Source organism: Pseudomonas sp. Pdm06 (assembly GCF_014851795.1).
GTDB lineage: Bacteria > Pseudomonadota > Gammaproteobacteria > Pseudomonadales > Pseudomonadaceae > Aquipseudomonas > Aquipseudomonas fluorescens_AA.
Genome location: NZ_JACVAH010000007.1, coordinates 1 through 115,343, shown reverse-complemented (window position 1 = coordinate 115,343; position 115,343 = coordinate 1). Strand labels below are relative to the sequence as shown.

Genomic DNA, 115,343 nt, shown 5'->3' with positions numbered 1-115,343 from the left:
TCGGCAATCCGAAATCTCTGTTCAACACGCAACTGGAGAGCGGTCGCCCCTTCAAAGACATGCGCGATCGATTCACCAAGCGAAAACGCAACGACCCTGATTCCGCCTACATGTTGAAAAAAGCTCCCGACGACAGCCGACTCAAAGAGGTGGTCCAAGCCTTCGCCAATCAAAAGGACGCGTTGGACGCGGCGAAAATGATGGCGCTGATCGATGGGTTGTTCATCCGACGCGGAACCTTTCGCATCGGTGTGGATTGGCAGAAATGGCCGGGCAAGTAGTCGGCCAAGTACGCGAGATAGGCGACACCGTGTCGGGTTAATTGCTTGTCCAGATACAGGCCGGACAGATAGCATTGAGCCATCAATCATAAGGAAGTCCGAACGTGCCTGGATCGCCCATCCCCCCCATACAACTCACTGAAGCTTTAACAGCGCCTTCTCCCTCCCTACTTAAAGAAGTAAAGCGCCTGACCTCGCAGGACACGCCTTTCGTTAAAACGCAGGTAAGCCCATGAGCACTCCTGACGCTGGCGCCATCGGGCAGCTATCCACATTTTTCATCATCGTTTTATCCTGCCTTTTCCTCCTGATCATCACCAAGGCCTTGAGCAGGGCCAATCAAAAAACCAATCCGGACTCCCAACTGTTCATTTACGGCGTCATCTTCATATCCTTCGTCATTATTATTTCGGCAGTGTTGATTTGGGGCCGCAAAGATCTTCCCGCCTGGCTTCAAGGTATTGGCAGTATTTACGCAATCATCGTGGCGATACTGGTCTCCCGCCACGAAGGGAGAAACGCTCTGGAAAGAAGCCGGCGAGAACGCGCTGAAGATCACAGACGTGAAGCCCAACAGGTCCACGAAGAGAAGATAGAAACGACCAGGGCCATCTATCAAATGGTGCTTCGCGCATTCATGAGCTTTAGCTACGTGCGCGAAAACGCTTATGACCGAAGCCTGATCGGCAAAGACATTGGTCCGCGTAACGGGGAGCCGGACATGAAAGTCAAAGCTGGCAAACAGTGGCGCACGTTGGGTTTCAAGGCCTCCGACATTCGCATACAGCTTCGACAACTTGAGGCCTTTCTAGAGCAGTTGGAAAAAATCTCTCCCTTCGATCACAGGGATGCGGTTCTGGCCCTGTTGACCTCCGAGTTCTGTGCCTCGGTTAAAGTATTCTTGGCCGACTTGAAAACGGGGTGGAATATCACGAGCCAGCAACCGGTGCCCCAAGGCAATTCGACGATCAAGTATCCGCCCTGCACAAAAAACGCTACCTACACAGAAACCGAAAAACTCATTGGCCTCACGGAGTATCTCGCCCATGGGATTTTTCACATGTACATGGACGAGCCGGAATGTAATCGTATCGAAGAGGTTTTTCTGAGTTGGACAGAAAGGGCAGACAAGATTTTTTCAAGCGGTCAACCTCAGAAACCATCCAGCACAGTTGCTCCCACAGAGAATGAGTAATAGATACAGACTTTGCGAACGCCCGAGATCAAAACGATGGGAGCTTGCTCGCGATGACGGTGTATCAGCCAGCAAATAGCTGAATGTGAAGCCGTTATCGCGAGCAAGCTCGCTCCCTGTTCGACGAGCTACGCGCGTCAATACCCACGGCCTACACCACGAATTTTGCACGCTATCACAGTCTCTGATACCGTGCTTAAATCGTGATACGGAAGAAAGACCATGACTGTTATCCGCCAAGACCAAGACCTCCCGGAAAGACCTGATCTGATCGAGCTCAAAGTCTACGTAGAAAGCGTGCTTGGCCTGAAGCTGCGGCTGAAACCGTGGGAAAACGTCAAGATCCTTCCCTATGCGTTGCGTGACCGATACGAATTTTTCATCACGACTATCTTCAACGCCCAATGCCTTATCTTGAAGGAACGTCCGCAGCGCGAAGCCAGCGTTGCGGATGTCGCCAAGCATATTCAAGCCATCCACAACTTCCAGGCATACAACAAGTTGCCCGAGACAGGCGACCTGATGATTTTCGTCACCGACACGCTCCCCAGTTATGACCGCAAGCGACTGGTGGAGAAAGGCGTCCAGTTCATCGTGCCAGGCAATCAACTTTTTCTTCCGGCCTTTGGCATGGATTTGCGTGAGTACTACCGCCAGCGCCTGGAAAAACCCCAGGTACTGAGTCCCGCCACCCAAGCCATGCTGATTCAGTACCTGATCAAAGGATGGCGTCACCCACTATCGGTCACTCGCGCGGCCTTCGAGCAGTCCGTCTCCTACGCAAAAATGACCGTCACCCGGGCGATCAAGGAACTGACCGACTTGGATATTGTTAAGCCTGGAAAGGAACAGGGCGAAGCCGCGATCCTCTTTCATTTGTCACCCAAGGAAACCTGGGAAAGGGCGAAAGAGACCATGCGCACGCCGGTCAAAAAAACACTTTGGCTGAACGCAATTCCGGAGGCGTTTGATACGCCAATGTTGCTGGCAGGAGAAACGGCCCTCGCAGAAATGAGCCTTCTCGCCAGCCCTAAAGTGCTTTGCTTTGCAATGACGGCAGCGCAGTTCGATCAGATTCGAGCGCGAGCACAGTCTGAAATGAATGCGACCTACGGGGACACGTTCGGCGCTTGGGCCTCAACTTCAAAAACGGCCCAGTCGAAACTCGAGACCACGGCGCCCTATCTTGAGGTGCCGCAAAACCATGCGGCGTGCTGCATTCAGTTTTGGAGTTATGAACCACCCCGCAGCAACATCACCCATGGAACGGTAGATCCCTTTTCTCTCTATCTGAGCCTCAAGGATGACCATGATGAACGCATACAAATGTGTCTGGATGAAATGATGGAGAACGTGAAATGGTAGTGGGCGTCGACCGGTTTCGAGAGTATTTCAAGGACTTCCAGGGCAGTTACGTTCTGATCGGCGGGGTCGCCGCCTCGATTGCCATGGAAGAACTCGGTGAAGAATTTCGACCGACCAAGGACCTGGATATCGTGCTGGTCGTCGAGGCCCTTGATCGTGAGTTCGTCGGGCAGTTCTGGAAGTTCATCAAGGACGGCGGCTATGCAATTCGGCAGAATGGAGACAGCGATGGAGACTCCCCTGTTTTCTATCGTTTCCAGAATCCTGAAGACAAGTCCTTTCCCGTTCAGGTCGAGCTGTTTTCCCGTGTCCCGGACGGCCTGGAACACGAAGAAGCAGCGCGAATGACCAAGATTCCTGTGGAAGAGCAAGCCGCCAGCCTGTCTGCGATCATTCTTGATGATGAGTACTACGCCTTTCTCCTGGCCGGCGTGGATCACACTCAGGAAATCAGCCACATCGGAGCCGATCGGCTCGTCCCCCTCAAAGCCCATGCCTGGCTCAACAAGAAGGCGCTGCTTGAACAAGGCATTGCCGTGGACAGTCGCGATATCAAAAAGCACTTCAGGGATGTGATCGTACTGGCTGTCGGTCTTACTGAAGGAATGGCCCAGCTACCTGAACGATTGGCGCTCGATTTGAAGGCGTTTCTTAGTCAAGTACCCGCTGAGCTCGCGTCAAACCCTCAAGCTTACAAAGGTGTGAACGGCGACCGTTTGATCAGGACCATTCAAGAAGCCTTCAGTCTCGACTGAATCAGGTTTTCTACACGCTATCAGCCGACTTGATAGCGTGTAGAAATATTGTTTTAACGTCTGACTGGAGGCCTCAGCACGGCATTGGAACTACCGCTGCGCCTCCCCCTGTGGATAAACATCACTGACATTCAACGACAACTGCGCCGCCACTTCATAGCCATCGGCCTTGCTGAAGTTCAACTGAAACTCCTGATAGGCCGGCCCGGCCAGCCAGCGGTTGACTTGCAGGTCCTGGTACTTGGAGCTCTCCCCGGGCGTGAGCTGCCCGAACAGCGGAAAGCCCGCATCGGAAAAAATCCGGTCTGCCTCGAACCAGTCCATCTCCTTATCAAACTTCACACTTGAGCCCACCGCCGCCCACGCCTCTGGCGTGACTTTCTGGCCAATGTCCAGGAAGACTACTTTGCTTTCTTTCGCGGCGATCAGGAAAGGCAAGGCGATCGGTGTTCCCGTGGAATCGAGGAGCTTGGATTTCATACCGGCATACTCCCCGCCGCCATTTTCCCTGCGCTCCCAGATGCGCCAGTCGATGACACTTTCCGGGTTGAAACTGTTGTTGGTGAGGATGATTTTGTAGCGCTGCTTGAAGAGCACGGACGGGAAATCGGCGAAGGGTTTGTAGAACGACACGGTGCTGTGTTCAGCGCCGACCCGGATGATGATCGGGGTTCTACGGCTGGCGACGCTGTCCTGGTATTGCTGGTAGCTGAAATAGGCAGAGGCGATGGAGACGATCAAGGCCAGTGTTGCAATGGCATCCGTCCGGGTGAGGGTCTTGAACCATTTCATCATGAGGTGGCGTGTCCGGGCATGGGTGGTGGCTAAAATGGTGTCATCACGAGCAAGCTCGTTCCCACAGGGGATTGTTGTTGCGATGCCATTCCAGCATGAATGGCTAAGGTGAAGTAACCCTGGCGTCCATCACTGAGCACATGAGGCCTGTATGAAGAACTTCACGATTCAACGCATCGACCACATCGTCCTGCGCGTAAAGGACCTCGAGCGCAGCCTCGCTTTCTACACATCGGTGCTCGGTTGCGAGCTGAAGAAGCGCCGGGACGATCTAGGCATGCTTCATCTGGGCACCGGTGTTTCGATGATTGACCTGGTTGCCGTGGACGGCCCCCTCGGGCGCCAAGGTGGGCCGGCAGCGGGAAAGCAGGGGCACAACGTCGATCACCTGTGCCTGCGGATCGAGCCGTTTGATGAACCAGCCCTCCTCGCGCATTTGGCTTCGGCGGGCCTGACCGTTGAGAAGGCGCAGATGCGCTATGGCGCGGAGGGCAAGGGCTGGTCGATCTACTGCTTCGACCCGGACGGCAACCAGATCGAGTTGAAGGGGCCGGCACTGGAACCCTGAGCTTCAACTGGCAGGCAATCCCTTGTGCGGGCTTGCTCGCGAAAGCGGTCTATCTGGATCGGTGATGTTGACTGTGCCGGCGTCATCGCGAGCAAGCTCGCTCCCACAGGAGGTCGGTGGTGGACGCAATAGTGGCACTTCAGTAGCATTCACCCACTTTATCGATCCTTCAAGGATGCCTCATGCTTGCCCTGCCTCGCTGCCCTGCCCCGTTGTTAGCATTGTCCGCGTTATTCGTATTGCTCGGCGGTTGCAGCGTCAACGGCAGTTACCCCGACGCCACCGAACCGGACGCCGCCAAGTTGCGGTTCGTCGCCAATACCAGCAACGCCACGCTGGATTACTTCGATGCAGCCCATTGCGACGGGCAAACCACGGGCATTCTCAACAATCTGCTGCTGAGCGATACCGCGCGGCGGGTGGGAATGAGCGTTCCGGCGCCCAAGGATGCCAAGGGCTATCTGGAGGTCAAGTTCAAGCCCGGTGAGCAGATTTACCTGCGCACCAACATGAACAGCGGTTATGCCGTGTGCGGCAAGGGCTTCAACTTTACCCCCGAGGCCAATGCCGAATACGAGGTGACCTTCAAGTCCGAGAAAAATCTCTGCCTGACTCAGTTGCAACGCCTGCAACGGGTCGACGGCAAGGACGTGCGCACACCGATCCCGATCCTGAAAAAAGATTTTCCCGCCTGCGCCGGTCGCAACGCGCTGTTTCCCAAAACCTACCCGGACACGCCCCATCGCCTGGAGCTGATGAACCGGGTCATCGAGAAAAGCCTGGTCGTCACCGTGAAAACCGATCCGGCCAAGGAAAAAGTCGAGACTTATTCGCCAGAGAAACTCGACACTTTGATCAGCGAACGCAAGGCCAAGCTCGGCTTCGCTCTGCCGCCTGACTACTGGACGCTGTACCGGGACAACCTGAAGACATTTGGCGATGACATGGCGCAGAACAAGGCGCGCTCGCTGGAACGCTTCAAGGACGAATACCAGACGCGCCTGCGGCAGGTGAAGGATGAGCAATTGGAACAATGGGCGCTGCCCAAAACCGCCAATGCCAAGCCGGAGAAAGCCGAGATCGATCTGGACATCGCGATGATGGTGGAGTACTTCCGGATCGGGAATGGGATAACGGTCGAAGCGGTAGGTCATCACCTGGAAAGGATGGCGCAGATGGATGAGCGTTACGGGGTATGTGCAAAGTTTGCGGAGTGCTGGAAGCGCAACTAGCAGCCATGGGCTGTAGCGCCGTCATCGCGAGCAAGCTCGCTCCCACAGGGGGGCGGTGGTGGATAAAGCATTTGCACACACCCGAGATCAAAAACTGTGGGAGCGAGCTTGCTCGCGATGGCGGTGTGTCAGCCACATCAATGTTGACTGATCCGCCGCTATCGCGAGCAAGCTCGCTTCCACCATGTTCTGCGGTGGAGGTTATTGCGCCGTCAACTCCACCACACCCCGAACCCGCTGCTGCATATTGATCAAATGCAACCGCATCGACGCCCGCGCCGCTTGCGCATCATGCCGCGCCAACGCCGCGTAGATCTGCTCCCGCTCACGCACCACCAACGCCCGATTTTCAGCCGTCACCGCCGGTCCGGCCTGTTGCACCACGGCGATCAACGTATTGCCCACATGGGCCATGGCGTCGATGAAAAAGCTGTTGCCGGTGCACTGGGCGATCTGCAGATGAAATTCGAAATCGACCCGGGCGCTTTCGTCAGCCGTTGAGTCAAAAGCATTCGCCGCGTCGAGCGCTTCACGCATCGCCTGCAACTGTTCCGGCGTGGCCCGTTGCGCGGCGATGCCGGCGGCTTCCACTTCCAGGCTCAGGCGCAGTTCGATCACGGCCAGCGCGTCGTAGGCGCCGCCCTTGACGTGTTTGCTGCCCTGGAAATCCCCCGGGCGGGCGGTGTCCACCACGAAGGTGCCGATGCCGTGACGGGTTTCCACCAACCCTTCGGCCTGGAGCCGCGACATGGCTTCGCGGACCACCGTCCGGCTGACGCCGCGTTCCTTGATGATGACTTGTTCGGTGGGTAACTTGCTGCCCGCAGGCAGTTCGCCGGCCAGTATCTGCTGCGTCAGGTCGACCACCAGTTGTTGAGTCATGCTCAGGCGTCGATCGGGTGTGACACGGTCCATTGCACCTATCCATTAAAGCCAGACGATCGCGGCATTATAGCCGCGACCTTGCGCTAAAACTCACTATAATGCCCGCTGATCACCCAAGAGCAAGCCGATGACGGATCAAGCGTTATCTCCACTGAACAAGCCACGCCGCCTCGCCGAAACACTGGTCGACCGCTTTGCCCAACGCATGCGCGACGGCACCCTCAAGTGTGGCGAAAAGCTTCCCACCGAAGTGCATATCATGGAGGCCGAAGGGGTCAGTCGTTCAGTGGTGCGCGAAGCACTGTCGCGCTTGCAGGCGGCGGGGCTGGTGGAGACGCGCCATGGCGTCGGCACCTTTGTCCTCGACATGCCGGCGCCGGAGGGCTTCACCTTGGGGCCGGCGACGATTGCCACGTTGTCGGATGTACTCAACCTGCTGGAGTTTCGCCTGAGCCTGGAAGTCCAGGCTGCGGGCATGGCCGCGCAACGCGCAACCCCCGAAGCCCTGGCCGAACTGGCCCAGGCGCTGGAGGCGTTGCTGCAAGGGCCGGAAAAGTCCGGTACCACCATCAATGCCGATTTCCAGTTCCATCTGAAAATCGCCAAGGCCGCCGGCAATTACTACCTGATCGATATCATGAAACACCTGGGCACGAAGCTGATCCCCCGTACCCGCATGAACTCCGCCTATTCCGGGCAAAGTGACCGCAGTGCTTATCTGCAGGGGATCAACGCCGAACACCAGCAGATCTTCGACGCCATCGCCAGCGGCAATGTCGATGCGGCACGGGCGGCCATGTACCTGCATTTGAGCAACAGCCGCATGCGCCTGTGTGAAACGCAACAGCGCCAGGCGTTCTACAACGAGTAAGCCCTGCCCCCTCTGGCAATGCTGTTCACTTAAGGTTTGCTTGACTCACTGTGGCGAGGGAGCTTGCTCCCGCTTGAGTGCGAAGCGCTCACAAAAATGGGCCTGCTGCGCAGTCCAGCGGGAGCAAGCTCCCTCGCCACGGATCCCCCCTTGAATGAGCACTGCTGTCTGTGAGCGCTTGCTCTCACAACTTAGAAAAAGTTGTATTGAATACCGACCCGCAGACGCAGTTGGCGATCACTGTCGACGGAGTTGACCTTGATATCACCCACTTCAAAGAACGGCGCCCAGCGCTTGTCCCACTTGTACTTGACCACGGCATTCTGCTCATAGTCGTCGGTGCCGCCGTTATAACGGATGTAGTTGGCATCGAAGTACGTCAGTTGATATTCATACGCCCACGGCCCCTGGTTCGCGTAGTTGATGTACACGTCGTAGCGATGGATCTTCTGGTCGTCCTGGCCGTTGTCCGGCACGTCATGGTCGACCTTGTCACGGTCGAGCTTGGAGGAATCGTAGCGGTAGCGTCCGGCGATGCTCAGCTCCTTGGTGATCTTGTAGCCCAGGCGCATGCCCATCTTGTAGGTGGTGGATTCTTCGTCGCTTTCCATGGCGAACGAAGGCGTGAGCGTCCAGCGATCATTGAGCTTGTGCTGGTAGTTGACGGTGAATTCATGGCCGCTGCCGACGGTGTTGTCGAAGGCAACGTCTTCGCGATCACCGGCGGTCTTGTATTTGAGTTCCCCTTCCAGCCCCACGCCGTTGTCCAGCCGCATGCCAAACTTGGCGCGGTCGGCGTGCATGCGGGTTTGTTCCGCATACTGGTGGCGTACGTTGATATAGCCGGTATCGGCCATGGCAACGACTGAAGTGAACAAGGAAGCGAGGGACAGCGCGACGAGTGTCTTTTTCATGTTTTTTATTCTTGTTAGTTGAGTTATTAGTTGGGTTGAACGCCAAATCACAGGCGAGCGCGTGCGCGGCATTGAAACCTGCGGTTCAACGTCTTCTGCGGGTTAAAACACGTGCAACGAACGAGTTACCTCAAACAGCGATAGGTATTCGCTGTATGTCCCGACTGGCTTGCACCAGCAAACGGGTGTACGCATGGGTGGCGCCATCGCTCGCCAGCAGATGACTGTCGAGCGTCTCCACCACCCGGCCCTGCTGCATCACCGCCAGCCGATCACACAAATGCGCCACCACCGCCAGATCGTGGGTGACCATCAGGTAGGTCAACCCTTCCTGGCGACGCAAGTCGGCCAGCAGGTTGAGGATTTCCGCCTGCACCGAGACATCCAGCGCCGAGGTCGGCTCGTCCAGCAACAGCACCCGGGGCCGCAGGATCAGCGCCCGGGCAATCGCCACCCGTTGGCGCTGCCCTCCGGACAACTGGTGCGGATAACGGAAGCGAAAGCTGTCGTTCAAGCCGACCTTGCGCAGGATCTCGCTGACCTTCTGCCCACGCCCATCGATGCCATGGATGCGCAGCGGTTCCTGCAACGCGGCGTCGATGGTGTAGCGCGGATGCAACGAGGCATACGGGTCCTGGAACACCATCTGCACCGTGCGGTAGTGGTTCAGCGGCAGGTTGCGCGTCACGGCCTGGCCGGCGACCCGCAGTTCTCCGCTCCAATGCTGGTACTGCCCGGCCAGGCAGCGCAGCACGGTGGTCTTGCCCGAACCGGACTCCCCCACCAGGCCGAATGCCTCGCCTTCGCCCACGCTCAAATCGACGTCGTGCAGTACCGCGTTCAATGCCGCGCCGGTGCCGAAACTGAGGTTCAGGCCGGCGATTTCAATCATGCTCATGACAGGCTCCTCAAGCGTTCAACCAGAGTGGGTCGCGCTGCAGCACTGGCAGCGTGGCACGCGGATGGTCCAGGCTCGGCAACGCGGCCAACAGGCCTTGGGTGTAGGGATGGGTGGCGTGATCCAGGTCGGCGGCGGCAATCGACTCGACCACGCGACCGGCGTACATCACCAGCACGCGGTCACAAAAACTCCGCACCAGGTTCAGGTCGTGACTGATGAAGATCAGCCCCAGGTCACGCTCGCTGACCAACTCCTCCAGCACATTGAGCACTTGTCGGCGCACCGACACGTCCAGCGCCGAAGTGGGTTCGTCGGCGATGATCACCTGGGGATCGGTGATCACCATCATGGCGATCATGATCCGCTGGCCCATGCCGCCCGAGACCTCGTGGGGGTAGAGGTCGTAGACCCGCAGGGGATCGCGAATGTGCACCTTGGCGAGCATGTCCAGGGCTCGTTCGCGGGCTTCGCGATGGGGCACCTTGTGATGGGCCAGGTACGCCTCGGCGATTTGTTCGCCGACCCGCACCACCGGGTTCAGCGAGTATTTCGGGTCTTGCATGATCATCGACATGCGCGCGCCACGAATCGCCTGGATCTGCTTTTCGCTGGCGGCCAACAGGTCGATATCGGCGAAGCGCAAGGTCTTGGCGGTGACCCGCGCCGTCGGCGGATGCAGGCGTAGAAGACTGCGGCCAACGGTGGATTTACCCGAGCCGGACTCACCGACGATGGCGAGCTTTTCTCGCCCCAACGTGAACGACACATCACGCACCGCCAGCGAGGTTTTGCCGGCATTGCGGAACTCCACACACAAGTCCTGCACTGCAAGTTTTATCTCAGTCATGGGCTGTTCCTCAGGATTGGCTGCGTGGGTCGAGGACGTCGCGCAAGCCGTCACCCAACAGATTGAAGGCCAGGCTGACCAGCATGATCGCCGCACCCGGCGCCGCCACCAGCCACCAGCTTTCGAGCATGTAGCGCCGCCCGGTGGAGATCATCGCGCCCCACTCCGGCAGCGGTGCCTGGGCGCCAAGACCGAGAAAGCCCAGGGCGGCAGCGGTGAGGATGATGCTCGCCATGTTCATGGTCAGGCGGATGATCACCGACGACAGGCACATCGGGATGATGTGGCGCAGGATGATGCGGGTGCTCGACGCGCCCTGAAGCTGCACCGCGACGACGAAGTCCGCGTTGCGCAGCGGCAGTGTTTCGGCGCGGGCGAGCCGGGCAATCGGCGGCCAGGCCGTGAGTGCGATGGCGATTACCGCATGCTCCAATCCCGGGCCGAGAGCGGCGATGAACGCCAGCGCCAGGACCAGGCTGGGGAACGAGATGAAGATGTCGGTGATGCGCATGAACAGGCTGTCGACCCAACCGCCGAAGTAGCCGGAAACCGTACCGACCAACAGGCCGATGGGGCCGACGATCACGGTCACGAGCAAGACGATGTACAAGGTGATGCGAGAGCCATACACCAGTCGGGCGAAGACATCGCGACCGTATTCGTCGGTGCCGAACCAGTGCACGCCGCTGGGTGCCTGTAAGGCCCCGGCGAGGTTCTGCAACAGCGGATCGTGGCCGGCGATCCACGGGGCGAAGACCGCGACCAGCATCAGGGTCGCGACGACGATCAGGCCGGCGAAGGTCATCGGGTTGCGCAGCAAAAATCGCAGCAGGCGCACGGTGCTGGCGACCAGCGCTGCCGTACTCGAAGCGGGCAGCGCGGCACTGCCGGCTGCGCTGGAAGCAAGGGGCAGGTTCATTAGCGAGTCCTCGGGTCGAAGATCTTGTACAGCGCATCGCTGATCAGGTTCAGCGTTACGAAGATGAGGCCGATCAGCAGTACGCAGGCCATCACCGCGTTCATGTCACCGAGCAGCAAACTGCTGGTCAGGTACTGGCCGAAGCCCGGCCAGGCGAACACGGTTTCGATCAACACCGCCCCTTCCAGCAGGCCGCCATAAGCCAGGGCGACGATGGTCAACAGCTGCACGCGGATGTTGCCGAAGGCATGCCCCCAGACGATGCGGCGCTGGGACAAGCCCTTGACCCGGGCGGTGATGATGTACTCCTGGGACAGTTGCTCAAGCATGAAGCTGCGAGTCATGCGGCTGATGTAGGCGACCGAGTTGAAGCTGAGGATCACCGCCGGCAACAGGATGTGCCGCAGGGCGCTGCGAAAGGCCTCCCAGTCGCCGGACCAGGCGGTATCGATCAACAACAATCCTGTGTGTTTCGGGATCAGCCCGTCATAGGCCAGGCCGATCCGCCCGACGCCGCCAGCCCAACCCAACCAGGCGTAGAACACCAGGAAGGCCATCATGCCGATCCAGAAAATCGGCGTGGAGTAACCGAACAGCGTGATCAGCCGCGCGACATGGTCACCGGCACGACCCTGGTGGGTCGCCGCGTAGACGCCCAGCGGCAAGCCCGCCAGCACGCCGAACAGGATGGCCAGGGTCGCCAGTTCCAACGTCGCCGGGAAGACCCGGGCGATGTCGGTGATGACCGGGTTGCCGGTCAGCAAGGCCATGCCGAAGTCACCGTGCAGCAGGTCGCCGAGGTAGATCGCGAACTGGGTCCACAACGGCTTGTCCAGGCCCAGCTCTTTGTACACCTGGGCGTAGGCCGAGGCGTCGGCGTCCGGGCCGACGATGGCCAGCACCGGATCCAGGGGCATCACTCGCCCGATGAAAAAGGTCAGCAGCAGCAACCCCAGCAGCGTCACCGCCACCGAGCCGCCGCGCCGGGTCGCCGAAGCGGCCCGGGTGGTCCAGATTGAAAAGGATGCAGTCGACATGTTCATTCCTGCCTTGGCCCTGTGGCCGTCGATTTCAGCGCTGCTTGTAGACGTCCCGAAGACGTGTGGTGGCGGCGGTGTGGCCGATGTAGTTGCGCACGTCGGCGTGGATCACCACTTCGTCCACCATCTGTGAAAGCGGCATGATCGCCCCGGCCTGTTGGTCGTAGAGGGTCTGGATCTGCCCATAGATTTCGCGCTGGCGCTCGGGGTCACGTTCGCGCTCGGCTTGCTCGATCAGTTGATTGAGCTGCGGGTTGAAGAACGAGGTGCGCCAGCCCTGGAAGTTGCTCAGCTTGGCTTCGGTGCGGTTGTCCGGGTTGTACACCAGGGCCCGCAGGCTCGAGTGGGGATGCCGCTCCGCCCCGCCACCGCCACGCCCGACGAGGATGTCGAACTGGCGGTCGCGCATCGCGCCATAGATCTGGTTGCCGGTGCCGGTGATGATCGTCGCCTGGATCCCCGCCTGGGCCAGCGTCGCTTGCAGGCTGGTGGCGATGTTGATGAACGGCGGATCGGTCAGCGAACGGATGGTCACCTTGAAGCCTTCGGCATGCCCGGCCGCCGCCAACAGGCGCTTGGCTTCGGCCACGTCCAGGCGATAGCCCGGGTCGTCCAGGCGTGCCGGCAGCCCCAACTGCAAGGGCCGCTGATTGATCACGCCGTAGTGCGGCATGACCACGTCGTTGATGCCCTGGTAATCGATCAGCAGGCGGATGGCCTGGCGTACGCGGATGTCTTGGAACAACGGCTGCTGCATGCTCATCGCCACGTAGTACAGCGTGCCGCGGGCGATGCTCTGGATGCGTACTTCGTCGACCTTGCCCAACGCCTTGATGTCGGTGGCGGCCATGCCGCGGGCGACGTCCAGGTCACCGCGCTCGACCATCAGGCGCAGGGCCTGGGACTCGGTCATGTTGCGCATGATCACCCGGCGCAACTTCGCCGCGCCGCGCCAATAGTCGTCATTGCGACTCATCAGGATCACGTCGTTGGCCCGCCAGATGTCGAGCTTGAACGCGCCGGAGCCGGCCGTGTGCGTCGCCAGCCACGCCGCGCCTTGGTCGTCGCCGACCTGATGTTGCAAGGCGACCGAGCGATCGATGATGAAAGCACTGGGAGAGGTGGCCAGGGTGTTGAGCACCAGCATCGGGTCAGTGACGCGTGGCAACTCCATGACAAAGGTGTGCGGCCCTTCGGCGCGCATCAGTTTGACGACGTTGTCGGCGGTGAAACCGTAGGCTTTCCAGGTGGAAGCCAGGGCGCGGTTGAGGGTGACAACGCGCTGCAACGACCAGGCGACGTCTTGGGCGGTGAGCGGCGCGCCGGAGTGAAAACGCACGTCGTCGCGCAATTGGAAGGTCAGCCGCATGCGGTCGGGGCTAATGTCCCAGGTTTTCGCCAGGGCCGGAATCAGCGTGTCCGGCTGCGCCGCGTCCTGCTCCAGGAGCATGTCGTAGACGTTGGCGTTGACCTCGGCGACCTCCAGCCCCGTCGCCGCGGCAGGGTCCAGGGACAGCAGGTTGATCATGCTCATGCCCACCACCAATTGGTCGGGGGGCGTTTCGCCTTGGGCCAGGCTGACGGGCACCTGCACTGCGCACAGGGCCACGGTGACACACAGCAGCCTGGTCAGGCGCTTGGGCCAGAGATTCATGGTTCAGTCCTTTCTTATATTTATAAAGACTTGTCGCCCGGGCAGCCATCGACCTCAGGCGTGGAACAGGATCAATGTCGAGATATGGTGTTGGCCTCGATATACGCGAAGTTGATGTCCTCGCCCAACCCCGGCCGGTCGGACAGGTGTACAAAACCGTCGGCGTCCATGGGATCGACGATGCTGTTGAGGTGCGCCGGGACGTCTTCATAGTCGAGGAACGGGTGCAGCAGGCCGCGCTCGTACCAGCGGCAATTGCTGATCGCCCCGACCACCGCCAGGTTCGCCGCGCCATTGCCGTGGACCTCGCAATCCATGCCGAACGACTCGGCCAGGTGCGCCACCTTCAGGCACGGCCCGATACCCCCGACCCCGGCCACGCCGGCACGCAGGATGTCACAGGACTTCTGGGTGACCCAACTGGCGCGGCTATGGAACTTGCCGGCGATGCTCTCCGGGCCCAGCACCGGGATGTCCAGGTTGGCGGCCAGCCAGGCATAGGACTCCGCCGAGTCTTCCATCATCGGCTCTTCGAACCAGGCGAAATTCAGCTTTTGCAGGGCCTTGCCAATGGTCAGCGCATCCATGCGACTGTACCAGTGGTAACCGTCGAGCATCAGCGCGATGTCCGGCCCCACTGCCTCACGCACGGCGGCGCAGGCCTGGATGTCCATTTGTGGATTCGGCGCGAAGGAAATCGGCGGCATCCAGGTGTGCAACTTGATGGCCTTGTAGCCGCGCTGCACCAGTTTCTCGGCAAATTGGCCGTACTCGTCCGGCGTCGACAACCCACCCGGCAAATCGTCGCCGCACATCGTCGAGCCGTACGCCGGGACCTTGTCGCGATAACCGCCAATCAGTTTATGCACCGGCAACTTGAGCTTGCGCCCGGCCAGATCCCACAAAGCCTGCTCCACCAGCGCCAGCGCCCGGTCGGTGAACTGCCCTGCGCTGCCGCGCTGCCAGTGCGCCAGGTCTTGCCAGATGCTTTCACGGTCCATCGGATCGCGGCCCACCAGCACTTTGCGCACGAAGGATTCGATGATGTGCGGACGAATCAACTCAGGCGGGCCAAAGGCATAACCCTCGCTGCCATCGTCGCAGCCGATTCGCAGCAAGGCCATCTTGATCATGACCTCATCGCCCGGATGGGCGTGACCGGCGCTGTCCTGGGCACGGCGCGAAGGTGTGGAAAAGACTTCGACGTGAACGCCTGTGATTCTCATAGAAGGGAGCACCCTGTTGTTATTGTTTATTTGTATGTCGTCATACAACGTAGCGGATTATTCTGACGTTTCACACGGACTGTCAACCCACAAAATCAATAAAAATTAATGAAACCTGGGATGAAAGAGAGAAATGAGATTATTTTTCTTGAGAGAAATCTAAAATGTCGTCATACCACATAACAAAAACAATACGACTCGCCCCGGGAGGGCCACGATGACGGGAGGACTGGAAACCGAGGCGGGAGAATAAAGATTTGTGGGCGTGAGCTTGCTCGCGATAGCGGTGTGCCTGGGCCGATGATGTTGGAGATGCCGCCATCATCGCGAGCAAGCTCGCTCCCACAAGGGGGCCGTGAACACCCGCTCCCACCTGGCAGAAGCCCGATGGTTTGCCCGCCGGAACACCTCACCCGGCAGTGGATGGTTTTTCTCCTAGACTGGACGTTGTCTGCTGTACGCCGGGTTCCGAAGAGGCCCGTACGATGAATGTAAAGGCAAAGGGAATTTCGCAATGCTCAAACCTGTATGGAAAGCGCTCGCCTGCACCCTGGCTTTCGGCGTGTGGGGCACGGCCATGGCGGCTGAGCCGATCGTCATCAAGTTCTCCCACGTGGTAGGCGACCAAACGCCCAAGGGCCAGGGCGCGTTGATGTTCAAGAAACTGGCGCAAGAGCGACTGCCGGGCAAAGTGAAGGTCGAGGTCTACCCCAACTCCACGCTGTACGGCGATGACAAGGAGATGGAAGCCCTGCTCCTGGGGGAGGTGCAGATCATTGCGCGGTCACTGGCCAAGTTCGATCAGTACACCAAGACCGTGCAGCTGTTCGACTTACCCTTTCTATTCGACGACATCGCCGCAGTAGACCGTTTCCAGCAAAGCCCCGAGGGCCAGAAACTGCTCAAGTCCATGGAAAGCAAGAACGTCACCGGCCTGGCCTATTGGCACAACGGCATGAAGCAGCTGTCGGCCAACAAGCCATTGCGCACCCCCGAGGATGCCCGCGGCCTGACGTTCCGGATACAGACCTCTGCGGTGCTGGAGGAGCAGTTCAAGGCGGTGGATGCCAAGGCCAAACCGATGATTTTCTCGGTGGTGTACCAGGGGCTGCGCACCGGCCTGGTCCACGGCACGGAAAATACCTATTCGAACTTCTACAACCAGAAGCTCAATGAGGTGCAGAAATACGTCACCGAATCCAACCACGGCATACTCGACTACATGTTGATCACCACGTCGGACTTCTGGAACGGCCTGCCGCCGGATATCCGCAGCGAGCTGGACAAGATCGTGGTCGAATCCACCGCCCATGCCAACCAGGAAGCGGAACGATTCAACCAACAGGACAAGCAGCACGTCCTGGACGCCAAGACCACCGAGATCATCACCCTCACGCCGCAAGAGCGCAGTATCTGGCGCGAACGAATGAAACCGGTATGGGCGAAGTTCGAGAAAGAGATCGGTCCGGACCTGATCAAGGCGGCCGAGGCTTCCAACAGCGCCCAGTGACATCACCAGGCTTGACACGTTCCTGTGGCGAGGAAGCTTGCTCCTTCGCCACAAAAGCGCCCACTCCCCCATCCCCAGCGGCATAGCACATTGCGTTATGATCCCCGCCTCTCCCTGAACAGAGCTTTTTTCGCGAATGCTGTCGTCCACTCCAGACATGACCTCTACCCTGCCCCCTGTTCTGGTCGGCCCGCTGTTACGGCGGCTGGAGCCTGCGCGCCTGGTGATGTGGTTGGTGGGCACGCGAGCGTTGGCGTTGACGCTGCGCATTGACGGTGTCGGCGACCTGGCACTCGATGCATCACGTTGCACCGTGGTGCCGGTGGGGCAACGGGCGTTTGTGCACTTGATCGATGTGACGCTCGACGCGCCCCTGCCTCAGGACGTGGCGATTGACTACGACCTGCTGGTGGACGGTGCACCCATCGCCGAGTGGGCGCCGCATCTGTTGCATGACGGCGCACAGCGCCCGAACTTGATGTTGCATTCGCGTATCGAGCAATTGGTCCACGGTTCCTGCCGCAAACCCCACTACCCGGCCAACGACGGCCTGCTCTGTGTCGACCGTCTGCTCGCGCAAGACCCGGCGCAACGCCCGGCACTGTTGATGATGAGTGGCGACCAGGTCTATGCCGACGATGTCGCAGGGCCCATGCTGCGGGCGATTCATGGGCTGATCGAACGCTTGGGGCTGTTCGAGGAATGCCTGGACGGCGCCGTCGTGGAAGACAGCGCCAAGCTCTACCAACACCCGGCCAGTTATTACCATCGCGCCGATTTGCTACCGGCATTGGAGAGCAACGAAACCCTGCGCGAGCGCTTTTTCGGCGGGGCGCGCAAGCCGATCTTCACCAGCAGCAGCGCCGATAATCACTTGGTGACCTTCGCCGAAGTCATGGCGATGTACCTGCTGGTGTGGTCGCCGGTGCCCTGGACACTGATCGCTGTGCAGCCCCCCGAACTGACCGTCGAGCGGCGCCAGCGCTACGACCTGGAACAACGACGCATCGACGCGTTCAAGACCGGGCTGGACGGCGTGGCGCGGGTATTTGCGCACTTGTCATGCCTGATGATTTTCGACGACCACGACATTACCGATGACTGGAATCTGTCCGCGCAGTGGGAGGAAACGGCCTACGGCCATCCGTTCTCCAAGCGCATCATCGGCAACGCCTTGATCGCCTACATGCTCTGCCAAGGCTGGGGCAACAACCCGGATGCCTTTGCGGACGTGCTCCCGCAAACCCTGGCCTTGAGCGACACCGCCCGCGACCGCTACCTCGACAGCGAACCACAGGATCAATTGATCGACACCCTGCTGGGTTTCCAGCAGTGGCATTACGTGCTACCGAGCACCCCGGCCCTGGTGGTGCTCGACACCCGCACCCGCCGCTGGCGCAGTGAGAACACCCTCAAGCAACCTTCCGGCCTGCTGGATTGGGAAGCCCTGAGCGAGTTGCAGCAAGAGTTGTTGGATCACCCCTCGGCCATCATCGTCTCACCGGCACCGATCTTCGGCGTGAAGCTGATCGAGACCGTGCAGCGGGTGTTCAGTTGGTGCGGTTATCCGTTGCTAGTGGACGCGGAAAACTGGATGGCCCATCGCGGCGCGGCCCAGGTGATTCTGAACATTTTCCGACATTCGCGCACTCCGGGTAATTACGTGGTGCTGTCGGGGGACGTGCATTATTCCTTCGTCTACGAGGTGCTGATCCCACACCGCAAGGGCGGCCCGCGTATCTGGCAGATCACCAGCAGCGGTATCAAGAATGAATTCCCGCCCGCGCTGCTGGAATGGTTCGACCGCCTGAACCGTTGGCTCTACTCCCCGCGCTCGCCCCTGAACTGGTTCACCAAGCGCCGCAGCATGCGCATCGTCCCCCACACCCCGGAACACGCCGAAGCGGGCGAACGGCTGTGGAACAGCGCCGGCATTGGCCAGGTGTTCTTCAACGAACAGGGCCAGCCCACGAAGATCTACCAGCACAACGCCAACGGCCAACCACCGACACGCATGCTGCCCCCCAAATCCCCACCAGCCTGAAACTGTTGTGGGAGCGAGCCTGCTCGCGATGACCGCGGCACAGCCAGCATCTAGGCAAGCTGACACGGCGCTATCGCGAGCAAGCTCGCTCCCACAGGGGACTGGGGATGGATGCAAAATCCACAGTCCCACAGGGAAGTGGCAGTCAGAACGCCAACTGCAGGGTCTGTTGGCCTTCGAGGCTGAGCAGCAATTGTTTGGCCGCCAAACCGCCAGCGAAGCCGGTGAGGCTGCCGGAGCTGCCGATGACGCGGTGGCACGGGGCGATGATCGAGATGGGGTTACGACCGTTGGCGGCGCCGACCGCCCGGACCGCTGTCGGTTGGCCGATCTGGACGGCGATGTCGCGGTAGCTGCGGGTTTCACCGAAAGGGATGGTCAGCAGTGCGTGCCACACTCGGACCTGGAAATCAGTGCCGGCAAAGTCCAGCTCCAGTTCGAAACGGCGGCGCTGGCCGGCGAAATACTCCAGCAACTGACGTTCGGTTTCCTTGAGGACCGGATGCTGGGTGTCTTCTTCCAAAGGCCCCAGGCGCACCCGGTTGAGCCGCTCGTTTTCCCACAGGATGGCCGCCAGTCTTGTCTCCCGGGCGACGAGGATCAGTTGGCCGACGGGGGACGGGATGGTTTTGTACAGAGGCAACATCGAGGGATTCCTTGTCAAAGCCTTTGTGGCAAGGGAGCTTACTCCCTAGCCACAGTTTTTTCTCACCGCCCCAAAACCTTGCTCAGCCCAACAACCCCAACGCCTTTGCCCGCGCCACCGCCTGGGTGCGGCGCTCGACGCCGAGTTTGCTGTTGATGTGGCTGGCGTGGGTCTTGACGGTGTGCAGCGAGATGAACAATTGCTCGCTGATCTCCTGGTTCGAACAACCTTGGGCAATCAGTTGCAACACCGCCCGCTCGCGACTGCTGAGGGTTTCGACAGGTGCCGCCGGGTCGACAGGCTGGGCCACCGTCGAGGGCAGGCGTTCGAGCAGATGTTCGCGCAACGTGCTGGGCGGTGCATGCAGCAGTTGTTCGCGAAACCATTCACTGTGCTTGCCAAACAACCACTCGAAGGGCTGCAACACCCCGCCGCTGGCGGCTTCGAAAGCTTGGGCCAGGGTACGGCGTGCTTCGGGCTCACGGCCGACGCTCAACAGCAAGGCGACCTTCTGGTTGAGCGCCATCACGCTGAGCATTTGCCGGCCGGTTTGCTGGCCGTGTTCAAGCAGGGCATCGAGTCGCCCTTCGGCAAGCATCGGTTGACCCCGGATGGATTCCAGCACCGCCTGCTGCAATTCGACATGCAGCGGCAGTTGCGGGTGGAATTCCGGTGGCGCGGCGGCCCGTTCGCCCGTGTAGGTCTGGCCCAAGCGGGCCAGCCAGGCTTCGGCCAGGTCGGTACGCCCCTGGGCCAGCCAGAGCTCGCATTTGACCAGGGTAATCATCGCCAGGTAATAGATCGGCGGAACGTCCCAGATGTGCATCAGGCGCTCGGCTTCAGCCAATTCGGCAAAGGCCCGGGCGAACTCACCGCCATAGCCTTCGATACGCGCGATCACGCAATGACCGATCAGCACGCTGATGTCGCGGCAGGCGCGGGCTTCGGTGAGGCCTGCCTGCAACCGCGCCAGGCCGACCTGGGGTTGCATGCGCAAGGTCAGCAGGAACCCCTCGTACATGATCAACCGCGCCCGCACCGCATAAAGCCGCTGGGGCGATAATTTATGCAAACGTTGCAAACCCTGGTGCACTTCGTCCAGCGCCCGCAGGATTTCCCCCCGTGCCTGCAAGACCCGGGCACGGTCGTAATGGGCCAGGGCCTCGAACAATGGGTTGCCAACCCGCTGCGCCAGCTCCAGGGAATCGCGGTTCAGGTTCCGGGCGCGCCACAGGTCGCCGTCGGCAATCGCCAGGTTCGACAAGGTGGACAGGCACATCAGCCGCTGGCCGTAGCGTTTTTGCGGCAGGCTCTCCAGGGCTTCGCTGCAATAACGCACGGTGGCCTCGCGATCGCCGCGGCCACGGGCGACGATGCCACTCAGGGCCAGCCATTGGGCAAGCATGGATTTTTGCGCGGTGGCAGAAGGGGCCGGCAGGAAGCGACTCAAGTGCGCGGCCAGCTCTTCGGCGGCGTCCAATTGACAGGCCAGGCCCAATGCCCAGCTGTAGAGCACGATCAGCCGCGGCGTGCTGATGAGCAGGCTGTCGGGCAAATCCATTTTCCAGCGCAGCAACATGCCGACGTTCTGCTCGGCCAGCAGTTGCTCCTCCGAAAGGTTCTGCACCAGGTTCGCCGCCACATCCAGGTGCCCGGCCCGCAGCGCCTGTTCCACGGCTTCGTCGATCAGGCCCTGGGCGTTGAACCAGCGACAGGCCCGCAGATGCAGGGTCGCGGCCGGGACCATGGCCGGCGCGCTGGGGCGACTGCGCAGCAGGTCGGAAAACAAGTGGTGATAACGGTACCAATGGCCATGCTCGTCCAGCGGCACCAGGAAGACCTGGTGGGCCGCCAGGTAACGCAGGATTTCGCCACTGTCATGGGCTTCGCGCACGGCATCGCACAGCGCGCTGCAAAAGCGTTCCTGAGGGGCCGTGTCGTAGAGAAACGCCTGCACCTCGGCGGGCAGGCAATCGATGACTTCTTCGAGCAGATAATCGCGGATCAGCCCCTCCCCACCGTGCAAAGCCTGGGGCAGCAGGCCTTCGCTGCCGGCCTCGGAGGCGGCCAGCAACCAGAACCGCAGCCCCGCCACCCAGCCTTCACTGCGCTGGATGAGGTTTTCCAGCGCCTCGCCGCGCAACGAGCTGCTGTGATGCTGGAGCAGGGTCAAGGCTTCGTCATGGGTCAGGCGCAGGTCTTGCTCGTTGAGTTCGAGCAATTGCCGCGACAGGCGCAGGCGCGCCAGGTGCCAGTCCGGGCGCTGGCGACTGGTGACGAGTACCAGCAAACCGTCAGGCAGGTGATTGAGGAAAAATTGCAGGCAGCGATCCAGCACCGGGCTTTGGGCCAGGTGGTAATCGTCGAGGACCAGCAACAAGGGATTGCGGGGCGATAAGTGCGCGGACAATTCGTCCAGCAAACCATCGAGCCATTCTTCGAAGGCAAAGGGTTGATGGCGCTGGCGCATTTTCAGCAGCCCCAGTGCCCGGCCGCCCAGTTGCGGGAAAAATGCCTGGAGCCCTTCGAGCAAGCGTTCCAGGAAACGCCCCGGATCGTTGTCCCGGGCACTGAGCCCCAGCCAGAGGCTTTGCCAATGGGCCGGCAGGCTCTGGCAGAACTCCACCGCCAGGGAGCTTTTACCAAACCCCGCCGGGGCACTGACCAACAGCAACCGCCCCCCGAGCCCGGCGCTCAAACGCTCGCACAACCGCGGCCGCGCGACATGGCCGTCGGGCAAGGGCGGGCGGTAGAAACGCCCGTCCTGTACCGCGATGGCTGCGCGGGCAGAATCCGGAAGTGAAGACAAATCAGTCATGGCCGGCTCTTGTAGGAATTCGGGTGGCGGCGTTGCAGATGTCCGCAGACTAGCGGTAAACGAGGAGGTATTGAAGGGAGTGCTACAAATGGCTACAAAAAGACTACAAGTCGACCGACTCTAAAAATTCAGGCGGCCACCGCTCTTGTGGCGAGGGAGCTTGCTCCCGCTGGGTTGCGAAGCAACCCGCAAGGCAGCGACTGCGTTGTACCTGACACAATGAGTAGGCTGGTTTGGGGCTGCTGCGCAGCCCAGCGGGAGCAAGCTCCCTCGCCACAGGGTTTTGTGTTGACTGATCGAACAAAAAAACGCCCCGAACCAGTCGGGGCGTTGTTTCGAGGATGCGGCCTCGGGTGGAGCAGTTTAGCGGATGCCGTCCTGGCGCAGTGCGTTCGGGGTGAAGTCGGCGGTGGTGGCGGTGAAGCCGAAGTCGTAGGCCGATTTCTCTTCGTTCTTCATGCCCAGCGCCAGGTAGCGGCCGGACTGCAGGTCGTAGAGGGTTTCCAGGGCGTACCACGGTACTTGCTTGTCGTAGTAGTTCTCGGCATGGGCCTCGGCCACGCGCCACAGTTGGCCACGACCGTCGTAATGGTCGATCACCGCGGCTTGCCAGGTGTCTTCATCGATGTAGAAGTCACGCTTGGCGTAGATGTGGCGCTGGCCTTCCTTCAGGGTCGCAGTCACATGCCAGACGCGACGCAGCTCGTAGCGGGTCAGGTCCTGGTTGATGTGGCCGGCCTTGATGATGTCGGCGTACTTGAGTTGCGGCGAATCGATCCTGTAGCTGTTGGCGGCGATGTACAGCTCTTTCTTGCCTTCCAGTTTCCAGTCGTAGCGGTCCGGTGCGCCGTTGTACATGTCCAGGTTGTCGGAGGTACGCAGGCCGTCGGCGGCAGTACCCGGGCCGTCATAGGACACTTGCGGGGCACGGCGCACACGGCGCTGGCCAGCGTTGTAGACCCACGCCGAACGCGGCTCCTTCACTTGGTCGAGGGTCTCGTGCACCAGCAGCACGCCACCGGCCAGGCGCGCCGGCGCGGTCACTTGTTGCTTGAAGTAGAACAGGATGTTGCCAGGGTTGGCCGGATCGAAATCCTTCATCTTGTCGCGGAACACGAACTGGTCGCGGAAGTACACCAGGCTGTACGAACCGTTGGGCTGCGGGGTGGCTTGGGTGACCAGGCGCGTCACGCTGCCGCCGCGATAGCGGGTGATGTGGTTCCAGATGACTTCGACGCCGCTCTGGGGAATCGGGAACGGCACGGCCGTCTCGAAGTTTTCCAGGCCGTTGCCGCCGGAAACCAGCTTGGTGTTGACCGCATTCTTCTTGATGGAGGCGAACACCTCGTCCGGCACGGTGGCGCCGCGATGGGTCGGGTAGACCGGCATCTTGAAGGTTTCCGGGTAGCGCTTGAACATCGCGTACTGGCCCGGGGCGAGTTTGGCCTTGTATTGCTCGACGTTCTGCGCAGTGATGGTGAACAACGGCTTTTCAGTCGGGAACGGGTCGGCCAGGAAGCCCTTGCTGTCCACGGCAGCGGCGTTCTTGGCCATGGGTTTCCAGGCCGAGATCGAGCCATCGGCATTGCCGGCCATCTCGGCGCCCATCGGCGTCAGGCTCTTGCCCAGCTTGTCGGCATCGGCCGCGGGTACTGCCGCCATGACGCTGGCGGCCAGCAGGGATAACCCCAAGACACCGACCTGCAACAGATTCTTTGTTATTTTCATAGTGTGTCGTCCTGAAATACGGTGCTTAGAAGGTCACGCCGACGCTGAGCGCCAGGAAGTCACGATCGTCCACAGTGCTGAAGTCGCCACCAAAGAAGTTGGTGTAGGCCAGGCTGGCGTTGTAGGTGTTCTGGTACTCGGCATCCAGCCCGAGGCTGACGGCTTTGCGGCCTTCTTCGAAGTTGCCGCCAGGGCCTGGCGAGTAGCCTTTGACGTCATGGGACCAGGCCACGTTGGGCTTGAGGTTCACGCCAGCGAACACGTCCGGGTATTCCCAGATGGCGCGAGCACGGTAGCCCCAGGACGTGGAGGTGGTGAAGCCGTCGTTGTTGCAGTTGCTGTTCACGTCGTTGATGGTCTGGCCGCCGCCCGTCGCAGTAGACGTATTGAGCGAGTTACAGAAACCGTTGGGCAGTTCGCCCGGACCGAACACCGGATCACGGCCATAGCGAGCGTCGGATTTGCTTTCCAGGCCGCCGACATGGGTCACCCCGATTTCACCCACCAGGGTCAGGCGGCTGGCGCCCATGACTTGATCGAGGAAGTGCGTGAATGTGGTCTGGAACTGAGTGATCTCTTTACGGCGATAGCCATGCAGGTCTTGGCCCGGCGTGCCCTGGAGCACCGATGCATCACCAAATCCGGGAAGTGGCGTCACACCGGCGAAGAGGATATCAGTGGTGCTCAGTTGCACAGGTGCATTCGGGCGGTAGCTGATCTCACCGCTCCATGCCGTGCCGGTAGGCAGTGTCGTGGAGAAACTCAGGCCATAGAGACGGATATCTTCCGGGTATTCGACGAAGTAGTTGGAGTTACCCGCCACGATCAGAGGACGCAGTGCCGCGATTGGCCCCGCGGTGTAGAACTGCTGCGCAGCCCCTTGGGCACTGAAAATCGGCGCACGGCTGTGGTAGTTCATGAAGTAGGCACCGAACTCGGTGTCCAGTGGTTCGAACATGTACTTCAACGATGCGCCCCACTGGCCGCTGTCGCGGGCATCGCGGTCCGGGCCACGGCGTACCAGCACGCCTTCTTCGTTGATATCGACACCCTGGCCTTCCAATATTGGAAGAATGACGCCCGGCAGCGGAATGGTCGAACGCTTGTTAAGCACCCGCAGGTTATCGGTGCAACCGTCGGCAATCACATCCGGCTGGGAGAAGAACGTACCGCAGTTATCCACCACGGTCTGGTCCCATTCAATCTGGTAGAACGCCTCGGCCGACAGGTTGTCGGTCAGGCTCTGGGACACGTAGAACATGTTGACCGGGATCAGGCCTTCCTTGATCTCGGCGCCAGGACGACGGAACGCGGACACGTCGACCGGGTTGATGGAGTTGATGCCGCCCTGGATGAACGTGCTTTCACCCCAACTGACCACCTGCTTGCCCAGGCGCACAGAGCCTGGCTGATCGGCAATGGCATAGTTGTGGTAGACGAACGCATCGAGGATCTGCCCGCCGGAGGACTTGGCGCCTTCCTTGCGGTTGCTGTCGCTGATGTCCTTGTACAGGCGGTGTTCGTCCTTGAGTTCGAAGTCGTACCAGTACTTGCCACGCACGAACACGCCGGTATCGCCGTATTTCAGTTCCAGGTCATGGATGCCCTTGAAGATCTTCGAGAAGGTTTCCCCTCGCTTGAAGTTCAAGTGGCCGTCATCGGAGGTCTGCGACAAACCCTTGCCGCCATTGTTGACGCCGATCAGGTCCTTGTTGGCGTTGGCCGTGGACCAGCTCGCGCCGACCGACAGGGACGAGTCGAACTGGCCTTCGATTTCACCGATGTTGAAACTGACGCCGAATGCTGGCCCGGCGAGCGAAGAGGCGAGACTGACCGCCAGAGGCAGTTTTGCCCGGCGCCAGAACGTGGTTGCTGAGGTCATCGACGCTACTCCATGTGCATTATTGTTATGGCAATGGACATTTCAAAAACACCTCGGCGGCAGGGAGCGGCAGCGTCCCGATATCCGTCGAAGTCGCATCGCCCTTTCGTGCGTGCGCCCCGTTCTTGAGAATCCGTGAGCGGACTATAGCCAGCAGGTAGTACGGCTTGATCCCTCTAAAGTGTGATTTGCAGCCCGCGACCACTCTGGAACAGTCCTTTCGCCAGTCCGACAGATGTCGGCACGGCAAGGATGGCTGAAATTTGCGGTTTGACAAGGCAAGCGCTTGCTTGGTGGGGCTGCCGTGCCCTTTCGGGCACGGCAAAAAGACCTAAAGCGTGGACAGGAAGGTGCTGTTGTTGCTCTGCCATTCGGTGATGTCGACGCGGATACGCTTCTTGTCGAGCTTGCCGACGCTGGTCTTGGGAATTTCCGTAACAAGGGCGATCTGGCTCGGGATCGCCCACTTGCTCAAGTGCCCCAGCTCGACGAACGGCTTGAGGTGTTCCTTGAGTTCGCGAGCCCCGATCTCATGCCCTTCCCGAACCACCAGCAAGGCAAACGGCCGCTCGCCCCACTGCGGATCGGGAATGCCGACCACTGCTACTTCGCGTACCGCCACATGACGGCTGATGAGGTCTTCCAGGTCCAGGGAGGAGATCCATTCGCCACCGGTCTTGATCACGTCCTTGATACGGTCGCGGATGTCGATGAAGCCCATGTTGTCCAGCGTGGCGACGTCGCCGGTGTGCAGCCAGCCGCCGGCCCAGAGCTCGGCGCCCTTCTGCGGCTCGTTGAAATAGCCCTCGGTGAGCCACGGCGCGCGCAGCACCAGTTCGCCCTGGGTCTCGCCGTCGGCGGGCAGGAAACGCCCCTCGGTGTCGACGATCGCCGCCTCCACCAGCGGCCCCGGCACGCCGGCCTTGATCCGGTAGGTGGTGCGCTCGTCCTCGCTGCCGGCCATCAATTCGTCGTTGAGGTGGGCGCAGGACACCAGCGGGCCGGTTTCCGACATGCCGTAGGCGGCGGTGAGCTGGATGCCCCGCGCCTTGGCCGCTTCGTACAGGCTGCGATTCAGCGCGCTGCCGCCGATGACGATCTTCCAGCCGCCGAAGTCAGTGTCCTGGGCGCCCTTGGCATTGAGGACCATTTGCAGGATGGTTGGCACGCAATGGGAAAAGGTGACATTTTCCTTGCGCCACAGCTGGACCAGGAATTCGGGGTCGTAGCGACCCGGGTAGACCTGCTTGAGCCCGAGCATGGTCGCCACGTAGGGCAAGCCCCAGGCATGGACGTGGAACATCGGTGTGATCGGCATGTACACGTCGTTGGTGCCCAGCAGCCGCACGCTGTCGATGGCCCCCATGATGGTCGCCACGCCCATGGTGTGCAGCACCAGTTGCCGATGGGTGAAGTAAACGCCCTTGGGGTTGCCCGTGGTGCCGGTGGTGTAGAACGTGGTGGCGACGGAGTTTTCGTCGAAATCCTGGAAATCGTAGGTGGGCGCCGCGGCGGCCAGCAATTGCTCGTATTCACCCACCAGGTTCGGCAGGTCGGCGGTTTTTTCCGGCAGGTCGGTCAGCAGCAGGGTCTTGTCCACCGTGGTCAGGTGCCCGGCTATCGCCTGGTACAAGCCGACGAACTCGCTGTTGACCAGCACGAAGCGGTCCTCGGCGTGGTTCATCGTGTAGACGATCTGCTCCGGTGACAGGCGCACGTTGATGGTGTGGATCACCGCGCCGATCATCGGGATCGCGAACATGCATTCCAGGTAGCGATGGCTGTCCCAGTCCATCACCGCCACGGTATCGCCGGCCTTGACCCCCGCCTCGGTCAACACGTTGGCCAGGCGCGCGACCCGTTCGATCAGCGTCGGATAGCTGTAGCGCAACTGGTCACGGTAGACGATCTCGCGGGTTTTCTCGTAACGCGTACCGGACATCAGCAGCCGCTTGATCAGCAGCGGGTATTGATAGGCGCCTTCGGCTGGAGGAATAACGCGAGTCTGCAACATAAGAGTCCCTTTTCTGACTGCACGGTCTTGGCTGGAAGCAAGCACTCTAGAGCGCTTATACACGGATCAAATCAGCCAAAGGAATGATTTGATCCGCGCGCAAATACTAGCCTAGAGCCATCTCACCCCCAGGTTTCGCAAGCATTGCGCAACCAAACCTTGTCAGATCGGGATCCAACAGCGAGCATAGGTGTCACGCTTGTTACAAAAGCCTGTGGGGAAATGCCCTGGCAGGTCTCCAGCATGCCACCACTTTTTGACAGAAAATAATGAACACCGAACTGACCTCTTCCCAGGCCACCGCGCCTCAAGGTGCGCCGCTTGTGTCGATCGTGGCCCCTTGCTACAACGCCGGGAAGTACCTGGAAGAAGCGATCCACAGCCTCTTTGCCCAGGATTACCGGAACATCGAGGTCATCGTGGTCGACGACGGCTCCACCGACGACAGCCTCGCCATGCTCCGGCAGTTGCAGCAAACCTACGCTTTCCAGCTCTACTCCCAGGAGAACCAGGGGGTGAGCGCGGCACTCAACCACGGGCTGCAGTATGCCAAGGGCACGTATGTCGCCACCCCGGACCTTGACGATGTGATGTTGCCCCATTCGATCGGGGTCCGTGCCCAATACCTGGACGAGCACCCGCAGGTGGGCTGTGTCGGCGCGCTGATCATCTACATGGACAGCGAGGGCCGGACCATCAAGGAGCAACAACGCGACCACATCCAGGTGCATACCTTCGATGACCTGCTGCGTAACGCCGCGGTCATCGGCGCGCCCACGGCCCTGTATCGCATGAGTGCCCTGCGGGACGCCGGTTTTTATGATCCGCAGCTAAGGGTCCAGGATTTCCAGATCACCCTGCGGATCGCCCGCCAGGGTTACGAAATCCATGAGTTGCCGATCTGCGTCACGCGCTATCGGCGCCACCCCAATAACCTCTCGAGAAAGTACCGTTTGATGCTCAAGACGGACCTGCAGGCCATCGAGCCCTATCGGGATCACCCCGCCTACCAGTCGGCCCGTACGGTGCTGGTGCACAAAGCGCTGAAGTACGCCGTGGTCGAAGACCGGAAAGAAGCCTGGCGACTGTTGCGCAGCATCCCCTGGCGCCATTGGAACAAAACCAGTTTCAAGCGCCTCAAGCGGCTGGCCTTGCGATTGCCGATGACAAGGTCCCAACCATGAAGTTCTTGCAGAAACTCAAGGAGCGAAAGGAGCGAAAGCACCTCAAGCGCTTGGAAAAACTCGAACGATCACCGGAAAAAATCCGTCTGCGCTATCCGAAGTACCAGGTCGGGGTGGGCACGTATGGCATTCCCGAGGTAATGGAGTTCGGCGACGACACGGTCCTCAAGGTCGGTTCCTATACGTCGATCGCCGAAGGGGTGAAGATCCTGCTGGGCGGTGGGCACCGCACCGACTGGGTCAGCACGTTTCCATTCCCACTGATGATCGATGAAGCCCGCAACATTCCCGGCAGCAACCCGACCAAGGGCGACGTAGTGATTGGCAGCGACTGCTGGATCTGCGCTGAAGCGATGATCCTGTCGGGCGTGACCATCGGCCATGGCGCCGTGGTCGCCGCCGGCGCGGTGGTGACACGCGATGTCGAGCCTTACGCCATGGTGGGCGGCAACCCGTGCCGGTTCATTCGCTGGCGCTTCGAGGAGCCGGTGCGTCAGGCCCTGCTGGAGTCGGCCTGGTGGGAATGGCCGATGGAAGAGGTCAAGGCGGTGTCCCCCCTGCTGTGCAGTGACAACATCGACGCTTTTCTGGATTACGCCCGCCAACGGCATTGATCGCCCCACACCCGCATGGAAGCGATCAGAGGAAAGATCAGAGCGGTCAGTGCGCCTCGGTAAACGCCAGCTTCACCCCGATGGCGACGAGCACCGCGCCCATGGTCCGGTCGAACCAATGCCCCATGCGCGCGAAACCGGCGCGCACCCGTTGCTGGCTGAACAACAGCGCCACCAGGCAGAACCAGACGGCCGTCGCCACCGCCAGGTACACGCCGTAACCGGCCTGGATCGCCAACGGCGTATGCGGATTGATCACCACGGTGAACAGCGACAGGAAAAACAGCGTCGCCTTGGGGTTCAGGCCATTGGTGACGAAGCCCGAAACGAATGCGCCACGGGCAGTCCGCTCACCGACTTCCTTGTGCAGGTTTTCCTCGGCCGGCTTGGCCGGTTGCGCCCGCAGTGCCTTGAAGCCGATGTACAGCAGGTACGCGGCAGCGGCCCACTTCAGCGCGTTGAACAGCACGATAGATTGCGACACGATCAGGCCGATGCCCAGCAACGAATAGCCCACGTGCAGGAAAATCGCCGTGCCGACGCCCAGCGCCGTCCAGGTTCCGGCGCGTCGGCCATGGGTCACGCTTTCGCGCACCACCACGGCAAAATCCGGCCCGGGGCTGGCAACAGCCAGCAGGTGGATCAGGGCGACGGTGAGGAATTCGGTGAGGTACATGGAAGCTCCTTACGACAATCTTTTGTTGGATGAAGTCCCGTGTCGAGGGGGCTTGCTCCCTCGCCACGGGTGTTCGGCGCCAGGGCCGCATTCATCTGATAGGCTCGCCACATTACGCCTTCGGTTCTTGACATAAAAGGTACAGCTGATGACGAACACCGCCCGCGCCGTTTTCCTCGACCACCCTTCCCTGGACCTCGGCGACCTGGACCTGAACCCGTTGCGCAGTTGCTTCGGCGAACTGCAACTGTTCGCCCGGACCACGCCGGACCAGGTCATCGAGCGGCTCAAGGGCGCCACTGTGGCAATCACCAACAAAATCGTGATCGATGCCCAGGCCATGGCGGCCAGCCCTGAACTGAAGCTGATCCTGATCAGTGCCACGGGTACCAACAATGTCGACCTGGCGGCCGCCCGTCACCACGGCATCACGGTGTGCAATTGCCAGGGCTACGGCACGCCGTCGGTGGCCCAGCACACCCTCATGCTGTTGCTGAACCTGGCGACGCGCCTGGCCGATTATCAAAAAGCGGTGGGGGAAGGTCGCTGGCAGCAGGCTTCGCAGTTCTGCCTGCTGGACTATCCGATTGTCGAGCTGGAAGGCAAGACCCTGGGCTTGCTCGGCCATGGCGAGTTGGGCAGCGCCGTCGGGCGGCTGGCCGAAGCCTTTGGCATGCGCGTGCTGCTGGGGCAGATCCCTGGGCGCCCGGCCCGTCCCGACCGCTTGCCGCTGGAGCAATTGTTACCGCAAGTCGATGCCCTGACCCTGCACTGCCCGCTCAACGAGCACACCCGGAACTTCATCGGCGCCCGCGAACTGGCGCTGCTCAAGCCCGGCGCATTCGTGGTCAATACCGCCCGTGGTGGGTTGATCGACGAACAGGCCCTGGCCGAGGCACTGCGCAGCGGTCACTTGGGAGGCGCCGCCACCGACGTGCTCAGCGTGGAGCCGCCGACCCAAGGCAACCCGCTGCTGGCCCGCGATATCCCACGGTTGATTGTCACCCCACACAACGCCTGGGGCAGCCGCGAGGCACGGCAACGGATCGTCGGCCAAATGAGCGAAAACGCCCAGGGCTTTTTCAGCGGTACAGCGCGGCGTGTCGTCAGTTGATAAACTGCCGCACTTTTTTTCAAGGAGCAGACCATGGATCCGCGCAGTGAAGTACTGCTTCGTCAGGCCGAGTTATTCCAGGGTTCGGTGTTGTTGGCCGGCCTGCCCGCCGACGATTTGCTCGGCCGTTTGCCAGAAGCCCATGGCTGGTGCTGGCATGCCGGCGATCAGGCGGCGCTGGATGCTCGTTTTCCCGAGCGCAGCCACTTTGGCGTGACCGTGCCCGAGCGCGCGTTCGACACCGCCGTGGTGTTCCTGCCCAAGGCCAAGGACCTGACCGACTACCTCCTCAATGCCGTGGCGGCGCGCCTGGCCGGGCGCGAGGTATACCTGGTGGGGGAAAAACGCAGCGGCATCGAAGGCGCATCCAAGCAGCTCAACCCGTTCGGCAAGCCGCGCAAGCTCGACAGCGCCCGGCACTGCCAGCTGTGGCAGGTCACTGTCGCCAACGCGCCCGAGGCCAAGCCCCTGGAAAGCCTGGCCCAGACCTACGAACTGCCCCTGGCCGAAGGCCCGCTGAAGGTTATCAGCCTGCCGGGGGTGTTCAGCCACGGTCGCCTGGATCGCGGCAGTGCGCTGCTGTTGGAACACCTGGATAAACTGCCCAGCGGACACTTGCTCGACTTCGGCTGCGGCGCCGGGGTGCTGGGGGCCGCAGTCAAGCGGCGCTATCCGCACAACACCGTCACCCTGTTGGACGTGGACGCTTTCGCTGCCGCCAGCAGTCGCCTGACCCTGGCCGCCAATGGCCTGGAAGCCGAAGTATTGACCGGTGATGGCATCGACGCCGCACCGATGGGTTTGAGCGCGATCCTGAGCAACCCGCCGTTCCATGTCGGCGTGCACACCGATTACCACGCCACGGAAAACCTGCTGCGAAAAGCAGCCAAACATCTGAAAAACGGTGGCGAACTTCGACTGGTCGCCAATAGTTTCCTCAAATACCAGCCGCTGATCGAGGAGCATTTGGGCGTCTGCGCGATCAAGGCCGAAGGCCAGGGCTTTCGCATCTACCGGGCCAAGCGCGGTTGAAATTTTTTAGGTAACAGCACTTGCTCAATCGGATTTGCCTAGGCAGAATCCGCTCCGTCCTAGGGGAGTAGTCTCCCGCGAGCGCCATGCTCGCCCGGCATACGTCAACATACTTGGTCAGCAGGCCATGGCGTATGCGGCCCAAGCGTCCACGCAGATGGTCGCTGGGTTTGACAAGACCTATGACACGCACACCTTACCCGGGGCGGGAAGGCTGTACGTGTCATAGCCGTGTCGACCCGCCCCTTTAGGAAATCCCTGATGCTGGACTCACTCCTCGTACCTACGGCGATCGTTGCGCTGGCCGAAATCGGCGACAAGACGCAATTGCTCGCGCTCATCCTGGCGGCTCGCTTTCGCAAACCCTGGCCGATCATCGCCGGCATCGTCGCCGCGACCCTGGCCAACCATGCGGCAGCCGGCGCGGTCGGCGCCTGGGTCAGCGGTTTTTTCTCCAACGCGGTCCTGCACTGGATATTGGCGGCCAGCTTCGCGGCCACGGCATTGTGGACTCTCGTCCCGGACAAACTGGACGATGAAGAAGCCAACACGGCCCGCCGGTTCGGACCGTTCCTGACCACACTGATTGCGTTCTTCCTGGCGGAAATCGGCGACAAGACCCAGATCGCCACGGTGATGCTCGCCGCGCAATACCCGGAGTTGTGGCTGGTGATCATCGGCACCACCGTGGGCATGTTGATTGCCAACGTGCCGGTGGTCCTGGCGGGCAATTTCGCCGCCGAGAAGCTGCCCCTGACCCTGATCCGCCGCCTGGCCGCCTCGGCGTTCTTCGTCCTGGCGATCGTGGCGGTGTACAAGGCGATGCAGAGTAGTGGGTGGGTTTGACCCTTTGTCACCCCTTGGGCAGAGGATAACTGTGGGAGCATAGCTTGCTCGCGATAAACGATGACGCGGTCTGATTGACGTCTGCGTCGCCCCTGTCGCGAGCAAGCTTTGCTCCCACAACGATGCTTACTTCTTGGCCTGCTGATACAGCGGCATCACCTTCGGAATCGCCGCTTGCAACGAAGCGATACGACTGCTCGACGACGGGTGGGTGCTCATGAATTCCGGCGGCGCGCCTTCGGAAGCCTTGGCCATCTTGTTCCACAAGGTGATCGCCGCATTCGGGTCGTAGCCGGCGCGGGCGGCCAGTTCGAGGCCGATCAGGTCGGCTTCGTTCTCGTTGCCACGGCTGTTGGGCAAGGTCATGCCGTAGTTGGCGACAGTGTCGGCCAATGCCAGGCTGTCCTGGCCGAGACCGAACAAGGCACCGGCGCCCTGCTTGGCCATCTCGATGCCATAGGCCTTGGACATCGCTTCGCGCCCGTGCTCGCGCAGGGCGTGGGCGATTTCGTGGCCCATGATCGCGGCGATTTCAGCGTCGGTCAGCTTCAACTGGTCGATCAGGCCGGTGTAGAACATGATCTTGCCGCCAGGGCCGCAGTTGGCGTTGAGTTCATCGCTCTTGATCAGGTTCACTTCCCAGTTCCACTGGGCCGAATCCGGGCGGAACACCGGCGCCTGGGCAATCAAGCGATCGGCAATGACCTGGATGCGCTTGGCATCGTTGCTGGTCTTGTCCAACGCACCCTGGGCTTTGGCCTCACCCATCGTCTTTTGATAGGACTGGGCGTACATCTGGTTGACCTGGTCGGTCGACAGCATGCTGAACATGTACTGCTTGCGCTCCACACCCACGGCTCCGCCGCTGGTGGTGTTGACCGACTGACAACCGGCGAGCAGCAGCGCCGCGCTCAGAGCACTCACCATCAATGTCTTGTTCATGTAAAAGAAGCTCCCTGGAAACGTGGGCGTATCCTAGGCCTTGATTTGTATCGGCGCCAGATACACAACGAGGGATTAGCGTTTTTTCGGACAGATTCCACCGTGTCCATTTGCGACACCCACGCAGCTATAAGAGTCACCCGACGAACAGCGCCTCATGCCGCGCCACAGAAACGCCGATAAAGAGCCCAGACGTCATTTCCGCGTCCGGAGCCTTTATGAAATTCAAATCGATCCAGTTTTCCGTGGCCGCCCTGGCCGGCGCCATCGTGCTCAGTGTGGTTGGCGCCCTTGTGCTGTACGCGTTGTTTGCTGGCGCCCGCACCCAGGAGATGGTGCAACAGCGCACCAAGGCGCAGTTCGAGCAACTCATCGAACAACGCCTCAGTGCCCTGGCGCGCACCCAGGCCAGCCTGATCCAACGGGAACTGGAAGCCCCGCTGCTGCTCGCCCGCGGCCTGGCCACCACGAACGCCTTGATGGGCATCAACGGCGCGGACGGCAACCCGCAACTGAAGGTGCCCCGCGAACAAATGATCAGCCTGCTGCGGGAAACCGTGGTGCGCAACCCGAAGATCCTCGGCGCCTACATCGCCTGGGAGCCGAACGCCATCGACCACGACGACGCCAACTATGTAAACAGCCCGGTGGTGGGCATGGAAACCAACGGACGTTTCCTGCCGTGGTGGTTTCGCAACCAGGACGGCTCCCTGGGCCTGGAAAAACTCGCCGACGTGACCGACCAGAAACTGCTCTCCACCGGCATCCGCGCCAGTGAGTACTACCTGTGCTCCCAGGACAGCAAGAAAGCCTGCGTGATCGACCCGGCGCCCTATCGCGTCGGCAGCACGATGACCATGCTCGCCTCGTTCATCGAACCGATCATGATCGATGGCAAGTTCCAGGGCATCGTCGGCGCCGACCTGTCGGTGAACTTCATCCAGGACATGCTCGTGGCCGCCGATGGCAAGCTATACGACGGCGCCGGAGAAATGGCTCTGCTCTCGAGCAACAACCGGCTGGTGGCCTTCACCAAGGACCCGAGCAAACTCGGGGAAAAGGCCAGCGACCTGCTGGATGCCAGCGAATTGGACAACCTGGCCAAGCTGGGCGTCGGCGAGGTGCGCTACGACATCGACGAAGAACACGGGCATATCGAGGTGTACATGCCGTTCGGCATCGGCGAGACCAACGCCCGCTGGACGTTGATGCTGCAGTTGCCGCTGAATGCGGTCATGGCCGACCTGCAAGCCTTGCAGCAAGACCTCGACCATCAGCGCCAGGCCGATATCTTCGGCATGGCGATGGTGGGCCTGGTGATTGCCGGTATCGGTCTGCTGGTGATCTGGCTGGTGGGCCATGGCATTGCCCGGCCACTCAAGCAAATGGTGGCGATGCTCGATGACATCGCCCAGGGCGAAGGCGACCTGACCCGTCGCCTGGTGAGCGACCGCGCCGATGAGCTGGGGGCGATCGCCAGGGGCTTCAACACTTTCCTGAGCAAGTTGCAGGGCATGATCACCCAAGTGGTGACCTCGGTGCAGAGCGTCAGTGATTCATCGGAGCACACTGCCGATATTGCGATCCGCACCAACCAGGGCGTGCACAAGCAAATGTCCGAGATCGATCAGGTCGCTACTGCGGTGCACGAAATGACCGCCACCGCCCAGGACGTGGCCCGCAACGCGACCCAAGCGGCCCAGGCCGCCAGTCATGCGGACCAGGCTGCCAGCCAGGGCATGCAGATCGTCCGGGACACCTCCACCTCCATTGGTGCCCTGGCCGTGGAGATCGGCAAGGCGGTGGGCGTGGTGCAGACCCTGGCCAAGGACAGCGAGAACATCAACGCGATCCTCACCGCCATCCGCGGGATCGCCGAGCAGACCAACCTGCTGGCCCTCAACGCGGCCATCGAAGCGGCTCGGGCCGGTGAACAGGGCCGTGGTTTCGCAGTGGTCGCCGATGAAGTGCGCAACCTGGCGCAGAAGACGCAGCAGGCGACCGAAGAAATCCAGGCGATGATCCAGCAACTGCAACAAGGCACCCGGGATGTGGTGCGGGTGATGGAAGACAGCCAGCACCGTACCGATGAAAGCGTGCAGCATGCGGCGAAAGCGGCCCAGGCCCTGGAAACGATTACCCAGGCCGTGTCGGTGATCAACGACATGAACACCCAGATCGCCAGCGCTGCCGAGGAACAAAGCGCCGTGGCCGACGACATCAACCGCAACGTGATCAACATCGGACAAGTGGCGAACGAAGTGGCCAGCGGCGCCGACGAATCCAGCGCGGCCAGCGCTGGGCTGACCAAACTGGCGGAGCAGCAGCGGCGGTTGATCAATCAGTTCAGGGTCTGATCCGAAGGCCCCATCGCGAGCAAGCTCGCTCCCACAGGGGATTGGCGCTGGAACGCCGATATTACGACCCACCCAAAACAACTGTGGGAGCGAGCTTGCTCGCGATGGCGCCAGTTCAGCCAACATTGAAGTGACTGACACTACGCCTTCGCGAGCAAGCTCGCTCCCACAGGGTCAATGCAGGGTTTCAGAGTTCGCCGAGGGCTTCGATCAGGGCCTGGTTCTGCTCCGGTGTGCCGATGCTGATCCGCAGGAATTGGGCAATCCGCTCCTGCTTGAAGTGCCGCACGATCACCCCCTGCTCCCGCAGTTTCGCCGCCAAGCCTGCCGCATCGTGCCGGGAGTGGCGGGCGAAGATGAAGTTGGCCGCCGAGGGCAGCACTTCAAAGCCCTTGGCTTCCAATTGGGCCACGACCCATTCACGGTGCTCGATGACTAACCGGCAGGTCCGGTCGAAATACTCGCGATCATCGAACGCCGCCGCGCCGCCGACGTTCGCCAGGCGATCCAGCGGGTAGGAGTTGAAGCTGTTCTTGATCCGCTCCAGCGCTTCGATCAGGTCCGGATGCCCCACCGCCAGGCCCACGCGCAGCCCCGCCAGCGAGCGGGATTTGGACAATGTCTGGGTCACCAGCAGGTTCGGATAACGATCCACCAGGCTGATGGCCGTCTCGCCGCCGAAGTCGATATAAGCCTCGTCGACCACCACCACCGAGTCCGGGCTGGCCTTGAGGATCCGCTCGACCGCGTCCAGCGCCAGCAGGCAGCCGGTGGGCGCGTTCGGGTTGGGGAAAATGATCCCGCCGTTCGGCTTGGCATAGTCCGCCGGGTCGATGCGGAATTGTTCATCCAGCGGCACTGCCTCGAACTGGATGCCATACAACCCGCAATACACCGGATAGAAGCTGTAGCTGATGTCCGGGAACAACAGTGGCTGGTCGTGCTGCAACAGACCGTGAAAGATGTGTGCCAGCACTTCATCCGAGCCGTTACCCAGGAACACCTGGTTGCTCTGCACGCCGTAGTAGCGGGCCACGGCGCCTTTGAGCAGGTCACTGTTGGGGTCCGGATACAGGCGCAGGTTGTCGTTCAGTTCGGTCTGCATCGCCGCCAGGGCCTTGGGCGATGGGCCGTAGGGGTTCTCGTTGGTGTTGAGCTTGACCAACCGGGTCAGCTTCGGTTGCTCGCCCGGCACGTAGGGCACCAGGTTCTTGACGAACGGGCTCCAGAATTTACTCATTTCAGTTCCCCTGCCCTTCAACGGATTGCTCATCAAGAATACGGTACTCGGCGCTGCGGGCATGGGCGCTCAGCGATTCGCCGCGGGCCAGCACCGAGGCGGTCTTGCCCAGTTCGGAAGCCCCCTGCTCGGAGCAGAAGATGATCGACGAACGCTTCTGGAAGTCATACACCCCCAGCGGCGACGAAAAGCGGGCGGTGCCGGAAGTCGGCAACACGTGGTTGGGCCCCGCGCAATAATCGCCCAGTGCCTCGCTGGTGTGGCGGCCCATGAAGATCGCGCCGGCGTGGCGGATCTGTGGCAGCCAGGCTTGCGGATCGGCAACGGACAATTCCAGGTGTTCCGGCGCGATGCGGTTGGCGACCTCGATGGCCTGCGCCATGTCATCGACCTTGATCAGCGCCCCACGGCCATTGATCGAGGTGTTGATGATCTCGGCGCGGTCCATGGTCGGCAGCAGCTTGTCGATGCTGGCGGCGACCTTGTCGAGGAACTCGGCGTCCGGGCTGACCAGGATCGCCTGGGCGTCTTCGTCGTGCTCGGCCTGGGAAAACAGGTCCATGGCGATCCAATCCGGATCGGTCTGGCCGTCGCACACCACGAGGATTTCCGAAGGGCCCGCGATCATGTCGATGCCGACCTGGCCAAACACGTGGCGCTTGGCGGTGGCGACATAGATATTGCCCGGCCCGACCACCTTGTCCACCCGTGGCACGCTTTCGGTGCCATAGGCCAGCGCAGCCACGGCCTGGGCGCCGCCGATGGTGAATACCCGGTCCACCCCGGCAATGCAGGCGGCGGCCAGCACCAGCTCGTTGATTTCACCCCGCGGGGTCGGGACGACCATGACCACTTCGGTCACGCCGGCGACCTTGGCCGGGATGGCGTTCATCAGCACCGAGGACGGATAGGATGCCTTGCCGCCCGGCACGTAAAGGCCGGCACGGTCCAGCGGCGTGACTTTCTGGCCCAGCACCGTGCCGTCGGCTTCGGTGTAGCTCCAGGAGTCCTGTTTCTGCCTTTCGTGATAATCACGCACCCGCGACGCGGCTTTTTCCAGGGCTTCGCGCTGGGGCACGGTGATCCGGGTCAGGGCCAGTTCCAGGCGTTCGCGCGGCAGGATCAGGTCGGCCATGGACGCCACTTGCAGGCCGTCGAATTTCTGGGTGAATTCCACCAGTGCCGCATCGCCACGCTCGCGCACAGCCTTGATGATCTCCAGCACCCGCTGATTGACCGAGTCGTCAGACACGCTTTCCCAGCTCAGCAGATGATCCAGATGATGTGCGAAATCCGGATCGGCAGCGTTGAGTCGGCGAATCGAAGTGGGAGCGGTCATAGCGAGGGCCTCATTAATGGCAAATGCTCAGGCGCCCTAAGCTACCAGTCCATTCGCGTGGGCACCTGAGAAAATTGGCTATGACACGGATAGACGGGCGCGACTCAAGGTCGCGCAGGTGAATCAGCCGCGGTGTCGTGATTCCACTGCCTTGCGCAGGGTATCGATCAGAGCCTGGATACGAGCATGCTGCATTTTCATCGACGCCTTGTTGACGATCAACCGGGAGGTGATGTCGGCGATGAAATCCTGGGGTTCCAGACCGTTGGCCCGCAGGGTGTTGCCGGTGTCGACCACGTCGATGATCTTGTCCGCCAGGCCGATCAGCGGCGCCAGCTCCATCGAACCGTACAGCTTGATGATGTCGACCTGACGGCCCTGCTCGGCATAATAACGCTTGGCAATGTTGACGAACTTGGTCGCCACGCGCAAACGCCCCTTGGGCTCCGGCGCGCCGACTTTACCGGCGGTCATCAGCTTGCAACGGGCGATCTGCAGGTCCAGGGGCTCGTACAGGCCCTGGCCGCCGTACTCCATCAGCACGTCCTTGCCGGCAACGCCCAGGTCGGCTGCACCATGTTCCACATAGGTCGGCACATCGGTGGCACGCACGATCAGCAAGCGCACGTCGGCCTGGGTCGTGGGAATGATCAGCTTGCGGCTCTTGTCCGGATTCTCGGTCGGCACGATGCCCGCTTCAGCCAGAAGCGGCAGGGTGTCGTCAAGGATGCGGCCCTTGGACAGTGCGATGGTCAACATGGGAAACGTCAGTCCTTATCAAGGTACTCATGCCCGGTCGCAAACGGCGCCGGACACACATCGAGGGTGCAAACACCCTCGATAAAACGAAATCAACGGACGCGTCCCTGCGCCCATGCAGCCGGAACTAGCCCGGCACGCGGCGGATCTTGGCGCCGAGCATCTGCAGTTTTTCTTCGATGCACTCGTAGCCACGGTCGATGTGGTAGATGCGGTCGATCAGGGTATCGCCTTCGGCAACCAGGGCCGAGATGACCAGGCTGGCCGACGCCCGCAGGTCGGTGGCCATGACTGGCGCGCCCTTGAGCTTCTCGGTGCCAGTGACGATGGCCGTGTTGCCTTCGACCTGGATCTTGGCGCCCATGCGGTGCAGTTCGTAGACGTGCATGAAGCGGTTTTCGAAGATCGTCTCGATGACCGCGCCCGTGCCTTCGGCAATGGCGTTGAGGGAGATGAACTGCGCCTGCATGTCGGTCGGGAACGCCGGGTATGGAGCGGTCCGCACGTTGACAGCCTTGGGCCGCTTGCCGTGCATGTTCACTTCGATCCAGTCTTCGCCGCAGGTGACTTCGGCGCCGGCTTCCTTGAGCTTCTCCAGGACGGCTTCGAGGATGGTCGGATCGGTGTCCTTGACCTTGACGCGGCCACCGGTAACGGCAGCGGCCACCAGGTAGGTACCGGTTTCGATCCGATCCGGCATCACCTTGTAGGTGGCCGAATGCAGGCGCTCGACGCCATCGATGGTGATGGTGTCAGTGCCGGCGCCGCTGATCTTGGCGCCCATGGCGATCAGGAAGTTTGCCAGGTCGACCACTTCAGGCTCGCGGGCAGCGTTCTGCAGCACGCTACGACCCTTGGCCAGTGCGGCCGCCATCATGATGTTCTCGGTACCGGTCACGCTGACGGTATCGAAGAAGAAATGCGCGCCGCGCAAGCCGCCTTCCGGCGCCTTGGCCTTGATGTAGCCACCTTCGACGTCGATCACCGCGCCCATGGCTTCCAGGCCGCGGATGTGCAGGTCCACCGGACGCGAGCCGATGGCGCAACCGCCAGGCAAGGCGACTTCGGCTTCACCGAAACGGGCGACCATCGGGCCCAGTACCAGGATCGACGCACGCATGGTCTTCACCAGCTCGTACGGGGCGATCAGGGTCTTGATGGTGCGTGGGTCGATCTCGACGCTGAGCTTCTCGTCGATCACCGGCTCGATGCCCATGCGGCCGAACAGCTCGATCATCGTGGTGATGTCGTGCAGGTGCGGCAGGTTGGCCACGGTCACAGGACCGTCGCACAGCAGGGTTGCGGCCAGGATTGGCAGGGCGGAGTTCTTTGCCCCGGAGATACGGATTTCGCCATCAAGACGAACGCCGCCGGTAATAATCAGTTTATCCATAAGAATCTCGAGGCCCTTGGGCTCAGGTGCGCTCGGCCCAGGCCGCGCTGCTGAAAAATTTCATCGTGACCGCGTGGATGCTGCCATCGGCAATCCATGGGTTCAAATGGGCATAGATGCTCTGCTGACGCTTCACTGGGCTCAATGCCGCCAGTTCATCGCTGATCACGTTCAGCTGAAAGTTGCAGCCTTCGCCTTCAACTTCCACCTGCGTACCAGGCAGCTTTCCTTCAAGGAAGCTCTTCACTTCTACAGCCTGCATGCTCAACCTCAATCGGCGCCCTGTGCGCGCGGGTCGCACATCATACAAAAAAGCCCCGCGCCTGCGAACCCCGCGAAGCAGGACTCTGACGGGGGGACTTTTCCAACAATGTGGTCAGGAGTGCGCCAACAGCTCGGTCAGCTCACTGACCTGGGCTATTTCGCGCATATCTTCGGGCATCCCACGGATGCTCCACGTTTTGCCGGCCGCCTTGGCGTCCCGCATGAAGCACAGCAGCAGCGACAAGCCGACACTGCTGGACTTCTGCACCGCCGAGCAGTCAATGACCACCTCGGCGGCACCGACGGACTTGATCAGCGCCTGGCCCTGCTTGCGCAAGGCCGGGCCGGTGCGGTAGTCCAGCACGCCACTGAGCAGCAGCTCACCCGCGCCGCCCAGACGAACGGCCGACTCACTCACCGACTCGATCATTGTTCCTGCTTCTCTTTGGCTTCTTCGGTCACTTCCTTGGCCTTGGCGACTTCACCGGCCCAACCGTCGATGGTCTTGTCCAGGTCGTTGCCATTGCGCTGCATCGCGTCGGCGAACTGATCGCGGAACAGCTTGCCAATGTTGATGCCGTTGATGATCACGTTGCGCACTTTCCACTCGCTGTTGATCTTCTCCAGCGTGTAGGACACAGGGTAGACCGCGCCGTTGTTGCCCTTGACCTGCATGTCGACGCTGGTGCGGGTGCCGCTTTCGTCCTTGGCCGGGGAAACGGTGATGCCCTGGTTGTTGTATTCCAGCAAGGCGTTGCCATAGAACTGCATCAGGCTGCGCTTGAAGTTCTCCTGGAAGCGGGTCATCTGCGCAGGGGTTGCCTTGCGCGAGTACTTGACGGTCATGATGCTCTTGGAGATGCCATCGGCGTCCACCACAGGGCCGACGATGCCATTCAGCGCGTCATAGAACGCGCTGGGGTCCTGCTTGTATTTCTCTTTATTGGCGGCAAGGTCCGCCAACAACCGGGTGGTCGTGTCCTGGATGATGTCATGGGCCGAAGGCGCGGCCACTGCGTTGGCCATCAACGGCAGCGCCGCGAGCAGCACCAACAGGCTACGTCGCAAGATAGAGATCATTCAAAAGCTCCTCATTTGGCGTCTTTGCTAACGGTATTGAGCAGGAATTTACCGATCAGGTCCTCGAGCACCAGGGACGACTGCGTGTCATGGATGACGCCGCCGTCCTTGAGCACGGCGTCTTCCCCTCCCACGCTGATGCCAATGTATTTCTCGCCCAGCAGCCCGGCCGTGAGGATAGATGCAGTGGAGTCAGTCGGCAGGTTGTCCACGCGCTTTTCCAGCTGCAGCGTCACCCGACCGGTGAAATCCTCGCGGTTCAGATCGATTGCCGTGACCTTGCCGATGGTCACACCGGCCATGGTCACCTTGGCTCTGACCGTCAAACCGGCGATATTGTCGAAGTTGGCATAAAGTTTATAAGTATCGGTGCTTGCCGTCGGCGCCAGGCCACTGACCCGCAAGGCCAGCAGCAGCAAAGCCAGGATGCCAGCCAGCAAGAAAAGGCCGACACCGATTTCCAGGGTGCGGTTTTGCATCAGAAATCTCCAAACATCAAGGCGGTCAGAATAAAGTCAAGGCCCAGGACCGCCAGCGAGGCGTACACCACGGTCTTGGTTGTGGCACGGCTGATCCCCTCTGAAGTGGGGTCACAGTCATAGCCTTGGAACACGGCGATCCAGGTCACGACGAACGCGAACACGGCACTTTTGATCACGCCATTGAGGACATCGTCGAGGAAGTCGACGCTGTTTTGCATGTTCGACCAGTAGGAGCCTTCATAGACCCCCAGCCAGTCGACGGCCACCCAGGAGCCGCCCCAGATCCCCACGACGCTGAAAATCATCGCCAGCACCGGCAGGGAAATGAAACCGGCCCACAGGCGCGGGGCAATGATGTACTTGAGTGGGTCGACACCGATCATTTCCAGGCTGGACAACTGCTCGGTGGACTTCATGTTACCGATTTCAGCCGTCAGCGCCGAACCGGCCCGCCCGGCGAACAGCAGCGCAGTCACCACGGGGCCAAGCTCGCGCAGCAGCGTCAGGGCGACCATCTGCCCGACCGCCTGCTCCGAACCGTAGCTGGACAAAATGCTGAAGCCCTGCAGCGCCAGCACCATGCCGATGAAGATCCCGGAGACGACGATGATCACCAGGGACATCACGCCCACCGAGTGCAGCTGCTTGACCAGCAGGCCAAAGCCGCCGCCTGTCGAGTTGCGACCGAGCAAGGCGTGCATCAGGAACAACGAGGAACGACCCAGCACCGCCACCACATCGATGCCGGAGCGACCGAACAGACGAATTCTTTCCAACAGTGATTTCTTGCGCATCAGCGCTTCCCCAGCAGATCGGTACGGTAATCCGTGGCCGGAAAATGGAACGCCACCGGCCCGTCCGGATCACCCTTCATGAATTGGCGAATACGCGGGTTGTCCGAATCCGCCAGTTCCTGCGGTGTGCCCTGCCCCAGCACCTGGCCATCGCCGACCACATAGATGTAGTCGGCAATGCTGGCGGTTTCGGCCAGGTCGTGGGAGACCACGATACTGGTGATGCCCAGCGCATCGTTGAGCAGGCGGATCAGGCGTACGAGCACACCCATGGCGATCGGGTCCTGGCCGACGAAGGGTTCGTCGTACATGAGGATCTTCGGATCGAGGGCAATCGCCCGCGCCAGCGCGACCCGCCGCTTCATGCCGCCGGACAGCTCGTCCGGCATCAGGTCGATGGCGCCACGCAGCCCGACGGCCTGCAACTTGAGCAGGACGATGTCGCGGATCATCTCTTCCGGCAGGTCGGTATGGACCCGCAGCGGAAACGCCACGTTCTCGAACACATCGAGGTCGGTGAACAGCGCGCCGCTCTGGAACAGCACGCCCATGTGCTTGCGCGCATCGAACAGGTCGCTGCGAGACAATTGGGGAAGATTCTGGCCATTGACCCAGACTTCGCCGGCGCTGGGACGCAGCTGCGCGCCCATCAGCCGCAGCAGCGTGGTCTTGCCACACCCGGAGGGCCCCATGATGCCGGTGACCTTGCCCCGTGGTATGCGAATATCGATGTCATTGAAAATGCTGCGCGTCCCTCGCTTGAAGGACAGTCCCTTCAGCTCGACCGCGTAGGCGTTGTCGGCACTCATCTAAACTCCTTGCGATGCAGCCTCACATTCGAATGCCCTGGGCAGCCGACAAGCGCCGGTACCGCCGGGCACGCGAACCGGCGGCGAACTATATCACTGCAACAGCCAAGCGCCCAAGGCCAACGCCCCGCCCGTTAAGCCTGGCTTAAGGTAAAAGCCACATTTTATGTCAAACGTTGCGGCCCCTTGAACAAAGCATGACGAACTTACGTGAGGGAATTGTTCATTACCGCTATAATCGCCGCCTTTTCATCGGGCTATACGATTTCAGACATGAGCCAATCCAGCGACCTGATTCAATCGGCACAACGTACCATCCGCCTCGAGCTCGAAGCCGTGCAAGGCTTGCTGCCCCATATCGACGCTGATTTCGTACGCGCCTGCGAGATGATTCTGGCCAGCAAGGGCCGCGTCGTCGTGGTCGGCATGGGCAAGTCCGGGCACATCGGCAACAAGATCGCCGCCACCCTCGCCAGCACCGGCACCACGGCCTTTTTCGTCCATCCGGCCGAAGCCAGCCATGGGGACATGGGCATGATCACCCGGGACGACATCATCCTGGCCCTGTCCAACTCCGGCTCCACCAACGAGATCATCACCCTGCTGCCGCTGATCAAGCGCCTGGGCATCCAGTTGATCAGCGTGACCGGCAACCCCGACTCGCCGCTGGCCAAGGCCGCCGAAGTGAACCTCAATGTGCATGTCGAGCACGAGGCCTGCCCATTGAACCTGGCGCCAACCTCCTCCACCACCGCGGCCCTGGTCATGGGCGACGCCCTGGCCGTGGCGCTGCTGGAAGCCCGGGGCTTCACCGCGGAAGACTTCGCCTTTTCCCATCCCGGTGGCGCCCTCGGCCGTCGCCTGCTGCTGAAAGTCGAAAACGTGATGCACGCCGGCCAGGAACTGCCACAGGTCGTGCGCAGCACGCTGCTCAAGGACGCACTCATGGAGATGACCCGCAAGGGCCTGGGCATGACGGTTATTCTCGAAGCCGACGGCAAGCTCGCCGGGATCTTCACCGACGGCGACCTGCGCCGCACCCTGGACCGCACCATCGACATCCACAGCGCGACCATCGAGCAAGTCATGACCCCCCACGGCAAGACCGCCCGCGCCGAGATGCTCGCCGCCGAGGCCCTGAAAATCATGGAAGACCACAAGATCAGCGCCCTGGTGGTCGTCGATGACGAAGACCGGCCGGTGGGCGCCCTGAACATGCACGATCTGCTGCGTGCGGGAGTCATGTAAATGAACACAGACCTGTTGCAACGTGGCAAAGCCATCAAGCTGGCCGTGTTCGATGTGGACGGCGTGCTGACCGACGGCCGCCTGTACTTCCTCGAAGACGGCAGCGAATTCAAGACCTTCAACACCCTCGACGGCCAAGGCATCAAGATGTTGATGGCCGCCGGCGTACAGACGGCTATCATCAGCGGCCGCAAGACCCCGGTGGTCGAACGGCGTGCGAAGAACCTCGGCATCCCGCACCTTTACCAGGGGCGCGAAGACAAACTGGTGGTGCTGGACGAGCTTCTGGGTCAACTCAACCTAAGCTATGAACAGGTGGCCTACCTCGGTGACGACCTGCCAGACCTGCCGGTGATTCGCCGGGTCGGCCTGGGCATGGCGGTCGCCAACGCGGCCAGCTTCGTGCGCGAGCATGCCCACGGCATCACCACGGCGCGAGGCGGCGAAGGTGCTGCCCGCGAATTCTGTGAACTGATCCTGCGCGCCCAGGGCCGCCTCGAAGCGGCCAACGCCGCGTACCTGTGAGCCATTTATGCTGAGCAAAAAGATTCGCACCATTGTGGTGTTTGCCTGTATCGCAGCGATTTTCGCCGCGGTGGGCTATTGGAACATCAGCCCGGAACGGTTTCTCGACCAGCCTGCGGCCCAGGTCGAGGAACGGATCGACTGGTACGCGACCAACACCCATACCCTGCAGTACCTGCCCGACGGCAAAGTGCAATATGAGATGACGTCCGACAAGGTTGACCACGTAAAGGCCACTGACATTACGCTGGTCACCAAGCCGGACCTGAACATGTTCCGCGGCACCGAATTCCCGTGGCACGTGCAGAGCGAGCACGCCGAAGTCAATTCCGGCGGCACCGAAGTGGAGCTGATCGACTCGGTACGCGTCGCCCGAACCGACGAGAAAAACCGCACGACCATCATCACCAGCACACGCATGACCGTGTTCCCACAGCAAGAATATGCGCAGACCGAGCAACCCGTTAGAATCGACGGCGCCGGGGGTGTATCGACCGGCACGGGAATGAAAGCGTATTTGAAGGAAAGCAGGATACACCTGCTATCGAACGTAAGAGGACAGTATGAAGCTCGCTAAAACCCTCCCTATTTTGCTCAGTCTGGGCGCAGCACTGGGAAGCGCGAGCGCCTGGGCTCTTCCCAACGACCGCGACCAGCCTATCCGCATCCAGGCCGACGACGCCCAACTCGACGACAAGAATGGCGTCGCCACCTATAAAGGTGATGTGATCATCACCCAGGGTTCGATGAAGGTCACCGGCAACACCGTGACCATCACCCGTACCCCGGCCGGCGATATCGATGTAGTGACCTCGGTGGGCAACCTGGCCTATTTCGAGCAGATGCAAACCGCGGGCGACACCAAGCCGGTACAGGGCTACGGGGTCACCATCCAATACCACGCCTCCCAGGATCGCGTGGTCCTGATCGACCGTGCCAAGGTCGTCGACAAGGACAACAACGTCACCCAGGGCGAGAAAATCGTCTACGACACCGTCAAGAAACTGGCCAGCGCCGGCCGTGCCACCGGCAGCAAGGTGACCGAGCAGCGTCCGCGGATCGATATGGTGATCCAGCCTAAAAAGAAAACCGAGCAAAAGGCCCAGTAATGGCAACTCTGAAAGCTCAGCACTTGGCCAAGAGCTACAAGAGCCGGCAAGTCGTGCGTGATGTCAGCCTGTCCATCGACAGCGGCCAGATCGTCGGCCTGCTCGGCCCCAATGGCGCGGGCAAGACCACCTGCTTCTATATGATCGTCGGCCTGGTCCAGGCCGATCAGGGTCGCGTACTGATCGACGACCTGGATGTCAGCCACCAGCCGATGCATGGCCGGGCGAAGGCCGGCATCGGCTATTTGCCGCAAGAAGCGTCGATCTTCCGCAAACTGTCGGTTGCCGACAACATCATGGCGATCCTCGAGACCCGTAAGGAGCTCGACAAGGCCGGCCGTCGCCAGGAGCTGGAAAGCCTGCTGCAGGAATTCCACATCAACCACATTCGCGACAACCTGGGCATGAGCCTGTCGGGTGGCGAACGGCGCCGTGTGGAAATTGCCCGCGCCCTGGCCACCGCACCGAAGTTCATCCTGCTCGACGAACCGTTCGCCGGCGTGGACCCGATCTCGGTGGGCGACATCAAGCAGATCATCCATCACCTCAAGGCCAAGGGCATCGGCGTGCTGATCACCGACCACAACGTGCGCGAGACCCTGGATATCTGCGAAACCGCCTACATTGTCAATGACGGCCAATTGATCGCCGAAGGTGACTCCGCCGCGATCCTGGCCAACGACCTGGTCAAGGAAGTGTACCTGGGCCATGAGTTCCGCCTGTAAGCACACGTGTCTGGCGAATTGCCCGGGCGTCGTTTAATTTTATTATGGCGACGCTCTAGGCAAACACTTCGGTTTCAGGCATATAATTTGCTTAAGTTTGGCGCTCCGGCGCCCTGTAGTGGATGGCGCATGTGCGCCGGCGAATAAGGTGTTAAGCCCCTGCCATGAAACCATCGCTAGTCTTGAGAATGGGCCAGCAGCTGACGATGACACCGCAGCTGCAACAGGCCATCCGCCTGCTCCAATTGTCGACCCTGGACCTGCAACAGGAAATCCAGGAGGCCCTGGAGTCCAATCCGATGCTCGAACGCCAGGAAGAAGGCGACGACTTCGATAACACCGACCCGCTGGCCGACAACGTCGAGCAGAAGACCAATACCGAGATCCCGGAACCGTCCTACCAGGAAACCGCCCCGACGGTGGATAACCTCGAGGATGGCGAATGGAACGAGCGCATCCCCAACGAGCTGCCCGTGGACACGGCCTGGGAAGACGTCTACCAGACCAGCGCCAGCAACCTGCCCAGCAGCGATGACGACGAGTGGGACTTCACCACCCGCACCTCGGCCGGCGAAAGCCTGCAAAGCCACCTGCTGTGGCAACTGAACCTGGCGCCGATGTCCGACACCGATCGCTTGATCGCGGTCACCCTGATCGACTGCATCAACAACCAGGGCTACCTGGACGAGACCCTCGAAGAGATCCTCGAAGCCTTCGACCCCGAACTCGACATCGAGCTGGACGAGATCGAAGCCGTCCTCCATCGCATCCAGCAATTCGAACCGGCCGGCATCGGCGCCCGCAACCTGGGCGAGTGCCTGCTGCTGCAACTGCGCCAGTTGTCTGCCAAGACGCCATGGCTGGCCGAAGCCAAGCGATTGGTCACCGATTACATCGACCTGCTGGGCGGTCGCGACTACAGCCAGTTGATGCGGCGCATGAAGCTCAAGGAAGATGAGCTGCGCCAGGTCATCGAGCTGGTACAGAGCCTCAACCCGCGCCCCGGCTCGCAGATCGAATCCACTGAACCTGAGTACGTGGTCCCCGATGTGATCGTGCGCAAGCACAACGATCGCTGGCTGGTGGAGCTCAACCAGGAGTCGGTGCCCAAGCTGCGGGTCAACGCCCAGTACGCCGGCTTCGTCAAGCGCGCCGACACCAGCGCCGACAACACCTTCATGCGCAACCAGTTGCAGGAGGCCCGCTGGTTCATCAAGAGCCTGCAGAGCCGCAACGAAACCCTGATGAAAGTGGCCACCCAGATCGTCGAGCATCAGCGCGGCTTCCTGGAGTACGGCGATGAGGCGATGAAACCGTTGGTCCTGCATGACATTGCCGAGGCAGTGGGCATGCACGAGTCGACGATTTCCCGGGTGACCACCCAGAAATTCATGCATACCCCCCGGGGCATCTATGAATTGAAATACTTTTTCTCCAGCCATGTCAGTACCTCCGAAGGCGGCGAATGCTCGTCCACGGCCATCCGCGCGATCATCAAAAAACTGGTGGCCGCGGAAAATCAGAAAAAGCCGTTGAGTGACAGCAAGATCGCTGGTTTACTGGAGGCACAAGGCATTCAGGTGGCCCGCCGTACCGTCGCCAAATACCGCGAATCCCTCGGGATCGCGCCTTCGAGCGAACGCAAGCGGTTGATGTAACAGGCCACGCCACAGCGTTCCAGTGGCAGGCATTTCTGCCTGCCGCTTTATGCACTGGCAACGAAGGAGAAGCTGTATGCAAGTCAACATCAGTGGACACCAACTGGAAGTGACCGAACCCCTGCGCACCTACATCGGCGAAAAACTCGACCGGTTGGAGAGGCATTTCGACAAGATCACCAACGTGCAAGTCACGATGAACGTCGAGAAGCTGCTGCAGAAAATCGAAGCCACGCTGCATATCCCCGGCGGAGAAGTGGTCGCCAACGCAGAGCACACAGACATGTATGCCGCGATTGACCTGCTGACCGACAAGCTGGATCGCCAACTCAAAAAGCATAAGGAAAAGACCCAGAGCCTCCTCCAGGGCGCGACCGGTCGTTAACCCCCCCAATCCATGATCCGACTAGAAACCATCCTGACCCCCGGCCGTTCCCTAGTGAACGCGCCGGGCGGCAGTAAAAAGAAAGCCCTCGAACAAACTGCCAACCTGATCCACCGCGAGGTACCGGATCTGGGAATGCAGGACGTCTTCGAGGCGCTGGTTGCCCGTGAAAAACTCGGTTCCACCGGTTTTGGCAACGGCATCGCCATTCCCCATTGCCGCCTCAAGGGTTGTACCGCGCCCATCAGCGCACTGTTGCACCTTGAAGCCCCCATAGATTTCGACGCCATCGACGGCGCCCCGGTCGACCTGCTGTTCGTATTGCTGGTTCCGGAAGCGGCGACCGATGCGCACCTCGAGCTGCTGCGCCAGATCGCCAGCATGCTGGACCGCAAGGAAGTGCGCGAAAAACTGCGCAGCGCGCCGAGTAACGAAGCTCTGTACCAGGTGGTCCTGGACGAGCAGAACGGTCATTAAACATGCGCATGATCATCGTCAGTGGCCGCTCCGGCTCCGGTAAAAGCACGGCCCTCAACGTGCTTGAGGACAGCGGCTACTATTGCATCGACAACCTCCCCGCCGGCCTGCTGCCGGAACTGGCCGAGCGCGCCCTGATCCACACCGAGCTGGCGCAGCCGCTGGTGGCGGTGTCCATCGATGCGCGCAACCTGCCGAGCCACCTGTCGCGCTTTCCCGAACTGCTCGAGGAAGTGCGCAGCCGGCATATTCAATGCGATGTGTTGTACCTGGATGCCGATGAGGAGACGCTGCTCAAGCGTTTTTCCGAAACCCGCCGGCGTCACCCGTTGAGCAACGCCAACCGCTCCCTGGCCGAAGCCATCGAGGATGAAAGCCAGCTGTTGGGGCCGATCGCCGACCTGGCGGACCTGAAGGTCAACACCACGCACCTGAACCTGTATCAGTTGCGCGACACGATCAAGCTGCGCCTGCTGAACCAACCGGAGCCGGGCACGGCGTTCCTGGTGGAGTCGTTCGGCTTCAAGCGTGGCATGCCGGTAGACGCCGACCTGGTGTTCGATGTGCGTTGCCTGCCCAACCCTTATTGGAAACCGGAACTGCGCGAGCAGTCCGGGCTCGATCAGCCGGTGATCGACTACCTGGCCGCACAGCCGGACGTCGAGGAAATGTACCAGGACATCTCCAGCTACCTGCTCAAATGGCTACCCCGCTTTGCCGCGAGCAATCGCGCCTATGTCACGATCGCCATCGGCTGTACCGGCGGTCACCACCGCTCCGTCTACCTGACCGAACGCCTGGGTCAGCTCCTGCAACAATCCCTGAAGAATGTCCAGGTTCGCCACCGCGACCTCAGCTAAAGGATTCACACCGCGATGCCTGCTCAGGAAATTGAAATCATCAACAAGCTGGGTTTGCATGCCCGAGCGTCGGCCAAGTTTGTCGGAGTCGCGGGACAGTTCAAGGACACCACCATCAGGGTCGGCCGCACGCCGGAGTCCACGGTCGACGGCAAAAGCATCATGGCAATGATGATGCTCGCCGCCGGCAAGGGCACCAAGATCCACCTGAGCACTGAAGGGGATCAGGCGCAGGAAGCGATGAATGCCTTGGTAGACCTGATCAACCGATACTTCGACGAAGGCGAATAACGGCCCAAGCCAGGCGAGCTTGTTGGGTTGACAGAGCTGGCTTTTGTGGCGAGGGAGCTTGCTCCCGCTCGACTGCGAAGCAGTCGTAAACCGCCATACGCCGCATCGCCGTGATGAAACAAGGGGCTGCTTCGCAGCCCAACGGGAGCAAGCTCCCTCGCCACAAAAGCCCCTTGCCACAAGCCCACTCCCCGCAGACCTGCATCACGCCAACGCCGTATCCAGCACCATCATCAGGCAAAACCCCACCAACAACCCCAGGCTCGCCAGTTTCTCGTGACCATTGCGGCGGGATTCGGGAATGACCTCATGGGTCACCACCAGCAGCATCGCCCCAGCCGCCAACGCCAGGCCCAGGGGCAAGAGCATCTCGGCCAGGCTCACCAACCAGGCGCACAGCAGCGCGAACACGGGCTCGACCAGCCCTGACGCCGCGCCAATCAGAAACGCCCTGACCCGCGACATGCCCGCCGTGGCCAGCACCAGCGCGATCACCAGCCCTTCAGGGACATCCTGCAAGGCGATGCCCATCGCCAGGCTGTCGGCATCCGGCATGCCGCCGCCCGCCGACACGCCCACCGCCATGCCTTCTGGAATGTTGTGGGCGATGATGGCGAACACGAACAACCAGATCCGCGGCGCGATGATCGGGCGTCCCGGCGCCGCCACCAGCCTTTCGGGGCTGGCCGAGACCTTGCGGTCCACCAGGTACAGCCCGAACGCCCCCGACAGAATGCCAAAGCAGATAAGGCCGCTGGCCGCCCAAGGCGTGAATCCCAACTGCTCGGCCGCGGCAATGCCCGGCACGATCAGCGAAAACGCCGTGGCCGCGAGCATCACCCCGGCCCCGAAGCCCAGCAGCGAATCGCTCACGGCCTGGGGCATGCGCCGGATGACCAGCACCGGCACAGCCCCCAGCGCGGTGCCCAAGGCACAAAGTCCGCCGCCCTGAAGGGCTCGCAGCAACCTGGGCTCCAGGTCCAGCCACGCCAGGCCCTGGGCCGCCAACAACGTCATCCCGGCCAACAGCAGCAATGACCCCAAGGCATAGCGGAACATCCGTCCGCTTCCAATCGCCAGTGTTTGAGTATCCATAATCAGCCTTGGAGGGTGTTCACGAAGGACTCGACGCCAGCGCCGCCTGATAGCGTCGGGCGACTTCAGGCCAATTGATCACGTTGTAGAAGGCGCTGATGTATTCCGGACGACGGTTCTGGTAACGCAGGTAATAGGCATGCTCCCAGACGTCCAGGCCAAGAATCGGCGTGTTGCCATTCATCAGCGGACTGTCCTGGTTGCCGCTGCTTTCCACCACCAGGGTCTTTTGCGGGGTCACGCTCAACCAGGCCCAGCCGCTGCCGAAACGGGTCAGTGCCGCTTTGGTGAACGCTTCCTTGAAACGCTCGATGCCGCCCAGTTGCGCATCGATCGCCGCCGCCAGGGCGCCCTCGGGCAGGCCGCCGCCCTGGGGCGTCATCACCTCCCAGAACAACGAATGATTGGCGTGGCCACCGCCCTGGTTGATCACCGCCGCCTTCAGGCTTGGCGGCAACTGCTCCACGCTGGACACCAGTTTTTCGACGGGCCACCCGGCGTACTCGGTGCCGTCCACCGCCGCGTTGAGGTTATTGATGTAGGTCTGGTGGTGCTTGGTGTAGTGGATCTCCATGGTTTGCGCATCGATGTGCGGTTCCAGGGCGTCGTAGGCGTAGGGCAATGCAGGCAAGGTAAAAGCCATGTTCAATGAACTCCATAATGAAGAGGGGCATTGCGCTGCCGGGGCGTAGCGGCATTGCAATGCAGCAGGCGCTGGGTGCGTGGATACTCACCGTGCTCGCTGATGAAATTCAGCAGTTCGACGTAGGTCTTGTGACTCTGGCGCTGAGCGGCGGCGCGCAGGGCCGGAGCCAGGCGTTCGTCCTGCATCGTCTGCAACAGCCGTTGGTGGATCGCACACAAGTATTCGGCGCTCTCCTCCGGCTGGTTCAGACGCAAGTGCAGGTCCGCCAGGTTGTGATGGGAGACGACGCAAGCAGCGACCGCTTCGTCGGCATCCGCCCAGCGCTCGAACAACACTTGGGCCAGCGCCAGGGCTTGCAGGTAGGCTTCGCGGGCATCCACCAGCTCGCCCAGCATGAAACAGCGATTGGCCCGTTCGATCGTACGTTTCCAGTGTTCCATGGTGAGTCCTCCACACAGGTGTCGGGGTTACACGCCGCCAGCGGTGAGCTTCTCCGGGTCCAGCAGGACTTCGAGTTCGCTGCGAGACAGGTCGGTGTGTTCCAGGGCGACATCGATGACCGGTCGGCCTTGCTGATAAGCCTTCTTGGCGATTTCAGCGGCCTTCTGGTAACCGATGATCGGATTCAGCGCGGTCACCAGGATCGGGTTGCGCGACAACGCTTCCTTGAGCCTGGCTTCGTTGACCTTGAACGTGGCGATGGCCTTGTCCGCGAGCAAGCGGCTGGCGGTGGACATCAGGGCGATGCTGCTCAGCAGGTTCTGGGCGATGATCGGCAACATCACGTTCAATTCGAAGTTGCCCGATTGACCGGCAATGGTGATCACCGTGTCGTTACCGATCACCTGGGCCGCGACCATCGCAGTGGCTTCAGGAATGACCGGGTTGACCTTGCCGGGCATGATCGAGGAGCCCGGCTGCAGGCCTTCGAGTTCGATCTCGCCCAGGCCCGCCAGCGGCCCGGAGTTCATCCAGCGCAGGTCGTTGGCGATTTTCATCAGCGACACGGCCGTGGTCTTGAGCTGTCCGGAAACCGCCACGGCGGTGTCCTGGGAGCCGATCAGCGCGAACAGGTTCTTGCCCGGGGTGAATTGCACCTGGGTCAATTGCGTCAGTTGCTGGCTGAACAACTCGGCGAAGCGCGGATGGGCATTGACCCCAGTGCCGACCGCCGTGCCGCCCTGGGCCAGGGATTGCAGGCTCGGCAGCAGGTCCTGCAAGTGGCCGATATTGGCCTTGAGCTGTTGCGCCCAACCATCGAGCACCTGGCTCAGGCGCACCGGCATGGCGTCCATCAGGTGGGTGCGACCCGTCTTGATGAACGGGTGGACTTCTTCGGCCTTGCGCTCGATCACCTGCACCAGGTGCAACAACGCCGGCAGCAGTTGCTCATGCAAGGCCAGCGCGGCGCTGACATGAATGCTGGTGGGGATGATGTCGTTGCTGCTCTGGCTGCAGTTGACATGGTCGTTCGGGTTGATCGCCTCTCCCAGCAGGCCGCTGGCGAGGGTGGCGATCACTTCGTTCGCGTTCATGTTGGAGCTGGTGCCGGAGCCGGTCTGGAAGATGTCCACCGGAAAATGATCCATGAAACGGCCTTCGAGCAGCCCCAGGGCGGCATCGACGATGGCCTTGCCCTGGGCCGCGCTGATCTGTTCCAGCTCCACGTTGGCCCGGGCGGCCGCAGCCTTGGCCAAGATCAGGGCGCGGATGAACTGCGCCGGCATGCGCTGGCCGCTGACCGGGAAGTTATCCACAGCACGCTGGGTCTGGGCGCCATAGAGGGCGTCCACCGGGACGTGCAGCTCGCCCATGCTGTCGCGTTCGATACGGGTATTACTCATCGGGAGATCCTTGCACCAGTTCAATAAGGGGAATCGATGGCGCCAGGGCGCAGGTCGCCAACGCCCAGGCATGGCTCTGCCAGCGCTTGAGGCGGCAGAGGCACAGTGATTGGCGTTCGAGGTCACGCAGGGGGCGCCAGGCCTGGTCGAGGCAGAGGCTGCGCCAATGCCAGGGCAGCGCGACATCCGACGCGGTGTCGAGCAACAGGCGGAAGGCGGTTTCGGAGATCATCCACGGCGAGGTGGCGGTGCAGCAGGCCAGATAGTGGCCCTCGGCCAGGTAGTGCTCGATCAACCGCGGCTCGTCCGGGTTCATCGCGCAACGGATCTGACGGCTCATCCAGCGCCAGCTTTCAAGGTAGGGTTGTTCGTGCAGGGCAGAACTCATGACCGGGGCTCACTCGGCGAATGAGATTCATTATTAGATGATAATAAGAAGCAACACAACTGTAAGTCGGTACAAAATTCACCGTGGCGAGGGAGCTTGCTCCCGCTGGTCTGCGAAGCAGACCTTGTCTATCAGGGCCTTCACGTCTTTCGCTGCTGTTGATATTTTTGCGGCTGCTGCGCAGCCGAGCGGGAGCAAGCTCCCTCGCCACAGGGGTCTGCGAACATAAAAAAAGGCGCGTCACCCCATGGATGACACGCCTTTTTTCTGCGATTGAGGGTCAGCTACCCGCCACCGTCATCCGCTCGATCAGTACCGAGCCGGTGCGGATGTTGCTGCGCAACTCCAGGTCATTCCCCACGGCCACGATCTGCTTGAACATGTCGCGCATGTTCCCGGCGATGGTGACTTCCTGGACCGGGAACTGGATCTCGCCGTTCTCGACCCAGAAACCCGCCGCGCCACGGGAATAGTCGCCGGTGACCATGTTCAGGCCATGGCCCATCAGTTCCGTCACCAACAGGCCCCGGCCCATGCGCCGCAGCAAGGCGGCCTGGTCTTCTTCGCCATGGGTCACGAACAGGTTATGCACGCCACCGGCATTGGCGGTGCTCGGCATGCCGAGTTTGCGCCCCGAATAGGTGCCGAGGATGTAGGACACCAGCTCGCCCTTTTCCACGAACGGCTTGGCATAGGTGGCCAGGCCATCGCCATCGAACGCGGAGCTGCCCATGGCCTGCATCAGGTGTGGACGCTCGTCGATGGTCATCCATTCCGGGAACAGTTTCTGGCCCAGTGCGCCTTCGAGGAACGACGATTTGCGGTACAGGTTGCCGCCAGACACCGCCGACAGGAAGCTGCCGAACAGACCACCGGCCAGCTCGGCAGAAAACAGCACTGGCACTTCGCAGGTCGGCACCGGCCGTGCACCCAGGCGGCTGGCCGCCCGTTGCGCGGCTTTCTGGCCGATGCTCACCGGGTCCGCCAGCAAGGTGCCCTGGCGGTTGACGTCGTACCAGTAATCACGCTGCATCTGGCCGTTGGCTTCGGCGATCATGACGCAACTGAGGCTGTGGCGGGTCGATGCATAACCGCCGATGAAACCGTGGCTGTTGCCGTAGACGCGGCAGCCCTGGTGGGTATTGAGCGTCGTACCGTCGGCATTCTTGATCCGCGAGTCGGCATCGAACGCCGCCGCTTCGCAACGCAGCGCCTGTTCGATGGCCTGTTCAGGGGTGATGTCCCAGGCGTGAAACAGGTCGAAGTCCCGCAGTTCCTTGCACATCAGCGCGGCATCGGCCAGGCCCGAGGCTTCGTCTTCGGAGGTGTGCTGGGCAATCGCCAGTGCCGCGGCGACGGTTTCGCGAATAGCGTCCGGGCCACTGGCCGACGTGCTGGCCGAGCCTTTGCGCTGGCCCACGTACAAGGTGATGCCAAAGCCCTGGTCGCGATTGAATTCGACGGTTTCCACCTCGCGCTGGCGTACCGACGTCGACAGGCCCTGCTCCAGGGACACCGCCACCTCGCACGCACTGGCGCCTTGTCGCTTGGCCTCGGCGAGGATCTGCTCGACTTGTTCCTGCAGTGCCGGCAATGCTTGCGGGCCGACGCTTTGAACTGCACTCATGGTGTTCTCCACTCAAATTCTGTTTTCGGTGATGGCCATCGAGCGACCGGGCCGGACAAGCGGCCCCCGACTGGTTATCATGGCGGCGTTTCTTTGCGGACTGCCACCATGGTTGATTCTTACGACGACTCCCTCTACGAGGGTGAAAAAAGCAAATCCCAGGTCAAACGCGAGCTGCATGCTCTGGTTGACCTCGGCGAGCGCCTGACAACACTCAAGCCTGACTTGCTGGCCAAATTGCCTTTGACCGACGCCTTGCGTCGGGCCCTGGCCGATGCGCCCAAGCACACCGCGAATATCGCGCGTAAACGGCACCTGCAATTCATCGGCAAACTGATGCGCGATCAGGACACTGACGCCATCCTGGTGCTGCTCGATCAACTCGATGCCTCCACCCGGCAGTACAACGAACGCTTCCACAACCTGGAGCGCTGGCGCGATCGCTTGATCGCAGGCGACGACGGCGTGCTGGAAAAATTCGTCATCGACTACCCGGAAGCCGATCGCCAGCAATTGCGCTCCCTGATCCGTCAGGCCCAGCACGAACTGGCGCAGAACAAGCCACCGGCTTCGAGCCGTAAAATCTTCAAGTACATCCGTGAGCTGGACGAGACTCAACGCGGCTTGCGCTGATCGCTCACTGGCTCACCAAACCCTTATCGGGGTAGCAATTACCGTGGCGAGGGAGCTTGCTCCCACTCGGTTGCGTAGCGACCGCTTTGGGGCTACTGCGTAGCCCAGCGGGAGCAAGCTCCCTCGCCACGGTGATTCACGCAAGCCCCTGAGTATTTTCATGCGCCCGTACCACCCACGGTAATCGCATCGATCTTCAGGGTCGGCTGGCCGACGCCCACCGGTACCGATTGCCCGTCCTTGCCGCACGTGCCCACCCCGCTGTCCAGCGCCAGGTCGTTACCGACCATCGACACCTTGCTCATCGCCTCCGGCCCGTTGCCGATCAGGGTCGCACCCTTGACCGGTGCGGTGATCTTGCCGTCTTCGATCAGGTAGGCCTCGCTGGTGGAGAACACGAACTTGCCGCTGGTGATGTCCACTTGGCCGCCGCCGAGGTTGGCGCAATAGATGCCTTTTTTCACCGAGGCGATGATTTCCGCCGGGTCGCTTTGGCCACCCAACATGTAGGTGTTGGTCATGCGCGGCATCGGCAGGTGCGCATAGGACTCACGACGGCCGTTGCCGGTGCGGGCCACGCCCATCAACCGGGCGTTGAGCTTGTCCTGCATGTACCCCTTGAGCACCCCGTTTTCGATCAACGTGGTGCATTCAGTTGGCGTACCTTCATCGTCGACGCTCAGGGAGCCACGGCGTCCGGCCAGGGTGCCGTCATCGACAATGGTGCAGAGTTTCGAAGCGACCATTTCCCCCATGCGCCCGCTGTAGGCCGAACTGCCCTTGCGGTTGAAATCGCCTTCCAGGCCGTGGCCCACCGCTTCGTGCAGCAGCACCCCGGACCAGCCGGAGCCGAGCACCACCGGCAATGTGCCGGCCGGCGCCGGGATGGCTTCCAGGTTGACCAGAGCCTGGCGCAGCGCCTCACGGGCGTAACCCATGGCGCGGTCTTCACTGAGGAAATAACGGTAATCGGTGCGCCCGCCACCGCCATGGCCGCCGCGCTCACGGCGACCGTTCTGTTCGACGATCACGCTGACGTTGAAGCGCACCAGCGGTCGCACGTCCGCCGCCAGGCCGCCGTCGGTGGAAGCCACCAGGATCCGCTCCCAGACCCCGGCCATGCTGACCGACACCTGCTGGATGCGCGGGTCGAGGGCGCGGGTGGCGACGTCGATGCGCTTGAGCAATTCGACTTTCTCGGCGCGGCTCATGACTTCCAGCGGGTTGTCCGGAGCATAGAGCTGCGCCACGTCCTGGCTGCTGAACGCCTGGACCGTGCCATTCTGCCCGGCGCGGGAGATCGAGCGGGCCGCACGGGCCGCAGCGCCGAGGGCTTCGAGGGTGATGGCGTTGCTGTAGGCAAAACCAGTCTTTTCCCCGGACTGGGCGCGCACGCCCACACCCTGGTCGAGGTTGAAACTGCCTTCCTTGACGATGCCGTCTTCCAGCGACCAGGACTCGGAAATCTGGCCTTGGAAATACAGGTCGGCGGCATCGATGCCCGGGCCTGCCAGATCGCCCAGCACGCCTTGCAGGCTTTCAAGCGTCACGCCGCCAGGGGCTAAAAGGTGTTCACTGACTGAGGATAACAACCCGCTCATATGTTTTACGCCTTGAATTCGTCGTCTTGGACAGGCCGCTGTCGAGCGCCCTGCGAGAAAAAGCGCCGATGGCTGGCCACCGGCATGCGCGCCCGGATGGACGCTTGTTCGCTGCTGTCGCGCTCGGCCACCAGCACGGCCTCGCCTTGATCCTGTTGTGCCAGCACTCGGCCCCACGGGTCGACAATCGCGGCATGGCCAAAGGTTTCCCTAGGCCCCGGATGCACGCCACCCTGGGCGGCCGCCAGCACGTAGCACTGGGTCTCGATGGCCCGGGCGCGGATCAGCACCTCCCAATGGGCCGCGCCGGTCACCGCGGTAAACGCCGACGGTGCCGTGATCAACTCGGCCCCGGCCGCCCGCAGCTCGCTGTAGAGCTCCGGGAACCGCAAGTCATAACAAACCGTCAGGCCCACCCGGCCGACGGGGGTATCGGCAACCACCACGTTGGCACCATAAGCATAGTCATCCGACTCGCGATAGCGCCCGCGATTGTCCGCCACATCCACATCGAACAGGTGCAGCTTGTCGTAGCGCGCCACGATCTGGCCCTGGTCGTCGACCAGCAACGAACAGGCATGGGACCTGGCCTCGGGCTGGTCCACCGGCGGCAACGGCAGCGTGCCGGCCACAATCCATAACTTGAGGTCACGGGCGACCTGTTTCAACCACGGCAGGATCGGTCCCTGACCAAAGGCTTCGGCACGGCCGATATCGGCAATGTCCCGTCGCCCCATCGCCGCGAAATTCTCCGGCAGCACCGCCAGCCTCGCGCCGCCGGCGGCCGCCTGCTCCAGCAGCACCCGGGCACGGGCCAGGTTGGCGAGCACGTCGCTTTGGCTGACCATTTGAATCACGGCGACTGGCATGGTGTTTCCCTCTTTTCTATCCTCGCCCAAGGCGGCTGTGGGAGCAAAGCTTGCTCGCGATGAGGCAGGTACATCCAACATATAGGCTGGCTGATACACCGCAATCGCGAGCAAGCTTTGCTCCCACAGGCCTGCTCCCACAAGGGAGTTGGCGTCGAGCTGTCAAAACGGCTTGTCGAAGGTGATCTTCGGCTCTTTCCACGGCCCCTTGACGTCGTATCTTACGCTGGCAAAACGCGCCACGCGGTCGCCGATCAGTTTGTCGATCAGAAACAGCGCCCCGCCCACCGCCGGTGCACCGACGATCAGCGCGGCGATCGGCAGATTGTTGGTCACCGGCAACGTCACCAGCAGCTTGGCGTCGACGCGGTCGGCCACCATGTCCAGCGTGCCATTGAGCTCCAGGTTGCTCGACGGCCCGGTCAGGGTAATGGGCTCGCGGGTCACGTACACCCCGTCGCTCGCCACCAGCAGCCCCTTGACCCGGTCGTAACTCAAGCCCTTGCCGAACAGGTCGGAGAAGTCCAGGCGCAAACGTCGGCCGATGGAGTTGAAGTTCAGCAGGCCAAATACCCGCAACGCCTGGGCACTGCCTTCGACTTCGACGAACTGACCCTTGGTCAACGACGCATCGAGGCTGCCGGAGAAGCGTTTGGTGGCGACCCACGCCGGCGAACCGGGCCAACGACCATCGACATCCAGGCGGAAGGCCTGGCTGGTCACGCTCGGTGCGAACCCCCAGCCCTTGAGCACATCGCCCAGGTTCTTGCCGCCGATCCGTCCCTTGTACCAACTGCTGGTGGCGCCAGGCTTACCTTCCCAGCCACCGCCGCCGTTCAACACCATGCCCTTGAGGCCCATGTCCAGATTGTTCAGCGCGATGCCTTTGGCGGTCGGTCGCACTTGCAACGACCACGCGCCGATGAGGTCAGGGCCCTGGAACAATTGGGCGATGGCGATATCCATCGCCGGGATCTTGCCGGGATCGACCGACGCCAACGGGTCCGGCGCGTTTTCATCTGCCTGGACCGTCGGGTCTGGGGCCGGCAGGCGAACGTAGTCAAGCTTGATGCCAATCGGTGCGGCCTTGGCGTCCGGCAGGTTGACGTTGCCCTTGGCCTGCTGGCTGTCGAGCCGCAAGGCCCAGGCGTCCGGCTTGCGATCCAGTTGCACCGACGCCTGGTCCAGGGTGGTGCCCATGGCCGTGAGCTTGCCGACGGTCAGATCGACGCTGCTGAGCAGTTGCTTGGCACTGCCGCCCGGATCCTGGCCGGCGTACTTGTTCACCAGGTCCTGCCAGGGACTTACGTCCAGTTCCGACAATGTGCCGCGCAGTCGCAGCCCCTTGGCGCCAGGCAGCACCGCATCGCCGGCGCCCAGCAGCAACTCGCCGCGACCGTCGGCGACTTTCCCGCTTGGCGCGGCGTAAGTGAAGCTGGCCAGGTCACCATAATCGACCCAATAACGCCGTTCCGGCCCCTGCAGGGTCATGCGAAACACCGTGTCGCGCCCGACATCGGCGGCCATGCCGAAGGGGGCCGGCAGGTCGACGGCCACGCCCTTGAGGCTGGAGCTGACCGACAGCTGGCTGTCGGCGCCGTCGAGGATCACTTGCAACTGGTAGGGCACGACGCCCGATACCGGCAACGGTTGGGTGACGTTCAGCCAACTGGTGAGCTTCTTGATCTCCACCTGCCCGGACGCGGCGACCCGCGTGTTGAGCGCACCGGCACGGCCCTCGGCGAAAATCTGCGCGGTCACGGGCCGGTCGAATGCCCGGGCGCTGATGCCCTTGCCGCTCAGGCCCTTGTTGCTGTCGAAGCGGAAATCGCCCTTGAGCTGGGTCAGTTCCAACGCCGGCTCGCTGAGCTTGAGACGAGCCTGGTCGGTGGCGAAGTCCACCAGGATCTTCGGTTGCTCGCCTTTGACCAGCGGGATATCCAGCTTCACGCTGCCTTTCAGGTCGCCCTCGCCTTCCCAGCCGGCGAACGTCTCGGCGGTGCCGATCGGTGCACTCTGGAGGATTTTCAAACCGTCGCCCAGCCCACCGGCGAACCCGCCGTCCAGCAGCAGATGAGAGCTCTGGCCAGTCGGTACATGGGGAATGTTCACCGAAACATCCTTGACCTGGGTATCGAGCAATTGCCCCTGGCTGGCATAGATGCGCACGCCGCTGTCTTCGACGAAGACATCGCCGCTGACCTTGCTGACCGAAGGCCAGCCCGGCTGGAACGCCAGCTCGGCGTCATGCACCTTGAAAAACAGGCTGATGCTGCGCGCCGCGTCCACGGCACCGTGATTGAGCGAGCCTTGATACTGGAAAAAGCCTTCGTCCACCGCGCCCTTGACGATGGCCGTGCGCAGCCACTCATCCAACGCCGGACTGAGGACCGCCGGCAGGTACTTGGCGGTGTAGCGCCCGTCACCGTCCACCAGGCCGACCCGCAGGTCCATGTAGTCTTCCTGGCTGTGGTCCAAATGCAGGCGAATCAGGAAGTCGCCGGCAATCCGGCCCTCCTCGCCCAGCACCTTCAGGTACGGCGCGATCAGGGTGAAGCTTTGCTTGTCGAGCTTCCAGGTCAGCCGGGCGTTGGCCTGCAAGTACTGCCAGGGCTTGGCGAAGATCGGGTCCAGGTGCAGGGAAAAGTCCTTGCTGTCCATGCGCAGTTCGCCGCCGCCCAGGTCACCGCTCAGGCTCCCGGAGACGTTGCGCGCCGCCGGAGCGCCGCGATAGGCATCAAAGCCGACGGTGTCCAGGTTGGTGGCGAAGCTGACTTTCTGGTCACCGGTGTTCTGCGGCCGGTAGTCCAGCAGCACGTTGCGCAGGCCACCGGTCACCTTGAGCCGGTCAATCGTCGTGGCCAGGCCTTCGGGCAACGGCGCCAGGGCATTGAGCAACGGCGTGAGCGGGGTCAGGTCGAGGCGGTCGGCCTGCAGGTGCCAACGCTCCTCGGCCTGCTCGGTGGCGGCGGTTTGCTGCAGTTGCAGGTGCGATTCCCAGCGGGTCTCGCCCAGGTTCATCGCCAGGGAATCGAAGGTCGCGGTGAACCCTTGGCTACCGCGCTGGAAATAAGCGTTGAGGGCCAGGTTGTGGATCTGTACCGGCTTGCGTTCGCCGTAGGCACCCTGGAGCTGCGGCGCGTTCAGGCGCATGGCCGCGCTTTGCACCGTGCCCTCGCCCCAACTGAGCCAGAGCTCACCGCCGGCCTGGATCCGGGAGAAATTCCATTGCTGGGTCAGGCGTTTCGGCAGCCATTTGGACCAGTCGCTTTGCGGCAGGCTCAAATAGGCGTCGGCCTGGCCGTTCTTCCAGTCGCTGGCGCGCAGGCGGGTGCGCAGGTTGATCGCCACCGGCTGCCCGTCAGGCAAGGTCAGGCGTGCGTCCAGGCGCTGGCGGGTGGCGCCGGTACGCAGGCTCAAGCCGACGTAGGTCAGGGTCAGCGGCGGTTGCTCGACGGGTTGCAAGGTCACCTGACTATCGAGCACCGAGAACTTGGAGACCACTTGCATGCGTTCGAGCAGTTGCTGCGGATCGAGGGGCTGCTCGTCCTTCACCGGCAGGCCTTCCAAAGCCCACTTGCCGTCGGCGCCCTCCTTGAGGCTGATCTTCAGGCCACTGACTTCCAGGTGGGCGATGCGCACCTGACGCGCCAACAGGCTGCCCCACAGGTCAGGCACGGCCCGCACCTGATCCAGGTGCAAGGCGTTGGGGCCCTCGCCGACCATCACATCGCGCGCCGCCAGGATCGGCGCCAAAGCGTCCCAACTGCCGTCCAGGCTACCGATGTGCACGGGCATGCCCAAGGCGGCACCCGCGCGGGTCTCGACCTCGGCGCGGTATTCGGCCACCAGCGGGACCAGCTCGCGACCGAGGCTGACGTACAACGCCAGCAACACCAGCAACAGGGCGCAAAGCCCCAGCCCCCAACGGGTCAGCGTCGCGATCAAGCGTGTCAGACGCTCCATGTCAGTGGGCTCCCCTGGCAAAGACAATCAAATCCGCGGGCCCGCCGCTTCCCAAGCTCTTCAGAGCAACACCACGTCGTATTGTTCCTGGGAATACATGGTTTCGACCTGGAAACGAATCGTGCGCCCGATAAACGCTTCCAACTCCGCGACATTGCCTGACTCCTCGTCGAGCAGGCGATCCACCACTTTCTGGTTGGCCAACACTCTATAGCCGGTCGCCTGGTAGGCGCGCGCCTCCCGGAGGATTTCCCGGAAGATTTCGTAACACACGGTTTCCGGGGTCTTGAGCTTGCCGCGCCCCTGGCAACTGCTGCACGGCTCGCACAGCACCTGCTCGAGGCTTTCGCGGGTGCGCTTGCGGGTCATCTGCACCAGGCCCAGTTCGGTGATCCCGATGATGTTGGTCTTGGCGTGATCGCGTTCGAGTTGTTTTTCCAGGGTCCGCAGCACCTGGCGCTGGTGCTCTTCATCTTCCATGTCGATGAAGTCGATGATGATGATCCCGCCCAGATTGCGCAGGCGCAGTTGGCGGGCAATCGCCGTGGCGGCTTCCAGGTTGGTCTTGAAGATGGTTTCTTCCAGGTTGCGATGGCCGACGAACGCCCCGGTGTTGACGTCGATGGTGCTCATGGCTTCGGCCGGATCGACCACCAGGTAACCGCCGGACTTGAGCGGTACCTTGCGCTCCAGGGCTTTCTGGATTTCGTCCTCGACCCCGTACAGGTCGAAAATCGGCCGCTCGCCAGGGTAATGTTCCAGGCGATCGGCGATTTCCGGCATCAGCTCGGCGACGAACTGCGTGGTTTTCTGGAAGGTTTCCCGGGAGTCGATGCGGATTTTCTCGATCTTGGGGCTGACCAGGTCGCGCAAGGTCCGCAGTGCCAGGCCCAGGTCTTCGTAGATCACGCTGGGGGTGGCGATGGTCTTGATCTGCGCGGCGATCTGGTCCCAAAGCCTTCGCAGGTAGCGGATGTCCATGAGGATCTCATCGGCCCCGGCCCCTTCGGCGGCGGTGCGCAGGATGAACCCACCGGCTTCCTTGATGCCTTCTTTTTCCACGCAGTCGCTGACCACCTGCTTGAGGCGCTCGCGCTCGGCTTCGTCTTCGATCTTCAGGGAAATGCCGACGTGGGCGGTGCGCGGCATGTACACCAGGTAGCGCGACGGAATCGACAGCTGCGTGGTCAGGCGGGCGCCCTTGGAGCCGATGGGGTCCTTGGTGACCTGCACCACCAGGCTCTGGCCTTCATGCACCAGCGCGCTGATGCTCTCCACGGCCGGCCCTTCGCGCATGGAAATTTCCGAAGCATGAATGAACGCCGCGCGGTCCAGGCCGATGTCGACGAAGGCCGCCTGCATGCCTGGCAGCACTCGCACCACCTTGCCCTTGTAGATATTGCCAACGATGCCACGCTTTTGCGTGCGCTCGACGTGGACCTCTTGCAGCACACCGTTTTCAACCACCGCCACGCGCGATTCCATCGGCGTGATGTTGATCAGGATCTCTTCACTCATGGCAGGGTCTCGTTCAGGCATGTTCACGATAATGGCCGCATCAAGTCAGACGGCGCTCAGCGCGCGTTCAAGGTTTGCCAACAGGGTATGCCGAAATGGCCCAACAGTTCTGCGGTTTCGCACAGGGGCAGGCCAACCACGGCTGAATAGCTGCCTTCGAGCCCGGCGACGAACACCGCGCCCAGCCCTTGAATACCATAGCTGCCAGCCTTGTCCCGGGGTTCACCGCTGGCCCAATAGGCCAGCGCTTCCTGTTCGGTGATGGGACGAAAACGCACCCGACTGCGCACCACCCGTGATTCGCAGCGTGAGCCGTCCAGCACGGCAATGGCAGTCAGCACTTCATGGTCGCGACCGGACAGGCTCAGCAGCATGGACAAGGCGTCGGCCTGGTCCACTGGCTTGCCGAGAATTCGCCCCTCCAGCACCACGGCGGTGTCCGCGCCGAGCACACAGCCATCCACACCGGCGTCCAGGGCTCGCCGCCCAGCCTCGGCCTTGCCGCGCGCCAGGCGCTCGACATAGGCCGAGGGGGTTTCGTGATCCAGGGGCGTTTCATCGATGTCCGCGCCGATGGCGGTAAAGGGCACGCCGATCTGCGTGAGCAGCTCACGCCGACGCGGTGAGCCTGAGGCGAGGTAAAGCGGTTTCATCAAGACATCTCCCTCTCAAAGCACAGCCATCCAGACAAAAACAGCTTTTGTGGCGAGGGCGCTTGCTCCCGCAGGGCCGGTCCGACGCTTCGGGCGTAGCGGCCCCAACTTTTACGGTCGCTACGCAACCGAGCGGGAGCAAGCTCCCTCGCCACAGGGATGTAAGTCATCAGAAAAAGTGTAGGTATCCTGACCGAATCAGTTGATTTTGAAACGCAGGCGCAGGCCACGCAAACCGAAGCTGACCCATGGCCAGAGCAAGGCACTGACCAGGGCTGGCAAGACCAGCGCCAGGGTTGGCTGGCGATTGCCGGTCAGCGCGCTGAGCCACAGCTGCACCAGTTGCGCCAGACCGAAGATCACCAGAATCACCAGGCACTGCTGCCACATGGGGAACATCCGCAGGCGTTGTTGCAGCGACAGCACCAGGAAGGTAATCAGCGTCAGGATCAACGCGTTCTGCCCCAGCAGCGTGCCGTAAAGCACATCCTCGGCCAGGCCCAGGCACCAGGCGGTGACCATGCCGACCTTGTGGGGCAACGCCAGCGCCCAGAAGGCCAGCAACAGGGCCAGCCACAGGGGGCGCAGGATTTCCATGAATTGCGGCAGCGGCGAAACACTGAGCAACAGGCCGATGGCGAAGGTCAACCAGACCATCCAGCCGTTACCGGATTGGGTACTGCTCATTCTTCTCGTGCTCCCCTGGTGGCTGGCGCGGTGGCCGGCGTGGAGGCTGGCGGTTTGGCGGCGGGCCGGGCTGGCTGAGCAGGCTGCGCGGCGGGCGCGTGGGTGGCCGACCGGGTCGGTTTCGCAGCAGGTGCGGCCGGAGCAGCGGCCGGCGTCGTTGCCGGAGCCGCCGTAGCCGGTGCAGGCACGGGTGGTTTTGGCACGATGGCTGGGACTGGCGCCGGCACAGCCGTAGCCGGGGCGGCCGACTCGCCGCCCTGCCGGTCCTGGGCTTCCTGGGCCACGGCGGCGTCGTTGGCACGCTCTTCGGGCGTGCGGTTGTCGCTGAAGACCAGCAGCAGGTAGCGGCTGCGATTCAGCGCCGCCGTCGGCACCGCGCGCACAATGGCGAACGGCTGGCCGGAGTCATGGATGACTTCCTTGACCGTCGCCACCGGATACCCGGCCGGGAAACGCTGGCCGAGGCCGGAGCTGACCAGCAGGTCGCCTTCCTTGATATCGGCGGTATCGGCCACGTGCCGCAGCTCCAGGCGCTCCGGGTTGCCAGTGCCACTGGCAATCGCCCGCAGGCCGTTGCGGTTGACCTGCACCGGAATGCTGTGGGTGGTATCGGTCAGCAACAGCACGCGAGATGTATAAGGCATCAACTCCACCACCTGGCCCATCAGGCCCCGGGCATCGAGCACCGGTTGACCAAGGACCACACCGTCGCGCTCGCCCTTGTTGATCAGGATGCGGTGGGTGAAGGGGTTGGGGTCCATGCCGATCAACTCGGCCACTTCGACCTTCTCGTTGACCAGTGCGGAGGAGTTGAGCAACTCGCGCAGCCGCACGTTCTGCTCGGTGAGGGCCGCCAGCTTCTGCATGCGCCCCTGCAACAGCAGGTTTTCGGTCTTGAGTTTTTCGTTTTCGGCGACCAGTTCGGTCCGGCTGCCAAATTGGCTGGCGACACCTTGCCACAAGCGCTGCGGCAGGTCGGTGATCCAATAGGACTCCATCAACACCAGCGACATCTGGCTGCGTACAGGCTTGAGCAGCGTGAAGCGGGCATCAACCACCATCAGCGCGACCGATAGCACGGTCAGCACCAGCAGGCGCACGCCCAATGAGGGGCCTTTGGCGAAAAGCGGTTTAATAGGCCGCTCCTCCCAGGCAAATGTTTTCTTTATTCATACGGCATCAAACCGGCCTGGATACGAATGACAGAAGATAAACGCCAACGGGCAGCACTGCAAAGTGCTGCCCGAGAGCGAACAACATAGACCACCCAGCCAGACTTATTCGCTGGAGAGCAGGTCCATGGTGTGCTTGTCCATCATTTCCAATGCACGGCCACCGCCGCGGGCAACACAGGTCAACGGGTCTTCGGCAACGATCACCGGCAGGCCGGTTTCCTGGGCCAACAGCTTGTCGAGGTCACGCAACAGTGCGCCACCACCGGTCAGCACCAGCCCGCGCTCGGCGATGTCCGATGCCAGTTCCGGCGGCGACTGCTCCAGGGCGCTCTTGACGGCCTGGACGATGGTCGCCAGCGACTCTTGCAGCGCTTCGAGCACTTCGTTGGAATTGAGGGTAAAGGCCCGTGGAACGCCTTCGGCCAGGTTGCGACCGCGCACGTCGACTTCACGCACTTCACCGCCCGGGTAGGCCGTGCCGATTTCCTGCTTGATACGCTCGGCGGTGGATTCGCCGATCAGGCTGCCGTAGTTGCGACGCACATAAGTGATGATCGCTTCGTCGAAACGGTCGCCGCCCACACGTACGGATTCGGCGTAGACCACACCGTTGAGGGAGATCAGCGCGATTTCAGTGGTACCGCCACCGATGTCGACGACCATCGAGCCGCGGGCTTCTTCCACCGGCAGGCCGGCACCGATGGCAGCGGCCATGGGCTCTTCGATCAGGAACACTTCACGGGCACCGGCACCGAGGGCCGATTCACGGATAGCGCGACGCTCTACCTGGGTGGACTTGCATGGAACGCAGATCAGCACACGAGGGCTAGGCTGCAAAAAGCTGTTTTCGTGAACCTTGTTGATGAAGTACTGCAGCATCTTTTCGCAGACGCTGAAGTCGGCGATCACGCCGTCCTTCATTGGGCGAATGGCCGCGATGTTGCCCGGTGTACGGCCCAGCATGCGCTTGGCTTCCGTACCGACAGCCACGACACTCTTCTGGTTACCGTGGGTGCGGATGGCCACGACCGAGGGTTCATTCAGGACGATACCGCGCTCGCGCACGTAAATAAGGGTGTTGGCAGTGCCCAGGTCGATGGAAAGATCGCTGGAAAACATGCCACGCAGTTTCTTGAACATGGGAAAGGGACCCTAGGCAACGCGTGGGTAAAAAAGTGCGGCAAACTCTAACAACGACAGGGATTTTGGGCAAGGCGCCAATATGTTAAATTGGCCGCTTTTCTGTGCACCAAACCCCACAATCGCGGCCGTAAGACCGTAGAAATGCGGTAGTGTTCCGACAATCTAACACACGGACAGACTGCGTCCGTTTTGTTTTCCACTGGAGAATCCCATGGCGCTTGAACGCTCCGACGTGGAAAAAATCGCTCATCTGGCCTGTCTGGGCCTCAATGAAGCCGATCTTCCACACATTACTTCTGCCCTGAACAGCATTCTGGGGCTGGTCGACGAGATGCAGGCGGTCGACACCGACGGTATCGAACCGCTGGCGCACCCACTGGAAGCCAGCCAGCGCCTGCGCGCCGACGTCGTGACCGAGTCCAATCACCGCGAGGCCTACCAGTCCATCGCACCAGCGGTCGAAAACGGCCTGTACCTGGTTCCGAAAGTCATCGACTAAAGGGAAAGAGCCTCTCATGCATCACATGACCCTGGCCGAGATCGCCCGCGGACTCGCCGATAAAAAGTTTTCCTCCGAAGAGCTGACCCAGGTCCTGCTGGCGCGCATCGCCCAGCTCGACCCGCAGCTCAACAGCTTCATCAGCCTCACCCAGGAGCTGGCCCTGAGCCAGGCCAAGGCCGCCGACGCCCGTCGCGCCAACGGTGAAACCGGCGCCCTGCTCGGTGCGCCGATTGCCCACAAGGACTTGTTCTGCACCCAGGGCATCCGCACCAGCTGCGGCTCGAAGATGCTCGACAACTTCAAGGCCCCGTACGATGCCACCGTGGTCGCCAAGCTGGCCGCCGCCGGCACCGTGACCCTGGGCAAGACCAACATGGACGAATTCGCCATGGGCTCGGCCAACGAGTCGAGCTACTACGGCGCGGTGAAGAACCCGTGGAACCTGGAACACGTACCGGGCGGCTCGTCCGGCGGTTCCGCCGCCGCCGTGGCGGCGCGCCTGTTGCCGGCCGCCACCGCCACCGACACCGGCGGCTCGATTCGCCAGCCAGCGGCGTTCACCAACCTCACCGGCCTCAAGCCGACCTACGGTCGTGTCTCGCGCTGGGGCATGATCGCCTACGCCTCCAGCCTCGACCAGGGCGGCCCGCTGGCGCGCACCGCCGAAGACTGCGCGATCCTGCTGCAAGGCATGGCCGGCTTCGACCCGAACGATTCCACCAGCATCGATGAGCCCGTGCCGGACTACAGCGCCAGCCTCAACGGCTCGCTGCAAGGCCTGCGCATCGGCGTGCCGAAGGAATACTTCAGCGCCGGCCTCGACCCGCGCATCGCCGAGCTGGTCCACAACAGTGTCAAAGAGCTGGAGAAGCTCGGCGCGGTCATCAAGGAAATCAGCCTGCCGAACATGCAGCACGCGATTCCGGCGTACTACGTGATCGCCCCGGCGGAAGCGTCCTCGAACCTGTCGCGCTTCGACGGTGTACGCTTCGGCTATCGCTGCGAGAACCCGGAAAACCTGATCGACCTGTACAAGCGCTCCCGGGGCGAAGGCTTCGGTGCCGAAGTGCAGCGCCGGATCATGGTCGGTGCCTATGCGCTGTCCGCCGGCTACTACGACGCCTACTACCTCAAGGCGCAGAAAATCCGCCGCCTGGTGAAGAACGACTTCATGGCCGCCTTCAACGAGGTCGACATCATCCTCGGCCCGACCACGCCGAACCCGGCCTGGAAGCTCGGCGCCAAGAACAGCGACCCGGTCGCCGAATACCTGGAAGACGTCTACACCATCACCGCCAACCTCGCCGGCTTGCCGGGCCTGTCCATGCCGGCCGGTTTTGTCGATGGCCTGCCGGTGGGCGTGCAACTGCTCGCGCCGTATTTCCAGGAAGGCCGCCTGCTCAACGTGGCTCACCAGTATCAGTTGAACACTGACTGGCACACCCGCACCCCAACCGGCTTCTGAGGAGAAACACATGCAATGGGAAGTCGTGATCGGGCTGGAGATTCATACCCAGCTCACCACCCGGTCGAAAATCTTTTCCGGTAGCTCCACCACGTTCGGCTCCGAGCCCAACACCCAGGCCAGCCTGGTCGACCTGGGCATGCCCGGCGTGCTGCCGGTGCTCAACGCCGAAGCCGTGCGCATGGCGGTGATGTTCGGCCTGGCGATTGACGCCGAGATCGGCCAGCACAACGTGTTCGCCCGCAAGAACTACTTCTACCCGGACCTGCCCAAGGGCTACCAGATCAGCCAGATGGAACTGCCGATCGTCGGCAAGGGCCACCTGGACATCGCCCTGGAAGACGGCACGGTCAAGCGTGTCGGCATCACCCGGGCACACCTGGAAGAAGACGCCGGCAAGAGCCTGCACGAAGAATTCAACGGCGCCACCGGCATCGACCTGAACCGTGCCGGCACGCCGCTGCTGGAGATCGTCTCCGAGCCGGACATGCGCAGCGCCAAGGAAGCCGTGGCCTACGTCAAGGCGATCCACGCGCTGGTGCGCTACCTGGGCATCTGCGACGGCAACATGGCCGAAGGCTCGCTGCGCTGCGACTGCAACGTGTCGATCCGGCCCAAGGGCCAGGTCGAGTTCGGCACCCGCTGCGAGATCAAGAACGTCAACTCGTTCCGCTTCATCGAGAAGGCGATCAACAGCGAGATCCAGCGCCAGATCGAACTGATCGAGGACGGTGGCAAGGTCATCCAGCAAACCCGCCTGTATGACCCGAACAAGGACGAGACCCGTCCGATGCGCAGCAAGGAAGAAGCCAACGACTACCGTTACTTCCCCGACCCGGACCTGCTGCCGGTGGTCATCGAGGACTCGTTCCTCAATGACGTGCGCGCCACCCTGCCGGAACTGCCACCGCAGAAACGCGAGCGCTTCCAGGCGCAGTTCGGCCTGTCGAGCTATGACGCCAACGTCCTGGCCACCAGCCGCGAACAAGCCGATTACTTCGAAAAAGTCGTGAGCATCGGCGGCGACGCCAAGCTGGCGGCCAACTGGGTGATGGTCGAGTTGGGCAGCCTGTTGAACAAGCAGGGCCTGGAAATCGATGAGTCGCCGGTCTCGGCCGAGCAACTGGGCGGCATGCTGCTGCGGATCAAGGACAACACCATTTCCGGCAAGATCGCCAAGATGGTGTTCGAAGCCATGGCCAATGGTGAAGGCAGCGCCGACGAGATCATCGAGAAGCGCGGCTTGAAGCAGGTCACCGATACCGGGGCGATCAGCGCCGTGCTCGATGAGATGCTCGCGGCCAACGCCGAGCAGGTCGAACAATACCGTGCGGCAGACGAAGCCAAGCGCGGCAAGATGTTCGGCTTCTTCGTCGGCCAGGCCATGAAAGCCTCCAAGGGCAAGGCCAACCCGCAGCAGGTCAACGAACTGCTGAAAAGCAAGCTCGAGGGCTGATGGACATGGAGCCAGTCTTGCTGTCTGGCTCAATTCCCTGTGGGAGCTTTGCTCCCACAGGGTTTGCTCCAACATTTTGTTTTCGGAATCCTTTCCATGAAGCGTCTCCTCGGCGCCTGCGCCCTGCTGTCCCTGCTGGCCGGTTGCGCCAGCCAGAGCGGGACGGTCGATCCACACGGCTACGACCAGACCGGCGTCGCCTCTTATTACGGTGCCAGGCACCATGGCAAGCGCACCGCCAGTGGCGAGCGTTTCAACCAACACGGCCTGACCGCCGCCCATCGCCAGTTGCCGTTCGGCACTCGGGTGAAAATCACCAACCTGGGCAACAGTAACAGCGTGGTGGTGCGCATCAACGACCGTGGCCCATACTCCCGAGGCCGTTTGATCGACGTGTCCCGCGAAGCCGCCGAGCAACTGGGCATGCTGCGCAGCGGCACCGCACGGGTGCGCGTGCAAGCCCTCGACGATTGATAGACGGAGCCCGGCCATTTCCCTACTCACCGCCCTACCGCTGCTCAGCCTGATCGAATTGTTCGGCGCTCTGCTGTTGCTGATCGGCGGCGCCGAACTGCTGGTGCGCGCCGCCGTGGGCCTGGCGGCACGCTTGCAGGTACGACCGCTGATCATCGGCCTGACCGTCGTCGCCTTCGGCAGCAGCGCGCCGCAAATGGCCGTCAGCCTGCAGGCGACCCTGGCACAGAACGCCGACATTGCCGTGGGCAGCGTGATCGGCAGCGGCATCTTCAACATCCTCGTCACCCTCGGGTTGTCGGCGCTGATCATTCCGTTGCGCGTCTCGCGCCAACTGGTGCGCCTGGACATCCCGCTGATGATCGGCGCCAGCCTGTTGGTGTTCGTGCTGGCCTGGAATGAAGAACTGACCCGGTTGGACGGCGTCTGGCTTCTGCTGGCCCTGGCGGCGTACCTCGGGCTGTTGCTGCGCCAGTCACGGCATTCGGGGCGACCGCACCCGGTGGGGGGCGACGTGGCCCGGCTGTCCTGGGGCAAGAGTGTGTTGATGATCGCGTCGGGCCTGGCGATGCTGGTTTTCGCCGGGCACCTGTTGCTGGGGGCGGCGGTGGAAGTGGCGACGGACCTCGGCCTCTCGGAACGCATCATCGGCCTGACCATCGTCGCCGTCAGCACCTCGCTGCCGGAACTCGCCACTTCGCTGATCGCCGCCTTGCGGGGCCAGCGGGACATTGCGGTGGGCAACGTGATCGGCAGCAACCTGTTCAACCTGCTGGGCGTGCTGGGGGTCACCGCCCTCGCCGCGCCCACGCCACTGTCGGTCTCGCCGAACGCCCTGGATTTCGACCTGCCGGTGATGCTCGGCGTGGCGGTGCTGTGCCTGCCGGTGTTCTATTCCGGTTATCGCGTCACCCGCGCCGAAGGCCTGTTGTTCCTGGGCTTGTACCTGGCCTACGGGCTGCACGTGGTGTCGTTCACCACCGGCATGCCCCTGGCCGGCCAACTGGAACGGCTGATGCTGTTCTATGTGCTGCCGGCCCTGCTCGCGTTTTTGCTGTTCACCTCCCTGCGCGCCTGGCGCCGCCAACACCACAAGAGGGATTTGCCATGACCGACACTCCAAAGACCGGCCTGGACATGCGTCGCCAGGTCATGGGCGACGCGTTCGTCGACCGCGCCCTGGGCAACGCCACCGAGTTCACCCAGCCGTTGCAGGACTTCGTCAACGAACATGCCTGGGGCAGTGTCTGGCAACGCGAGGGGCTGCCGCTGAAGACCCGCAGCCTGATTACCCTGGCCGCCCTCACCGCCCTCAAGTGCCCGCAGGAACTCAAAGGCCATGTGCGCGGCGCGCTGAACAACGGTTGCACGGTGGAAGAGATTCGCGAGGCGTTGCTGCATTGCGCGGTGTACGCGGGCGTGCCGGCGGCGATCGATGCGTTTCGGGCGGCGCAGGAAGTGATCGATAGTTACCAGAAGCCGGAGTGATCGTTAGATCGCTATCGCGAGCAAGCTCGCTCCCACAGTTGACCGGCGCTGAACACAAAATTTGTGTACGCCACGAACCTCCTGTGGGAGCGAGCTTGCTCGCGATTGGACCTCCAGAACACCGCAAGCCCAAGCCTAGATCCACCCACCCCACTGCAACACAAAAATCCCCAGGTTGGTGGTAATCGCCGCCATCAAGGTGGTAATCACGATGATCGCCGCCGCCAGTTCATGGTTGCCATCGGCCGCCCGGGCCATGACGAAGCTGGCGGCGGCGGTGGGGCTGCCGAAGTACAGGAACAGGATCCCCAGTTCCGCCCCGCGAAAGCCCCAGAGCCAGGCACCCAGCGTGGCCACCAGCGGCAGGCCGACCATTTTCACCAGGCTCGAACTCAGGGCCATCTTGCCGCTCTTGCGCAGGGCCGCCAGCGATAGCGTGCCGCCGATGCAGATCAGCGCCAGGGGCAAGGTCATTTGCGACAGGTATTTGGCCGAGGTCTCGAACCAGTTCGGCAGGCCGATCTGCCAATAGGCGAACGGCGCGGCGACGATCACGCTGATGATCAGCGGATTGCTGATCACGCTTTTGCAGATGCTCCACGGATCGGACTTGATCACCGGGCTGTAGACCGCCAGCACGATGGTCGACAAGGTGTTGTAGAACAGGATTACCAGCGCCGCGAGAATCGCCCCCAGGGAAATCCCGTAGTCGCCATACATGCTCGCCGCCAGCGCCAGGCCGATGACCCCGTTGTTGCCGCGAAACGCACCTTGGGTGTAGATGCCGCGATCTTCCCGCGGGCAACGCCAGATCGCCCAGCCCCAGGCCATCGCAAAGCTCACCAGGGTGGCGATGGCGAAATAGATCAACAGATCCGGCTGCAACGCCGCGTGCAGGTCCGCGTGCAGGATGCCGAGGAACAACAGCGCCGGCATAGTGACGTTGAACACCAGGGACGAGGCGATATGGATGAAGTTATCGTTGATCCAGTAAATGCGCTTGAGCAACACCCCCAGAAACAGCATGGCAAACACCGGTGCGGTGATGTTCAGGGTTTCGAGAAAAATTGCCAGCATGCCGGGGACCTTGAGAAGGGTGTGTCGTTAGGTGGCTAATGATAAGCCACTCACGACATTGGCGTCTGGTGAAGTGCTATCGCGAGCAGGCTCGCTCCCACATTTATTCTACGGCGGGCACAGGAATCACACTCAACCCACATCCCCTGTGGGAGCGAGCTTGCTCGCGAAGACGGCGGCACATCCAACATCAATGCTAGCTGAACCACCGCCATCGCGAGCAAGCTCGCTCCCACACCGGGTCTCCAACAATCACGAAATCATCAGGTAATCGGCGCGGGGTTGAACAAGGTGATGTCGTTGTACAGCTTGTGCCGCTCGGCCCAGGTCTGCTTCTTGCCGCTGGCCACGTCCAGGTAGTAGTGGAACAGCTCCCAACCCAACTCTTCGATGGTCGCCCGTCCGGTGGCGATCCGGCCGGCGTCGATGTCGATCAGGTCCGGCCAGCGCTGGGCCAGTTCGGTGCGGGTCGAGACCTTCACCACTGGGGCCATGGCCAAGCCGTACGGCGTGCCCCGGCCTGTGGTGAAGACATGCAGGTTCATCCCCGCCGCCAGTTGCAAGGTGCCGCAGACAAAATCGCTGGCCGGTGTGGCGCAGAAGATCAGGCCCTTTTGCTTGAAGCGCTCGCCCGGGCCGAGCACGCCGTTGATCGCGCTGCTGCCAGACTTGACGATCGAGCCCAGGGATTTTTCGACAATGTTCGACAACCCGCCCTTCTTGTTGCCCGGCGTGGTGTTGGCACTGCGATCGGCCTCGCCCTTGGCCAGGTAACGGTCGTACCAGTCCATTTCCCGCACCAGCTCCTGGGCGACTTCCTGGGTTTGCGCCCGGGAGGTCAGCAAGTAGATCGCATCGCGCACTTCGGTGACTTCGGAAAACATCACCGTCGCCCCGGCCCGGAGCAACAGATCCGAGGCATAACCCAGCGCCGGGTTGGCGGTGATGCCGGAAAACGCATCGCTGCCACCGCACTGCATGCCCAGGATCAGCTCCGAGGCCGGCACGGTTTCGCGACGGCGCAGGTCGAGTTTCTTCAGGCGGGTCTCGGCCAATTCCATGATCTGCTCGATCATTTCCGTGAAACCGTGACTGGAATCCTGCAAGCGATACAACCACGGCTCGCTGAGGTCCACCGAACTGTCGCCCTCATGCATCACCTGCCCGGCCTGCAATTTCTCGCAGCCCAGGCTGATCACCAGCGCTTCGCCCCCCAGGTTCGGGTTGCGCGCCAGGTTACGCACGGTACGAATCGGGATGTACGCATCGGTGGCGGTGATCGCCACCCCACAGCCGTAGCTGTGGGTCAGCGCCACCACGTCATCGACGTTCGGGTACTTGGGCAACAGCTCATCCTTGATGCGCTTGACCGCGTGGTCCAGCACCCCGGTCACGCACTGCACCGTGGTGGTGATGCCCAGGATGTTGCGCGTGCCGACGGTGCCGTCGGCGTTGCGATAACCCTCGAAGGTGTAGCCCTCCAGCGGCGCATCGGCCGCCGGCACGTCGGTGGACAGCGGCAAGCTGTCCAGCGGCGGCGCGGTGGGCATGCGCAGTTGGTCTTCCTTGACCCAACTGCCACGGGGGATCGGTTGCAACGCGTAGCCAATCACCTGGCCGTAGCGAATCACCTCGCCGCCCTCGGGAATATCCTCCAGGGTGACCTTGTGGCTCTGGGGTACAAAGTCCACGGTAACCAGGCCGTCCGGGAACTCGGTCCCGGCCGGTACGCCCTGGTCATTGACGACGATCACCACGTTGTCCCGCTCATGCAAGCGGATGTAGCGCGGCGAATCGGCATGTTCAATCAGTTGCATTGACGCCGCTCCTTCAGGATTTCGCTTCAGACAGGCTGGAGATGCCGGCATCCTTGGCCGTCGGTTCCTTGAGTACCACACGCTTGATCGGCCCCACGATGACCAGGTAGCTGAACACCGCCATCAACGCGTTGCAACCGACGAACACCAGCGCCCATTTGAACGAACCGGTGGAGCTGATGATGTAGCCGATGACAATCGGCGTAGTGATCGACGCCAGGTTACCAAAGGTGTTGAACAGGCCACCGCTCAAACCGGCGATCTGTTTTGGCGACGTGTCGGAAACCACGGCCCAGCCCAGCGCGCCGACGCCTTTACCGAAGAACGCCAGGGCCATGAAGCCCACCACCATCCATTCGATGTCCACGTAGTTGCACGCCACGATGCTGCTGGACACCAGCAGGCCGGCGATGATCGGCGTCTTGCGGGCGAAGGTCAGCGAGTGGCCCTTGCGCAGCAGGTAGTCGGAAATCACCCCGCCCAGCACGCCACCGATGAAACCGCAGATCGCCGGCAAGGACGCGATGAAACCGGCCTTGAGGATGGTCATGCCGCGTTCCTGCACCAGGTACACCGGGAACCAGGTCAGGAAGAAGTACGTGATGCCGTTGATGCAGTACTGGCCCAGGTAAACGCCGAGCATCATGCGATTGGTCAGCAGTTGACGGATGTAATCCCACTTCGGACCGTCGGCTTTCTTTTCCTTGCCCTTGTCCTGGTCCATGTCGACCATCGCGCCGTTGGCGGCGATGTGATTGAACTCGGCCTCGTTGATCATCGGGTGCTGACGCGGGCTGTAGATCACTTTCAGCCAGATCAGCGAGAACACGATACCGATCACGCCCATCACGATGAACACGTGCTGCCAGCCGAAACGGTAGACGATCCAGCCCATCAGCGGTGCGAACAACACGGTGGCGAAGTACTGCGCCGAGTTGAAGATCGCCGAGGCGGTGCCGCGTTCTGCGGTGGGGAACCAGGCGGCGACGATCCGTGCGTTGCCCGGGAAGGACGGCGCTTCGGCCAGCCCAACCAGGAAGCGCAGCATGAACAGCGCAACCACGGCCGTGGACATGCCGAATTCACCCACATAGCCTTGCAGCACGGTGAACAGCGACCAGGTGAAAATGCTCAAGGCATAGATTTTTTTCGACCCGAAACGGTCGAGCAGCCAGCCGCCAGGAATCTGCCCGGCCACATAGGCCCAGCCGAAAGCGGAGAAGATGTAACCGAGGGTGACGGCATCGATGCCGAGGTCTTTTTGCAGGCTGGAGCCTGCGATGGCGATGGTGGCACGGTCGGCATAGTTGATCGTCGTCACCAGGAACAGCATGAGCAGGATCAAATAGCGGACGTGTGTCGGCTTGGTCGCTTGCATGTAGATGTACTCCCACTATTTATTTTTATGCGGGTTAGCAGATTGTGACGCCAGGACGGGATCACCCGCCCTGGCGGTGTCGCACTTACGATCCGATGTAAGAAGTTTTAACCACGGTGTAGAACTCTTGCGCGTAGCGACCTTGCTCACGCGAACCATAGGACGAACCTTTGCGCCCGCCGAACGGCACGTGGTAATCCACGCCAGCGGTGGGCAGGTTGACCATCACCATGCCCGCCTGGGAATGGCGCTTGAAGTGGTTGGCATACTTCAGCGAGGTGGTGGCGATACCAGCCGACAGACCAAACTCGGTGTCGTTGGCCATCGCCAGCGCCGCCTCGTAGTCGGCCACGCGCACGACGTTGGCCACCGGGCCGAAGATCTCTTCGCGGCTGATGCGCATCGAGGCTTCGCTGTCGGCGAACAGGGTCGGCGCCAGGAAGTAACCTTCGGTGTCGCACGTCACCAAACCACCACCGCTCACCAGCCGCGCGCCTTCGCTCTGGCCGATGTCGATGTACTTCAAGTCCTGGCTGAGCTGGGCTTCGGAAACCACCGGGCCGATGTCGGTGCCGGCCTTCAACGCGTGACCGACCTTGATCGACTGCATGCGCTCGGCCATGGCCTCAACGAACTTGTCGTGGATGCCGGCGGTGACGATCAGGCGACTGGAGGCCGTGCAACGTTGACCGGTGGAGTAGAACGCGCTCTGCACCGCCAGTTCGACGGCTTGCTTGAGGTCGGCGTCGTCGAGGATGATCTGCGGGTTCTTGCCGCCCATCTCCAGCTGCACCTTGGCCTGGCGCGACACGCAGTTGACCGCGATCTGCCGGCCCACGCCCACGGAACCGGTGAAGCTGATGCCGTCGACTTTCGGGCTGTTGACCAACACTTCGCCGACGACGCGGCCGCTGCCCATCACCAGGTTGAACGCACCGGCCGGGAAACCGGCGCGGGAAATGATTTCGGCCAGGGCCCAGGCGCAGCCCGGCACCAGCTCGGCGGGTTTGATCACCACGCAGTTGCCGTAGGCCAGGGCCGGGGCGATCTTCCAGGCGGGGATGGCGATCGGGAAGTTCCACGGGGTGATCAGGCCGACCACACCGAGGGCTTCACGGGTGACTTCGACGTTGACGCCTGGGCGCACTGACGGCACGTAATCGCCCGACAGGCGCAGGCATTCACCGGCGAAGAATTTGAAGATGTTGCCGGCGCGGGTCACTTCGCCGATGGCTTCAGGCAGGGTCTTGCCCTCTTCCCGGGCCAGCAGTTGGCCGAGTTCTTCGCGGCGGGCGAGGATCTCGCTGCCGACTTTGTCCAGCGCATCGTGACGGGCCTGGATGCCCGAGGTCGACCAGGCCGGGAAGGCGGCGCGGGCGGCTTCGATGGCGGCATTGACTTGCGCTGCGTCAGCCTTGGCGTATTCACCGATGACATCGGACAAGTCAGACGGGTTGATGTTGGTGCAATAGTCGGCACCGGCCACCCACTGACCGTTGATGTAGTTATCGAAACGCTTTGAATCTGCCACGGATGCTCCTCCTAACAAAAAGCCTGTCTGGTCTTGAGGCGTTCCCCCGCAGCGCGTGGGAACGATCAAGCCTTACGCAAAAAGCCGCTGATTACTCAGCGGCCTTGTCGGGTCTGTTATTGCTTGCCTTGCTTGTCGATCAGCGCGGCCAGGGCTTCGTATTCTTCTGGCAGCAGATCGGTCAGCGGCGTGCGCACAGGACCTGCGTCGTAGCCAACGATTTTCGCGCCCGCCTTGACGATGCTCACGGCGTAACCGGCCTTGCGGTTGCGGATGTCCAGGTATGGCAGGAAGAAGTCGTCGATGATCTTGCCGACGGTCTCGTGATCGTCGCGGGCAATGGCGTGGTAGAAGTCCATCGCGGTTTTCGGGATGAAGTTGAACACCGCCGAGGAGTAGACCGGCACGCCCAGGGCCTTGTAGGCCGCGGCGTAGACTTCAGCGGTCGGCAGGCCGCCCAGGTAGCTGAAACGATCGCCGAGGCGACGACGGATCGACACCATCAGTTCGATATCGCCCAGGCCATCCTTGTAGCCGATCAGGTTCGGGCAGCGCTCGGCCAGTTGTTCCAGCTGAGTGGCGTTCAGGCGGCAGACGTTGCGGTTGTACACCACCACGCCGATCTTTACCGATTTGCACACGGCTTCAACGTGGGCGGCAACGCCGTCCTGGCTGGCTTCGGTCAGGTAGTGCGGCAGCAGCAGCAGGCCCTTGGCGCCCAGGCGCTCGGCTTCTTGAGCGTATTCGATGGCCTGGCGGGTGGCACCGCCAACACCGGCAAGGATTGGCACGCTGGTGGCGCAGGTATCGACGGCGGTCTTGATGACCTGCGAATACTCGCTGGCGGCCAGGGAGAAGAATTCACCGGTGCCGCCCGCTGCGAACAATGCAGAGGCGCCATACGGGGCCAGCCATTCGAGGCGCTTAATGTAGCTGTCGCGATTGAAATCGCCTTGGGCAGTGAAATCGGTGACCGGGAACGACAGCAGGCCAGACGAGAGGATGGACTTCAGTTCTTGTGGATTCATTATTCGAACACCCTGGGACGCAAATGATTGTGTGAGATGGTTAAGCTTCGGCCAGAAGTTGTAGGTCATCGTACAACTTAAAATACACACGTCAACTGCATTTCGTCTTTTGTCAGGTGTGAGGGCATGGAGGTTGGTCGCGAAGCCTTGTGAATCGGGCCATCCGGCGAAATTGGAGAGTCAATGAAACTTGCGAGCGAGTCCCCCGGACCGCTCATCGAGACTGTCAACTCTGTCAGTAGGCGAGATTGCGGGAAGGAGGCATAACGGCAGTGCGGCCGTGCGACGCCCGGCTGTGGTCCTTTTCTGAAAATCTTTAAAGTGAGTCGCCCGTACGCAACGATCAAGGCCGCCTCACAAGGAGTGACACCATGGCGAAGACGTATGCGAAACCGATGCTCAAGGATTTTCCAGCCACCGTGGAAGTCACGATCAGCTTGGCAAAGACAAAGACGTTAACCGTGAAAATTCCGGATGCAGCTTTCGACCCGTACTCGAACGCCCGACTGACTCTGGGCGTCGGCTCGACGCCTCCTACTCCGGTAGGCGCGTTTACACCTCTGACCGACGGCGAGGAAGGTACGCCACGCAAGGATGTGACAATGACGCTAACCAATACCGACTTGGCAGCTTACGTCGGCCAATTGGTTGAGCTTCGTTATGAGGTTAGCTACGAGAGCTGGGATCCCGATACATCCGAGCCGCAAATGTTGCGGATCAGCGCGTAGGGCTGGCGCTGCGATTTGTCAGACAGGCAAACAGATCGAAAACCGAACACCCGTTCTCTTCGGCGAGGGATGTTTTATGTGGCGAGGGAGCTTGCTCCCGCTGGGGCGCGAAGCGGCCCCTCATTTCCGCTGCCAGATACAAGGGACTGCTTCGCAGCCCAGCGGGAGCAAGCTCCCTCGCCACAACAGCATCCTGGCCCCCCGAGCAGGGAGCGACTTCAGCCTTGCGCCTGCGCCTCTTCATGAGCCTGGCGCAGCCGCTCGCGGCTATTGGTCAGATGCAAGCGCATGGCCGCACGGGCCGCGTCGGAGTCCTGGCGGGCGATGGCTTCGTAGATTTCCTCGTGCTCGCGGCTCAGGCGATCCATGTAGTGCTGGTGGTCGTCGTGGGCCAGGCGCGCCGAGTTCAGCCGGGTACGCGGGATGATGCTGGTGCCCAGGTGGGTCATGATGTCGGTGAAGTAGCGGTTGCCGGTGGACAGGGCGATTTCCAGGTGGAAGGCGAAGTCCGAGGCCACCGCGTCGCTGGCGTGGGCGGCACTTTCCTTCAAGGCGTCGAGGGCGGCGCGCATCGTCGCCAGTTGTTCGTCGCTGCGGCGCTGCGCCGCGAGCCCGGCGGATTCCACTTCCAGGCTGATGCGCAACTCCAGGATCGCCAGCACGTCCCGCAAGGTGACGACCGTGGCCGGGTCGATGCGAAAACCGCTCGGGCTGGGCGTGTCCAGCACGAAGGTGCCGATGCCATGGCGGGTTTCCACCTGGCCGGCGGCCTGCAACCGGGAAATCGCCTCGCGCACCACGGTGCGGCTGACGCCATGGGCTTCCATGATCGCCGACTCGGTGGGCAATTTATCGCCACGCTTGAGCAGGCCATCGCGAATCTGCTCGGTCAGCACCGTCACCAGCTCCTGCGCCAGGCTGCGGCGCTTGCGGGGAAGGCGGGGTACGTCGATCGGGTTTTCCATTGTGTCTGTGTCTCGGCAAGCGGCTGAATGACAACATCATAGCGCAACGTGGTTGTACGATCACCGTGGGTGCAGTGGCGAGTCGAGGGCTGACACCGAGTCGCGCTCATCGCGAGCAAGCTCGCTCCCACATTGGATCGGTTGTAGACATGAACATCCGATTCACCACAAACCCTTGTGGGAGCGAGCTTGCTCGCGATGGCGGAGGGTCAGCCACATCAACATCAACTGATACACCGCTATCGCGAGCAAGCTCGCTCCCACAGGTTTTGGGTGTTTATGCTGTCACGGTGCGCTCCATCAGTTGGCCATTTTCGATACGCACATGTCGCGGATGGAAACGTTTCAAACTGCTTCGGTGACCGACGCTGACGATGCTCAGGCCCGGCAACTGGTCGATCAGCGCCTGGTACAGCGTCGCCTCGTCTTCTTCGTCCATCGCCGACGTGGCTTCGTCCATGTACAACCATTGCGGTGCATAAAGCAATGCGCGGGCAAAGGCCAGGCGTTGTTGCTCGCCAGGCGAGAGCATGCGCTGCCAGTGGTTGCTTTCATCCAGCCGCGGGATCAGGTGCGGCAGGCGGCAGGTTTCCAGCACCTGTGCATAACGTTCGTTGGGGTAGACGTCGCCAGCCTGTGGATAACTCAACACTTCCCGCAGGCTGCCAATGGGCAGATAGGGCTTTTGCGGCAGGAACAGGTAACGCGCCGCCGGAAGCCGGATCGTTCCGTGCCCCGCGGGCCACAAATGTCCCATCGCGCGAAACAGGGTCGACTTGCCACTGCCGGAACGACCGCTGAGCATGACCCGCTCGCCCGGTGCCACGCTCATATCGGCGTTGTCGAGCAGATGACGACCGTCGGCCAGATCCAACCCGAGGTTATGAACCGCCAACGCACTCCCCTGGTTCTGCACATCGATGGCCGGCACGCGGTCTTCGTTGTCGCTCATGGCCTGGCGGAAGCTCAACAGACGATCACAGGTGGCGCGCCACGCGGCAAGGTCGGCGTAGGCGCTGATGAACCAACTGAAGTTCTCCTGCACATTGCCGAAGGCCGAGTTGATCTGCATGAGTTCGCCCAGCTGGATCTTGCCGGCGAAGTAGCGCGGCGCGGCAACGATGAACGGGAAGATGATTGCGATCTGGCCGTAGCCGGAGGTGAAGAACGTCAGGCGCTTGGACACCCGCATGATGTCCCAGAAGTTATGCCAGACCAGCCCGAAGCGCCCACTCAGGCGGCGGTTCTCGTTCGGTTCGCCGTTGTACAGCGCAATGCTTTCGGCGTTTTCACGCACCCGGACCATGGAGAAACGCAGGTCGGCTTCGAAGCGTTGCTGGTTGTTGTTCAGCCCGATCAGGCGTCGGCCGATCAGGTGCGTCAACCAACTGCCCACCGCCGCATATACCAGGGCGCACCAGAACATGTAGCCGGGGATGGTGTAGCCGAACACTTCGATGCTGCCGGACACGCCCCACAAGATGATCGAGAACGACACCAGGCTGACCACGGTGCGCAGCAATCCCAGCCCCAGGCCCAGGGTATTGGTGGTGAAACTGTTGAGGTCTTCGGAAATCCGCTGGTCCGGGTTATCGGTATAGCCGCCCTGCTCCAGCCGGTAGTAATTCTTGTTGCCCAGCCAGCGGGCGAAATGCTGCTCGGTGAGCCAGGCCCGCCAACGAATGGTGAGCATCTGCGTGAGGTACAAGCGATAGACGGCGCCGAGAATCGCCACCGCCGCGATGCCGCAGAAATACAGGATCAACTGCCAGAACGCCGCGCTGTCCTTCTCTTGCAGGGCGTTGTAGAAATCCTTGTACCAACTGTTGATCCACACCGAGATCGCCACGCTGAACAGCGACAGCGCGATGACCGCGATCAACAGCGTCCAGGCCTTGCCCTTCTCCTCACTGCGCCAGTACGGCGTGGTCATTTGCCAGACACGGCGGAAAAACTGCCCGCGCACCGCGTCATTGACCGCGGAATATTCAGCGTTCTGATTCATGGTTAAGGCTCGATAGAGAAAAGAACTAGTGTCATGTTTCGCAAATACGTTTCTTTTTGACGAGTGGCTGTTGTCGTCAGGCAAGGCGCCGCGACGAGTCATAGCCCGCTATGGCGAGGAGCGGCAACGCAGCATGACGGCAACAGACGCCGTCAAAAAGGAACAGTATTTGTGATACATGACGCTGGGGCCGATCATAAAGCAACGGCCCGATGTGTCGCGAGGGTGGACAACACCTGTTCAGCGCAGGTTCAGCGACGCACGGGACGCTTTTGCAATTTGCGCTGCAAGGTCCGCCGGTGCATGCCCAGGGCGCGGGCCGTGGCGGAGATATTGCCTTCGTGCTCGGTCAGCACCCGCTGGATGTGCTCCCATTGCAGGCGATCCACCGACATGGGGTTTTCCGGCACCAGGGTGTCGAGGTCGGCGTGCTCGGACAACAGCGCCGCCAGTACATCATCGGCATCCGCCGGTTTGCACAGGTAATTGCAGGCGCCGCGCTTGATGGCCTCGACCGCGGTGGCGATGCTCGAATAACCGGTGAGGATCACCACGCGCATTTCCGGGTCCAGCTCCAGCAACTTGGGCAACAGCACCAGGCCGGAATCGCCGTCCATTTTCAGGTCCAGGGCGGCGTAGTCCGGCAGGTCGGCCTGGGCGATGGTCAGGCCCTCTTCGGCGGAGCCTGCGGTGCTGACGCGAAAGCCGCGACGGGACATGGCCCGGGCCATGACGCGGGTGAAGGTGGCGTCGTCATCCACCAGCAACAGGTGCGGCAGTTCTTCGCCGTCGACTTGGATCTCGTCACTCATGTTTCGTCTCCTCGGTCGGCATGGGGCAGGCGCAGCTCGGTGAGCGTGCCGCCTTCCTCATGGGGGTAGAGTTTCACCGAGCCGCCGGCGCGTGTCACGCTGGCTTTGCTCAAGAACAGGCCCAGGCCGAAACCTTTGCCCTTGGTGGTATAGAACGGCTTGCCGATCTGCTCGGCAATCGCCAGCGGCACGCCGGCGCCGTGGTCGCGAATGCAGATGGTCAGTTCATAAGCGTTCCAGTCCAACGCCACTTCCAGGTTGTCGGGACAGGCATCGGCGGCATTGTTCAGCAGATTCAACAGCGCTTGGGTCAGGTCTGGCGGCGGCGCCATGCGCGGCACCACGCCCTTGCCCAGGCACTGGAAGCGATAACTGGCTTCCGGGCGCATCAGGTGCCAGCGGTTCAGCGCATCGTCGAGCCAGAAGGTGACCGCCTGCATGTCGATGTCCAGCCGGCGATTGGCCTCGGCGGCACGCACCAGGTATTGCAGGGTTTCCTTGCAGAGCTTGACCTGGTCCTGCAGCACGCTGAGATCGTCCTGCAGTGCCGGGTCGTGATGGTCCTGGCGCATTTCCTTGAGCAGCACGCTCATGGTCGCCAGCGGTGTACCCAGTTCATGGGCGGCACCGGCAGCCTGGGTTGCCACGGCCAGCAATTGCTCGTCCCGCAGGCCCTCCTCACGACGGATGGCCCGCAGCTCTTCCTGGCGGCGCAGCTCCTCGGCCATGCGCGCGGCAAAAAACGTGATGACCGCCGCCGCCAGGGCGAAACTCAGCCACATGCCGTAGATCTGCAGGTTCTCCCGGGCGATGGGAAAGGTTTCCAGCGGGTAGAACCGTGCCAGCAGCAAGGTGTACAGCGCCAGGGCGATGCCGGAAAGGATCAGCGAAAACCGCCACGGCAACGTCACCGCGGCGATGGTCAGCGGCACCAGGTAATAAGAGACGAAGGGGTTGGTGGAGCCGCCGGAGAAATACAGCAGCGCGCTGTGGATAAACAAGTCGCCGGCCAGCTGCACGGCATATTCCAGCTCGGTCACCGGCCACGAGGCACGCAGGCGAATCGCCGTCAGCGCGCACAGCACGCTGGAACAGACCAGGGTGATCGCCAGCTGCAGCCAGGGCAGCGGCAGCAGGTCGAACCAATAGGCGAGCCCCACGGAGCCGGCCTGGGCCGCCAGGACCAGAATACGGATAAACGTCAGGCGCCAGAGGTTCTGGCGGGAAGCGGAAGTCATTTGCAAAGGGGCGAGCATGAGCTCTCCTGATGAGCGCTCCAGGCGGATCGCACGGAGTATAACCAAGGCGCGGGTCGCAGCGGCAGATATGCGGCAAAGCGCCACAGCTCTCAATGCTGCATATACCCCTTGTGGAGAGGGAGCTTGCTCCCGCTGGCCTGCGCAGCAGGCCCAACCCCGGCGCCGCGTTGTGTCAGATGAATGGAGCCGCTGCTTTTAGGGCCGCTTCGCGCCCCAGCGGGAGCAAGCTCCCTCGCCACGGGGCTCTTCATTGGCTTCAGGTATCTGTATAGAAGTTGTAACTGTGCGAACCCACCCATAAAAGCTAGAGTCTTATCCTTCACGCAGGCCCGGACCTCACCCCTGCGCCTCATCCCAAGGAGCTTTCATGCACACGTTCAGTCGTCCCGCCGCCCTGCTCGCCCTAAGTCTCGGCACCGCCGCCAGCCTGCCGGCCCTGGCCGCCAATGAGCTTCATTACAACCAGATTTCCCTGCGCGCCGAAGTCAGCCAGGAAGTGGCCCGCGACCTGATGATCGTCACCCTCTACACCGAAGAACAGAACACCGACCCGGCCAAACTCGCCGCCACTGTCAGCACCACGGTGAACAAAGCCATCGGCCAGGCCAAAGAGGTCAAGGACATCACCCTGCGCCAGGGCAGCCGCAACAGCTACCCGATCTACGACAACAAAGGCCAGAAAATCACCGGCTGGCGCGAGCGCGCCGAACTGCGCCTGGAAAGCGCCGACTTCGCCGCCCTGTCCAAACTCACCGGCGAGCTGCTGGGCGACATGAAGATGGGCGGCATGGACTTCGCCATCGCCAACGCCACCCGCCAGAGCAGCGAAGACGCCCTGCTCAAAGACGCGGTCAACGCCTTCAAGGCCCGCGCTCAACTGGCCACCGAAGCCCTGGGCGGCAAGGGTTACAAAATCGTCAACCTGAACTTCAATACCAACGGTTATCCACAACCCTTCATGCGCGCGCCAACGATGATGATGAAAAGTGGTTCCATGGATGCTGAATCCGTGACGCCTGACGTGGAAGCGGGTACCAGTAAAGTGATCATGACGGCGGATGGGGTGGTTGAGGTGTTGATGCAGTAACCCGCCTGATCGTTCCCACGCTCCCGCGTGGGAATGCCTCACCGAGACCCTGTGGCGAGGGAGCTTGCTCCCGCTGGGCCGCGAAGCAGCCCCAACAGCAGCGACTCAATCTGTCTGACCCACCGAGGTGTCAGGTTTGGGTCTGCTGCGCAGCCCAGCGGGAGCAAGCTCCCTCGCCACAGGACGGTGCCCGACCTCAAGTGGGCGGGCAGGCCGAGCTGGCCGGTGCCTCGACCTGATCCAACGCCTTGTCCACCAGCAACTGGCACAGCTCCACCAACTGATGAATCCCCAACGCAACGCTACGGCGCGTGCCCTCCACTTCGAAAGCCAGGTCTTCGGCCATGGCTTTTATCGAGGCCAGGGTTTCCGAGGTGCTGGTGAGCAGCGTATCGGTGTCGGCTTTGGCGGTGACTGAAAACAGGCTATCGATGCGCTGATCGGTGCTTGGCTCTGGTTTTTTTGGATTCAGGTAATGATCGAGGGCGCGCTCGGCGGCGGCGCGGTCTTTTAGGAGGTCTTCGATGGCGTCGAAGCCGGAAAGGGGATTGGTTTTGTTGAAGGGTGGGTCGGGGAGTGACTTATCCATTGATTTGTACCTATTTAGTGATGAGGACCATCACTTGCCGTTTCTCACTCGGCAAAGTGGTGGCAGCTATGTGCAGGGGTGAGAAATCCGAGAATAGGTACTCGGCCAGACCGAGGCCTGCCCGCACACAGCCGCCATAACGCATCTACTACAGGCAGCGGATAAGCTGGCGGCAATTATGCAGGTACAGAGGCTGGATGCCTATTATTCGGGTTTCTCACGCCCGGTCGCTGAATGGCAGCGACAGGAAAAAGGTTAGAGAGCCCACTTCCGAGGGACAACCTTAAAAACTTGTCGGATGTTTCGTTCTGAGGAGCGGATCCTTCCGACGCACCTGAATGATTTATGCAGCCTTCCGACCCACCGCAAACCCGTGGCGAGGGAGCTTGCTCCCGCTGGGGCGCGAAGCGGCCCTAAAAGCAGCGACTCCATCCAACTGACACAACGCGGCGCTTAGGTTGGGTCTGCTGCGCAGCCCAGCGGGAGCAAGCTCCCTCGCCACGGGGTTAGGTGTTCGACGAGACGGAGGCGTATTGCTTCAACCAGTGAATCGGGTACACCCGAGGGAACCAGGCCGGCTGTCAGGCCGCCTTCGCGGGCAAGCCCGCTCCCACAATTGAATCGGAGTACGACTGGGAGAGCTAGGTCGGCTATCAGGCCGCCTCGCGAGCAAGCTTTGCTCCCACAGGTCCAGCTCAAACAAGTCTGATAGGTGTACACCCCCGCAAGAGCCAGGCCGGCTATCAGGCCGCCTCGCGGTGGACGTTGATCTCGGCGCCCCGTTAACCACGCTGGCCGAACGCAGGCATTGTGGAGTGGGCATCCCGGCATGGATGCCGGGATAGCCGCGCTGGGCCATGGATGGCCCTTCGCGGCGGCCCACGGAACAATGCCGGAGTGAGGGCATGCCGAGCCCTAGCGAGGCACCAAGTGGTGGGGCAAAAAGCGTTTTGCTTACTTTTGCGCTTCTCAAAAGTGAGCCGCTGTAAGAGCGGAACCCTAAGTAGCCGTTACCGCAGCAATGGATATGTACGCGGTCAACAAAATCCTGGCCGGCTGTCAGGCCGCCATCGCGAGCAAGCTCGCTCCCACAGTTTGATCGAAGTATGCCTGGGAGACAGGCCGGCCATCAGGCCGCCTCGCGAGCAAGCTTTGCTCCCACAGATCTGACGGGTGTACACCCGGGAGAGACAGGTCGGCTATCAGGCCGCCTCGTCGAAAAGCGCTATACCCAAACCCAACGGTCCCCCTCACTTTTCGATATTTCCAACACCCCCACCCGCAACGCTACTCTCCTGAAAACCTCACCACCCCCCAAGGGATTTCATGGACAGAACCACCCTCAAGCCCCTCCTGCTCACCCTAGCCCTGATCAGCAGCGCCCCAATGGCCCAAGCCGCTACCACCCTGGTCTACTGCTCCGAAGCCAGCCCCGCCGGGTTCGATCCCAGCCAATACACCAGCGGCACCGACTTCGATGCCTCGGCCGAAACCGTCTTCAACCGCCTCACCCAGTTCAAGCGCGGCGGCACCGAAGTCGAACCCGGACTAGCCACGAGCTGGGACGTATCCGCCGATGGCCTGGTCTACACCTTCCACCTGCGCAACGGCGTGAAATTCCACACCACCGACTACTTCACCCCCACCCGCGACTTCAACGCCGACGACGTGCTGTTCACCTTCCAGCGCCTGCTCGACCCGCAGCATCCGTTTCGCCAGGCCTACCCCACCGAATCGCCGTACTTCACCGACATGGGCCTGAACACCACGATCAAAAGCGTCGAAAAAGTCGACGAGCACACCGTGCGCTTCAACCTGAACAACGTCGACGCCGCCTTCGTGCAAAACCTGGCGATGAGTTTCGCCTCCGTGCAGTCCGCCGAATACGCAGCGCAGTTGTTGAAGGAAGGCAAGGCTGGCGACCTCAACCAGAAACCCGTCGGCACCGGGCCGTTCGTGTTCAAGCGCTACCAGAAGGACTCGCAGATCCGCTACGCCGCCAACACGGCGTACTGGAAACCCGAGGACGTGAAGCTCGACAACCTGATTTTCTCCATCACCCCGGACGCCGCCGTGCGCCTGCAAAAGCTCAAGCGCGGCGAATGCCAGGTCAGTGGCTACCCACGCCCGGCCGACATCGAGGTGATCGAGCAGGATCCGAACCTGCAAGTGCTCAAGCAGCCGGGTTTCAACCTGGGTTTCCTGGCCTACAACGTGACACACCCGCCCCTGGACCAGCTCAAGGTCCGTCAGGCGCTGGACATGGCCATCGACAAGCCGGCGATCATCAAGGCCGTGTACCAGAGCGCCGGCCAACTGGCGCAGAACGCCTTGCCACCGGCCCAGTGGTCGTTCGACCCGAGCATCCAGGACGCGCCCCATGACGTGACCAAGGCCAAGGCGCTACTCAAGGAAGCCGGGGTTGCGCCGGGTACCACCCTCAATTTATGGGCGATGACGGTGCAACGCGCGTCCAACCCCAATGCGCGAATGTCGGCACAGATGATCCAGCAGGATTGGGCCAAGATCGGCATCAAGGCCAACATCGTCAGTTATGAATGGGGCGAGTACATCAAGCGTGCAAAAAATGGCGAACATGACGCAATGATCTACGGCTGGACCGGCGATAACGGCGACCCCGACAACTGGCTGGGGGTGCTGTACAGCTGCGCGGCGGTCAAGGGCAGTAACTACGCCAAGTGGTGCGACCCAGCCTACGACCGCTTGATCCAGCAGGCCAAGGTGTCCACCGACCGCCAGAAACGGATCGATTTGTACCAGCAAGCGCAGAAAATCCTCAAGCAACAGGTGCCGATCACCCCGATCGCCAACTCCACGGTCTTCCAGCCAATAAACAAGAAAGTGGTGGATTTCAAACTCAGTCCATTCGGACTGACACCCTTCTACGGCGTGGGTTTGACGAAGTAACACCCGAGCCAAACCGGTGCGTCGTGGCTGCGCGACGCACCGGCAAGGGGCGCTTTTGGCGCCAAAAAAACACCCGCAAACGGTCAACTGCGTCAGAAGTTACACGAATGCGACATTAAGGTACGTTCGTGCCACTGTTTCAGACTTGCAACCGCTCTGGATCTTGCATTGGGTATGGGGCCTGCATAAGTATCCGCAGGACGACTCACGAGGTCGCCCTCAAATCCAAAAATGACAACAAATCATGAGGCCAACATGCTTAAACAAGCGGTCATTCCGTTTTTAGTCGGTGCAAGCTTATTAGCCAGCGCACCTTTCGCCCAAGCCGCGACTAACCTGGTGTTCTGCTCCGAAGGGAGCCCGGCCGGTTTTGACCCGGGTCAGTACACCACCGGAACCGACTTTGACGCCTCTGCAGAGACCGTATTCAACCGGCTGACCCAGTTTGAACGCGGCGGTACCGCCGTGATTCCTGGCCTGGCGACCAAGTGGGATATTTCCGAAGACGGCCTGACCTACACCTTCCACCTGCGTGAAGGCGTCAAGTTCCACACCACCCCGTACTTCAAGCCGACCCGCGAGTTCAACGCCGACGACGTGCTGTTCACCTTCAATCGCATGATCAGCAAGGATGACCCGTTCCGTAAGGCGTACCCGACTGAATTCCCGTACTTCACCGACATGGGCATGGACACCAACATTGCCAAGGTCGAGAAGCTCGACGACAAGACCGTCAAGTTCACCCTCAACGCCGTAGACGCCGCGTTCATCCAGAACATGGCCATGCACTTCGCCTCCATCCAGTCCGCCGAGTACGCCGCCCAGTTGCTCAAGGAAGGCAAGCCTTCCGACATCAACCAGAAGCCGATCGGTACTGGCCCGTTCGTGTTCAAGAGCTACCAGAAAGACTCGAACATCCGCTTCACCGGCAACAAGGAATACTGGCTTCCGGAAGACGTGAAGATCGACAACCTGATCTTCGCCATCACCACCGACCCGTCGGTGCGTATCCAGAAGCTGAAAAAGAATGAATGCCAGGTCACGCTCTTCCCACGCCCGGCCGACCTCAAGGCGATCAAGGAAGACAAGAACCTGAAGATGCCGGACCAACCGGGCTTCAACCTGGGCTACATCGCCTACAACGTGATGGACAAGATCAAGGGCAGCGACCAGCCCAACCCGATGGCCCAGCTGAAAGTGCGCCAGGCACTGGACATGGCCGTCAACAAGCAGCAGATCATCGACTCGGTGTACCAGGGCGCCGGCCAACTGGCCGTCAATGCCATGCCTCCGACCCAGTGGTCCTACGACACCACCATCAAGGACGCCGCGTACAACCCGGAGAAAGCCAAGGAACTGCTCAAGGAAGCCGGTATCAAGGAAGGCACCGAGATCACCCTGTGGGCGATGCCGGTCCAGCGTCCCTACAACCCGAACGCCAAGCTGATGGCCGAAATGCTGCAATCGGACTGGGCCAAGATCGGGATCAAGGCCAAGATCGTCACTTACGAGTGGGGCGAGTACATCAAGCGTTCCAAAGGTGGTGAAAACGGCGCCATGCTGATCGGCTGGAGCGGCGACAACGGTGACCCGGACAACTGGCTCAACGTGTTGTTTGGCTGCGACTCGCTGCAAGGCAACAACTTCTCTAAATGGTGCGACAAGAAGTTTGACGACATCGTCAAGCAAGCCAAGCGCACTTCGGATCAATCCAAACGCACCGAGCTGTACAAACAGGCGCAGCACATCCTCAAAGATGCTGTTCCGATGACCCCCATCGCTCACTCGACGGTGTTCCAACCCATGCGCGCCAACGTGCAGGACTTCAAGATCAGCCCATTTGGCTTGAACTCCTTCTACGGCGTCAGCGTCAGCAACTAAGGTGACCTGTGGCGAGGGAGCTTGCTCCCGCTGGGCCGGTCCGACGCTTCGGGCGTAGCGGCCCCTCTTTTGAGCGCGATGGCGGAGCGATAAGCAACGCCATCGCGAGCAGGGCTCGCCCCCACGGCATACCGTTGCTTTACGCCAAGACCTAGGAAAACGCCTACATCCAAAAGCACTGCGTACCACAGCAGTTGGTTTGGGACGTATCGCCTTTTCCCACAAGTCTTTCAGGCATTACGCATTTACCGCCCGGCCCACGGCTCATACCGTCGGCACTTGGACGACTTGCCAGCCCTGCGGCATCGCTACGCAATGGAATGAACTCAGTGCCCCGGACCTGTCCCCGGAAGGACACCGGTTCACTGTTAAAACACCCCGAACGAGAGAGGGAGCGTCATGCGCCATACCTTGGTTTTATCCGCATTGCTGGGCACCGGCCTGTTGGCCGCGACGTCCGCCACCCAGGCCGCCGGCGGTAGCCTGGTGTTCTGTTCCGAAGGCAGCCCCGCCGGTTTCGACACCGCGCAATACACCACGGCTACCGACAACGATGCCGCCGAACCGCTGTACAACCGCCTGGCCGAGTTCGAAAAAGGCGCGACCAACGTCGTCCCAGGCCTGGCAACCCGCTGGGACATTTCCGAAGACGGCTTGAAGTACACCTTCCACCTGCGCGAAGGGGTGAAATTTCACACCACCGACTACTTCACGCCGACCCGGGATTTCAACGCCGACGACGTACTGTTCACCTTCAACCGCATGCTTGATCCGCAGCATCCGTTCCGCAAGGCCTACCCCACCGAGTTCCCCTACTTCAATGGCATGAGCCTGAACAAGAACATCGCCAAGGTAGAAGCGACCGGGCCATTGACCGTGGTCATGACCCTCAACAGCGTGGACGCCGCGTTCATCCAGAACATCGCCATGAGTTTCGCCGCGATCCTGTCGGCCGAATACGCCGACCAGTTGCTCAAGAGCGGCAAGCCGAGCGACATCAACCAGAAACCGATCGGCACCGGGCCGTTCGAGTTCAAGAGCTACCAGAAAGACTCCAACATCCGCTACGTCGCCAACCAGCAGTACTGGGCGCCGGAGCGGGTCAAGCTGAACAACCTGATCTTCTCCATCAACACCGATGCGTCGGTGCGGGTGCAGAAGCTCAAGGCCAACGAATGCCAGGTCACCCTGCATCCACGTCCCGCCGACGTACCGGCCTTGAAGAACGACCCCAAGCTGCAACTGATCGAAAAACCGGGCTTCAACCTCGGCTACATCGCCTACAACACCCGCCACAAGCCGTTCGACCAGGTCGAAGTGCGTCGGGCGCTGGACATGGCGGTGAACAAGCAAGGCATTCTCAATGCGGTGTACCAGGGCGCGGGGCAACTGGCGGTCAACGCCATGCCACCCACGCAGTGGTCCTACGACGACACCATCAAGGACGTCGCCTACAACCCGGAAAAAGCCAAGGAGTTGCTCAAGGCCGCCGGGGTCAAGGAAGGCACCGAAATCACCCTCTGGGCCATGCCCGTGCAACGTCCGTACAACCCCAACGCCAAGCTGATGGCCGAGATGCTCCAGGCCGACTGGGCCAAAATCGGCTTGAAAGTGAAGATCGTCAGCTACGAATGGGGCGAGTACATCAAGCGCACCAAGAACGGCGAGCACGACGTCAGCCTGATCGGTTGGACCGGTGACAACGGGGACCCGGACAACTGGCTCGGCACGCTGTACAGCTGCGACGCCATTGGTGGCAACAACTACTCCATGTGGTGCGACCAGGACTACGACAAGCTGATCAAGCAAGCCAAGGTCGTCACCGACCGCGACCAGCGCACCGTGCTCTACAAACAGGCCCAGCAGTTGCTCAAGCAGCAAGTGCCGATCACCCCTGTTGCCCACTCGACGGTCAACCAGCCGCTGAGTGCCAAAGTCGAAGGGTTCAAAGTCAGCCCCTTCGGTCGCAATGTCTTTTCGGGCGTCAGCCTGAACCCATAACCGTTAGCCACACAGCGCGGGCTTCCTATGGAAGCCCCACGCCGACGTCTTGCCGTAATTCGCCAATCAGGCACCAGGCAAACGTTTGCAAGCTGTGAATGAGTTGTAAAACCGATAGCCGTATCACCAAAAAAGAACGGCATTAAAAAGAAAGAAAAGGAGCGTTACCGATGAAACTGAGCAACACCGCGATACTGGCCTTGGCCATCAGCAGCATCAGCGCAACAGCGTTTGCAGAATCCCAGAGCCAGGCGGTCACCCCGGTGACCCTCAAGACCACCAGCGAGCAAAGCGAAGCCAAGGGTTTCATCGACGGCCAGTCCATCACCGGCACCACGCGCAACTGGTACGCCAACGAGCAATTCAAGCGCGGCACGAAACTCACCTATCGCAAGAACGGTGAAGCACGCGAGACCGACCGCCGGATCAACTGGCTGCAAGGCACCATCATCAAGTACAACTCGGGCTTCACCGAAGGCACCGTGGGCTTCAGCACCGAACTGGCCGCCTACAACGCCATCGCCCTGGACCAGGACCGCAAGGACCTGGCGTCCAACAACGGCGGCGCGCCGACCACCCGTCCTGGCGCCGGCAACAACCGTACCCTGACCCGCGAAGGCGGCGATGCCGTGGGCCAGTGGAGCAAGCTGGGCCTGGCGAACGTCAAGGCCCGCGTTTCCAACACCACCCTGACCGCCGGCCGCCAGAACTTCAGCAGCCCGATGGTCGACGTCATCGGCAACCGTGCCCTGCCCTCCAGCTTCCAGGGCGTGAGCCTGCACAGCGAAGAGTTCGAAAACCTGGGCTTCGACATCGCCACCTTCGACCGCAACTCGCCGCGTACCGAAGAGAGCCTGCGCAAGTTCCGCTCCGAATACGGTGACAGCAGCGTCGAAACCGATCACGTCAACACCGCCGGTATCACTTACCAGCCACTGGCCAGCCTGAAGACCAGCCTCTGGGCGACCCAGGCCGAGGACATGTGGAACCAGTACTACTTCGGCGCCACCCATGAGCTGGGCGACAGCTCGGTGCTGAGCCTGACCACCGGCCTGAACTACTACAAGACCGTGGACTCGGGCAAAAGCAAGCTGGGCGAAATCGACAACGACACCTACTCCCTGTCGTTCGGCCTGACGCACCAGGCCCACAGCCTGACGTTCTCGTACCAGGAAGTGAACGGTAACGAGTACTTCGACTACCTGCACGAAACCAACGGCATCTACCTGGCCAACTCCCTGCTGTCGGACTTCAACGGCCCGAACGAAAAATCCTTCCAGATCGCCTACGGCCTGAACATGGCTGAATACGGCGTGCCAGGCCTGAAGTTCAACATCTACCAGGCGCGCGGCTGGGGTATCGACGGTACGCACTACAACAGCACCGGTTACAGCGATGTCCGGGCGATGGACGGCGAGCACCACTACGAATACGGCGTCGGTGCGTCCTATGCCGTACAGAGCGGCCCTCTGAAAGCCACCGCGATCCGTGCGACCTACACCGCACACCGCGCCAGCGAAAACCAGGCCGACGGCAGCCTCAACGAGTTCCGCCTGGTCACCACCATCCCGTTCAACATTCTCTAAACTGCCACCGGGCGGTCGACTCACGAGGTCGTCCGCCTGGTCTTTTGCCACTGACCCGATTGCAGAGGATTGACGATGAACATGATTCCCCTACGCGCCGCCATCGCCGCCGCATTGCTGAGCGTCGCCGTTGGCGCCACAGCCAAACCCCTGGTGGTTTGCACAGAAGCCAGCCCGGAAGGCTTCGACATGGTCCAGTACACGACTGCAGTCACTGCCGATGCCGTGGCGGAAACCATTTTCAATCGCCTGGCCGATTTCAAGCCCGGCACCACCGAGGTGATTCCGGCCCTGGCCGAATCCTGGGACATCAGTGACGATGGCCTGACGTACACTTTCCACCTGCGCAAGGGCGTCAAGTTCCACACCACCGAATACTTCAAGCCGACCCGCGACATGAACGCCGACGACGTGGTCTGGAGTTTCCAGCGCCAGCTGGACCCGAACCACCCGTGGCACAAACTGTCGAGCGTGGGCTTCCCCTACTTTGAAAGCATGGGCTTCAAGGAACTGCTCAAAAGCGTCGAGAAAGTCGACGAGCACACGGTCAAGTTCAGCCTGACCCGCCGCGAAGCGCCCTTTCTGGCCGACATCGCCATGGCCTTCTCCTCGATCTACCCGGCCGAATACGCCGACCAGTTGCTCAAGGCCAATAAGGCCGGCGATCTCAACAGCAAACCAGTGGGCACCGGGCCGTTCGTCTTCCAGCGCTACAACAAGGACGCCCAGGTTCGCTTCAAGGCCAACCCGGACTACTTCCGTGGCAAGCCACCGGCCGATGCGCTGGTATTGGCCATCGCCACCGACAACAACGTGCGCATGCAGAAGCTCAAGACCAACGAGTGCCAGATCGCGCTGTACCCCAAACCCGATGACATCCCCAGCATCAAGAAAGACCCGAACCTGAAGGTCGCTGAACTGGACGCGATGACGGTTTCCTACACCGCCCTGAACACCAGCCACAAATACATGAGCGACGTGCGGGTGCGCAAAGCCATCGACCTGGCCTTCGACAAGGAAGCCTACGTCAACGCGCTGTTCGGCAAGGGTAACGCCACCGTGGCGGTCAACCCGTACCCGCCAACCCTGCTGGGCTTCAACCACGACCTGAAGAACCCGCCCCGCAACCTCGACAAGGCCCGCGAGCTGCTCAAGGAAGCCGGCGTGCCGGAAGGCACCGTGTTCACCCTGTTCACCCGCAACGGCGGCGGTCCGACCAACCCCAACCCGATGCTCGGCGCGCAGATGATGCAGGCGGACTTGGCGAAAGTCGGGATCAAGGTCGACATCCGCGTGATGGAATGGGGCGAAATGCTCAAGCGCGCGAAAAACGGCGAGCACGACATGGTCTCCGCCGGATGGGCGGGTGATAACGGCGACCCGGATAACTTCCTGACGCCTATGCTCAGTTGCGAGGCGGCCAAGAACGGCGAAAACTACGCGCGCTGGTGCAACGAGAAATTCCAGGCGCTGATCGACCAGGCTCGCGCCACAGTGAACCCTGAAGAACGCATCAAGCTCTATGAACAGGCCCAGGTGCTTTTCAACCAGGACCAACCGTGGATCAGCATGGCCCACACCCGCATGTTCACGGCAATGCGCAACAACGTAGAAGGCTATGTAATTAGCCCGCTCACCACCAACAACTTCGCCACCACCCAGGTGAAGTAGATAAGAAAACGCCCGGCATCCCTGACCAAGGGGCTGCCGGGCACGCCTAACCGGCTGATGAGGTACACCTGAAGATGTTTAGTTTTATTGCCCGCCGACTGGGATTATTGATCCCCACGTTCTTCGGCATCACCTTGCTGACCTTCGCGTTGATTCGCATGATCCCCGGCGACCCCGTGGAAGTGATGATGGGCGAACGTCGGGTCGATCCCGAAATGCATGCACAGGCAATGGAACGCCTTGGCCTCAATAAACCGCTGTATGCCCAGTACCTGGACTACATCGGCAAGCTGGCCCAGGGCGATCTCGGCGAATCGCTGCGTACCCGTGAAAGCGTATGGACCGAGTTCAGCTCCCTGTTTCCCGCGACCCTGGAACTGTCCATGGCCGCCCTGTTGTTCGCCGGTATCCTGGGCCTGCTGGCCGGGGTGATCGCGGCACTCAAGCGAGGATCCCTGTTCGACCATGGGGTGATGGGCATCTCCCTGGCGGGGTATTCGATGCCGATCTTCTGGTGGGGCCTGATCCTGATCATGTTCTTCTCGGTGTCCCTGGGCTGGACGCCGGTGTCGGGACGGATCGACCTGCTCTACGACATCGAGCCGAAAACCGGCTTCATGCTGATCGATACGCTGTTGGCCGACGAGCCGGGCGCGTTCCTCGATGCCCTGCACCACCTGATCCTGCCGGCCATCGTGCTGGGCACCATTCCGCTGGCGGTGATCGCCCGCATGACCCGCTCTTCGATGCTCGAAGTGCTGCGTGAAGACTACATCCGCACCGCCAAGGCCAAGGGCCTGTCGCCGTCGCGCGTGGTGTTCGTGCATGGCCTGCGCAACGCGCTGATCCCGGTGCTGACCGTGGTCGGCCTGCAAGTCGGCACGCTGCTGGCCGGAGCAGTCCTGACCGAAACGATCTTCTCCTGGCCGGGCATCGGCAAGTGGCTGATCGAAGCCATCGGCGCCCGGGATTACCCCGTGGTGCAGAACGGCATCCTGTTAATCGCCTGCCTGGTGATTCTGGTCAACTTCGTCGTGGACATCCTCTACGGCTTTGCCAACCCACGCATCCGTCACCAGCGCTGAGATCAAAACCATGAGTACTCCAACTACCGCGGTAGCAGTCGATCAAAGCCTGCTGTACCCGTCCCCGTACAAAGAATTCTGGCACGCATTTTCCCGCAACAAGGGCGCCGTGGCCGGGCTGCTGTTCATGATCCTGGTGGTGTTCTGCGCGCTCTTCGCGCCATGGGTCGCGCCTCACGACCCGAGCGAGCAGTACCGCGACTTCCTGCTGACGCCGCCGGCGTGGCTTGAAGGCGGGCAGATCCAGTTCCTGCTGGGCACCGACGAACTGGGCCGCGATTTGCTGTCGCGCCTGATCCAGGGTTCGCGCCTGTCGCTGCTGATCGGTTTGTCGTCGGTGGTGATGTCGCTGATCCCGGGCATCCTGCTGGGGCTGTTCGCCGGGTTCTTCCCGCGCATCCTCGGCCCGACCATCATGCGCCTGATGGACATCATGCTGGCCCTGCCTTCGCTGCTGCTGGCCGTGGCGATTGTCGCCATCCTCGGCCCAGGCCTGATCAACACCGTGATCGCCATCGCCATCGTCTCGCTGCCGTCCTACGTGCGCCTGACCCGCGCCGCCGTGATGGGCGAACTGAACCGCGACTACGTGACCGCCGCCCGCCTGGCCGGTGCCGGCCTGCCGCGCCTGATGTTCATCACCGTGCTGCCCAACTGCATGGCACCGCTGATCGTCCAGGCAACGCTGAGCTTTTCCTCGGCGATCCTCGACGCCGCCGCCCTGGGCTTCCTCGGCCTCGGCGTACAGCCGCCCACCCCGGAGTGGGGCACCATGCTGGCCTCGGCCCGGGACTACATCGAACGCGCCTGGTGGGTCGTGAGCCTGCCTGGCTTGACCATTTTGCTCAGCGTGCTGGCAATCAACCTGATGGGCGACGGTCTGCGCGATGCGCTGGACCCGAAACTCAAGAATGCCGCCTGAGGAGATTCCCATGTCACTGCTAGAAATCAAGAATCTCAACGTTCGCTTCGGCGACGCCACCGCCGTGCCGGTGGTCGATGGCCTGGACCTGAGCGTGGAAAAAGGCGAAGTCCTGGCGATCGTCGGCGAATCGGGCTCGGGTAAATCCGTGACCATGATGGCGCTGATGGGCCTGATCGAGCACCCCGGCATCGTCACCGCCGATGCACTGAACTTCGACGGCAAGAACATGCTCAAGCTGAGCAACCGCCAGCGCCGGCAGATCGTCGGCAAGGACCTGGCGATGGTCTTCCAGGACCCGATGACCGCGCTCAACCCCAGCTACACCGTGGGTTTCCAGATCGAAGAAGTGCTGCGCCTGCACCTGAAGATGTCCAGCAAGGCTGCCCGCAAACGCGCCATCGAACTGCTGGAAAAAGTCGAGATCCCTGGCGCCGCCAGCCGCATGGACGCCTACCCGCATCAGTTGTCCGGGGGTATGAGCCAGCGGGTGGCAATTGCCATGGCCATTGCCGGCGAGCCGAAACTGTTGATCGCCGACGAACCGACCACCGCCCTCGACGTAACCATCCAGGCCCAGATCATGGACCTGCTGCTGGCCCTGCAAAAAGAACAGGACATGGGCCTGGTGCTGATCACCCATGACCTGGCCGTGGTGGCTGAAACCGCCCAGCGCGTGTGCGTGATGTACGCCGGCCAGGCCGTGGAAGTGGGCCAGGTGCCGCAACTGTTCGACATTCCGGCCCACCCGTACAGCGAAGCGCTGCTGGCGGCGATTCCGGAGCACAGCATGGGCGCCGAGCGCCTGGCGACCCTGCCGGGCATCGTGCCCGGTCGCTATGACCGTCCGCAAGGCTGCCTGCTGTCGCCGCGCTGCCCGTACGTGCAGGACAACTGCCGGCAACAACGCCCGGCCCTCGATGCGAAATCCAACAGCCTCGCCCGCTGCTTCTACCCGTTGAACCAGGAGGTGGCGTGATGGCCGTCGTACTTACCGCCCGTGACCTGACCCGTCATTACGAAGTGTCCCGTGGCATGTTCAAGGGCCATGCGACCGTGCGCGCCCTCAACGGTGTGTCGTTCGAACTGGAAGCCGGCAAGACCCTGGCCGTGGTGGGTGAATCCGGTTGCGGCAAATCCACCCTGGCCCGGGCCCTGACGCTGATCGAAGAACCGTCCTCCGGCTCCTTGAAAATCGCCGGCCAGGAAGTGACCGGCGCCAACAAGGCCGAACGCAAGCAATTGCGCAAAGACGTGCAGATGGTGTTCCAGAGCCCCTATGCATCCCTCAACCCGCGGCAGAAGATCGGCGATCAGCTGGCCGAGCCGTTGTTGATCAATACCAGCCTGTCGGCCACCGAACGGCGGGAAAAAGTCCAGGCGATGATGAAGCAGGTGGGCCTGCGCCCCGAGCATTACCAGCGCTACCCGCACATGTTCTCCGGCGGCCAGCGCCAGCGCATCGCCCTGGCCCGCGCCATGATGCTGCAACCCAAGGTGCTGGTGGCGGACGAACCGACGTCGGCGCTGGACGTGTCGATCCAGGCCCAGGTACTGAACCTGTTCATGGACTTGCAGCAGGAGTTCAACACCGCCTACGTGTTCATTTCCCACAACCTGGCGGTGGTGCAACACGTGGCCGATGACGTGATGGTGATGTACCTCGGTCGTCCGGTGGAAATGGGCCCCAATGAGTCCATCTACAGCCGCCCGCTGCACCCGTACACCCAGGCGCTGCTGTCGGCCACGCCGACCATCCACCCGGACCCGAACAAGCCGAAGATCAAGATCGTTGGCGAACTGCCCAACCCGCTCAACCCACCGTCCGGCTGCGCCTTCCACAAACGCTGCCCGTACGCCACCGAGCGCTGCAAGACCGAAGAACCGGCGCTTCGCCCGCTCGACAACCGTCTGGTGGCCTGTCACTACGCCGAGCGGTTCCTCGAAGGAGCGGCGTAAGGCAAAAGGCAGATAGAGCACGTGTGGCGAGGGAGCTTGCTCCCGCTAGGCCGCGAAGCGGACCTTCCTTTTGGGCCTGCTGTGCAGTCCAGCGGGAGCAAGCTCCCTCGCCACGGGTGATGCATCAGGCTGAGTACATGAAAAACCCTCCGCCCGACGAAGCAACAGCCGGGCAGGAGGGTTTTTTATTGACCTCGATTCTACGTCTGGCTATCGCCTTCGTCGGCATCGTCGCCCTCACCACCATCACCACTATCCCCGCCGCCTTCAGGATCCTGGTCGATGGGTGAGTCATCATCCTGATCACCCGACTCCTCTGTGGTGGTCGCGGCAAGCATCATCTCGCCTTGCGCCACTTGCCCACTCGACGCGTGCTGCTCATGCTCATCGCATTCGGCCCATGCGGCGGTAGAGCCCAGGGACAGCATCACCAAAACCTTCAGCAAAAACATCATGCGTAGCAGCTTGTTCATAGCCAACTCCTTCTTTTCCGGATGAAGCCGAGGCCGACGGCGCTCAAGAAATCTAGTTCTGAACAGGCCGGTTCACCAGATAGGACGCTGCATCACAGCCAGAAATGCCGCTGCTCGACAGATTGCTTTCGAATAAGGGTTATCTCCAATCCAACTAACCGCCAAAACCCAGTGTGGGAGCGAGCTTGCTCGCGATGACGGCAACACATCCAACATCCAGGCAAGCTGACCCACCGCCATCGCGAGCAAGCTCGCTCCCACAGGGGGTCATGAGTGATCGAGTGATTGAGGATTGGCACAAAACCAATGTGGGAGCGAGCTTGCTCGCGATGACGGCAGCACATCCAACATCCAGGCAAGCTGACCCACTGCTATCGCGAGCAAGCTCGCTCCCACAATGGGTCACTCTTGATGCTTAGTGATGCTCACGGGTCGCGCGGAATTTCACATCCGGCCAGCGCTCTTCCATCAGCGCCAGGTTGACCCGGGTCGGGGCCAGGTAGGTCAGGTGACCGCCGCCGTCCAAGGCGAGGTTTTCCACAGCCTTGTTGGAGAATTCCTCAAGTTTCTTCTTGTCGCCACATTCGACCCAACGGGCGGAGTACACGGTGATTGGCTCATAGGAGCATTCGACCTTGTATTCCTCTTTCAAGCGGCTGGCGACCACATCGAACTGCAGCACACCAACGGCGCCGAGGATGATGTCGTTGCTGCGCTCCGGGAAGAACACCTGGGTCGCGCCCTCTTCGGCCAGCTGCTGCAGACCCTGGCGCAACTGCTTGGACTTGAGCGGGTCCTTCAGGCGTACGCGGCGGAACAGTTCCGGGGCGAAGTGCGGGATGCCGGTGAAACCCAGGGCTTCGCCTTCGGTGAAGGTGTCGCCGATCTGGATGGTGCCGTGGTTGTGCAGGCCGATGATGTCACCGGCGAAGGCTTCTTCCAGTTGCTCGCGTTCCGAGGAGAAGAAGGTCAAGGCGTCGCCGATGCGCACGTCCTTGCCGGTGCGCACGTGGCGCATCTTCATGCCCTTGTCGTATTTGCCGGAGCAGATGCGCATGAAGGCGATACGGTCGCGGTGCTTGGGGTCCATGTTCGCCTGGATCTTGAACACAAAGCCCGAGAACTTCTCTTCCACCGGTTCCACGGTGCGCTCGTTGGCGACGCGTGGCAGCGGGCGCGGGGCCCAGTCCACAACGGCGTCGAGCACATGGTCCACACCGAAGTTGCCCAGGGCGGTACCGAAGAACACCGGGGTCAGTTGGCCGTCGAGGAACTCCTGCTGGTTGAACTCATGGCAGGCGCCCTGCACCAGCTCCAACTGCTCGACGAAACGCTCGTACTCATCGCCCAGATGCGCGCGGGCCTCGTCGGAGTCGAGCTTCTCGATGATCTTGACGTCGGTGCGCTCGTGCCCGTGACCGGCGGTGTAGACAATGATGTAGTCGTCGGCCAGGTGGTACACGCCCTTGAAGTCGCGGTAGCAACCGATCGGCCAGGTGATCGGCGCCGCCTTGATCTTCAGGACCGCTTCGATCTCGTCGAGCAGTTCGATCGGGTCGCGGATGTCGCGGTCGAGTTTGTTGATGAAACTGACGATCGGCGTGTCCCGCAGGCGGCAGACGTCCATCAGCGCGATGGTCCGTGGTTCGACGCCTTTACCGCCGTCGAGGACCATCAAGGCCGAGTCCACTGCCGTCAGGGTGCGGTAGGTGTCTTCGGAGAAGTCTTCGTGGCCCGGGGTGTCGAGCAGGTTGATCATGTGGTCGCGATACGGGAACTGCATGACCGACGTGGTAATGGAGATACCCCGTTGTTTTTCCATTTCCATCCAGTCGGAGGTGGCATGGCGATCGGACTTGCGAGACTTCACCGTGCCGGCGACCGCAATCGCCTTGCCCATCAGCAAGAGCTTTTCGGTGATGGTGGTCTTACCGGCATCGGGGTGGGAAATAATGGCGAAAGTGCGGCGTTTCGCGACTTCGGCGGCCTGTTTGGTCATGGGAAATCGCCTGGCAGGTGATTCAAAAAAGGGCGGCGATTATAGCTCAACTTGTGCCAGGAACCGAACCGTTGAGCACATCCAGGGTGGCCAGATCATTCCTTGCATGGGAACCTTTTGCCGCGTGGAGACGTCCACCCCCCTGATACGAGCAACCGTCAGGGGCTGAAAAATCAGCAAGTTAGCCTGACGAGGCTGCGCTCATGGCTCACTTCGACGACCGTTTACCGGCCTCGAAAAGAGCTGCTTCTCGCGAACGTTTTTCCGGCAACCAGTGATGGTTTGCCGCCCGGGAAAGCGTGCGCCGACTGAAAGACAAAGGAGTCCGCCTGTGGCTATCCGCTATGGCAAAGGGCTTATCGGGGGTGCGGTCGTCGTCGCGCTCCTGGCCCTGTTGATCCACTGGATCGGCATCGATACGATCCAACGCTACCGCGACGATCTGCTGTTTTACCTGCAAGCGCACTTGATGCTTGTATTGGCCTCCATGCTGGCGGCCCTGGTTGTCGGCATCCCCGCTGGCATCGCCCTCAGCCGCCCCGGCCTGGTCGGGCGCGCCGAACGCTTCATGCAAGTGTTCAACATCGGCAATACGGTACCGCCCCTGGCCGTGCTGGCCATCGCCCTGGGTATCCTGGGCATCGGCAGCGGGCCTGCCATCTTCGCCCTGTTCCTCGCCTCGCTGCTGCCCATCGTGCGCAACACCTATGAAGGCCTGAAGAATGTCCAGGGCTCCCTCAAGGAAGCTGCCGTCGGCATCGGCATGACCCCACGCCAGGTGCTGTGGAAAGTCGAGTTGCCCAACGCCGTGCCGATCATCGTCGGTGGCGTGCGCGTGGCCCTGGCGATCAACGTCGGCACCGCGCCCCTGGCGTTCCTGATCGGCGCCAACAGCCTCGGCAGCCTGATCTTCCCCGGCATCGCCTTGAACAACCAGCCGCAGCTGTTGCTCGGCGCGGCCTGCACCGCCCTGCTGGCGCTGCTGCTCGACGGCCTGGTGACACTGGCCAGCCGCCTCTGGCTGGAACGCGGTCTGCGACCGTCATAAGCCGGCTGGAAAAAGGAAATCGTTTATGAAGAAGTTGAGCTTGATATTGGGCTGTGTCCTGCTGTTCGCAGGGGTCGCCCAAGCGGCTGAAAAACCGCTGATCCGCCTCGGCGCCCGGGTATTCACCGAGCAGACACTGCTGGCGGAAATCACCGCGCAATACCTGCGCAGCAAAGGCTACGACGCGCAGATCACCGGCGGCCTGGGCAGCAACCTGGCCCGCAGCGCCCATGAAACCGGACAATTGGACCTGCTGTGGGAATACACCGGCGTGTCGCTGGTGGCCTACAACCACGTCACGGAAAAACTCGACAGCGCCCAGTCCTACGCCCGGGTGAAAGAACTCGACGCCAAAAAGGGCCTGGCCTGGCTGGCACCGTCGAAATTCAGCAACACCTACGCCTTGGCGCTGCCGGAAAAAGTCGCGCAGAAATATCCGCAGATCAATTCCATCAGCCAATTGAACACGGTGTTGCAGGCCGAAGCCGATGACAATCATCTGGTGGCTCTGGACACCGAGTTCGCCAACCGTTCCGACGGCCTGGCGGGCATGGTGGAGCAGTACGGCATGAACCTGACCCGCAAGAATATCCGGCAGATGGACGCGGGCCTGGTCTACACCGCCCTGCGCAACAGCCAGGTGTTCGCCGGCCTGGTGTACACCACCGACGGCCGGCTGAACGCGTTCAAGCTGAAGTTGCTGGAAGACGACAAGCACTACTTCCCCGACTACACCGCCGCGCCGGTGGTACGCCAGGCGTTCCTCGACACGCACCCGCAACTGGCCGCGCAGCTCAAGCCCCTGGCCGAGTTGTTCGACGATGCAACCATGCGCCAGCTCAACGCCCGCGTGGACGTCAACCATGAAAGCCCCTCCGCCGTTGCCGCCGATTTCCTGCGCCAACATTCGCTGCTCTCAACCCAATGACCTGGAGGAAAAGCCATGGATTTTCTTGACGCCTTTTCCCATCTGGACTGGCCGCTGGTGCTGCACCTGACCTGGCAGCACATCACCCTGGTGGGCATCGCCGTGACCCTGGCGATTGTCGTCGGCGTGCCCCTGGGCATCTTCATGACCCGCTTCCCGGCGCTCGCCGGCCCCTTGCAGGCCAGCGCCACGGTGCTGCTGACAATTCCGTCGATTGCCCTGTTCGGCCTGTTGTTGCCGTTCTATTCCAAGTTCGGCCAGGGCCTGGGGCCGATGCCGGCGATCACCGCGGTGTTTCTCTATTCGTTGCTGCCGATCATGCGCAATACCTACCTGGCCTTGACCGGCGTCGAACCGGGCATCCGTGAAGCCGCCCGCGGTATCGGCATGACCTTCGCCCAGCGCCTGCGCATGGTCGAACTGCCCATCGCCGTGCCGGTGATCCTGGCCGGCGTACGCACCGCCGTGGTCATGAACATCGGCGTCATGACCATCGCCGCCACCATCGGCGCCGGTGGCCTGGGTGTGCTCATCCTCGCTTCCATCAGCCGCAGCGACATGTCGATGCTGATCGTCGGCGCCGTGCTGGTCAGTCTCCTGGCCATCTTCGCCGACCTGCTTCTGCAATGGCTGCAACGCTCGCTGACCCCAAAAGGACTATTGAAATGATCGAACTTCAAAACCTCAGCAAAACCTTCAAGAGCAACGGCAAGGACGTCAAGGCCGTCGACTCGGTGAACCTGATCGTCAACGAAGGCGAGATCTGCGTGTTCCTCGGGCCGTCGGGCTGTGGCAAAAGCACCACGCTGAAGATGATCAACCGCCTGATCCCGCCCACCTCGGGCAAGGTATTGATCAACGGCGAAGACACCACCGGCCTGGACGAAGTGACCTTGCGCCGCAACATCGGCTACGTGATCCAGCAGATCGGCCTGTTCCCGAACATGACCATCGAGGAAAACATCACCGTGGTCCCGCGCCTGCTGGGCTGGGACAAACAGAAGTGCCACGACCGTGCCCGCGAACTGATGAGCATGATCAAGCTCGAGCCCAAGCAGTACCTGCATCGCTACCCTCGCGAGCTGTCGGGTGGCCAGCAGCAACGGATCGGCGTGATCCGGGCCCTGGCGGCCGATGCGCCGCTGTTGCTGATGGATGAACCCTTCGGCGCGGTGGACCCGATCAACCGCGAGATGATCCAGAACGAGTTCTTCGAAATGCAGCGGGCGCTGAACAAGACCGTGATCATGGTCAGCCATGACATCGACGAGGCGATCAAGCTGGGGGACAAGATTGCGATCTTCCGCGCCGGCAAGCTGGTCCAGTGCGATCATCCGGATACCCTGCTGGCGCATCCGGCCGACGAGTTCGTCAGCAGTTTCGTCGGCCAGGACAGCACGCTCAAGCGCCTGTTGCTGGTCAAGGCCGAAGACGCCGCCGACAACGCGCCGTCGGTCAGCCCCGAAACCCCGGTGAGCGAGGCGCTGGAGCTGATGGACGAACATGACCGTCGCTACGTGGTGGTCACCTGTGCCGAGAACAAGGCCCTGGGTTATGTGCGACGGCGCGACCTGTACCGCCAGACCGGCACCTGCGCGCAATACCTGCGCGAATTCAACGCCACCGCGGCCTACGACGAACACCTGCGGATCCTGCTGTCGCGCATGTACGAGTTCAACCGCTCGTGGCTGCCGGTGATGGACGCCGAACGGGTGTTCCTCGGGGAAGTGACCCAGGAATCGATTGCCGAGTACCTGAGTTCCGGGAAATCCCGTGGGGGCAAGACCAGCATCGTTTCGCCGGCGGAGATTGCGCAGGCCTGATCGCCCCAACGAACCCTGTGGGAGCCGAGCTTGCTCGCGATAGCGGTGGGTCAGTTGGCGGTAGTGCTGGCTGTGCCGCCGCTATCGCGAGCAAGCTCGGCTCCCACAGTTTCCGGGGCGGTCACCAAAATGGTGTTTCTCCCCGAAACGCCCCGATTATCCATCCAGCGGGAACATCAATCTGTCACGCAGGTCGGTTACATCATGAGCTGTCGCGGGCCGCACGACGGATGTGTGCAAAAACGCGACATTTTTAGTTGATCTCAGGCCCCTCACGCCCTAAAGTTCGCGCCGAACGTCCATGCTGGAAACGATCCATCCGGCTCAAGTACTGACGACGAGACAGCAAGGCCAAGGGAATCATCTATCCCGTGGCCTTTTTGCTTTCGGCGACATGCCTTGGGAAGTAGGCGAACCAAAGTGGGGATACGGAGGACGTTCACGAGGGCTGCTTGCCCTCACACCCATTGATCCTGATGTTTGCCAGTAGGAGTCCCAAGTATGTCGATCCAGGTCGAAGATTATTTCGCGCGCGAAACTTTCCAGAAAATGAAAGCGTTCGCCGACAAGCAGGAAACCCCGTTCGTGGTGATCGACACCGCGATGATCTCCCAGGCCTATGACGACCTGCGCGCCGGTTTCGAATTCGCCAAGGTCTACTACGCCGTCAAGGCCAACCCGGCGGTGGAAATCATCGACCTGCTCAAGGACAAAGGCTCGAACTTCGACATCGCCTCGATCTACGAGCTGGATAAAGTCATGAGCCGTGGCGTGGGCCCGGACCAGATCAGCTACGGCAACACCATCAAGAAATCCCGCGACATTCGCTACTTCTACGAGAAGGGCGTGCGCTTGTATGCCACCGACTCCGAAGCCGACCTGCGCAACATCGCCAAGGCCGCGCCGGGTTCGAAGGTCTATGTGCGGATCCTCACCGAAGGCTCGACCACCGCTGACTGGCCGTTGTCGCGCAAGTTCGGCTGCCAGACCGACATGGCCATGGACCTGCTGATCCTGGCCCGCGACCTGGGCCTGGTGCCGTACGGCATTTCGTTCCACGTCGGCTCGCAACAGCGCGACATCAGCGTCTGGGACGCGGCCATCGCCAAGGTCAAGGTGATCTTCGAGCGTCTGAAGGAAGAAGACGGCATCGTCTTGAAGCTGATCAACATGGGTGGCGGCTTCCCGGCCAACTACATCACCCGCACCAACAGCCTGGACACCTACGCCGAGGAAATCATCCGCTTCCTCAAGGAAGACTTCGGCGACGACCTGCCGGAAATCATCCTGGAGCCGGGCCGTTCGTTGATCGCCAACGCCGGTATCCTGGTCAGCGAAGTGGTGTTGGTGGCGCGCAAGTCCCGTACCGCTGTCGAGCGTTGGGTGTACACGGATGTGGGCAAGTTCTCTGGCCTGATCGAAACCATGGACGAAGCCATCAAGTTCCCGATCTGGACCGAGAAAAAAGGCGAGATGGAAGAAGTGGTCATCGCCGGGCCGACCTGCGACAGCGCCGACATCATGTATGAAAACTACAAGTACGGTCTGCCGTTGAACCTGGCCATTGGCGATCGCCTGTACTGGTTGTCGACCGGGGCCTATACCACCAGCTATAGCGCGGTGGAATTCAACGGCTTTCCGCCGCTGAAATCGTTTTACGTGTAATGCGTTCGGGCGCTTGAACGTCCATCGTTCCGGCCCTGTCGCGTAATAGAAAACGGCGTTTTTCCAGAAATGGAAAGCGCCGTTTTTTTGTTTCTGTTCTTGATGAGACCGCGTTTCCCCTGTGGGATTTTGTCGCTCACCTCATCACTGATCGGCACCTTTTAGGTGTGTTTATGAATGCTTCTCGATAACACACGGCATAATGCGCACCGTGATGAACAGTAATAGATGAACAAGGCGGGCGACGTGTTGAAGAAAACCCTGTTCCAGTTGCACTGGTTTTTCGGCATCAGTGCCGGGCTGGTCCTGGCGTTGATGGGCGTTACCGGGGCAGTGGTGTCGTTTCAGGATGAAATCCTGCGGGCCTTGAACCCGCAGGTGCTGACGGTCGAGAAACAACCGGCCGGTGTGTTGCCGCCCGCCGAGTTGGTGGAGCAGATCGAAGCCGCCTCCGGCAAGACCGTCGCCCTGCTCTGGGTCGAGACCGACAGCGGCAACGCCGCCCGGGTGATCTTCGCGGCGCCGCCCGGGGAAAAACGTGATGCCATGCGCTATTTCGACCCCTACACCGCACAGTTCATGGGTGAGGTGACCGGCCAGGATTTCTTTGGCCTGATGCTCAGGCTGCACCGCGTCTTGACCCTGGATGACGTGGGCCGGCAAATCACCGGGGCCTGCACACTGATCTTGGTGTTCTTCTGCCTGTCCGGGCTGTACCTGCGTTGGCCGCGCCAATGGAAAAGCTGGCGCGCCTGGCTGACCCTCGACTGGGGGAAAAAAGGTCGTAGCTTCAATTGGGACCTGCACTCGGTGGCGGGTACCTGGTGCCTGATGTTCTATCTGCTGGCGGCACTGACCGGGCTGACCTGGTCCTACGACTGGTACAACAAAGGCGTGACCCGCCTGCTTTCCGACGCGCCAGAAGAGGAACGGGTGCGCAATCGCGGCCCAGCGCCAAGCGGCCCACTGCCCGTGGCCGATTACCGGGCCATGTGGAGCAGCATCTACAGCGCCGCCGGCCCGGGCCTGTCCGCCTACAACGTGCGCATGCCGCCCGTGGCCGGGCAGCCGGCGACCGTGTTCTACCTGCTGAAAAACTCACCTCACGACCGGGCGCTGAACCAGCTCATCCTCGACCCGGCCACCGGCGTCATCAGCCGGCATAGCCGCTACAGCGACAAGAGCCTCAAGGCGCAGTTGCTGACCAGTGTCTATGCCCTGCATATCGGCAGCTACTTCGGCCTGGTCGGGCGGATCCTGGTGACCGTCGCCGCGCTGACCATGCCGCTGTTCTTCATCACCGGCTGGTTGCTGTACCTGGACCGTCGCCGCAAGAAACGCCAGGCCAGAAACGCCCGCCAGGCCCTGAGCGCCAACCCGACCGATGCGCCGGCCTGGCTGATCGGTTTCGCCAGCCAAAGCGGTTTCGCCGAGCGACTGGCCTGGCAGACTGCCGGCCAACTCCAAGCCGCCGGCTTGCCCGTGAAGGTCCAGCCATTGGCCGATGTTCGCGAGCAAGACCTGAACAACGCCACCCACGCGCTGTTTGTCGTCAGCACCTTTGGCGACGGCGAAGGGCCGGACAGTGCCCGCGGTTTCGAACGCAAGGTGCTGGGCCAGGCCTTGAGCCTGGAGCGCTTGCAGTATTCGGTGCTGGGCCTGGGCGACCGGCAATATGAACACTTCTGCGGTTTCGCCCGGCGCCTGCACGCCTGGCTGGCGGAACACGGCGGCAAGACCCTGTTCGCGCCGGTGGAAGTCGACAGCGGCGACCCTTACGCCCTGCGTCACTGGCAACAACAACTGGCCGAACTGACCGGACAGGCGCCGGCCGACACCTGGCAGCCCCCCAGTTTTGAAAACTGGACGCTCAGCCAACGCACCCTGCTGAACCCCGACAGCAGCGGCTCGGGCGTGTACCTGCTGGGCCTCACCGCCCCCGGGCCGAGCAGTTGGCTGGCCGGTGACCTGGTGGAGATCCTGCCGCGCAATGACCTCTGGGCCATCGAACATTTCCTCGATGGCCTCGGCCTCTCCGGCCAGGCGCGCGTGCAAGTCGACGGCCTGTCCCAGAGCCTCAATCAGGCCCTGGCGACCCGCCAGTTGCCGGAAAACCGCGCCCACCTGGTCGGCCTGCATGCCCAGGCGCTGGTGGAGGCGCTGGCACCGCTGGCCATGCGCGAATACTCCATCGCCTCGATCCCGGCCGACGGCGTGCTGGAGCTGATCGTGCGCCAGGAACGTCACATCGACGGCAGCCTGGGCGTCGGCTCCGGCTGGCTGACCGAACACGCACCACTGGGCAGCGCCATCAGCCTGCGGCTGCGCCGCAACAGCAGCTTCCATCTGCCGCCCCAGGGCGTGCCAATGATCCTGCTGGGCAACGGCACCGGCCTGGCGGGCCTGCGCAGCCTGCTCAAGGCGCGCGTCACCGAGGGCATGCAGCGCAACTGGCTGCTGTTTGGCGAGCGCAACCGCGAACACGATTTCCACTGCCGCGATGAGTTGCAGGAATGGGTGACCTCCGGCGACCTGGAGCGCCTGGACCTGGCCTTCTCCCGGGATCAGAAGCAGAAGATCTACGTCCAGGACCGTCTGCTGGAATCGGCCGCGCTGCTCAAGCAATGGCTGGCCGACGGCGCGGCGATCTATGTTTGCGGCAGCTTGCAGGGCATGGCATCCGGGGTCGATCACGTGCTCAACAACGTGCTGGGGCGCGAGGAAGTGGAGCGACTGATCGAGCAGGGGCGGTATCGGCGGGATGTCTACTGATCCTGGCCGCAACATCATCCCTGTGGGAGCGAGCTTGCTCGCGATAGCGAATCTTCAGTCAACACTTCATTGACTGACACACTGCTATCGCGAGCAAGCTCGCTTGTATGGTAGGACTTGAAGGGAGGAGGAGGGACAAGGCTCGATTCTGACTGTTAGCCGCAGTACAGACCGTGGGAGATTTCGCCCCTCCTCCTTTCACCCAAGCGCCGATAAAGAATGCATCTGGCCTAAACCGACGATAGGAACAAGCCTGCGCCTCTGGGTGAACCCTTCAAGTGTTCAAACCTTAGCCCGGAGAATTTTCAATGGCAATGCCGGTTTCTGTCACAAAGCCGATGGTGGGCGTGGATGTCGCCAAGAACGAACTGGTGATCTATCACGCCGAACTTGATGTACTGACAGCGATTCCCAACGACAAAGCGGCCATCAAAAGGTGGTTGAAAGCATTGCCGGGGCCCGTCGCTGTAGCCATTGAGTCGACCAATATCTATCACCTGGAATTCGCTGATCTGGCCTATGAGGCCGGCTGCGAGATCTACATGGTGGGCGGTTATGAACTGCATCATTACCGCGAAGGCGTAAAAATCCGCGCCAAAACTGACGCGCTGGACGCCAAGCTGCTGGCTCGTTACCTGAAAAACGAAGGGCATGAGCTCCATCCCTGGACCCCGCCATCTGCGCTGTATCGCCAGCTGCTGAGCCTTTTCCGCCGTCGCGCAGCCTTGGTTCAGGCTCGAGTGGCTCTGGTACAAAGCTGGGCTAACGAGCCGCTGCTGAAGACCGCTTTCGCCGAACAAATT

At 61.7% G+C, this 115,343-nt stretch carries 102 protein-coding genes, 1 pseudogene and 1 riboswitch (1 of these 104 running past the window's edge); of the genes and pseudogenes, 51 read left to right on the top strand and 52 right to left on the bottom strand.

From position 1 onward, the window contains the following. From IB266_RS13525 to IB266_RS13510, 4 genes are all read left to right on the top strand, one after another. Positions 1-281 carry the 3' portion of a hypothetical protein gene (locus tag IB266_RS13525; protein WP_192261502.1) on the top strand. The gene continues 202 nt to the left of window position 1, outside the view, so only the last 281 of its 483 coding nucleotides appear in the window; its start codon lies off the left edge, out of view; the stop codon is at positions 279-281. 232 nt (positions 282-513) lie between these two features. Then, entirely contained in the window at positions 514-1,476 is a 963-nt protein-coding gene (locus IB266_RS13520; protein ID WP_192261501.1) for a hypothetical protein, read from the top strand. Positions 1,477-1,698: 222 nt separating this feature from the next. Next, complete coding sequence (locus IB266_RS13515; protein ID WP_192261500.1) at positions 1,699-2,841, top strand: hypothetical protein; 1,143 nt, start codon at positions 1,699-1,701, stop codon at positions 2,839-2,841. After that, the gene (locus IB266_RS13510) at positions 2,835-3,596 is read left to right on the top strand and encodes a hypothetical protein (protein WP_192261499.1); all 762 of its coding nucleotides are present in this window, start codon (positions 2,835-2,837) and stop codon (positions 3,594-3,596) included. The genes IB266_RS13515 and IB266_RS13510 overlap by 7 nt, the downstream gene beginning before the upstream one ends. 90 nt (positions 3,597-3,686) lie before the next feature. Here IB266_RS13510 and IB266_RS13505 read toward each other — a convergent pair whose 3' ends face one another. Continuing rightward, a complete protein-coding gene (locus IB266_RS13505; RefSeq protein WP_092205557.1) occupies positions 3,687-4,391 on the bottom strand; it encodes a hypothetical protein in 705 nt (234 codons plus the stop codon). Between the two features lie 151 nt (positions 4,392-4,542). Here IB266_RS13505 and IB266_RS13500 point away from each other — a divergent pair, with 151 nt between their 5' ends. Both IB266_RS13500 and IB266_RS13495 read left to right on the top strand, forming a co-directional pair. Continuing rightward, positions 4,543-4,959 (top strand): VOC family protein, encoded by a 417-nt coding sequence (locus IB266_RS13500; RefSeq protein ID WP_072410941.1) that lies wholly within the window; start codon positions 4,543-4,545, stop codon positions 4,957-4,959. A 182-nt stretch (positions 4,960-5,141) separates the two neighbouring features. Further along, positions 5,142-6,191, top strand: coding sequence for a hypothetical protein (locus tag IB266_RS13495; protein ID WP_192261498.1), 1,050 nt, complete (start codon positions 5,142-5,144; stop codon positions 6,189-6,191). Between the two features lie 201 nt (positions 6,192-6,392). Here IB266_RS13495 and IB266_RS13490 read toward each other — a convergent pair whose 3' ends face one another. Beyond that, a complete protein-coding gene (locus tag IB266_RS13490; protein ID WP_192261497.1) occupies positions 6,393-7,106 on the bottom strand; it encodes a FadR/GntR family transcriptional regulator in 714 nt (237 codons plus the stop codon). 97 nt (positions 7,107-7,203) lie between these two features. On the opposite strand from IB266_RS13490, the gene IB266_RS13485 reads away from it, so the two are divergent. Further along, a complete protein-coding gene (locus IB266_RS13485; protein ID WP_060739125.1) occupies positions 7,204-7,947 on the top strand; it encodes a FadR/GntR family transcriptional regulator in 744 nt (247 codons plus the stop codon). A 191-nt stretch (positions 7,948-8,138) separates the two neighbouring features. Here IB266_RS13485 and IB266_RS13480 read toward each other — a convergent pair whose 3' ends face one another. The 7 genes from IB266_RS13480 to IB266_RS13450 form a co-directional block, all read right to left on the bottom strand. Next, positions 8,139-8,861: an oligogalacturonate-specific porin KdgM family protein gene (locus IB266_RS13480; RefSeq protein WP_192261496.1), complete on the bottom strand. Its 723-nt coding sequence runs from the start codon at positions 8,859-8,861 to the stop codon at positions 8,139-8,141. Positions 8,862-8,991: 130 nt separating this feature from the next. Beyond that, the gene (locus IB266_RS13475) at positions 8,992-9,759 is read right to left on the bottom strand and encodes an ABC transporter ATP-binding protein (RefSeq protein ID WP_192261495.1); all 768 of its coding nucleotides are present in this window, start codon (positions 9,757-9,759) and stop codon (positions 8,992-8,994) included. A 10-nt stretch (positions 9,760-9,769) separates the two neighbouring features. Then, on the bottom strand, positions 9,770-10,609 hold the full coding sequence (locus IB266_RS13470; protein WP_192261494.1) for an ABC transporter ATP-binding protein: 840 nt from the start codon (positions 10,607-10,609) through the stop codon (positions 9,770-9,772). Between the two features lie 10 nt (positions 10,610-10,619). Then, the gene (locus IB266_RS13465; protein ID WP_192261493.1) at positions 10,620-11,528 is read right to left on the bottom strand and encodes an ABC transporter permease; all 909 of its coding nucleotides are present in this window, start codon (positions 11,526-11,528) and stop codon (positions 10,620-10,622) included. Next, entirely contained in the window at positions 11,528-12,565 is a 1,038-nt protein-coding gene (locus tag IB266_RS13460) for an ABC transporter permease (protein WP_025211956.1), read from the bottom strand. The genes IB266_RS13465 and IB266_RS13460 overlap by 1 nt, the downstream gene beginning before the upstream one ends. A gap of 34 nt (positions 12,566-12,599) precedes the next feature. Then, positions 12,600-14,222 carry an ABC transporter substrate-binding protein gene (locus tag IB266_RS13455; protein WP_192261492.1) on the bottom strand — a complete coding sequence of 541 codons (1,623 nt, stop codon included), beginning with the start codon at positions 14,220-14,222 and terminating at the stop codon, positions 12,600-12,602. A 71-nt stretch (positions 14,223-14,293) separates the two neighbouring features. Next, on the bottom strand, positions 14,294-15,448 hold the full coding sequence (locus tag IB266_RS13450) for a mandelate racemase family protein (RefSeq protein ID WP_192261491.1): 1,155 nt from the start codon (positions 15,446-15,448) through the stop codon (positions 14,294-14,296). A gap of 514 nt (positions 15,449-15,962) precedes the next feature. On the opposite strand from IB266_RS13450, the gene IB266_RS13445 reads away from it, so the two are divergent. Together IB266_RS13445 and IB266_RS13440 are read left to right on the top strand one after the other, a co-directional pair. Beyond that, positions 15,963-16,958 (top strand): TRAP transporter substrate-binding protein, encoded by a 996-nt coding sequence (locus tag IB266_RS13445; protein WP_192261490.1) that lies wholly within the window; start codon positions 15,963-15,965, stop codon positions 16,956-16,958. 136 nt (positions 16,959-17,094) lie between these two features. Next, a complete protein-coding gene (locus IB266_RS13440; RefSeq protein ID WP_192261489.1) occupies positions 17,095-19,002 on the top strand; it encodes an alkaline phosphatase D family protein in 1,908 nt (635 codons plus the stop codon). Positions 19,003-19,147: 145 nt separating this feature from the next. Here IB266_RS13440 and IB266_RS13435 read toward each other — a convergent pair whose 3' ends face one another. The 5 genes from IB266_RS13435 to IB266_RS13415 all read right to left on the bottom strand — a co-directional run bounded on the left by IB266_RS13435 (position 19,148) and on the right by IB266_RS13415 (position 28,090). Continuing rightward, positions 19,148-19,648, bottom strand: a complete 501-nt coding sequence (locus tag IB266_RS13435) for a methylated-DNA--[protein]-cysteine S-methyltransferase (RefSeq protein WP_060739135.1) — start codon at positions 19,646-19,648, stop codon at positions 19,148-19,150. Positions 19,649-19,730: 82 nt separating this feature from the next. After that, entirely contained in the window at positions 19,731-22,466 is a 2,736-nt protein-coding gene (locus tag IB266_RS13430; protein WP_192261488.1) for a LuxR C-terminal-related transcriptional regulator, read from the bottom strand. A gap of 363 nt (positions 22,467-22,829) precedes the next feature. Continuing rightward, on the bottom strand, positions 22,830-24,194 hold the full coding sequence (locus tag IB266_RS13425; protein WP_192261487.1) for a DUF1329 domain-containing protein: 1,365 nt from the start codon (positions 24,192-24,194) through the stop codon (positions 22,830-22,832). A gap of 25 nt (positions 24,195-24,219) precedes the next feature. Beyond that, a complete protein-coding gene (locus tag IB266_RS13420) occupies positions 24,220-26,076 on the bottom strand; it encodes a DUF1302 domain-containing protein (protein ID WP_192261486.1) in 1,857 nt (618 codons plus the stop codon). Between the two features lie 331 nt (positions 26,077-26,407). Then, a complete protein-coding gene (locus tag IB266_RS13415; protein WP_192261485.1) occupies positions 26,408-28,090 on the bottom strand; it encodes a fatty acid--CoA ligase in 1,683 nt (560 codons plus the stop codon). 269 nt (positions 28,091-28,359) lie between these two features. Here IB266_RS13415 and IB266_RS13410 point away from each other — a divergent pair, with 269 nt between their 5' ends. Then, the gene (locus tag IB266_RS13410; RefSeq protein ID WP_192261484.1) at positions 28,360-29,274 is read left to right on the top strand and encodes a glycosyltransferase family 2 protein; all 915 of its coding nucleotides are present in this window, start codon (positions 28,360-28,362) and stop codon (positions 29,272-29,274) included. Beyond that, a complete protein-coding gene (locus tag IB266_RS13405; RefSeq protein WP_192261483.1) occupies positions 29,271-29,888 on the top strand; it encodes a CatB-related O-acetyltransferase in 618 nt (205 codons plus the stop codon). Before IB266_RS13410 ends, IB266_RS13405 begins: the two co-directional genes overlap by 4 nt. A gap of 46 nt (positions 29,889-29,934) precedes the next feature. Here the strand turns inward: IB266_RS13405 and IB266_RS13400 are convergent, their stop codons facing one another. Next, a complete protein-coding gene (locus tag IB266_RS13400) occupies positions 29,935-30,564 on the bottom strand; it encodes a LysE family translocator (protein ID WP_192261482.1) in 630 nt (209 codons plus the stop codon). A gap of 148 nt (positions 30,565-30,712) precedes the next feature. Between IB266_RS13400 and IB266_RS13395 the strand changes: the two genes are divergently transcribed. The 3 genes from IB266_RS13395 to IB266_RS13385 all read left to right on the top strand — a co-directional run bounded on the left by IB266_RS13395 (position 30,713) and on the right by IB266_RS13385 (position 33,556). Next, positions 30,713-31,678, top strand: coding sequence for a 2-hydroxyacid dehydrogenase (locus IB266_RS13395; RefSeq protein ID WP_192261481.1), 966 nt, complete (start codon positions 30,713-30,715; stop codon positions 31,676-31,678). A 33-nt stretch (positions 31,679-31,711) separates the two neighbouring features. Beyond that, positions 31,712-32,710, top strand: coding sequence for a class I SAM-dependent methyltransferase (locus tag IB266_RS13390; RefSeq protein WP_060739144.1), 999 nt, complete (start codon positions 31,712-31,714; stop codon positions 32,708-32,710). Between the two features lie 50 nt (positions 32,711-32,760). After that, positions 32,761-32,881: riboswitch (yybP-ykoY riboswitch) on the top strand. Between the two features lie 90 nt (positions 32,882-32,971). Then, complete coding sequence (locus IB266_RS13385) at positions 32,972-33,556, top strand: TMEM165/GDT1 family protein (RefSeq protein WP_060739145.1); 585 nt, start codon at positions 32,972-32,974, stop codon at positions 33,554-33,556. 126 nt (positions 33,557-33,682) lie between these two features. On the opposite strand, the gene IB266_RS13380 is transcribed toward IB266_RS13385, so the two are convergent. Further along, the gene (locus IB266_RS13380; RefSeq protein WP_072410894.1) at positions 33,683-34,498 is read right to left on the bottom strand and encodes a M48 family metallopeptidase; all 816 of its coding nucleotides are present in this window, start codon (positions 34,496-34,498) and stop codon (positions 33,683-33,685) included. Between the two features lie 218 nt (positions 34,499-34,716). Here IB266_RS13380 and IB266_RS31175 point away from each other — a divergent pair. Together IB266_RS31175 and IB266_RS31170 are read left to right on the top strand one after the other, a co-directional pair. Continuing rightward, positions 34,717-35,997, top strand: a pseudogene (locus IB266_RS31175) (HAMP domain-containing protein); the annotation flags it as partial. A 15-nt stretch (positions 35,998-36,012) separates the two neighbouring features. Continuing rightward, entirely contained in the window at positions 36,013-36,855 is an 843-nt protein-coding gene (locus IB266_RS31170; RefSeq protein WP_370873798.1) for a methyl-accepting chemotaxis protein, read from the top strand. Between the two features lie 187 nt (positions 36,856-37,042). Here the strand turns inward: IB266_RS31170 and hisC are convergent, their stop codons facing one another. The 10 genes from hisC to IB266_RS13325 form a co-directional block, all read right to left on the bottom strand. Next, positions 37,043-38,095: a histidinol-phosphate transaminase gene (gene hisC / locus IB266_RS13370; RefSeq protein ID WP_192261479.1), complete on the bottom strand. Its 1,053-nt coding sequence runs from the start codon at positions 38,093-38,095 to the stop codon at positions 37,043-37,045. 1 nt (position 38,096) lies between these two features. Further along, positions 38,097-39,434, bottom strand: a complete 1,338-nt coding sequence (hisD, locus tag IB266_RS13365; protein ID WP_192261478.1) for a histidinol dehydrogenase — start codon at positions 39,432-39,434, stop codon at positions 38,097-38,099. Between the two features lie 123 nt (positions 39,435-39,557). After that, positions 39,558-40,193 (bottom strand): ATP phosphoribosyltransferase, encoded by a 636-nt coding sequence (hisG, locus tag IB266_RS13360; RefSeq protein WP_003197870.1) that lies wholly within the window; start codon positions 40,191-40,193, stop codon positions 39,558-39,560. A gap of 127 nt (positions 40,194-40,320) precedes the next feature. Next, complete coding sequence (murA, locus tag IB266_RS13355; RefSeq protein ID WP_018614024.1) at positions 40,321-41,586, bottom strand: UDP-N-acetylglucosamine 1-carboxyvinyltransferase; 1,266 nt, start codon at positions 41,584-41,586, stop codon at positions 40,321-40,323. A gap of 22 nt (positions 41,587-41,608) precedes the next feature. Then, positions 41,609-41,848: a BolA family protein gene (locus IB266_RS13350; RefSeq protein WP_007953556.1), complete on the bottom strand. Its 240-nt coding sequence runs from the start codon at positions 41,846-41,848 to the stop codon at positions 41,609-41,611. A 114-nt stretch (positions 41,849-41,962) separates the two neighbouring features. Continuing rightward, positions 41,963-42,268, bottom strand: a complete 306-nt coding sequence (locus IB266_RS13345) for a lipid asymmetry maintenance protein MlaB (RefSeq protein WP_072410951.1) — start codon at positions 42,266-42,268, stop codon at positions 41,963-41,965. Positions 42,269-42,276: 8 nt separating this feature from the next. Continuing rightward, positions 42,277-42,930: a phospholipid-binding protein MlaC gene (locus IB266_RS13340; RefSeq protein WP_060739150.1), complete on the bottom strand. Its 654-nt coding sequence runs from the start codon at positions 42,928-42,930 to the stop codon at positions 42,277-42,279. An 11-nt stretch (positions 42,931-42,941) separates the two neighbouring features. Then, a complete protein-coding gene (mlaD, locus tag IB266_RS13335; RefSeq protein WP_053118499.1) occupies positions 42,942-43,409 on the bottom strand; it encodes an outer membrane lipid asymmetry maintenance protein MlaD in 468 nt (155 codons plus the stop codon). Continuing rightward, positions 43,409-44,206: a lipid asymmetry maintenance ABC transporter permease subunit MlaE gene (gene mlaE / locus IB266_RS13330; protein WP_192261477.1), complete on the bottom strand. Its 798-nt coding sequence runs from the start codon at positions 44,204-44,206 to the stop codon at positions 43,409-43,411. Before mlaE ends, mlaD begins: the two co-directional genes overlap by 1 nt. Beyond that, a complete protein-coding gene (locus tag IB266_RS13325; RefSeq protein ID WP_092205009.1) occupies positions 44,206-45,015 on the bottom strand; it encodes an ATP-binding cassette domain-containing protein in 810 nt (269 codons plus the stop codon). The genes mlaE and IB266_RS13325 overlap by 1 nt, the downstream gene beginning before the upstream one ends. Positions 45,016-45,288: 273 nt before the next feature. On the opposite strand from IB266_RS13325, the gene IB266_RS13320 reads away from it, so the two are divergent. The 10 genes from IB266_RS13320 (at position 45,289) to IB266_RS13275 (ending at position 52,293) form a co-directional block, all read left to right on the top strand. Further along, positions 45,289-46,263: a KpsF/GutQ family sugar-phosphate isomerase gene (locus IB266_RS13320; RefSeq protein WP_192261476.1), complete on the top strand. Its 975-nt coding sequence runs from the start codon at positions 45,289-45,291 to the stop codon at positions 46,261-46,263. Further along, the gene (locus IB266_RS13315) at positions 46,264-46,788 is read left to right on the top strand and encodes a KdsC family phosphatase (RefSeq protein ID WP_060739154.1); all 525 of its coding nucleotides are present in this window, start codon (positions 46,264-46,266) and stop codon (positions 46,786-46,788) included. Between the two features lie 7 nt (positions 46,789-46,795). Beyond that, entirely contained in the window at positions 46,796-47,365 is a 570-nt protein-coding gene (gene lptC, locus IB266_RS13310) for an LPS export ABC transporter periplasmic protein LptC (RefSeq protein ID WP_060739155.1), read from the top strand. Further along, the gene (gene lptA, locus IB266_RS13305) at positions 47,352-47,897 is read left to right on the top strand and encodes a lipopolysaccharide transport periplasmic protein LptA (protein WP_192261475.1); all 546 of its coding nucleotides are present in this window, start codon (positions 47,352-47,354) and stop codon (positions 47,895-47,897) included. Before lptC ends, lptA begins: the two co-directional genes overlap by 14 nt. After that, on the top strand, positions 47,897-48,622 hold the full coding sequence (lptB, locus tag IB266_RS13300; RefSeq protein WP_072346987.1) for an LPS export ABC transporter ATP-binding protein: 726 nt from the start codon (positions 47,897-47,899) through the stop codon (positions 48,620-48,622). The genes lptA and lptB overlap by 1 nt, the downstream gene beginning before the upstream one ends. 164 nt (positions 48,623-48,786) lie before the next feature. Next, the gene (locus IB266_RS13295; protein WP_192261474.1) at positions 48,787-50,280 is read left to right on the top strand and encodes an RNA polymerase factor sigma-54; all 1,494 of its coding nucleotides are present in this window, start codon (positions 48,787-48,789) and stop codon (positions 50,278-50,280) included. 76 nt (positions 50,281-50,356) lie between these two features. Further along, positions 50,357-50,665 (top strand): ribosome hibernation-promoting factor, HPF/YfiA family, encoded by a 309-nt coding sequence (hpf, locus tag IB266_RS13290; RefSeq protein ID WP_003178005.1) that lies wholly within the window; start codon positions 50,357-50,359, stop codon positions 50,663-50,665. A gap of 12 nt (positions 50,666-50,677) precedes the next feature. Further along, the gene (gene ptsN / locus IB266_RS13285; protein WP_092171551.1) at positions 50,678-51,142 is read left to right on the top strand and encodes a PTS IIA-like nitrogen regulatory protein PtsN; all 465 of its coding nucleotides are present in this window, start codon (positions 50,678-50,680) and stop codon (positions 51,140-51,142) included. A 2-nt stretch (positions 51,143-51,144) separates the two neighbouring features. Continuing rightward, a complete protein-coding gene (gene rapZ / locus IB266_RS13280; RefSeq protein ID WP_018613998.1) occupies positions 51,145-52,002 on the top strand; it encodes an RNase adapter RapZ in 858 nt (285 codons plus the stop codon). A gap of 15 nt (positions 52,003-52,017) precedes the next feature. Beyond that, positions 52,018-52,293: an HPr family phosphocarrier protein gene (locus tag IB266_RS13275; RefSeq protein WP_060739160.1), complete on the top strand. Its 276-nt coding sequence runs from the start codon at positions 52,018-52,020 to the stop codon at positions 52,291-52,293. A 204-nt stretch (positions 52,294-52,497) separates the two neighbouring features. Here IB266_RS13275 and IB266_RS13270 read toward each other — a convergent pair whose 3' ends face one another. The 6 genes from IB266_RS13270 to pmbA all read right to left on the bottom strand — a co-directional run bounded on the left by IB266_RS13270 (position 52,498) and on the right by pmbA (position 57,893). Further along, the gene (locus tag IB266_RS13270) at positions 52,498-53,388 is read right to left on the bottom strand and encodes a ZIP family metal transporter (protein ID WP_060739161.1); all 891 of its coding nucleotides are present in this window, start codon (positions 53,386-53,388) and stop codon (positions 52,498-52,500) included. A 19-nt stretch (positions 53,389-53,407) separates the two neighbouring features. After that, positions 53,408-54,031: a superoxide dismutase gene (locus IB266_RS13265; protein ID WP_060739162.1), complete on the bottom strand. Its 624-nt coding sequence runs from the start codon at positions 54,029-54,031 to the stop codon at positions 53,408-53,410. Positions 54,032-54,033: 2 nt separating this feature from the next. Continuing rightward, positions 54,034-54,474, bottom strand: a complete 441-nt coding sequence (locus IB266_RS13260) for a hypothetical protein (RefSeq protein WP_072410865.1) — start codon at positions 54,472-54,474, stop codon at positions 54,034-54,036. 27 nt (positions 54,475-54,501) lie between these two features. Further along, the gene (locus IB266_RS13255; RefSeq protein ID WP_192261473.1) at positions 54,502-55,878 is read right to left on the bottom strand and encodes a class II fumarate hydratase; all 1,377 of its coding nucleotides are present in this window, start codon (positions 55,876-55,878) and stop codon (positions 54,502-54,504) included. Continuing rightward, positions 55,871-56,266 (bottom strand): FagA protein, encoded by a 396-nt coding sequence (locus IB266_RS13250; RefSeq protein ID WP_192261472.1) that lies wholly within the window; start codon positions 56,264-56,266, stop codon positions 55,871-55,873. The genes IB266_RS13255 and IB266_RS13250 overlap by 8 nt, the downstream gene beginning before the upstream one ends. A gap of 280 nt (positions 56,267-56,546) precedes the next feature. Continuing rightward, entirely contained in the window at positions 56,547-57,893 is a 1,347-nt protein-coding gene (gene pmbA, locus IB266_RS13245) for a metalloprotease PmbA (RefSeq protein WP_060739165.1), read from the bottom strand. 108 nt (positions 57,894-58,001) lie between these two features. Here pmbA and yjgA point away from each other — a divergent pair, with 108 nt between their 5' ends. Beyond that, the gene (yjgA, locus tag IB266_RS13240; protein ID WP_003197830.1) at positions 58,002-58,526 is read left to right on the top strand and encodes a ribosome biogenesis factor YjgA; all 525 of its coding nucleotides are present in this window, start codon (positions 58,002-58,004) and stop codon (positions 58,524-58,526) included. 158 nt (positions 58,527-58,684) lie between these two features. Here the strand turns inward: yjgA and tldD are convergent, their stop codons facing one another. From tldD to mreB, 8 genes are all read right to left on the bottom strand, one after another. Beyond that, positions 58,685-60,127 carry a metalloprotease TldD gene (gene tldD / locus IB266_RS13235; RefSeq protein WP_003197828.1) on the bottom strand — a complete coding sequence of 481 codons (1,443 nt, stop codon included), beginning with the start codon at positions 60,125-60,127 and terminating at the stop codon, positions 58,685-58,687. A 5-nt stretch (positions 60,128-60,132) separates the two neighbouring features. Then, positions 60,133-60,996 carry a carbon-nitrogen hydrolase family protein gene (locus IB266_RS13230; RefSeq protein ID WP_192261471.1) on the bottom strand — a complete coding sequence of 288 codons (864 nt, stop codon included), beginning with the start codon at positions 60,994-60,996 and terminating at the stop codon, positions 60,133-60,135. Between the two features lie 162 nt (positions 60,997-61,158). Beyond that, entirely contained in the window at positions 61,159-64,962 is a 3,804-nt protein-coding gene (locus IB266_RS13225) for a YhdP family protein (RefSeq protein ID WP_192261470.1), read from the bottom strand. A 60-nt stretch (positions 64,963-65,022) separates the two neighbouring features. Then, on the bottom strand, positions 65,023-66,480 hold the full coding sequence (gene rng, locus IB266_RS13220; protein ID WP_018613976.1) for a ribonuclease G: 1,458 nt from the start codon (positions 66,478-66,480) through the stop codon (positions 65,023-65,025). Between the two features lie 56 nt (positions 66,481-66,536). Further along, on the bottom strand, positions 66,537-67,133 hold the full coding sequence (locus IB266_RS13215) for a Maf family protein (RefSeq protein ID WP_192261469.1): 597 nt from the start codon (positions 67,131-67,133) through the stop codon (positions 66,537-66,539). A gap of 198 nt (positions 67,134-67,331) precedes the next feature. After that, entirely contained in the window at positions 67,332-67,820 is a 489-nt protein-coding gene (gene mreD / locus IB266_RS13210) for a rod shape-determining protein MreD (protein WP_003197820.1), read from the bottom strand. Then, positions 67,817-68,956 (bottom strand): rod shape-determining protein MreC, encoded by a 1,140-nt coding sequence (mreC, locus tag IB266_RS13205; RefSeq protein ID WP_103309007.1) that lies wholly within the window; start codon positions 68,954-68,956, stop codon positions 67,817-67,819. Before mreC ends, mreD begins: the two co-directional genes overlap by 4 nt. Positions 68,957-69,097: 141 nt before the next feature. Beyond that, positions 69,098-70,135, bottom strand: a complete 1,038-nt coding sequence (gene mreB, locus IB266_RS13200; protein WP_002555108.1) for a rod shape-determining protein MreB — start codon at positions 70,133-70,135, stop codon at positions 69,098-69,100. 214 nt (positions 70,136-70,349) lie between these two features. On the opposite strand from mreB, the gene gatC reads away from it, so the two are divergent. The 6 genes from gatC to IB266_RS13170 all read left to right on the top strand — a co-directional run bounded on the left by gatC (position 70,350) and on the right by IB266_RS13170 (position 75,523). Further along, entirely contained in the window at positions 70,350-70,637 is a 288-nt protein-coding gene (gene gatC, locus IB266_RS13195; RefSeq protein WP_020297123.1) for an Asp-tRNA(Asn)/Glu-tRNA(Gln) amidotransferase subunit GatC, read from the top strand. Positions 70,638-70,653: 16 nt separating this feature from the next. After that, positions 70,654-72,105, top strand: coding sequence for an Asp-tRNA(Asn)/Glu-tRNA(Gln) amidotransferase subunit GatA (gene gatA, locus IB266_RS13190; protein ID WP_003197814.1), 1,452 nt, complete (start codon positions 70,654-70,656; stop codon positions 72,103-72,105). A gap of 10 nt (positions 72,106-72,115) precedes the next feature. Next, on the top strand, positions 72,116-73,561 hold the full coding sequence (gene gatB / locus IB266_RS13185; protein ID WP_060739170.1) for an Asp-tRNA(Asn)/Glu-tRNA(Gln) amidotransferase subunit GatB: 1,446 nt from the start codon (positions 72,116-72,118) through the stop codon (positions 73,559-73,561). Positions 73,562-73,657: 96 nt separating this feature from the next. Continuing rightward, positions 73,658-74,035 carry a septal ring lytic transglycosylase RlpA family protein gene (locus IB266_RS13180; protein WP_060739171.1) on the top strand — a complete coding sequence of 126 codons (378 nt, stop codon included), beginning with the start codon at positions 73,658-73,660 and terminating at the stop codon, positions 74,033-74,035. Positions 74,036-74,084: 49 nt separating this feature from the next. Beyond that, complete coding sequence (locus IB266_RS13175) at positions 74,085-75,146, top strand: calcium/sodium antiporter (protein WP_192261576.1); 1,062 nt, start codon at positions 74,085-74,087, stop codon at positions 75,144-75,146. After that, entirely contained in the window at positions 75,143-75,523 is a 381-nt protein-coding gene (locus IB266_RS13170) for a carboxymuconolactone decarboxylase family protein (protein ID WP_025211835.1), read from the top strand. Before IB266_RS13175 ends, IB266_RS13170 begins: the two co-directional genes overlap by 4 nt. Positions 75,524-75,658: 135 nt before the next feature. Here IB266_RS13170 and IB266_RS13165 read toward each other — a convergent pair whose 3' ends face one another. The 5 genes from IB266_RS13165 to kdgD form a co-directional block, all read right to left on the bottom strand. After that, entirely contained in the window at positions 75,659-76,600 is a 942-nt protein-coding gene (locus IB266_RS13165) for an AEC family transporter (RefSeq protein ID WP_192261468.1), read from the bottom strand. Positions 76,601-76,863: 263 nt separating this feature from the next. Then, complete coding sequence (gene garD, locus IB266_RS13160; RefSeq protein ID WP_192261467.1) at positions 76,864-78,417, bottom strand: galactarate dehydratase; 1,554 nt, start codon at positions 78,415-78,417, stop codon at positions 76,864-76,866. A gap of 13 nt (positions 78,418-78,430) precedes the next feature. After that, positions 78,431-79,795, bottom strand: a complete 1,365-nt coding sequence (locus tag IB266_RS13155) for an MFS transporter (RefSeq protein WP_063322934.1) — start codon at positions 79,793-79,795, stop codon at positions 78,431-78,433. A gap of 85 nt (positions 79,796-79,880) precedes the next feature. After that, the gene (locus tag IB266_RS13150; RefSeq protein WP_003197801.1) at positions 79,881-81,326 is read right to left on the bottom strand and encodes an aldehyde dehydrogenase family protein; all 1,446 of its coding nucleotides are present in this window, start codon (positions 81,324-81,326) and stop codon (positions 79,881-79,883) included. Positions 81,327-81,442: 116 nt separating this feature from the next. Continuing rightward, positions 81,443-82,354, bottom strand: coding sequence for a 5-dehydro-4-deoxyglucarate dehydratase (gene kdgD, locus IB266_RS13145; protein WP_014336610.1), 912 nt, complete (start codon positions 82,352-82,354; stop codon positions 81,443-81,445). A gap of 371 nt (positions 82,355-82,725) precedes the next feature. On the opposite strand from kdgD, the gene IB266_RS13140 reads away from it, so the two are divergent. Next, complete coding sequence (locus IB266_RS13140; protein WP_192261466.1) at positions 82,726-83,082, top strand: hypothetical protein; 357 nt, start codon at positions 82,726-82,728, stop codon at positions 83,080-83,082. A 218-nt stretch (positions 83,083-83,300) separates the two neighbouring features. On the opposite strand, the gene IB266_RS13135 is transcribed toward IB266_RS13140, so the two are convergent. The 4 genes from IB266_RS13135 to IB266_RS13120 form a co-directional block, all read right to left on the bottom strand. After that, complete coding sequence (locus IB266_RS13135; RefSeq protein WP_072410832.1) at positions 83,301-84,047, bottom strand: FadR/GntR family transcriptional regulator; 747 nt, start codon at positions 84,045-84,047, stop codon at positions 83,301-83,303. Positions 84,048-84,324: 277 nt separating this feature from the next. After that, positions 84,325-86,052: an ABC transporter ATP-binding protein/permease gene (locus IB266_RS13130; RefSeq protein WP_192261465.1), complete on the bottom strand. Its 1,728-nt coding sequence runs from the start codon at positions 86,050-86,052 to the stop codon at positions 84,325-84,327. Between the two features lie 251 nt (positions 86,053-86,303). Then, a complete protein-coding gene (locus IB266_RS13125) occupies positions 86,304-86,864 on the bottom strand; it encodes a response regulator transcription factor (RefSeq protein ID WP_003177957.1) in 561 nt (186 codons plus the stop codon). Beyond that, entirely contained in the window at positions 86,861-88,120 is a 1,260-nt protein-coding gene (locus IB266_RS13120) for an ATP-binding protein (RefSeq protein WP_060739181.1), read from the bottom strand. The genes IB266_RS13125 and IB266_RS13120 overlap by 4 nt, the downstream gene beginning before the upstream one ends. A 370-nt stretch (positions 88,121-88,490) precedes the next feature. Here IB266_RS13120 and IB266_RS13115 point away from each other — a divergent pair, with 370 nt between their 5' ends. After that, positions 88,491-89,210: an SIMPL domain-containing protein gene (locus IB266_RS13115; protein WP_192261464.1), complete on the top strand. Its 720-nt coding sequence runs from the start codon at positions 88,491-88,493 to the stop codon at positions 89,208-89,210. A gap of 196 nt (positions 89,211-89,406) precedes the next feature. Here the strand turns inward: IB266_RS13115 and IB266_RS13110 are convergent, their stop codons facing one another. Further along, positions 89,407-89,799 (bottom strand): DUF6124 family protein, encoded by a 393-nt coding sequence (locus IB266_RS13110; protein WP_192261463.1) that lies wholly within the window; start codon positions 89,797-89,799, stop codon positions 89,407-89,409. A gap of 1,326 nt (positions 89,800-91,125) precedes the next feature. Between IB266_RS13110 and IB266_RS13105 the strand changes: the two genes are divergently transcribed. From IB266_RS13105 to IB266_RS13065, 9 genes are all read left to right on the top strand, one after another. Continuing rightward, complete coding sequence (locus IB266_RS13105) at positions 91,126-92,727, top strand: ABC transporter substrate-binding protein (RefSeq protein WP_192261462.1); 1,602 nt, start codon at positions 91,126-91,128, stop codon at positions 92,725-92,727. A gap of 255 nt (positions 92,728-92,982) precedes the next feature. Continuing rightward, on the top strand, positions 92,983-94,608 hold the full coding sequence (locus tag IB266_RS13100) for an ABC transporter substrate-binding protein (RefSeq protein ID WP_060739187.1): 1,626 nt from the start codon (positions 92,983-92,985) through the stop codon (positions 94,606-94,608). Positions 94,609-95,007: 399 nt separating this feature from the next. Then, positions 95,008-96,609 carry an ABC transporter substrate-binding protein gene (locus IB266_RS13095; RefSeq protein WP_192261461.1) on the top strand — a complete coding sequence of 534 codons (1,602 nt, stop codon included), beginning with the start codon at positions 95,008-95,010 and terminating at the stop codon, positions 96,607-96,609. A gap of 170 nt (positions 96,610-96,779) precedes the next feature. After that, complete coding sequence (locus IB266_RS13090) at positions 96,780-98,195, top strand: OprD family porin (protein ID WP_060739189.1); 1,416 nt, start codon at positions 96,780-96,782, stop codon at positions 98,193-98,195. A gap of 75 nt (positions 98,196-98,270) precedes the next feature. Then, on the top strand, positions 98,271-99,866 hold the full coding sequence (locus IB266_RS13085; protein WP_192261460.1) for an ABC transporter substrate-binding protein: 1,596 nt from the start codon (positions 98,271-98,273) through the stop codon (positions 99,864-99,866). 74 nt (positions 99,867-99,940) lie between these two features. Further along, positions 99,941-100,951 carry an ABC transporter permease subunit gene (locus IB266_RS13080; RefSeq protein ID WP_053118417.1) on the top strand — a complete coding sequence of 337 codons (1,011 nt, stop codon included), beginning with the start codon at positions 99,941-99,943 and terminating at the stop codon, positions 100,949-100,951. Between the two features lie 10 nt (positions 100,952-100,961). Continuing rightward, positions 100,962-101,873, top strand: a complete 912-nt coding sequence (locus IB266_RS13075; RefSeq protein WP_060739191.1) for an ABC transporter permease subunit — start codon at positions 100,962-100,964, stop codon at positions 101,871-101,873. Between the two features lie 10 nt (positions 101,874-101,883). Further along, the gene (locus IB266_RS13070) at positions 101,884-102,852 is read left to right on the top strand and encodes an ABC transporter ATP-binding protein (protein ID WP_192261459.1); all 969 of its coding nucleotides are present in this window, start codon (positions 101,884-101,886) and stop codon (positions 102,850-102,852) included. Next, positions 102,852-103,832, top strand: coding sequence for a peptide ABC transporter ATP-binding protein (locus IB266_RS13065; RefSeq protein ID WP_053179966.1), 981 nt, complete (start codon positions 102,852-102,854; stop codon positions 103,830-103,832). Before IB266_RS13070 ends, IB266_RS13065 begins: the two co-directional genes overlap by 1 nt. A gap of 200 nt (positions 103,833-104,032) precedes the next feature. Here IB266_RS13065 and IB266_RS13060 read toward each other — a convergent pair whose 3' ends face one another. Together IB266_RS13060 and IB266_RS13055 are read right to left on the bottom strand one after the other, a co-directional pair. Beyond that, a complete protein-coding gene (locus tag IB266_RS13060; protein ID WP_192261458.1) occupies positions 104,033-104,305 on the bottom strand; it encodes a hypothetical protein in 273 nt (90 codons plus the stop codon). 415 nt (positions 104,306-104,720) lie between these two features. Continuing rightward, complete coding sequence (locus tag IB266_RS13055) at positions 104,721-106,304, bottom strand: peptide chain release factor 3 (protein ID WP_192261457.1); 1,584 nt, start codon at positions 106,302-106,304, stop codon at positions 104,721-104,723. Positions 106,305-106,635: 331 nt separating this feature from the next. On the opposite strand from IB266_RS13055, the gene IB266_RS13050 reads away from it, so the two are divergent. The 7 genes from IB266_RS13050 to IB266_RS13020 form a co-directional block, all read left to right on the top strand. Continuing rightward, positions 106,636-107,352 (top strand): ABC transporter permease, encoded by a 717-nt coding sequence (locus tag IB266_RS13050; protein ID WP_092176970.1) that lies wholly within the window; start codon positions 106,636-106,638, stop codon positions 107,350-107,352. A gap of 25 nt (positions 107,353-107,377) precedes the next feature. Then, positions 107,378-108,280 (top strand): glycine betaine ABC transporter substrate-binding protein, encoded by a 903-nt coding sequence (locus IB266_RS13045; protein WP_192261456.1) that lies wholly within the window; start codon positions 107,378-107,380, stop codon positions 108,278-108,280. A gap of 15 nt (positions 108,281-108,295) precedes the next feature. Then, on the top strand, positions 108,296-108,949 hold the full coding sequence (locus tag IB266_RS13040; RefSeq protein ID WP_060739198.1) for an ABC transporter permease: 654 nt from the start codon (positions 108,296-108,298) through the stop codon (positions 108,947-108,949). Further along, positions 108,946-110,103, top strand: a complete 1,158-nt coding sequence (locus tag IB266_RS13035; RefSeq protein WP_192261455.1) for a betaine/proline/choline family ABC transporter ATP-binding protein — start codon at positions 108,946-108,948, stop codon at positions 110,101-110,103. The genes IB266_RS13040 and IB266_RS13035 overlap by 4 nt, the downstream gene beginning before the upstream one ends. 501 nt (positions 110,104-110,604) lie before the next feature. Further along, entirely contained in the window at positions 110,605-111,768 is a 1,164-nt protein-coding gene (locus IB266_RS13030) for a type III PLP-dependent enzyme (protein ID WP_060739200.1), read from the top strand. A gap of 246 nt (positions 111,769-112,014) precedes the next feature. Next, positions 112,015-114,540 carry a PepSY domain-containing protein gene (locus IB266_RS13025; RefSeq protein WP_192261575.1) on the top strand — a complete coding sequence of 842 codons (2,526 nt, stop codon included), beginning with the start codon at positions 112,015-112,017 and terminating at the stop codon, positions 114,538-114,540. A gap of 308 nt (positions 114,541-114,848) precedes the next feature. Beyond that, positions 114,849-115,343 (top strand): IS110 family transposase (locus tag IB266_RS13020; protein ID WP_192261454.1); only part of this gene is annotated, 495 nt, incomplete at its 3' end.

Bases quoted from the DNA above. Each gene is read 5' to 3' on its own strand.
- IB266_RS13520 (WP_192261501.1), top strand. From the start codon at position 514: ATGAGCACTCCTGACGCTGGCGCCATCGGGCAGCTATCCACATTTTTC.
- IB266_RS13515 (WP_192261500.1), top strand. From the start codon at position 1,699: ATGACTGTTATCCGCCAAGACCAAGACCTCCCGGAAAGACCTGATCTG.
- IB266_RS13510 (WP_192261499.1), top strand. From the start codon at position 2,835: ATGGTAGTGGGCGTCGACCGGTTTCGAGAGTATTTCAAGGACTTCCAG.
- IB266_RS13505 (WP_092205557.1), bottom strand. From the start codon at position 4,391: ATGATGAAATGGTTCAAGACCCTCACCCGGACGGATGCCATTGCAACA.
- IB266_RS13500 (WP_072410941.1), top strand. From the start codon at position 4,543: ATGAAGAACTTCACGATTCAACGCATCGACCACATCGTCCTGCGCGTA.
- IB266_RS13495 (WP_192261498.1), top strand. From the start codon at position 5,142: ATGCTTGCCCTGCCTCGCTGCCCTGCCCCGTTGTTAGCATTGTCCGCG.
- IB266_RS13490 (WP_192261497.1), bottom strand. From the start codon at position 7,106: ATGGACCGTGTCACACCCGATCGACGCCTGAGCATGACTCAACAACTG.
- IB266_RS13485 (WP_060739125.1), top strand. From the start codon at position 7,204: ATGACGGATCAAGCGTTATCTCCACTGAACAAGCCACGCCGCCTCGCC.
- IB266_RS13480 (WP_192261496.1), bottom strand. From the start codon at position 8,861: ATGAAAAAGACACTCGTCGCGCTGTCCCTCGCTTCCTTGTTCACTTCA.
- IB266_RS13475 (WP_192261495.1), bottom strand. From the start codon at position 9,759: ATGAGCATGATTGAAATCGCCGGCCTGAACCTCAGTTTCGGCACCGGC.
- IB266_RS13470 (WP_192261494.1), bottom strand. From the start codon at position 10,609: ATGACTGAGATAAAACTTGCAGTGCAGGACTTGTGTGTGGAGTTCCGC.
- IB266_RS13465 (WP_192261493.1), bottom strand. From the start codon at position 11,528: ATGAACCTGCCCCTTGCTTCCAGCGCAGCCGGCAGTGCCGCGCTGCCC.
- IB266_RS13460 (WP_025211956.1), bottom strand. From the start codon at position 12,565: ATGTCGACTGCATCCTTTTCAATCTGGACCACCCGGGCCGCTTCGGCG.
- IB266_RS13455 (WP_192261492.1), bottom strand. From the start codon at position 14,222: ATGAATCTCTGGCCCAAGCGCCTGACCAGGCTGCTGTGTGTCACCGTG.
- IB266_RS13450 (WP_192261491.1), bottom strand. From the start codon at position 15,448: ATGAGAATCACAGGCGTTCACGTCGAAGTCTTTTCCACACCTTCGCGC.
- IB266_RS13445 (WP_192261490.1), top strand. From the start codon at position 15,963: ATGCTCAAACCTGTATGGAAAGCGCTCGCCTGCACCCTGGCTTTCGGC.
- IB266_RS13440 (WP_192261489.1), top strand. From the start codon at position 17,095: ATGCTGTCGTCCACTCCAGACATGACCTCTACCCTGCCCCCTGTTCTG.
- IB266_RS13435 (WP_060739135.1), bottom strand. From the start codon at position 19,648: ATGTTGCCTCTGTACAAAACCATCCCGTCCCCCGTCGGCCAACTGATC.
- IB266_RS13430 (WP_192261488.1), bottom strand. From the start codon at position 22,466: ATGACTGATTTGTCTTCACTTCCGGATTCTGCCCGCGCAGCCATCGCG.
- IB266_RS13425 (WP_192261487.1), bottom strand. From the start codon at position 24,194: ATGAAAATAACAAAGAATCTGTTGCAGGTCGGTGTCTTGGGGTTATCC.
- IB266_RS13420 (WP_192261486.1), bottom strand. From the start codon at position 26,076: ATGACCTCAGCAACCACGTTCTGGCGCCGGGCAAAACTGCCTCTGGCG.
- IB266_RS13415 (WP_192261485.1), bottom strand. From the start codon at position 28,090: ATGTTGCAGACTCGCGTTATTCCTCCAGCCGAAGGCGCCTATCAATAC.
- IB266_RS13410 (WP_192261484.1), top strand. From the start codon at position 28,360: ATGAACACCGAACTGACCTCTTCCCAGGCCACCGCGCCTCAAGGTGCG.
- IB266_RS13405 (WP_192261483.1), top strand. From the start codon at position 29,271: ATGAAGTTCTTGCAGAAACTCAAGGAGCGAAAGGAGCGAAAGCACCTC.
- IB266_RS13400 (WP_192261482.1), bottom strand. From the start codon at position 30,564: ATGTACCTCACCGAATTCCTCACCGTCGCCCTGATCCACCTGCTGGCT.
- IB266_RS13395 (WP_192261481.1), top strand. From the start codon at position 30,713: ATGACGAACACCGCCCGCGCCGTTTTCCTCGACCACCCTTCCCTGGAC.
- IB266_RS13390 (WP_060739144.1), top strand. From the start codon at position 31,712: ATGGATCCGCGCAGTGAAGTACTGCTTCGTCAGGCCGAGTTATTCCAG.
- IB266_RS13385 (WP_060739145.1), top strand. From the start codon at position 32,972: ATGCTGGACTCACTCCTCGTACCTACGGCGATCGTTGCGCTGGCCGAA.
- IB266_RS13380 (WP_072410894.1), bottom strand. From the start codon at position 34,498: ATGAACAAGACATTGATGGTGAGTGCTCTGAGCGCGGCGCTGCTGCTC.
- IB266_RS31170 (WP_370873798.1), top strand. From the start codon at position 36,013: ATGATCACCCAAGTGGTGACCTCGGTGCAGAGCGTCAGTGATTCATCG.
- hisC (WP_192261479.1), bottom strand. From the start codon at position 38,095: ATGAGTAAATTCTGGAGCCCGTTCGTCAAGAACCTGGTGCCCTACGTG.
- hisD (WP_192261478.1), bottom strand. From the start codon at position 39,434: ATGACCGCTCCCACTTCGATTCGCCGACTCAACGCTGCCGATCCGGAT.
- hisG (WP_003197870.1), bottom strand. From the start codon at position 40,193: ATGTTGACCATCGCACTGTCCAAGGGCCGCATCCTTGACGACACCCTG.
- murA (WP_018614024.1), bottom strand. From the start codon at position 41,586: ATGGATAAACTGATTATTACCGGCGGCGTTCGTCTTGATGGCGAAATC.
- IB266_RS13350 (WP_007953556.1), bottom strand. From the start codon at position 41,848: ATGCAGGCTGTAGAAGTGAAGAGCTTCCTTGAAGGAAAGCTGCCTGGT.
- IB266_RS13340 (WP_060739150.1), bottom strand. From the start codon at position 42,930: ATGATCTCTATCTTGCGACGTAGCCTGTTGGTGCTGCTCGCGGCGCTG.
- mlaD (WP_053118499.1), bottom strand. From the start codon at position 43,409: ATGCAAAACCGCACCCTGGAAATCGGTGTCGGCCTTTTCTTGCTGGCT.
- mlaE (WP_192261477.1), bottom strand. From the start codon at position 44,206: ATGCGCAAGAAATCACTGTTGGAAAGAATTCGTCTGTTCGGTCGCTCC.
- IB266_RS13325 (WP_092205009.1), bottom strand. From the start codon at position 45,015: ATGAGTGCCGACAACGCCTACGCGGTCGAGCTGAAGGGACTGTCCTTC.
- IB266_RS13320 (WP_192261476.1), top strand. From the start codon at position 45,289: ATGAGCCAATCCAGCGACCTGATTCAATCGGCACAACGTACCATCCGC.
- IB266_RS13315 (WP_060739154.1), top strand. From the start codon at position 46,264: ATGAACACAGACCTGTTGCAACGTGGCAAAGCCATCAAGCTGGCCGTG.
- lptC (WP_060739155.1), top strand. From the start codon at position 46,796: ATGCTGAGCAAAAAGATTCGCACCATTGTGGTGTTTGCCTGTATCGCA.
- lptA (WP_192261475.1), top strand. From the start codon at position 47,352: ATGAAGCTCGCTAAAACCCTCCCTATTTTGCTCAGTCTGGGCGCAGCA.
- lptB (WP_072346987.1), top strand. From the start codon at position 47,897: ATGGCAACTCTGAAAGCTCAGCACTTGGCCAAGAGCTACAAGAGCCGG.
- IB266_RS13295 (WP_192261474.1), top strand. From the start codon at position 48,787: ATGAAACCATCGCTAGTCTTGAGAATGGGCCAGCAGCTGACGATGACA.
- hpf (WP_003178005.1), top strand. From the start codon at position 50,357: ATGCAAGTCAACATCAGTGGACACCAACTGGAAGTGACCGAACCCCTG.
- ptsN (WP_092171551.1), top strand. From the start codon at position 50,678: ATGATCCGACTAGAAACCATCCTGACCCCCGGCCGTTCCCTAGTGAAC.
- rapZ (WP_018613998.1), top strand. From the start codon at position 51,145: ATGCGCATGATCATCGTCAGTGGCCGCTCCGGCTCCGGTAAAAGCACG.
- IB266_RS13275 (WP_060739160.1), top strand. From the start codon at position 52,018: ATGCCTGCTCAGGAAATTGAAATCATCAACAAGCTGGGTTTGCATGCC.
- IB266_RS13270 (WP_060739161.1), bottom strand. From the start codon at position 53,388: ATGGATACTCAAACACTGGCGATTGGAAGCGGACGGATGTTCCGCTAT.
- IB266_RS13265 (WP_060739162.1), bottom strand. From the start codon at position 54,031: ATGGCTTTTACCTTGCCTGCATTGCCCTACGCCTACGACGCCCTGGAA.
- IB266_RS13260 (WP_072410865.1), bottom strand. From the start codon at position 54,474: ATGGAACACTGGAAACGTACGATCGAACGGGCCAATCGCTGTTTCATG.
- IB266_RS13255 (WP_192261473.1), bottom strand. From the start codon at position 55,878: ATGAGTAATACCCGTATCGAACGCGACAGCATGGGCGAGCTGCACGTC.
- IB266_RS13250 (WP_192261472.1), bottom strand. From the start codon at position 56,266: ATGAGTTCTGCCCTGCACGAACAACCCTACCTTGAAAGCTGGCGCTGG.
- pmbA (WP_060739165.1), bottom strand. From the start codon at position 57,893: ATGAGTGCAGTTCAAAGCGTCGGCCCGCAAGCATTGCCGGCACTGCAG.
- yjgA (WP_003197830.1), top strand. From the start codon at position 58,002: ATGGTTGATTCTTACGACGACTCCCTCTACGAGGGTGAAAAAAGCAAA.
- tldD (WP_003197828.1), bottom strand. From the start codon at position 60,127: ATGAGCGGGTTGTTATCCTCAGTCAGTGAACACCTTTTAGCCCCTGGC.
- IB266_RS13230 (WP_192261471.1), bottom strand. From the start codon at position 60,996: ATGCCAGTCGCCGTGATTCAAATGGTCAGCCAAAGCGACGTGCTCGCC.
- IB266_RS13225 (WP_192261470.1), bottom strand. From the start codon at position 64,962: ATGGAGCGTCTGACACGCTTGATCGCGACGCTGACCCGTTGGGGGCTG.
- rng (WP_018613976.1), bottom strand. From the start codon at position 66,480: ATGAGTGAAGAGATCCTGATCAACATCACGCCGATGGAATCGCGCGTG.
- IB266_RS13215 (WP_192261469.1), bottom strand. From the start codon at position 67,133: ATGAAACCGCTTTACCTCGCCTCAGGCTCACCGCGTCGGCGTGAGCTG.
- mreD (WP_003197820.1), bottom strand. From the start codon at position 67,820: ATGAGCAGTACCCAATCCGGTAACGGCTGGATGGTCTGGTTGACCTTC.
- mreB (WP_002555108.1), bottom strand. From the start codon at position 70,135: ATGTTCAAGAAACTGCGTGGCATGTTTTCCAGCGATCTTTCCATCGAC.
- gatC (WP_020297123.1), top strand. From the start codon at position 70,350: ATGGCGCTTGAACGCTCCGACGTGGAAAAAATCGCTCATCTGGCCTGT.
- gatA (WP_003197814.1), top strand. From the start codon at position 70,654: ATGCATCACATGACCCTGGCCGAGATCGCCCGCGGACTCGCCGATAAA.
- gatB (WP_060739170.1), top strand. From the start codon at position 72,116: ATGCAATGGGAAGTCGTGATCGGGCTGGAGATTCATACCCAGCTCACC.
- IB266_RS13180 (WP_060739171.1), top strand. From the start codon at position 73,658: ATGAAGCGTCTCCTCGGCGCCTGCGCCCTGCTGTCCCTGCTGGCCGGT.
- IB266_RS13170 (WP_025211835.1), top strand. From the start codon at position 75,143: ATGACCGACACTCCAAAGACCGGCCTGGACATGCGTCGCCAGGTCATG.
- IB266_RS13165 (WP_192261468.1), bottom strand. From the start codon at position 76,600: ATGCTGGCAATTTTTCTCGAAACCCTGAACATCACCGCACCGGTGTTT.
- garD (WP_192261467.1), bottom strand. From the start codon at position 78,417: ATGCAACTGATTGAACATGCCGATTCGCCGCGCTACATCCGCTTGCAT.
- IB266_RS13155 (WP_063322934.1), bottom strand. From the start codon at position 79,795: ATGCAAGCGACCAAGCCGACACACGTCCGCTATTTGATCCTGCTCATG.
- kdgD (WP_014336610.1), bottom strand. From the start codon at position 82,354: ATGAATCCACAAGAACTGAAGTCCATCCTCTCGTCTGGCCTGCTGTCG.
- IB266_RS13140 (WP_192261466.1), top strand. From the start codon at position 82,726: ATGGCGAAGACGTATGCGAAACCGATGCTCAAGGATTTTCCAGCCACC.
- IB266_RS13135 (WP_072410832.1), bottom strand. From the start codon at position 84,047: ATGGAAAACCCGATCGACGTACCCCGCCTTCCCCGCAAGCGCCGCAGC.
- IB266_RS13130 (WP_192261465.1), bottom strand. From the start codon at position 86,052: ATGAATCAGAACGCTGAATATTCCGCGGTCAATGACGCGGTGCGCGGG.
- IB266_RS13125 (WP_003177957.1), bottom strand. From the start codon at position 86,864: ATGAGTGACGAGATCCAAGTCGACGGCGAAGAACTGCCGCACCTGTTG.
- IB266_RS13120 (WP_060739181.1), bottom strand. From the start codon at position 88,120: ATGCTCGCCCCTTTGCAAATGACTTCCGCTTCCCGCCAGAACCTCTGG.
- IB266_RS13115 (WP_192261464.1), top strand. From the start codon at position 88,491: ATGCACACGTTCAGTCGTCCCGCCGCCCTGCTCGCCCTAAGTCTCGGC.
- IB266_RS13110 (WP_192261463.1), bottom strand. From the start codon at position 89,799: ATGGATAAGTCACTCCCCGACCCACCCTTCAACAAAACCAATCCCCTT.
- IB266_RS13105 (WP_192261462.1), top strand. From the start codon at position 91,126: ATGGACAGAACCACCCTCAAGCCCCTCCTGCTCACCCTAGCCCTGATC.
- IB266_RS13100 (WP_060739187.1), top strand. From the start codon at position 92,983: ATGCTTAAACAAGCGGTCATTCCGTTTTTAGTCGGTGCAAGCTTATTA.
- IB266_RS13095 (WP_192261461.1), top strand. From the start codon at position 95,008: ATGCGCCATACCTTGGTTTTATCCGCATTGCTGGGCACCGGCCTGTTG.
- IB266_RS13090 (WP_060739189.1), top strand. From the start codon at position 96,780: ATGAAACTGAGCAACACCGCGATACTGGCCTTGGCCATCAGCAGCATC.
- IB266_RS13085 (WP_192261460.1), top strand. From the start codon at position 98,271: ATGAACATGATTCCCCTACGCGCCGCCATCGCCGCCGCATTGCTGAGC.
- IB266_RS13080 (WP_053118417.1), top strand. From the start codon at position 99,941: ATGTTTAGTTTTATTGCCCGCCGACTGGGATTATTGATCCCCACGTTC.
- IB266_RS13075 (WP_060739191.1), top strand. From the start codon at position 100,962: ATGAGTACTCCAACTACCGCGGTAGCAGTCGATCAAAGCCTGCTGTAC.
- IB266_RS13070 (WP_192261459.1), top strand. From the start codon at position 101,884: ATGTCACTGCTAGAAATCAAGAATCTCAACGTTCGCTTCGGCGACGCC.
- IB266_RS13065 (WP_053179966.1), top strand. From the start codon at position 102,852: ATGGCCGTCGTACTTACCGCCCGTGACCTGACCCGTCATTACGAAGTG.
- IB266_RS13060 (WP_192261458.1), bottom strand. From the start codon at position 104,305: ATGAACAAGCTGCTACGCATGATGTTTTTGCTGAAGGTTTTGGTGATG.
- IB266_RS13055 (WP_192261457.1), bottom strand. From the start codon at position 106,304: ATGACCAAACAGGCCGCCGAAGTCGCGAAACGCCGCACTTTCGCCATT.
- IB266_RS13045 (WP_192261456.1), top strand. From the start codon at position 107,378: ATGAAGAAGTTGAGCTTGATATTGGGCTGTGTCCTGCTGTTCGCAGGG.
- IB266_RS13040 (WP_060739198.1), top strand. From the start codon at position 108,296: ATGGATTTTCTTGACGCCTTTTCCCATCTGGACTGGCCGCTGGTGCTG.
- IB266_RS13035 (WP_192261455.1), top strand. From the start codon at position 108,946: ATGATCGAACTTCAAAACCTCAGCAAAACCTTCAAGAGCAACGGCAAG.
- IB266_RS13030 (WP_060739200.1), top strand. From the start codon at position 110,605: ATGTCGATCCAGGTCGAAGATTATTTCGCGCGCGAAACTTTCCAGAAA.